Raw genomic sequence first — 115,343 nt, 5'->3', positions numbered from 1 at the left:
CTAACCGTAAGTTACGGATCTCACCAGGGGTGCCATTAGTTTTTTTACGGGGTGTACGGTTGGTGCTAGTGGCAAAACGCGCATTACCTAAACCATGCCAGCCACCTTTAGCAACCATAAGCTTTTTACCGTTTACGGTAAGATCACCGATCACCTCATCGGTATCTACATCAACCGCACGGGTGCCTACGGGTACACGCAATACTAAATCTAAACCACGTTTACCAGTACAGTTTACGCTGCCGCCATTTTCACCGCGTTCCGCTTTGTGGTATTTCTCAAATTGGTAATCAACAAGCGTATTAAGGTTTTCATCAGCTTGCAGATATACGTCACCACCGTCCCCGCCATCACCGCCATTGGGACCGCCCTTGGAAATAAACTTTTCCCGTAAAAAACTGATAATACCATTACCGCCGTCACCGGCTTCAACGCGAATTATCGCTTCATCAACAAACTTCATTAGGTGCGTCCTGATTAACTATGAACTGACTAGACTCTACAATATGTTTAGTATAACGCATGTCTGACAGTGGGGAAAATTTATAAAAAAACCCCGCACAGGGCGGGGTTTTTCTGAAGCCTGTTAGCTTATTCGCTAACAATGCTTACGTATTTGCGGTTGTGCTCGCCTTTAACTTCAAACTGAACTTTACCTTCAGTTAAAGCAAATAACGTGTGGTCTTTGCCCATACCAACATTGCTACCCGCGTGGTATTTAGTTCCACGTTGACGCACGATGATGTTACCGGCTAAAACTGATTCACCACCGAAACGTTTAACACCTAAGCGTTTCGCTTCTGAATCGCGACCGTTACGCGTGCTACCTACACCTTTTTTACTTGCCATGTGTCGATACTCCTATTACGCGCTGATGCTGGTAATTTTCACTTCAGTGAACCACTGGCGGTGGCCCTGCTGTTTGCGTGAATGCTTACGACGACGGAATTTAACGATTTTAATCTTATCGCCACGGCCATGATTGACCACTTCCGCCACTACCTTGCCACCTTCAACTAAAGGTGCGCCAATGTTGATAACTTCGCCGTTAGCGACCATCAACGGGGTAAATTCGATTGTTGCGCCGGTTTCTAAGTCTAGTTTTTCTAGACGAAGAGTTTGACCTTCCGTCACACGGTGCTGTTTGCCACCACTTTGGAAAACCGCGTACATAGTTAACTCCGTACAAAGCACGCCAACGCTTTTTAAATTTAAGGGGCGTGTTAATTCAATTCACAGGGCGCGAATTGTACGCAATTTCCCCCACTGTCGCAAGTACAATTATTAAAAAGATCACCTTCGCGACAAAAGGATCTAGATTTCATTTTTGCCAGCACGCGCAATAGTGTAGAATTGGCCTTATTCAAACACTTAAGCAGTTATAAGCAGATGACGCTTGATGAAATACAACGGCTTTCAGAAGCCGATATGACGGTCGTAAACCAGCATATTTTTTCGCAGCTTAACTCCGACGTTGCCTTAATTAATCAATTAGGCATTTACATTGTGAATAGTGGTGGCAAACGTTTGCGCCCCTTACTCGCCGTACTTGCTGCGCGAGCCTTGGGCTATCAAGGCGACCAACATATTAGTATTGCCGCCATTGTGGAGTTTATTCATACCTCAACGTTATTGCATGATGATGTGGTTGATGAATCAACTTTGCGTCGTGGTAAAGAAACTGCTAATGCGCTGTTTGGCAATCAAGCAAGCGTGCTTGTGGGTGACTTTTTATACAGCCGCTCTTTTCAGATGATGGTCTCCCTCAACAATATGCGGGTTATGCAAGTCCTTGCTGACGCCACTAATATTATTGCTGAAGGCGAAGTGCTACAACTAATGAATGTGAATGATCCAGAGACGACCGAACAAAGTTATATGCAGGTTATTTACTGCAAAACCGCTAAATTGTTTGAAGCCGCTACTCAATTAGCTGCCGTTATCTCTGGTCAAAGCACCGAAGTAGAAGAGGCTATGAAAGCCTATGGTATGCACTTAGGCACCGCATTTCAGTTAATTGATGATGTTTTAGATTATCAAGCAGACGCCAGCGAACTGGGTAAAAATATCGGCGATGATTTGGCTGAAGGTAAGCCCACGCTGCCGTTAATTCATGCCCTCAAACATGGTAATGCGGCTCAGCAACAATTAATACGTGAAGCCATTACAGAAGGCAATGGCATGCAGCATCTGTCCGAGATTATGACCGCGCTACATGAAACAGGCGCCTTTAGCTATACCCGACAAATGGCTCAGCAAGAAGCATTTAAAGCACAGCAGGCGCTCTTGTTGTTACCTGAATCTGAGTTTAAGGCCGCTTTATTCGCACTAGCCGATATCGCAGTTTCCAGAAGCCATTAAAAGATAAACACGCGCTTTTATGGCACTAGTGCGCTTTTTGCTTACATTCTCTTGTGTCAAAAAGCGCTCTAAAAAACATAGAACGTTAATAAAAAAGGCGCTATCAAGCGCCTTTTTAGTGTATAGCACAGAGCAATTACTGCTTATTAACGAACTCTTCACCCAAGGTGATATCCGCTTTCAGCGTAGCAAGCATATCGTGCATAGCTTTTTCTTCAAACGCACTTAAGCTACCGATAGGCAGTAATTTTTCGACACCATTTTTACCAAGCACCAATGGCTGAGCGAAGAAACGGGCGTATTCGCCAGCACCTTCAACGTAGGCATATTCTGTGACCGCTTCGCCTTGTAAACCTTTCACTAACGATATACAGAAACGTGCAGCTGCTTGACCCATTGATAGCGTTGCTGATCCGCCACCCGCTTTAGCTTCAACCACTTCTGTACCGGCATTTTGGATACGTACAGTTAACGCCGCAACTTCTTCATCTGTAAAGCTAACATCAGCCACTTGCGATAATAAAGGAAGAATAGTCGTGCCGCTGTGTCCACCAATAACAGGAACGTTAATGGCAGCAGGGTTTTTACCTTTTAACTCAGCAACGAATGTTTCAGCACGGATCACGTCTAATGTCGTCACACCGAATAAACGACGTGCATCGTAAGTACCTGCTTTCTTAAATACTTCGGCAGCAATAGCGACAGTAGTATTTACTGGGTTAGTAATAATACCCACTAAGGCTTTAGGACACTGTTCAACAATAGCTTCTGCCAGCGTTTTTACCACACCTGCATTAATGTTGAATAAGTCTGAACGATCCATACCTGGCTTACGCGGCATACCCGCTGGGATCATAACAATATCAGCGCCTACTAAAGCGGTGTTCAGATCTTCTTTACCATAACCTGTTACTTTTACTGCAGTAGGAATATGGCTTAAATCAACCGCCACACCTGGGGTAACAGGAGCCAGATCATATAAGGCTAAGTCTGTGCCGGCAGGTAGATCTAATTTTAATAACAGAGACAGTGCCTGACCAATACCACCGGCAGCACCTAATACGGCAACTTTCATGATTCTCTCCAATTTTACAGTTCAGAATGACCGCGCCAACAATACTTAAATAGCGCCCAAAATACAAATATCTTACGCCTAAAGTCTATGTCTATCGCTGTCTCATGTTATTGCCAGCAATACCATTGTTTGCATGAGACCGCGCTATTTCTCGGCAGGCTATTTTACCTCAGCCACTGCAATGTTGCGTTAAATTTGTTAGTATCACGATATATCTTCCCCATTTGAACAAAACATATGACAAAACAAAGCCGCCAAGAAGCCTTGATCAACGCGTTTAAAGCGCTGTTAAAAACGGAGAGCTTTAGTTCACAAGGTGAAATTGTAGATGCATTAAAAAATGAAGGCTTCGATAATGTAAGCCAGTCCAAAGTTTCAAGAATGCTCAGCAAATACGGCGCGGTTCGCACCCGTAATGCTCGACAAGAAATGGTGTATACCTTACCACCAGAATTAGGTGTGCCTACCACCAAAAGTCCACTGCGTCAGCTGGTGCTCGATATTGAACACAATGATGTGATGATCATTATTCGTACCAGTCCAGGTGCTGCCCAATTAATAGCTCGTTTATTGGATTCAGTTGGCAAAGCGGAAGGTGTTCTTGGGACTATTGCGGGTGACGATACCATTTTCATCGCGCCCATTAGTGTAAAAAATATCAACTTTACCTTGCAAAAAGTAACCGAACTATTTGAGAAGGTCTGATGTAGTCGAAGCAAACTCACCTCGCGCTGCGGCTTCAATGTAACTTAAAGAAGGCACAAAAAAGGCAGCAGCCAAATCGATTCGACAGAAATCTAATAGGCTATCGTAGATCCTTGGCTGTGTTAATCCCAATCGATGTTGCCATTGCTTTGTAAAGGCTTGACTGTCAGCACTAAAACTAAGCTGCAACGAACCTTGCTGCTTTAAGGTTGCAAAGGGCATATTTTGTTGTAACAGACTATACTCCCCGCCTTGTGTTGCCAGACAACAGGCATAATGACTCGATTCATCAATAGTGTCGCCAGCGATAGCCTTACCATCAATTTTTCGATACCCCATAATCTCTTCTTGCTGCGTCGTGTTCAATTGTAACCAATGTTTTTGATCCAACACTAAACGGTGAAAATGCAAATAGCTACTACCCGCAAACCGGGTAGACCGAGCATCCTCTACCAAAGCAACTTGACGACGACGAAGACCACGAGGATTGAAAGGAACATCTAAAAAGCCAGTAAGTTGGCGCCCGTCCAAGTATCGAAAACTGCTAAGGTGCTCTACCACTTCTACGTTGGGAATAATCAGCTGATAGATTTGTTGCAGGACTATATGAATAACATCCAATCGATCTGAACGTACCTGAATTAATAAATCGACGGTACTGTGCTGAACACTAAAATATTCAGACTGACTTTCCGGAAACGCTTGTAAACCATCAGGCCGATGCCAAGGATAGAGATGATCCCAATAGTGACTACTAACCGCTACAATACCGGTTAGCATTGCTTCAGAAAAGTGCTCCGAAAGCCGTTGCAGCATTTGCGGTATGCGCGCTAATTTTTGTCGCAGCATGGCTTCTTGACCATCTAAGGCATTGCATAGCAAATAACTGCCATGTAAGTTAGCTTCTGCGCAAATACCTAATTGTTCACGTGCCATGCCATTCCTTGTTGGTAAAAAGAACACAACTTAGTATAACGCTATTTCAATGTAAGCTTAATCCCCTATAAGTTTGTGAGATATCTCGCACAAATGATGTAGTCAGAACGTATTTTATCACATTACAAAACATAAAGTTTAAAATTAAATAATTGATAATAAACGATAAAAGTTAAATATCTCAATCTTACAATCTTATGACAGCGGTAAGATTTCGCTGACACATGATCCTAAACCGTCAAAATAGCGGATAATTATTCCATCGAAGCACAACAGTTGCTCGATAGCTGACAGGATGCCAGCTTACGTATGGATAAGCAAACCCGCAGGATGGTGGGGAGTACAAAAGGATTTAACACAAGCACGGAATGCTTATGGACACCTTCATGACGAAGATGGCTCTGCAGGATGAATGAGCACTAAAGGATTGCCTCGGATGGCGACATTTTTAATCAGTAACACAAGGCAGTGTTATGAGGTTAACAGGATGACCTTGTTAAGGATAACATCAAATGGAACACTGGATGGAACCAGTATCAAGGACTGAAAAAAGGATTGATGTTTATTGCTTTGCTAAAGGATGGCAGCAAGTAGGGATACATCACTTAGCATGATGCTAAGAGCAAGGATATCTGGCTAGGACAGCCCGCATAACGGGATGTTATGTTTAATGGATAGCTGCTATGGATGGCAAATGCAATGGATGATGCATTCTCATGATGGCCGCGTAGTTTGCGGCCAACACCTTCTTCCCGCCAATGCTTTTACAAACCTTACTTTTCCTTTCTTTTTGTATCATAAATACGAATAGGATAATCCCTTTACTCGCTACTCCAAATAGACACTCCAACTAGGTACTCCAACATTAGCCATGTGCGCTTCTTTAACCCTGTAACGTATAAAACAGCTAAAGAGTATCCCCGTCATTCATCCTTGCTCTACCCTTATTTACGGCTGCACCACTACGCAGTAAGCGCATCAGATCGCAACGCCAATATACAGAAACCTAAAATAGTTGCCAAAAAAAAGCCCCAGAACACAAGGCTATGGGGCGTCAGAATAAGACAAAGGACAAGGATAGACGTTTGGTGGTACTGGTTTAGTATTGGCTAGCGGTTATCGGAGAAACACTGGCCGCCAATACTGGCTCCCGGAGAGCGCCACCGACACTCTCCAGGCTGCTTACTTTACTGAAGCAACGAACTCAGGATAGGCTTCAATACCACACTCAGAGCTGTCAACACCTTCGTATTCTGCTTCTTCACTTACGCGAATACCCATCACTAGCTTCAGCACATACCATACAATAAAGCTTGTTCCGAACACCCAAATAAAGATTGTTGCAGCACCAATAATTTGCCCTACAAAGGTACTATCACTATTCGTTAACGGCACAAGTAATAAGCCGAATAAGCCGACAACACCGTGTACCGAAATAGCCCCTACAGGATCATCAATTTTTACTTTATCCAGCGCTAAAATTGATGCCACGACAATAACGCCAGCAATAGCACCAAACAGAGTTGCTTGTAATGGTGTCGGTGTTGAAGGCTCAGCCGTGATAGCCACTAAACCTGCTAAAGCGCCGTTTAATGCCATCGTTAAGTCTGCTTTACGGAATAACACAACCGACATAATTAACGCTGCAACCGCACCAGCAGCAGCCGCCGCATTGGTATTTAAGAACACTACCGCGACACTGTGTGCGTTGGCAATATCCCCTAATTTCAATACAGAGCCGCCGTTAAAACCAAACCAGCCCATCCACAAAATTAAAGTGCCTAAGGCTGCTAATGGCATGTTGGCACCTGGAATAGCATTGACTTTACCGTCTTTGGTGTATTTGCCTTTACGGGCACCTAATAAAATAACACCCGCTAACGCCGCTGCTGCACCCGCCATATGTACAATGCCTGAGCCAGCAAAGTCAGAGAAACCTAAATCGCCAAGGCTGTATAAACCAAATACGTCTTTACCGCCCCACGTCCATGAACCTTCCATCGGATAGATAAAGCCGGTCATTACTACGGCGAAGGCCAAAAACGCCCATAACTTCATACGCTCTGCAACCGCACCAGACACAATCGACATGGCTGTAGCGACAAACACCACTTGGAAGAAGAAGTCTGATGCTCCCGAGTACACTGAGTCACCCGTAAAATCATTTTGTTCTGCAAACGAAGCTAAAGTGGCATCAACATCAATGTCAGCAATACCTTGCAGGAAGAGACCACCGTCGTACATAAAATAGTAACCACACACTAAATACATAATGCAGGCAATTGAATACAACGCGACGTTTTTGGTCAGAATTTCTGTAGTATTTTTGGCACGCACTAAACCGGCTTCTAACATAGAGAAACCCGCAGCCATCCACATCACTAACACCCCACACATTAAAAAGTAGAAGGTGTCCATGGCAAACTGTAAATGATAAATTTGTTCTTGCATAATCAAGGCTCCTTAAATCGCTTCTGCGTCGGTTTCGCCGGTACGGATCCGGACGGCCTGTTCGAGGTCGTAAACAAAAATTTTGCCATCGCCAATACGGCCGGTATACGCCGCTTTTTGGATCGCTTCGAGCAAACGTTCAACCTGATCATCTTGCGTAGCAATTTCCAGTTTCACTTTAGGAAGGAAATCGACCTGATACTCTGCTCCACGATATAATTCGGTGTGGCCTTTTTGCCGGCCAAAGCCTTTTACTTCTGTTACCGTTAAACCTTCTACCCCAATGTCCGCGATGGCTTCACGAACATCATCCAGTTTGAACGGCTTGATGATGGCACAAACAAGCTTCATGATGGTTTTCCTTATCGAGTAATTTTTGTAATCGCCAATTTATATAAGAAAACCTTGTGCCAACATTTTTAATCAATAAATATCAATAACTTAGATAAAAGCACGAATAGCTGACGAAAAAAAACGCACTAATATAGTGCGTTTTTCCCTTAGTCAGTGCAGCTTATGTTGCTAAAAAATCTTGCCAGGCTTGCACTAATAGCAGCAAATCAGCTAGACCACATTCGCTTTCAAGTAGATGTTCGTCTAGCTGTAAATCGGCATCAGCGAGTTGCTCAGGCAATTCAAAGTGCTCAGTCGACAACAACGTATTGTGGCATATCCTCACTTCTTGCTGCTGCACCAGTAAACTGTACTCCCGCCCCAGATATTGCCAATCCTCAAAAGGTGTCATCGCACTTAGCTTAGCGATCAGTGGCTGATAACTGGCTTTATTGTGCTCGAATTCATCCATCAGAAAATGCTGCAGTGCCGCTTGCTCAGAAGCTAAAGCCAGCCGATAACGGCGATTATCTCGATCATATAGAAATTCGTACTCCATACGCTGCCTCCTCATCCATTGTGTTTAGCCATCTGCTTTGGCGCACGAGATCGCTTAAACACTTCGGCATCGCCTAAAACAAAAACGCCTGCACAAGGCAGGCGTTTTACCATTATCGCGCGTTTAAACCGCTTGTTGAATAATCACATTATCCGCTTTTTTGGTGTATTGCGGCATCTTGTGGAAATTCAAATAACGATAGGTATCCGCAGCTGTCGCATCAATTTGCTTAGCAAATTCCATGTACTCTGCAACCGTTGGTAACTTACCGATAATAGAAGCCACTGCTGCTAATTCAGCTGACGCCAAGTAAACATCGGCACCCTGACCTAAACGGTTAGGGAAGTTACGGGTTGAGGTAGAAACAACCGTTGAGTTCTCAGCAACCCGAGCCTGGTTACCCATACAAAGTGAACAACCTGGCATCTCAGTGCGCGCGCCCACTTTACCGAAAATACTGTAGTAGCCTTCTTCGGTTAACTGTGCTTGATCCATCTTCGTTGGTGGTGCGATCCACAAACGCGTTGGCAACTGGCCTTTGTATTTATCTAACAGTTTACCGGCAGCACGGAAGTGGCCGATATTTGTCATACAAGAACCGATGAAGACTTCATCGATTTTGTCGCCAGCAACTTGAGACAGTAAACGGGCATCATCAGGATCGTTAGGTGCACACAGCACAGGCTCTTTAATGTCAGCCAGATCGATTTCGATAACCTCGGTGTACTCGGCGTCCGCATCGGCTTCCATTAACTTAGGATCTTTTAACCACGCCTGCATCGCGTTGATACGACGCTCAATAGTACGTACATCGCCGTAACCTTCAGCGATCATCCACTTCAGCATGACGATATTCGATTCTAAGTACTCGGCAATAGAGGCTTCTGACAGCTTGATAGAGCAACCAGCAGCAGAACGTTCTGCCGACGCATCTGATAACTCGAATGCTTGCTCAACCGTTAAGTTTGGTAAACCTTCAATTTCCAGAATACGGCCAGAGAAAATGTTCTTCTTGCCTTTCTTATCAACGGTTAACAACCCTTTTTGAATGGCAACATAAGGAATTGCATGCACTAAATCACGTAGCGTGATACCAGGCTGCATCTCGCCTTTAAAGCGCACTAATACCGATTCTGGCATATCCAGTGGCATAACGCCCGTCGCAGCGGCAAACGCTACTAAACCTGAACCCGCTGGGAACGAAATACCAATGGGGAAACGGGTGTGTGAGTCTCCGCCGGTACCTACGGTATCAGGCAGCAACATACGGTTTAACCAGCTATGGATAATACCATCGCCTGGACGCAACGAGACACCGCCACGGTTCATAATAAAGTCAGGTAGCGTATGGTGGGTATCTACGTCTACTGGCTTAGGATAAGCCGCCGTGTGACAGAAAGATTGCATGGTTAAATCGGCAGAGAACCCTAAACAGGCTAAATCTTTTAACTCATCACGCGTCATTGGGCCTGTAGTATCTTGTGAACCTACGGTGGTCATGCGTGGCTCACAGTAAGTACCTGGACGCACACCTTTAACGCCACAGGCCTTACCAACCATTTTCTGCGCCAGCGTAAAGCCTTTGCCTGAATCAACTTTGGCTTGTGGACGGCGGAATTTGTCTGAATGCCCAAAACCTAAAAACTCACGAGCACGATCGGTTAAACCACGGCCGATAATTAATGGAATACGGCCACCGGCGCGTACTTCATCAATTAATACATCAGTTGCTAAGGTAAATTCGGCTAACACTTCGCCTGTACCATGACGCACGATTTTGCCTTCGAACGGCAGAATGTCGATCACATCGCCCATTTCCAGCTTGCTAACGTCGACTTCAATCGGCAGTGCACCTGAATCTTCCATGGTGTTGAAGAAGATAGGCGCAATTTTACCGCCTAACACAAAACCACCGCCGCGTTTGTTTGGTACGAAAGGAATATCGTCACCCATAAACCACAACACAGAGTTAGTGGCTGATTTACGTGATGACCCCGTACCCACTACGTCACCCACATAAGCCAGTGGGAAACCTTTTTCTTTCAGGGCTTCTAACTGCTTAATTGGACCAACAGTACCTGGCTGATCTGGGTTAATGCCTTCACGGCTGTTTTTCAGCATGGCTAAGGCATGCAGAGGAATATCTGGGCGTGACCATGCATCAGGGGCTGGCGATAAATCGTCTGTATTGGTTTCACCTGATACTTTGAATACCGTCACAGTGATTTTTTCCGCTAACGCAGGTTTGGCTTCAAACCACTCGGCATCGGCCCAGCTTTGCACAACTTGCTTGGCAAACACATTACCGGCATCAGCTTTTTCGGTTACATCATGGAAAGCATCAAAAATCAGCAGAGTGTGCGACAGAGCTTTAGCAGCAATTGGCGCTAATTTTTCATGGTCTAGCAGGCTGATTAATGGCTGAATGTTATAGCCACCCATCATGGTGCCTAACAATTCGGTAGCATATTCCGGGCTAATCAGGCTGCTAGTGACTTCACCATTGGCTAATGCGGTTAAAAAACCCGCTTTGACATAGGCAGCTTCGTCTACACCCGGCGGTACACGATTAACCAATAAATCTAAAATAAATTCTTCTTCACCTTTAGTTGGGTTTTTCAGCAGCTCAACTAAGGCAGCAACTTGCTCAGCATTTAAGGGTTTTGCCGGGATACCCTGGGTGGCGCGTTCTGCCACGTGTTCACGATATTCTTGTAGCACAGTAATGTCCTCTAGGTCGTTGCTTGCAGTCTGGTCACTGCAACGTCATTCTGGTGAATGAATGTAGGTAATTATAAGAAAGTTCAAGTGAAAAGCCTATTAGCGTTATACCTGACCTACTTATACTGGTTATAAGTTTGCTGAATACAAAGAGCCAGACATGATATTTTTATTTATAGTGGTCTGACCAACGCAAATAAAAAAGCTGCCGCGTCATCGGGCCAAATACACAGATCCCGTTTAACGCTGCAGCCGCAGTGTAGCAGAAATAGGCTAACTTTGCCTGCTCTGCTTAGCTTACCAAATTTTTACGCGCTGTTCAGGCGGTAAATACATGGCATCACCCTCTTTAATATCAAAAGCGGTGTAAAACTCAGGGATATTCGGTAACACCCCAATAACCCGGTAGTGCGCCGGAGAGTGTGGACCCGTGCTTAACTGGCGACGTAAAGCTTCTTCGCGGAATTTTGTACGCCAAATTTGTGCCCAGCTAATAAAGAAACGTTGCTCACCGGTGAAACCATCTAATACTGGCGCTGGTTGGCCGGCCAGTGACAATTGATAAGCTTTAAGCGCAACAGTCATACCGCCTAAGTCGCCAATATTTTCGCCTAATGCCACGGCACCATTTACGTTAACACCTGGAAGTGGCTCAAAACGATTGTACTGGCCAATTAACTTAGCCCCACGCGCTTGGAATTGCGCTTTATCTTGTTCTGTCCACCAATTACGCAGATTACCATTACCATCGTATTTCGCGCCTTGATCATCAAAACCATGACCAATCTCGTGACCGATGACCGCACCAATACCGCCGTAGTTTACCGCATCATCCGCTGCCATATTAAAGAACGGCGGTTGTAAAATCGCTGCAGGGAACACGATTTCGTTGTTTACAGGATTGTAATAGGCGTTCACCGTTTGCGGGGTCATAAACCACTCGCCTTTATCGATGGGTTTGCCTAACTTGCTTACCATTTCATCGTAACCCCAGTGACTGGCACGAATAAAATTACCCACTAAATCATCGGCTTTAATTTCTAATGTTGAGTAGTCTTTCCACTTATCAGGATACCCAATTTTAGGGGTAAACTTGCTCAGTTTTTCTTGTGCTGCAATTTTCGTCTCAGCACTCATCCATTCCAGCTCGTTGATAGACACTTCGTAGGCTTTGATTACATTCGCCACTAACACTTCCATCCGCGCTTTTGCTTCTGGCGAGAAATGACGTTCAACGTATAATTTGCCCGTTAATTCGCCTAATACTTGATCTGAAGCATCCACTGCACGCTTCCAACGTGGCTGCTGTTCTTGAATACCACTTAAGGTAGTGCCGTAGAAAGCAAAACGGCGATCGGCAAAATTACTGCTTAGTTTATCGGCGTAACTGTTGATAGTTTTGCTGGTTAAATAATCCTGCCATGCCACCAGATCCGTTGCCGCAACCACTTTCGCCAAGCCTTCAAAATAACTGGGTTGACGCACGATAACATCAGCTAAGTTGTCTAATTTTACGCCCGAGGCAAAAGCGGTCCAATCAAAATCCCCTACCAGCGTATTGAGTTCGGCTGTGGTCATTTTGTTATAGGTTTTATCTGCGTTACGGCTATCTAAACGCGTCCAATGATGCTCTGCTAAGGCTTTTTCTAGGTTATATACCCGTTCAGCAGCCGCAGCTGGCTCAGCGTGTCCGGCTAGCGTAAACATATCGGTTAAATAGGTTTTATAGGCGTTGATAATGGCAATCGACGCGTCGTCTTCGTTAAAGTAATAATCTCTGTCTGGTAAACCCAAGCCACCTTGACTTAAATAAACGGCATACTCAGTAGAATTTTTAGCATCGTTATTAACAAACCAACCAAAGGGTATCGCAATACCATCACGCTGTAAGCTCGCAAATAAAGCAGGTAACTGTGCTTTATCGGTAAGGGCCACTATTGCATTTAACTGCGCGGCTAAAGGCGACAAGCCCTTTTGCTCAATAGTTGCTTCATCCATAAAGCTGTTATAAAAACTACCCAGCTTTTGCTCATCAGAGCCTGCAACTAAATCGGTACGGGCGGCCACTTCATCAATAATATCTTTAACCGCTTGCTGTGAGCGATCGGCTAACAAGTGGAAAGAGCCATAGGTTGCTTTATCAGCTGGAATTTCAGTGTCGGCAAGCCACTTACCGTTAATGGCTAAGAAAAAGTCCTGACCAAAGGCGACGCTTTGATCAAAATACTGCGTATCAACACCTGAGACCAGTGCTGCTTGCTGTGTAGGGGCAGCTTGCTCTGCCACCGTGTTTGTTGTAGCAGAAGACTCAGGCTTGCTACAGGCCGAGAGGCTCAGTGCAATAGCAACGGCTGTCGCCACCAAGGTCATTTTTTTCATTGTTATTTCCTATTATACGTGTTGATGTGAGCTATTTATTCAATCTTACGCCCTTGACAGAGCCTTGCCAAACTCACTGTGAGGTAAAGTTGTAACAAGGTATTAAGACTTAAATACCTTGTTACAGCAAATGCCTATATTCTTGAGGGTAAATTTACTTAATCTAAGTAACTTGCCTGTTCCCCATGCTCAAAAATAATATTCGCCCGCCCAACTAATAGTGGATCGGGTGCAACTACTACGGCAAGATCTTTATTGGGATAAGGCAGTTGTTGCAGCACATAGCGCATCGCATTTAATCTAGCCCGTTTTTTGCAATCTGATTTAATCACCGTCCACGTGGCATAGTCAGTGTCTGTGCAAGCAAACATCTGTTCTTTAGCTTGCGTGTAAGCATCCCATTTATTTAATGACGCAAGGTCAACTGGACTTAATTTCCATTGCTTTAAAGGATGTGCTTCTCGTTCAGTAAAGCGACGCCGTTGCTCTTCTTGGCTAACGGAGAACCATAGTTTTATTAGATGAATGCCACTTTGTACCAAATGGCGTTCAAATTCAGGCACTTGCAGTAAAAATGATTGATACTCCTCATCTGAGCAAAATCCCATAACACGCTCAACACCTGCTCGATTGTACCAAGAGCGATCAAACAGTAAAATTTCACCTTTAGTGGGTAACTGGGCAACGTAACGTTGAAAATACCATTGACCTTTTTCTACTTCGCTGGGCTTTTCCAAAGCGACCACTCTGGCACCACGCGGATTTAAATGCTCCATAAAACGTTTAATAGTCCCGCCCTTGCCGGCGGCATCACGCCCTTCGAAAAGAACAACCACACGTTGTCCGGTTTCTTTAACCCAGCGTTGCATTTTCAACAGCTCTACTTGCAAATGGTATTTCTGCTGCTCATAGCTTTTTCGGCTTAAACGGTTTTTATAAGGATATCCGCCGTCCCGCCAATCTACTGCCAACAGCTGATCAGATTTAAGACGACGAGATTCTGTTTGAACGGGCTCACCTTTGTTCAAGGCTTTACTTAATTGCGATAAATCATCTGGAGATATACCCTCCAACATTGCCAGCAAATGTGCCGATAGCTGATGCATATCACCCGCCGCATGAGCTGCAATAATATTTTCAACTACTGCAACCTTGGCGTTTTGGCTGGCATTAAGTCTTTCATTAACACGCTCTTGTTCAGGATCTTGAATAAGAGCCTCACTAATAGGCTGTTCTTTTTTCATATGCACTCCATCATTAGCGTGGTTACTGCTCCGGGCACTGGTAGCAGCTTGGCGCCCTTGGACAGCGACCGCCTCTGGTACAAATTAGTTGCGCTGGCTTCGTCATACTGCGACTGACCCAGTTAATATTGAGAATATTGGCGACCCGCTTTAATGTACTTTGAATACTCTGTGGCACCGTAGCGGCGCCACCGTATTGGATACAGCGGGTTTTCATCTCCTGTGCCATGCTAGCGGCATCAATACCTTGTGCTGTAATTGCCTGATTTAAATCAATCCCTGCACAAAGAACATGATTGTTACCCGCCAAATCTTTAACCTTGGTCGATTCGCAGCAATAAATTCTAGGCTCTCCGTTTACATCTAGCAGTGAAAGCTGCGCTGAGCTACCAACGTCTTTTACATCAAACATGCGAAACACCGCCCAGTGTTGACAAGGATCAGTGACTTGCCGCATATTGCCCCAAGGCAACGGAATACCATTCCCTCGATAGACAGCTTTTAACTTCCCTGGACTGTAAGCATCAAAATAGTGCCAATGTGGATAAGGCGATACTGCTGTCATCCGCCGCATCGCAACGGATGCTGAAACTTCTGCTTGTAAATGACTGGCAATCTCATAACCACGTCGTTCTAATAATTGCCGAAACGCTTGCTTTGGGCACAATAAGGCGCCAGCAAAAAAACTGGATTCAAAATCACGCCAAGCATGCAAAACATCTTGCGGCGCCATGCTCCCATAATCAGTAAACACATCATCATGGGCGCCGCCTACCGCCATTGAGCTTTTTACACCATCTTTGTTATGAAGTACGGCATGGCCAATATGCACCGCTAATTCATATTTCAGTCGCGTAGGCCACTGCTGTAAAATATGATTTAAAAATAGCGTTTTGGGCGGGGTAAAATAGGAAGTACCAATATTTTGTGATATCACGCCTAACTCATCTAAAATTTCTCGCGGAGCCTCTTCATACCAGCGAATGGTTAAACCCAGCTGTTTGGCAATTTGAAGTAAATCGTCTACCGATAATGGTAAACGTTTTAACCCGATCTCTTCAGCGGCACGCTCTAACTCAGGAAAGTGATTTTGATGATGCTCTTGGTGTGCGCGAATCAATAACTGTGCAAATTGCCGACCACTGGTGCCGGTTTGTGCTAGAAGCTCAGGAATGGCGATTTGTAAAATGTCGGTATTAAATAGAAAACTGGGTTCCAATGGCATGCCGTTAAGCCCGCCTTTACTCTGTTTGGGCAATACTAGATCTTGCTCTTCCGCTTCACTATCTAAAAACCACCCCAGCTCTTTTTGAAATACTTGGGCAATCACTTCCAGCATCTCAACACTGGGAACTCGCTTACCACGTTCAATCATAGACAAATACGATACAGAAGGTGCCGCTTCTGGGTTTAAGCGAACACAGCGTGTAGATAAGTCTTCTATAGTTAAATTATTACGTTTTCTCAAATTTCTTATCTTTGTACCAAGAAAATGTGATTTACGTAGCAGGCTTTTGTTTATTTTCATTTTGTAAAATTCACACTGTAAAATTTTTATTGTGAAATTATGCTGAAATTTAATCTAGACTAGTTTTCAAGCAATAGCAAAAGCTATCGCGGGAAATCTGACAAATGAAATGCACTAAAACACTTTTTTTGCCCAATGGATTTTTGAAAGACAAAGGGCGTAAAGGAAGAAGCCTTATCAGAGGCCATTGATTACCCTACCCGATGAGGAAGAGAAAATGACGACATTAGCAAATTCACAACAACTGCAGATTCAGCATGAAATTAATATGATTAATCAGCTGAACGAAAGCCATGTAAAACAAATTATGGATTACTCAAAAGGCTTTTTAGATAAAACCTTTCCGCTAGCGCGGGGTTCTCACCAGGCAGTGGCCAGTTATGTCGTTTACTATCAGCAATTGTTAGCATTTTTTGCCGATGGTAGTACTAGTGGTTTGGCCGATCCCAGCCAATTTATTGGTTTAACCGGGCATCGCGAAGCGCCTGAAGCCTTGCTGTTACAAAACCAGGGCAGGCATGTTGAGCTAATTTTAAACCGAGGCGGCGAGCAAGGTAGCAGAGATGCAGCAGGTATTGATGATATTCAATTACAAACTACCGAGCCGCAATGCAGCTGGTTTAGTTTAGTTACTGGTCGTCAGGTGAGCTGTCGTAGCCGTGGCGACAAGAGCTTTACCGCTAAAGATGGTAGCGCTTTTACATTATAAAGACGAAAAAGCCCAGCATAATGCTGGGCTTGAACGCACATTCCTTTGCCATTACTCTGCAGCTTGCAGCGCAATTTCCTGAATATCATTACCATTAATACTTACGGTTAAACGCTCAAGATTTGCTAAAGTAAGATCTGAGTTATCTAAGCGTACTGCTTCCATAAAATCTTGTAGCGCCGCCACTTTGTCGCCTGCAACTAGGCTCATTACGCCCCGGTTGTTTAGGGCTAACGCGCGCATTTCACGTTTTGTTGAACGCGGCACAGCTTGTAAGGTTGCTGCTAATTGTACGGCGTCGTTACAAGCGGTTTCGGCCAGCTCAAACTGCCCAGTACGGCTGTATGACACACATAAGCTTACTTGACGATAAAAAGGTTCACTGTCGGCAATACGCGTACTTTGCGCTAACTCAATAGCTTGCGCAAACTGACCGGCCTTTATATATTCAGCCCCAGGCGCATCTTCAATTAACGCCATCTTATAGCCATTTCCCGCCGCAGAAGCGAGCAATGGACTTGACGACAACAGTACCACCGCCAGGCTGGTAATAAATTTACGAGTTGAAATAGTCATGTCTGGTCTCTCCTGCAAAAAAGTATGTTGTGTGCACCACTACTGCTGGTCACGTAATAAATTTACAAGATGCGTTACAAACTGACAAACGAGAAGAAATAATCAAACAGATTAATAATATTCACTTATACTGATCTTAGGGGGTTTCTGACAAAATCAGTCAGCGCAATCAAGGAAAGCAATTGATATACAAAGTAAAAAATAACTATGACTCTTGAAGAGACTTATATAATCGAAAGCATCAACAAGAAAAGCTGAAGTGTAAAAGCTCTATCTAAGTGTAATTAAATTACAAAATCAGGCTAACACATCACGCATTACGTTTGCGCCTTGTCCTTAAAAGATACCTCTGCAACACCTTTTTTCATAAAAAATTGATAATCGATGCATCTGAAAAAATAGTTGAATCGCATTTAAACCTTTTATCCATCCGTTACGACTAACTCGGCATACTTTCGATAAGGTTACTTCATGCAACAAGACGCCGACCTTTTACAGCTTGTCATTGCCGGTGACAAAACTGCCTTTGAACGGTTATACCGGCGCCATATTGGCAAGGTGTATGCCGTAACACTGCGCCTATTAGCTAATCGGGCAAGAGCAGAAGACGCCGTGCAGGAGATATTTATTCGCGTATGGCAACAATTACCCAGTTTTCGCGGCGACAGTCAATTTAGCACCTGGCTACATCAGATTGCGGTGAGAACAGCCGTAGATGTATGGCGGCAAGATAAAGTAACCCGACTCGTTGATGACAGCAATGTTGATATTCCTACTGACGTAAACGGCGCTGAACCCCATCAACTTGATAAGCTGATCTTCCGCTTGCCGGCGCAAGCACGTACAGTTTTTGTGCTGTATGCCATTGAAGGTTACCAGCATCAAGAAATCGCCGCGCTACTGCATATTGCCGAAGGCAGCAGCAAAGCGCAGTATCATCGAGCCAGGCAATTATTACAGGAGTGGTTAGATGCAGAACACTAAGCTAGATAATTTATTAGCCACACTACCGCAAGAAATCGAGCCTCCAGTAGATTTATGGCCACAACTTGCCCAACAATTAAAGGCGCGCCCTAAAAAGCGTGCCGTTTTTTGGCTACCCACGAGTATTGCCGCGGCAGTTGCCTTGCTACTCGTTACGTGGTGGCAACCTGTTAATCTCGGGCCCGAAACAGCAAACTTGGCACAGCTGCAGCAATTTTATCAGCAGCAATTAAGCCACCAGCTCGCCTCACTTGAATATATTGATCCTGCGTTTGGTGATTGGCAGTGGCAATTGGCGCTCTGGGATCAGGCGATAAACCACGTTCACGTCGCGCTCGGTTTTTACCCCGACGATGCTAACTTGCAACATCAATTGCTCGACTTGTATCAACAACAATTGGATTACGTCAGCATGATAGCTGTCGCGTCATCTCATACTTACTAACCCTGAGGAAAAATCGATGAAGTCATCTTTATGTAAAACAGCATTTTATAGTACCAGTATCGCAATGTTATTGATGAGTACACTGGCATTTGCAAACCAGCAAAATATCAATGAGGTGCGTGACGTAAATGGCAACGAGCGTATCACACTGGATGTACAGCGGGGAGATGTGCAAATTCGCCCTGCAACAAGTAACCAGTTTAGCGTTTCTGGCCAGTTGGATGAACGCGCGGAGGGCTTTGAGTTGGACTCTGCTGGAGGTTTTACGCGTTTTATCGTGAAAATGCCACGGCAAATGCAAGATTATGGTAACGAAAAAACCAAAGGTTCAAACCTGATCATCAATGTGCCCGCTGGCAGTGAAGTGGAGTTTAAAGGCGTTAATGTCGATGTTGATGTTGCGGGTATTAACGGTGGCAGTCAGTTCACCACGGTTAACGGTGATATCAAGGCCAAACAGCTTACTAATAATATCGAACTGACAACGGTGAATGGCCAAATAGACAGCGAGTCGTTACAAGGTCAGCTACGTTTAAAAACCGTCAATGGTAAAATAGAGGATAAAGCATCAAGCGGCCGTATGTCTGTAGAATCAGTCAATGGCACCATTGAGGTAGACAGTAACCCTGAAGAACTGATGGTGACCGTAGTAAATGGCGAAGTGGATCTAAAACTTGACGGTACCGCTCAGTTGGCCGTGTCTAGCGTAAATGGCAGTATAGAGATCGAATTAAAGAATCAAAACGCGCCCAGAATTAAAGGCAGCTCTGTAAGTGGTAAGTTTGAATTAACCCTGGCGAGCAATTTAGATGCCCGCGTGAGCATGAAAACCTCTGCTGGCGGCAGCATCAATAATACCTTAACCGCCGATAAAGCCAGCCGAGATAAATATGGCCCAGCATCGTCTTTACAATTTACCACCGGCAATGGCACCGGCAGTATTGATATCACCACAGTAAGTGGCAGGTTGACGCTGAAAAAAGACTAAACTCGCTCTGTATGCCTGAGCGTATTTTAGGTTGGGGCAATTATTTTAGTTGAGCTAGCTGTATCGAGTTTATTCGCGTCTTGCTTTTGCGAAGCGCGAATAAACTCGCTAGAGTCGTGTTTGGGACGACTAAAACGCGACACTTAGCCGCATACCAACACCTAACGGCGAAAAACGATCATACTCTTCTCTTAATTGCCAGCGATCGTTTTCATAGCGATCCACTAAGCGTCCCGTCTGATACTTAACACTGTACCACGTTCCATAAATATCCAGTGTGATTGGCGATAGCGGTGAAAAACTTACACCTGACTGTGCATTGATGTTACAACAGGAATCGCCGTACTGTTCAAACATCGATTTAACCGCATGGGCAACATCAACCCCAATCTGCACATAAGGGCTGACAGTGCTTGATAAACCCACTCTGCCTGCTACAAAAAAGGGAGAGAACGCATCGCGACGATACTCGGCGGGTGTATCACGCAGTTGCAATCGCTGATAACTTAATATCACATCAACATAATAGGGCGCAGTGTCGTCCGTGCGCAAACCTAGGGTAATGCCCTGACTACGCAAATCACCACTGCTTTCTGTAAAAGCACCAATACTGTAAAGAGGCGTCGCGGCGAGAGAGGAACTGCTTGCAAACACGAGTAAAAAAGATACAAGCCCTGAAGACAATGTTATAAAAGCCATCTATAATCCTTGGATATAAAAATGTATTACGTCAAAAAACAATTGCTTTTTTTAACATATAATACGCTTTTTACATACCTAGATTTAGCGTTTTGTTTTAAAGGGTTTAGCGATTTTTTCCAAGGCGAGAACAGCCCATTGCAGTTCAAAAACAGTATCCGCCGACAAACTGATTAAAAGTGTCACGAATTTTTACAGATCTGATCATGCACCTGCTTAAATCATTGAAAATGTTGATTTTAAATTTAGGCATACATGTTGCATAGTTATAGTATATTAGTATTATTCTTCATTGAGAGTTACCGCCTATGTTCGCTGTTCTAAAAACCGCTACGGTTAGTTTGTTTTGTTCGTTAGTGCTGCTATCCGGCTCGGTAACTGCTGCAACAGTTACCACCACGGAAACGTGGAGTTTTAAAACGGGTCAAACTGCTGTAAATGGTGCAAAGTTATCTTTGTCTTCTGATAAAGGCAGCTCGGCTCTTATTTCTGGTTGGTCATCAAGCTCCTCTCTGAGCTTATCGACTATTGTAACTGCTAGGCAACTTAGTTTAGATAGCCTCTATGGTACGCAATTATGGAAAATCGATGGAGAAAATCATATGGTAGACAACCATAATGGAGTTGATTTTATTCTTTTAGAGTTCCCAAGCCCTATTCAATTAACAAGCATAACTAACACTTGGCAGTGGTATAACACAAATCTATCGGTTGCTGCATTTAAAAACACCTTCTCTACTTCTAATCTCAACACTTTAACACTAAAAGAACTAGCAGAATCTGCAATTTTTAAAGCCAGTTATCTCAATACTGGAGCCCATTACTCATTTGCCAGTAATAACTCACTAACACCTTCTGATATTACTCAGGTTAGCAGCCAATATTGGTTAATTGGTGCTTATAATGCTGTTTTTAACAGTGCAAATTGTTCTAAAAACTGCCCAACAACTGTTAATGGGTTAAAGTTTGGCAGTATCACAACAACTAAAACTACAACTACGCCTACCCCAACACCAGTGCCAACCCCAGGCACCTTATCACTATTTGCTGTTGTGCTATTAGGGTTATCACTCCATAAGCGTCGTAAAGCTAAATAATATTATTCGTTTTACACAAAGGGGCGTAAGCCCCTTTTTCTTTGGTCGTGTTAGCTGCTATCTTTGCATAATACTATTCGTGCTTATCACGCAGTTCGTAATCAAGAGGCTTTTATGTTTCGCTGGGTTATTTTATGTATGTTACTTGGCACGTCTGCACATAGTCAGGCTAATGCTAAATATACCTATGACAACGCGTTACAGCTGTATCAACAAGGCGATACAGCAACCGCAGTTATTTATCTGCGAAATATACTTAGTGAAACGCCCGACAATTTAGCCGCGCAAATTTTGTATGGCCAAGTATTGCTGCAACAACAACAATTTGTGCATGCACTGGAGGTCTTTGAAGGGGCCTTAACCGATGGTGCCGATCTTAACTTAATTAGTGATGAACTGAGTTATTTGTATTTATTAGCAAGAGATCCGTTAAAGCTGCAAACGATGAATCGCAGTGGCACTATGCGTCCTGACAAACGTTTTAACTGGCTATTGGTTTCTGCCTCTGTGGCTCTACAGGATAATAATGTTGATGCCGCGCGCCAATTTATTCAGCAGGCTGCCGCACTTAACACAAACCCGGTCGCCCTGCTTAATGCACAAGCAGAATTAGCTATAGTAGAAAAAGACGAGCAAAGCGCTGCGAAGTGGTTAGCAGAAAGCCAAGCATTAGCCCCTGAAAATGTAGCGACCTTATTACAGTTAGGTAATTTAGCTGCACGCCAAGAACGTTTTGCAGAAGCAATAGCCTTTTATCAGCAAGGATTAACGCAAGAGCCGCAAAATCCGTTGTTGTTACGCGCTATTAGCACGGCCCAATTTGTTACGGGTGATTTACCTGCGGCAAAAACTGCGTTGACGCAATTAGCAGAGATGGAACTAAATGATCCCTACTTACGATTTGCACTGCCATTAGTTACCGCCTTGTTAACTGAAACGAAAATTGATGAATCGATCTTAACCTTACATGCTGACTTAGTTGGCATGCCGGCTGAATACTTTCGTACAGAACCGGCGCAATTATTTTTGCGGGGAGCGCTACATTATTTACAAAATGGCGAAGAGTTAGCCATTAAAGATTTTGAGGAGTATCTCAAACTCGTCCCTGATGATCTAAATGCTATTGTTATTGTGGCAGATCATTATGCGCGTACTCGCCCATTAGGGACTGCGGTAAAGTTTTTGGAAGAGAAAAAAGCGTTCTTTCAGCATCATGAACCCTTATTGATGCAATATGTTCTGTTAACGTTAAAACAAGGGCGCCCGACTACAGCCCAAGAAATGCTGACAGAAATGCGCGCTCGCTTTCCCGATAATCCTGAAATGGCGACCTTAGATGCCGAATTGAAACGCCAGACCTTGGGGCCGGCAGCTGCCATGCAATATTTAACCGATGCCAAGGTGAACGATACACCATCAATCCTGTTGACCAAAGCATTACTCGCGAAAGATCTACAAGACTATCCTCAAGCTGTTGCGCTTGCTAAAAAGCTGTTAGCACTGGATGCTGGCAATAATGATTATCAAAATTTGTATGCGGGATTGTTGTTACAAACTGGTGATATTGCTGCGGCAGAGGAATACATTAATCGGCTAACACAAAGTAGCCCAGAGTATTTCCCCGGCAAAGTAACGCAGGCCAATTTATTTATTTTGCAGCAGAATGATGTTGCTGCATCACAATTACTCACTCAACTTTTACAACAACAACCGCAGAATGACATGTTAAATGTCTTATTGGCAAGAGTTGAGTTAAGAACAAACGATGCAGCCAAAGCCGAAGATCGTTTATTAAAAATACTTAACCGCACCCCCTATCGACCGGCCTTATCATTATTATTACAGTACTACCTATCGGTTAATAAACAACAAGATGCCTTAACCTTATTACAACGCGCCTTAAGAAGGGACTTTATGGCGAAAGATCTATTGCTTGCTCAAAGTGACATTTATATCAATCTTGGTCAAAACGAGCTGGCTGCAGAAAACATCAAGACCCTGTTGTTATTGCCTGATCTTAATAGCAATCATTTTTATGAGCTAAGCCGCTTACAAATTCGTTTAAACTTGCCAAATGACGCGATACAAAGCTTAAGCAATGCACTCAAAGCTGAGCCGCAAAATTTGGTATATGAGTATGAGATAATTAGTTTGCAAATCGCTACCGGCCAATTAACTAGCGCTGAGCAACGTTTACAACAGCTTGCGCAACGCAAGCAAACCACCGCAGACTACTATTTATTAAGAGCACTGTTAGCAGAAACACGCCAACAAGTAAGACCCGCGTTTGAGTATTATCGACAAAGTGTCGACGTTGATCCCAGCTTTCAACGCGCCTGGGGAAGTATGTATGAATTATCCAGAAGGCAAGAACTGCAGCAGGCGTTTATTGATGTGGCAAAAAAACATATTCAGCAACGTCCGACAGATTATTGGTTGCAACGTTTACTGGCGGAACATTTTATAAACCATCAGTTATTTACTGACGCAGCACAAACCTATACCGCTTTGTTAGATGCCAACCAATATAACAATGATCCATTATTATTTAATAATTTAGCCAACGCGCTTTTATTGACAGATCCCGCTACTGCGCTTCAACACGCAGAGCAAGCAAATCAATTATCACGCAATCAGCCCTTGATCCTGACTACATTAGCTAAAGTATTAATGGCGCAGCAATTACATGAGCGGGCGCTAAGTACATTGCGACAAGCTTATGCACAACAAAGTGCTAATCCAGAAATTAACTTGTTACTTGCTGAGAGCTTAATTGCACTGCAGCGTACCGCGGAGGCTCGCCCTTTTATCGAGGGCGTGATACAGCAGAACACTAGCACTGAATGGGTTAACCGCGCAAAAGCCTTACTTAACATGCGCTAGAGATTAGGATTAAGAACTAACACTCAGCCTACCGAAATAAAAGTAGGCTGAGTGAGCTTTCAAACTACAACATTAATCCGCAAAACTGATTTTACCCATAGTCACTGCCGGGATCCCTTCTCTCACATTGCTGAAGGGTTGTTTACCCCCTACCAAACATTCATTGGCGAGCAGTGCAAAAAGCACCGCTTCTTTCGCATCGGGATTAATGGCCAACGCCTCGGTTGTTTTAATATCATGCCGAGTAAATACAGTGCGAAGATGGGCCATTAACAGCGGATTATGGATACCGCCACCGCTCGCATAAATAACACAAGGCTCAGTACCACAGCTTTGTTCAATAGCGCGAATAATATTATCGGCAGAAAAGCGGTTTAAGGTCGCCATCACATCCGCCGCGGATAATAATTGCGTATTACTCCTGCGCTGCGCGTTGGCTAAATAGCTGAGATTAAAAACCTCTGGTCCCGTCGTTTTAGGAAACGACAAACTAAAAAACGGATCTTGCTGCAATGCTACCAGTAATGGCTGAGACACCTGGCCTTGTAACGCCAATTGGGCGTTTTTATCATACAGCTGCCCTTGCCCCTGCTGCTGAATAAACGCGTCCATCAGGGTGTTTCCTGGCCCGATATCAGTACTAAATACCGCCTGAGCATCACGACTTTTTGGTAACCAGGTTAAATTGGCTATACCGCCAATATTCAACATGATCCGATTCTCTGTTATGGAACTAAACAACAGATAATCGCCATAGACGGCTAAGGGCGCTCCCTCGCCGCCTGCGGCAATATGTTTTTGCCGAAAGTCACTTATGGTTGTGATCCCCGCCGTCACCGCAAGATGATCGCCATCACCGAGTTGTAACGTTGCGTTTCCCCAGCGTGCATCTTGATGTTGGCGTAATGGGCAATGAAACACCGTTTGACCATGGCTTGCAATGACATCAATCTCTTCAGGTAACACCTGCCATTGCGCCAAACAGTGCCGTACCATATTGCCATGGGTAATACCGATCCACGGATGTAAAACCGTGACGGTTTGCAAATCCACCTCGCGCTTAGCAAATACTGCTCGTACCCGCTGCTGATACTCTTCGGTATAAGGCACGGTAGTAAAATGCTCAATGTTCACCTCTGTCGCTAAACCTTCACCGCGAATCGAACAAAGTGCCACATCTAACCCATCTAATGAGGTACCACTCATTAAACCAATAATTTTACGCCGCGGTTTTGCCGCGCTCTGATAGAGCTTTTCAATATGCTGATGCATCTATTTACCTTTCTAAAAAAACGGTAACAAGCCCCTAGGTGGCTGGCTAAAATTTGTCTCATTGTGAGAAAATCTTGAGGTAAAATCACGTTTCACTACATTATATCGCTGGCTTTACAGCATCGGCGGTCGATATTACGGGCAAAGGGCGAAGCACAAACCAACGTCCCAAATGCCATAACACATATAATGAGAGCAACGGAAAAATAAGCGTTTTTAAACTATAAATCACGATTAACTGTATTAACTTTTCTACCATATTGTCGGAGAAGGTTTTCACCGCCGCAAAGAGTTCATTCGCATTAGAGGCTAATTGTTTTAACCAGGCTAATGCCCCTGAATCCGGCGTAGCGAGTGGTTGATCGACACTTTGCAATTCAGCTGTTTCTTTACTTAGGGCCATTTCTGTTGCTTGCCGCTGTGGCTCCAACACCCATTCTGACAACGCGCCTACAGCAACGGCTCCCAACGGAATACCAATACGCACTAAAATCAATAACACCATAAACATACGCAGCAAATAAGTACATGCTGGACGCCAACTTGCAGGACCCAGCAGCCAGCCAAGGGCAGCAACTATGACACCACTTCCAAATAAGGGTAAGGCGGCGAGTTTACCAAACTCGACGAGAAACAACTGTAGCCCTACAGATGTCATCGCCAATACCATGATGTCAGAGTAACGCACGGCCATGTCTTGCAATGGTTTCAGTACTTGACCGGGTTTAATGCTCGCTACGCCAACGCTAAACTGGGCTTCTGACACAAATGCTATACCACGGTCTATCAATCGTGCGGTCGCAAATGAGGCACTGCTCAGCATTAAGCTTTGTTTTAATACATGCTGAGCGCGTTGATCAAGTGGGGCTAACAACGGATTTATCAGCCGTTGCTGCGCTACGCCACTGTAGAGTAATGATCCCAAAGCCACTATACCAAGTAACAGGAGTAACCGCTTTTTCCCTGTTGATAATGTGTACCAAAAACGCATATGACGCTCCATAATACTGATGATGATATGCTACTAGACAGTATCGCAATACTACCGAATTAAACCCATGACACACATTGCACGCTGCTGTTTTTTTGTGCTAAATTCAGTCCCTTATACTTGAGACCCCTTCTTTGCTATGGATGTATTAACACTCACCGTCGTCAATGCTTTTATCGCAGCAGTGGTTACTGGGGTTTTGGCTGTTCAAAATAAAGCAGACCGTCAGTTTCGCTATCAACGTTACTTTATGTTAGCGGCAATCTGTATGTTATTAAACGCCGCACTAAGTTCAATTCATTATGCGGGGTTTACGTTACCTTATTGGATTTTGCCTGCACTCACCAATTCCTTCAGCATTGGCGCACACTTAGCGCTCGCGGCAGGCATTCATCGCCATTTACAACGCCCAGGGAAACGCTATTGGCTACTCGTCATTTTTATTTCGCTTTATCTTTTACATCTCACTGAGTTTGCTAGCAACGCTATTGCGAACAGAATGTTACTCAGTATCCCTATCGTGATCCTCATTAATCTGTGGTGTATCGCAATGCTGTGGCAACACCGTCGCTCAGAATTAGGGAAAGTCTATTTAGCCTTTATTGTCTGTTTTGTATTTAATATTTCCCAATTTGTGCTGCGTTCAATCTACATGACGTTGGAATACTATGAACTTGTGCAAACACATCATACCGCAGTTATTTACAGTGTGGGGTTTTTCAGCCTCACGGCGTTTGCTGTGCTTATTTTCGGCTGTATCATTTTATTAAGCCACAACCTACAACAACTCGAATTGCAACGCATCTCAGAACGCGATGCCTTAACAGGATTATTAAATCGTCGCTCGCTAGAATTACGACTCAGCAGTGAACTTAGCCGCAGTAGCCGCCAACAACGACCGATTAGCTTACTGCTGATGGATATTGATCACTTTAAACGTGTTAATGATACGTTTGGTCATGCCGTTGGTGACCACGCCATTCGCCATATTACCGATATTGCAAACGAACATAGCCGTGATTATGATTTGCTCTTTCGATACGGGGGAGAAGAGTTCTTAATTTGTTTACCCGATACCAATCACGAACTGGCTGAGCATATCGCCAACCGCATACGGCAGGCAGTTGCGCAGCGACCTGTGTCGCTAGCAGAACCGTTATCATTAACAGTGAGTATTGGGGTAAGTACTTGCTCAGGTGAAATAGATTGGCAACAATTATTACAACATGCAGATCAAGCACTTTATGCCGCTAAACATGCAGGGCGAAATTGCGTAAAAACACACGCCAGCGCGGTCAATGCCAACACAACTGACTCTCTCAGCTAAGATTTCATAGTCTTTTTATAGATAAGCTATATTTCAGCGTTTTTCTTTCTATATTTTCTACCGGTGAACAGCTCCAACCAAAGAAAATTAGCGTAAGATAATATTGTTATTTACTTAAAACGTTTGGAGCTGGTAATGATTAGTTATGTAACTCTTGGTGTTAGCGATTTTGCTGCTGCAAAAACTTTCTATGGCGCGTTACTCGGTGAATTAGGCGCTAAAAAACTGCTCGATATGGATCGTATTACCTTTTTTGGTAAAAGTATGGCGCAACCTATGCTTGCCGTATGTGTTCCTTTTAATAAAGAACCTGCCAACCCTGGTAATGGCAATATGGTGTCGATTGCACCAGGTTCAAAAGAAGCCGTTGATAAGTTGTATCATAAAGCCATTGAGTTAGGTGCCAGCTGTGATGGCGCCCCTGGCCAGCGCATTCCAAATCAATTCTATGGTGCTTATGTGCGTGATGCCGATGGTAACAAACTCTGTTTCTGTCACTTCGGATAATTGGCATAACACATGCAACTAAATCATGATTTCAATCAACGGGTTGTTATTTTACCCGATGAATACCACTTCACGCCCTCTCCGTTAGCGGGCGTTGAACGGATGATGCTAGATCGAGCCGGTGCAGAAGTGGCACGTGCTACCAGTATTGTAAAATATGCTGCAGGCGCTGGATATACAAAGCATCAACATGATGGTGGCGAAGAAATCCTTGTATTAGAGGGTATTTTCAGTGATGAGCATGGGCACTATCCGGCTGGGACTTATTTGCGTAACCCTCCAGGCAGTGCGCATCAGCCGTTTTCAGAAAATGGCTGCACTTTATTGGTTAAGCTTTGGCAATTTAGTGCTACAGATAATACACAACTCGTCCTAGATACCCGCACAGCGCACTGGCGTCAGGGTTTAGTTGCTGGCTTAGCGGTTTTACCTTTGCATGAGCATGATGGTATTAATACCGCCTTAGTACGTTGGGATCCTAATACATACTTCTCTCCCCATACCCATCCTGGGGGCGAAGAGATACTGGTTTTAGAAGGGTGTTTTTATGACGAGCATGGGCAATACCCAACCGGTAGTTGGTTGCGCAATCCCCGCTACAGTAAACACCAGCCTTTTACTCGTAGCGAAGGTGCCCTGATTTATGTCAAAACAGGACACCTTGGGGCAAATGTATTAGGTGACAAATTTATTAATACGTCGTCAATGCTTGGCGCTTAACGGCGCCTAGCATTGTATTTCCTGTTAACGTCCTTGCCCCTGTTACAACAACATGAACAGATCAGCATCTGTTACCTATTGCACCTAATAACTAATACACCTATCGCACAGTAATTGGCTCTGTGGGTAAATGTTGCTTGAGAAAATGCTCCATTGCGGTAAATACCGTTAACCGATCTTGTTGCGTACTAAGATGGTGATCCCCTTTTTCTAGCTCAATATACTGCACGTGCGGATTATGTCGTTGCAGAGCTTTAAATAAGCTGCGACTTTGCTGCACCGGCACCGAACGATCTTGATCACCGTGCATCAACAATACGGGGATGCTAATAGCTTGCGCATGAGTTAACGGCGAACGCTGGCGTAAAAGTCGATAATTATCACCAATTTGTTTCTTAACAATTTCAAAGTTAGAAAAATACCGACTGCTTTTCACTAATGCTTCAACGTCAGTTACGCCAGCAAAACTGATGGCACACTGGTAGCGTGCAGGTGAACGTACAATACCCATTAAGGCGGCATAGCCCCCATAACTCGCCCCAACGATACAAATGCGTTTAGCATCGGCTATCCCTTGATCGATAAGCCATTGCGTGCCATCTTCAACGTCGTCTTGCATTTGTAAGCCCCAACCGCCCAAGCCAAGCTGCATAAAATCGAAGCCATAACCTGCCGAACCTCTAAAATTCATTTGTAGCACCGCATACCCACGATTAACAAAAAATTGTGTCCAATAATCAAAATCTTCATCATCAAACGCAATTGGTCCACCATGCGGAAACACCAAGCTAGGTAGCGGACCGTCGGGCCGATTTTTGGGCAGGCTTAAAAAACCTTCGATGGTTAGCCCATCTCGCGCTTTATAGGTGATTTTTGATTTAGCAACCATTTTTTCGGGTACAAGTTGCGCAAACTTTGGCAGTAAATACTCCAGACTTTTTGTGGTTTTATCCCCCAATAAGTAACTTCCCGCATCTGTCTCACTACTAGAGAGTACAATATAACGATTTAAATCATAGCTTTGGCTAATTATGCGATTATGGGTATCCGGCAGGGCCTTGTCGAGCGATTGCTGAAACGCGATATGTTTGGCACTCGTATAGCTATTTCCTACTGCAATCACTTCTTTGTCTTGCCACGAGTAGGTTATCGTTTCAGGCGTGTCATAGTGTGCATTCGCTTTAACTAATGTCATAGGTAGATCTACCGCTGTAAGATCAACCGTGAAAATCGCTAAACGCCCTTCATGATAAGCGGAGACATACAACATACTGGGATCTTGTCCAAATCCTAATGGCCAAATTTGCTGTTCTGAAAAGGCCTCAAAGCGCCATAACTCTCGAAACTTATTATTTGGTAATCGCTCAGATATCCAATATTCTGTGCCATCCCGAAACAATGCTATACGTGGTTGATGCTGGCGATCGGTAAGCCAATTGATAAGGTTTTTTCGGCCAGATGCCACTATCGAGAAGCGCTCGGTAGTTAAATTAATTTTGACCACACTCACGCCGGGTTCATTATGTAAGCCATCTAGCGCCAGCAAAATATGCTCATCATCTTCTGGCATGAGTGCCAAAATAGTAGTCTGAAACTGTGGGATGTACTGCATCTTACGCTGTAAACGATTACTGATAACATTGCGATGCTCGCCCGTCATCACATCGATCACCATTAAGCGACTTTCTGAAACGGGCACGCCACTGCGAGTTGACGCATACGTCGCCTTCATTAAAAGCTGTGTATTGTTTGCCCATACCAAGGCATATATTTGCATATCCTGACTATTGGCTTTGACCAAAAATGTATTTTTTTCAGTGACTAAGTCAACTAAGGTAACCAATGTTAGTTGCTCGTCATCCGTATTATAGGTTTGCAACATCGCGATCTTTTTGCCATCTGGCGACAAGGTCAACAAATCGGCCGTAGCATCGCTCGCAAAAGCAGAAACAGGTAATTCAACCGACAGCGCTGATGAAGGAGTTGCTAAGGGGGCATTGGCTACAATTGGTAGCGATAAAAAGCAGAAAAAACCCAAAAATACGATAAGAATCAATGAACGCATAATCCATCACGCTGACGATTAAAATATCGAATGACTCTAACAAGGCATATAGTAAATAGCAATATCAGTCATCAGCGGTGGTTTAGTTAGAAAAATTGCCATGTTAAATAAGCGTCACACTTGAGCCAAAACGCGGCTACGCCTACAATAAAGCTTAATTATTTTTAAGAGCATTCCCATGAACGATAGCACGACTAAACCGGTTTTACCTGATCGCTTATCTGTTAATCCACGCAGCAAATATTACAACGCAGCCATTTTCGAGCACGATGTTGGCATTAAACTTAACGGCAAAGAGCGTTTTGATGTTGAGGAGTACTGTATTAGCGAAGGTTGGGTAAAAATCGCCTCTGCTAAAGCATTAGATCGGCGTGGCCAACCGTTACTGATGACCGCAAAAGGGACTGTAGAGGCTTTTTACCGCTAAATCGCAACACTGGGCAATGGTCTTTGTTAGCTAAAGACGGTTTTGCTGCATAGTATTTATTTTGTAATCAACCTAATATTCAGTCGTATTAGGTAAACATTCGCCAGCCAAAATATGCTGGCGAATGTTTATAGATAAACGTACTGTCTTGTGAAAATAACGTAGTTATCGGTTACCGCGAAGGTTAAAACTCTTGCACTGTTGGGCGTAATACAATTTCATTAATATCGACGTTGTCTGGCTGCTCAATCGCATAGACTACTGCGCGGGCCACGGAATCAGCTGGAATTTCATTTTGCTGATAGAATGCTTGCACAAACTCGGCACTTGCACTGTGCGTACTGCCCTGCTTTAACTCAGAAGCGACCGCACCAGGTAAAATGGTGGTGGTGCGAATGGCGCCGCCCACTTCATGCCGTAAGCCCTCGCTAATTGCTCGCACTGCAAATTTGGTTCCGCTGTAAACCGTACCACCCGGGCTAAAGACTTTTACCCCAGCAACCGACGAAATATTAATAAAATGTCCGCTATTTTGTTGCTCAAATACCGGGAGCGCCGCAGCAATTCCGTATAAGACCCCTTTGATATTGATATCAATCATCTGATCCCATTCTGCAACGCGGCGTGCTGACATTGGAGCAATTGCCATTAATCCTGCATTATTGATCATGACATCTAACCGGCCAAAACGTGCCACTGCAAGCGCAACAGCCGCTTCCACTTCAGCGGCTTTGGTCACATCTACCACCTGATACACAGCCTGGCCACCGGCAGCGATAATTTCTGCAACTAATTGCTGTAAACGATCCTCACGACGCGCCACTAATACCAGTTTAGCACCACGACTCGCGAGTAAACGTGCACTGCTTTCGCCAAGGCCACTGCTTGCTCCCGTAATTAAAACAACTTTACCTGCTACTGCATTTACCTGATCCATACTATGTTTCCTCGTGCTTATATTCGATATGAATTTCAGTATAAACTGGCCTTTAACCGATAAAAATGGAACAATCAGCACTTATGAATTCCAAAAATAGGAATAATAAATGCGTGATAAATTAGCCTTATTGCGAATTTTTTGTACCGCGGCCGAATTACAACATTTTAAAGACAGCGCAACCAAACTTGCCATCTCACCACAAGCGGTTACCCGTGCGGTACAACAATTAGAGCAACTAACAGGCGAACTTTTATTCCATCGCAATACACGGCAAATCCAATTAACGCAGTTTGGACAGCGGTTTTATCATGATTGTCAGCAGCAATTGGCACAATTGGAACAGCTCCTTAGCCCGCATCAACAGGGATCCGGTTTAACCGGTGAGATACGGCTTACGGCCCCAGCGGCCATGCGCAGTATACTCGGTCCATTATTAATCACCTTTGCATCTTTACACCCACATATCCGACTAGACTTACGCTTATCGGATCAGCATAGCGCCGTGGTTGATGAACAAATAGACTTGGGTATTCGTGCGGGTGCACTGCGCGATCAAAGCTTTGTGGCTGTACCATTATCGAAAGTGGCACTGTGGTTGGTAGCGAGTCCAAACTACCTTGAACAACATGGTCAACCTGCATCACTTGAAGCGTTAAACGAACATCAACAAGTGAGTATGTTAGACCATGCTACAGGTAAACCTTGGATATGGTTTTTTAAAGACGGTATTACCTATCAGCCAAGACAAGTGCGTTTTTTAGTTAACGATGCGGAACAGGAACTGGCAGCCGTTACCGCGGGACTAGGCGTAGCCCAAGTAGCAGATTTCTTGGCCTTACCTACACTACAACGCGGTGAGCTACAACGGATTTTGCCACAGTATGATCCTACGCCTTGGCCATTATCACTATACCGACCACAACGAGGTCCAGTATCACCTCGCGTGCGTTTATTGTTTGATTACCTGCGAGAACAGCTAAGCAAATAACACTGTTAATTTTTACTACTCATACTAAAGCATTATATTCACACATGTTTTCAAAAACATTTTCATACGGCATTAAAAACAAAGCTGCATAACTTATTCTAAAAAGTTATAAACAACATGCTGCTTTAATCTACCAAAACGTCGATTTTTAAAGGGTTGCCGTTAGTGTAGTGAGCACTGTTATTTTTACAAAATCCTTTTTTTGAAACAACCTCCCTTTATCAGGTCCGCATGTTTTCTCACTCGTCTTTTGAGCGTCTTTACAATTTTTTCCCTTTGACCTAAAAATTGATGGTGATGTTAATGCTACTTCCCAGTTGAACACATCGCATCCACGGAACAATAACAATAAATAAGGTGTACTAATGCCAAAGAAAATACAAAACAAAACAATTAAAATGAAAGCGTTAGCCTTACTCTGTCTACCTGCTGCCATCATAGGAACGCCAGTATTAGCCAACGACGACAATAATAACTATCAAGAGGGCCCAGTTACGCGGCTAATTGTAAAATATAAAGAAAGTCCAACTGACAATGTTGCTAACAGTTTGCCCGCCACACTAGCCAAACAACGCCGTGCAGATCGCATGAGCATAAAAGCCGAACGATTTACGCAGCGCGCCGGTGAACGCGTAAAATTTGTACGGGAAACAGCGCTTACTCGACATGCGGTGTTCAGCGCTGAGCGACGCCTATCAACCAAAGAAACCGAGGCTCTACTTAATCAATTAGCTATTGATGATGAGGTTGAATGGGTTGAGGAAGATCGTTTACTGCACCCTACCCTCACCCCCAATGATACCCAATATGGCAATCAATGGCATTATTATGAAAACACGGGCGGCATTCGAGCTCCAGCGGCATGGGATCGTGCAACAGGGCAAGGCGTGGTTGTCGCGGTGTTAGATACCGGTTTTCGGCCACATGCTGATCTTAATGCCAATTTGCTGGCTGGCTACGATATGATTTCAGACAGCTTTATCGGTAACGATGGGAATGGTCGCGACAATGATGCGCGTGATCCGGGTGATTGGACCAACGCTGGCGAATGTGGCGGTGGTCAACCCACATCGTTTCGAGCATCTAGCTGGCATGGTACCCATGTTGCTGGCACCATTGCGGCAGTATCAAATAACAATACTGGCGTAGCGGGTATGGCCTATAACGCCAAAATTGTCCCTGTGCGCGTGTTAGGTAAGTGTGGTGGTTATACGTCTGACATTGCTGATGGCATTATTTGGGCAGCAGGGGGTACCGTAGCCGGTGTACCAGCAAACCCAAACCCAGCCAGCGTGATCAATATGAGTTTGGGCGGCTCTGGCAGCTGTGCCAGCACAACACAAAATGCAATTAACCAGGCTCGCTCACGGGGCGCTGTCGTTGTTGTCGCAGCAGGTAACAGCAATTCAAACGCTAATAACTTTAATCCAGGTAATTGTAATGGCGTTATCAACGTGGCAGCAACCAATCGTCAAGGTGGCCGAGCTAGTTACTCCAATGTAGGTAGCAGCGTCGATGTGGCGGCACCTGGCGGCCAGATGACATCAGCTAACGATCCAAATGGTGTACTTTCAACATACAACAGTGGCAGCACTACCCCCAGTAACGATAGTTACGGTTTCAGCCAAGGTACCTCCATGGCCGCACCCCATGTCGCGGGAGTCGCAGCACTGATTAAACAGGTTAAACCATCAGCAACGCCTGATGAAATTGAAACACTGTTGAAAAACACGGCGCGCACCTTTCCGGCTACGTGTAGTGGCTGTGGTACGGGTATTGTGGATGCGAATGCTGCCGTAATTGCCGCACTAGGCACTACTGGGGGCAATGCAGGAAGCAGTACCAGCTTAAATAACTTGGCTGCCACCACAAACAACTGGCTACACTATACGGTAACGGTACCTGCGGGGATGAGAACGTTAACGGCCAGCATCACTGGTGGCACTGGCGATGCTGATCTTTACGTACGGCGTGCCGCCAGACCCACTACGACAACATTTAATTGCCGTCCTTACTTACCGGGTAACACTGAAAGCTGCACAATATCCAATCCGGCAGCAGATGTATGGCATGTGAGTATTCGTGCTTACAGCAGTTTTACCGGCTTAACTTTAACCGTCAGTTATGCGCCGTAATTGCCATCTTAAATAAAACGTCTAAGCCGTTGCTTTCCACGCAACGGCTTTTTATATAAAAGGCATTTAATATATGAACTCAAAGCCTTTATTTAACTAAGGCTATCCTAAGTAAATACTGACTGGCAGTAATATACAACCAAGAGGCATCCTGACTAAGCGCCACATTTGCCGCGGGTACACCGGTGAGAAGGGTACCTAAATGTTCAGCCTCTGGCGTAAATACCCATACGCCACCAGGACCCGTGGCAAGCACGATACCGGAAGGTAAGACTTTCAAGCCATCGGGCAAGCCAGCAACCGTTTTTGCTGTAGCTGTAGCATCAAAAAATAGCTTAGCGTCACCTAAGGTGCCATCGGCTAGCACCGGATAACGCCACCATGTCGCCGATGCAGGATCAGAGTTAGCCACATACAACCAGCGCTCGTCAGGTGAAAACGCTAAACCATTTGGTCGCGTTAAATTACTGGCCAGTAAGGTCACTTGGCCTGCTGCATTAACGCGGTAAATACCATTCACGTCTTGTTGCTTTTGCGCAGACTGATCAGCGCCTTTTAGCCCATATGGCGGATCAGTAAAATAGTAATCACCGCCACTGTGTTGCACGACATCATTTGGACTGTTAAATAATTTATCCTGATAATGACTCGCCAGCGTAACATACTGAGGAATAGCAGAAGAGGCCTCTTGCAACATGGCTAAGCGTCTATCGCCATGCTGCGCTAACACCAACTGCTTATTCGCATTAAACATCAGCCCATTTGCGCCTTCCTGCAAATTATTATCCGGATATAGCCCAGTATAGCCTGAGGGTTTAAGATACACGCTCAGGCCATCAGATTCGCGCCAACGGTAAACCGTATTAGTAGGGACATCGGAAAATAAAATATCACCCGTAATCGGATCGGCAACCGGTCCTTCAGCCCAACGAAATCCCTGGGCTAATTGCTCCAACCGCGCATTAGGCGACATCACCTCTAACATCGCTGGCATAGAAACCACCACGGGCTGATCGGGCCATGGCATTGTAGAGATATCAGTTGCAGTTCGTGCATTGCCGGTTATGACGAAAAGCGTCATTAATAAAAATACATTGCATCCTTTCATCGCGTTTTCTCCGCTGCGTTTGACCTTACGTTATTGCAGCTTAGCAATAAAAGTCTCTGAATAACATAAACACATACTCAACCATTACTGTTTAGTGCAAACACCCAAAACATCGCTGTTCAGTGCGTCCTCAGTTCATGTGGAGTAAAAGTGATACATAAGTTTGGTTTAACCGTGCAAAGCGCTTATGCTACGTCTTTTAGATTACATTTCTGCTCCCGTTGCAGCAGTATGACGTTAAAGCATCTCTTAAAAGCGCTATGGAATTGATACCGATATTATGCTAACCGCTATCCACAGAATCATTGCTATCATGCAACGCTTTCCTGGCTTGATGGCGTTACTCGCTTTTGCGAGTGGCGTTGCTAGCTATATTTTGGTAGAGCGCAAAACCGCGTTAGCACAAATCATCGCGTTACTCTTAGTGTTAAGTTGGTTGTGGCTGTTACTCGATAACTGGCTACGAGAACGAATTGAGCAACGATTTGGTATTGCTCTCTCCCCAAATGTGATGAGATTTGCATTGCAAATGCTCCACCAAGAAAGCCTATTTTTTGCCTTACCTTTTTTCTTAGCGGTGACCAGTTGGCATCATGGACAAGCGATTTTCACCCTACTGCTGGTACTGTGTGCGTTAATCTCTGTTGTTGATCCCTTTTATTACAGAAAGCTTGCGCCACAACGTACACTGTTTGTAGTGTTTCATGCTTTTACTTTATTTGTTGTCCTCTCCATTATCTTACCTGTTTTACTGCAACTGACCACAAGCCAAAGTATGGCGGCAGCATTAGCGATTGCCATTATGCTCAGCTTACCTAGCCTAGGTTCATTAATGCCAGGGAAACGCTGGTGGCGCGTGCCTTTTTTGATGGCGTTATTATGTCTACTGGCTACTGGAATGTGGCAATTACGCAGCTTTGTCCCGCCCGCCGCTATGCGGCTTAACACCATCGTATTAACCCAAGAAATGAACACCACAGAACGTGAACCTGGGGAAAACATTACCCAACTCACCACTAACGCACTGTCGCAGGGGTTATACAGTTTTACAGCGGTAACCGTGCCGCGCGGCTTAAATGAGGCAGTTTTTCACGTGTGGCGACATAACGGCCGAGAAGTCGATCGTATAAAACTCGATATTCGTGGTGGGCGTGAAAGTGGTTATCGTGCATGGAGCCGCAAGCTGAACTTTCCTCCTCATAGCCAAGGGCAATGGCAAGTTGAGGTAGTAACGGAATCTGAGCAACTCATTGGGCTAGTACGTTTTACTGTGCTTGAATAAATTGCAATATTTAAAAGTCATATTGAAAGGTGGATAGATGCTAATGTACCCAAAAAATAGACATAAAGAATATGTAGCTGATGTGAAGAAATGGCTGATATTTGTAGCGGTATTCAGCATACTTTCGCTTGTATTGTCGAATAATGCTTTAGCCTATTCGATTGAAACAAAATCTATCGCATCTTCGCACATGGACAAAAGTTTCCCTGCAACCATTGTTTTACCAAGCGCTTACAACAATCCCGCACAGCGGTTTCCAGTATTATATCTCTTGCATGGGCATGGCGGTGATCACACCGATTGGCTGAATAAAACCGTTGTCGCAACACTCGCGGATCACTATAGCATGATCGTTGTGATGCCCAATGGCGATAAAAACAAATGGTACATGGATAGCCCAATTAATAGCAATTATCGTTATCGAAGCTATATCGCACAAGATGTTGTGCAGTATGTAGACCAACATTATCGGACAATCACCACTCCAGCAGGGAGAGCTTTAGCTGGTTTAAGTATGGGCGGTTATGGCGCCTTACATATCGCCTTGCAACACCCTGACATATTTGGCGCCATGGCAAGTACCAGTGGAGGTGTTGATCCCAGACCTTTTGTTGGTTCGTTTGATTTAGACAGTGTGCTCGGCGATGCTAACACTCTATCAGAGAATTGGCATAATGCCGCTATCATCTCGCAGATCGCCCGCCTCAAAATGCAATCTCAAGCACTCTATATTGACTGTGGAGATAACGATTTTTTTATTGACGCAAATCGTCAACTTCATCAAGCGTTGCGTGCGAAAGAAATCCCCCATCATTACGCCGAGTGGCCAGGTGAACATAACTGGGATTTTTGGCAGCGAAGCATTCATCATCAAATGATTTTTTTCAGCCAATTTTTTAAAGTGGAATCGCAATAGTTAAAGGCCAAAAACGATTAAAAATGCATAAAATTTATTGTTTGCTAAAAAAATAACGTTTATTTCTTAAGCAGCGCTTGACGAAATCCTGTTTTAGATATAAAACGTTTAAGAGCGCACATTATACTAATAAAAAATAGACGCAAAACAATTAAAACAAGCAGAAGGCAACGACCCTCTGTTTTTTTTAAAGACAAGACTTAAACGATTAAGACACCCAGACAGGGGGACGATATGTTCAAACAACAAAAACTTTCACTCGCCGTAAAACAAGTATTATTCGCTTCTACGCTTCTTGCCAGTGCACCATTAATTGCACAAACCAGCGAAACAGCCGAAGAGCAAACCGAACAAAAATCTGAACAAAATAAAGGCTTCGAAACCATTGTAGTAACTGGTAGCGTGGCAGGAAGAACGCAGATTGAATCTGCTGTGTCTGTAACCAGTGTCGATTCAGACATGATCAAACAGTTCCAACCGAGTTCTGAAGCAGAAGTGTTTCGGATGATTCCAGGTATTCAAGTTGCAGGTACCGCTGGCCCTGGCGGTAACTCGAATATTGCCGTTCGTGGTTTACCTGTTGCAACAGGGGGTTCACCTTTTGTTCAAATTCAAGAAGACGGCCTACCGACCGTTTTATTTGGTGACATGAATTTCGGAAATAACGATTACTGGACACGTTTTGATGCAAGCGTTGACCGTGTCGAAGGTGTACGTGGCGGTACGGCAGGCACCTTCACCTCGCAAGCCCCTGGCGCAATTATCAACTACATCAGTAATTTTGGTGAAGTTGAAGGTGGGTTTGTTCGTTTAAGCTCAGGTTTAGGTCACGATGAAAAGCGTGTTGATTTCCGTTATGGTGGCTCTGCCAGTGATAGTGTTCTCTATCATGTCGGTGGTTATGTCAAAAACGGCAAAGGCCCTTTAGACACTGGGTTTAATGTTAGCGAGAGCGCTCAAATAAAAGGTAACTTGACTAAGTTTTTTGAAGATGATGTTAGCTATATTCGCTTTTTAGTTAAAGTTGCTGATACGCAAGAACCAAATTACACAGGCGCACCTGCACTTGCCAACTATGATGGCAAACGCTTTAGTAATATTAAACCCTATCCTGGCTTTGACGGTCGCAAACAATCGGCTTACTCCATCCACAACCAAGATTTCCTGATTGTTAACCGTGAAGGTGATTTAGAACGTGTTGAAATGAGTGGTATTACCACCAAATCTTTAGCTATTGGTAACGAGTTACACGTTGAGTTTGAAGATGATATTACTCTCGACAATAAAGCGCGCTGGACCAGCATGAGCGGAAGTTTCACCTCTCCATTCTTAAATGCGGCGACAACGTCAAGCGTTCTTGGCTCACAGGTTAATGGTGCAACCGTTGCCGCCATTCGTTATGCAAATGGTCCTTCTGCAGGCCAGTTGTATCAGTCAGACTTTTTAAATAACAATACAAACGTTCATACCAACATTCGTGATGTCGGCAGTTTTGTAAACGATCTGACCATTTCAAAAGAGTTCTTTGTTGATAGCGGCTCCTTCTCTGTTCGAGGCGGTTACTTCTTCATGAACCAAAATATTGCTGCTGATTGGCACACCAACCGCACCTTTAGTGAGTTAAGTGGTAACAATCCTGCGATGCTTGATTTGTTCGATGATGAAGGCAACAAACTAACAGCTAACGGCATCGCCGGTTTTAATAATAACTGGGGTGACTGCTGTAGCCGTGATTACGATTTATCGTATACCAATACCGCACCTTATTTAGCATTAGACTATGACACCGATTTGTTTACTGTCGATGGTAGTGTTCGTCGTGAAACAGTTGATGCGTCAGGCTGGGCTTTTGCAGGTGGCAGTGAGTTCAACACCATCGTGGGTGGAGTAGCTATTCCAACTATGTTAGCTAATGGTAACCGTGAGAGTTTAGATTATTCAGTAAGCTACACCTCTTGGACCGTTGGTGGTTTGTACAAACTGAATAGCGACACCAGCTTATTTACACGAGCGTCAAAAGGTGGTCGTTTTAACGGTGACCGTCAAATTGTAAGCGGTAAAATTAATGCCGACGGCTCATTAAATCAAGCAGGCCAAACCGCAGCGGTTGACTTTGTTAATCAATACGAAATTGGTCTGAAACGTCGTGGTTCTATTTTCGACGGCTTCTACACCTTTGAAGTAACCTTGTTAAAAGGCGATTTTAAACAAAGCACCTACGAATTATCTGCTACACAATGTGGTGGCGTAGCAGGTGGTTGTATTATTGATGCCGAGTACAAATCTACTGGCGCAGAAATTTTAGGTACAGTGCGTTTTGGTGATTTCTCAATGGTGGGTAACGCTACCTATAGCGATGCAGAAAAATTGTCAGCGGGTTCGTCAAATTGGACTCGTGCAGATGGTATTCCTGATCTGATCTATACGTTGTCAGGCAATTATTATTTACTAGACAATTTAATTGTGGGTGCTAATGTTACCGGCCAAACCACTGCAATTGATAGTGCAGGCAATGAATACCCAGCAGCTATGACGTTTGGTGCTAACGCGCGCTACACGATGTCTGAAAGATTAGAATTTGGTCTTCAAGTGTACAACTTAACCGATAAATTCGATCTTCGTGGTAATGGTGCCCTAGCTAACTCAGCTGTCAATCCAACTGTGATTTCAGGAAATCCAGCGATTGGCAGAACTGTTACGGCTTCTGTTACAGTAAACTTCTAAGCGAGCTAACACACTATGTGTAAGTGATTGTTCGCCTAAAGCGGTGGTTTTTAACCACCGCTTTTCTTTTTAAAAAGAAGGAGTAAGCCAATGCAAACTAATGAGCTTGGTGCAAAACCCATAAAAAAAATTGTTATTGTCGGTGGCGGCACTGCAGGTTGGATGACGGCAGCTGCGCTAAGTAATGCCCTACAACAAGGTTGCCAGATCACATTAATTGAATCAGATGACATTGGTACAGTTGGTGTTGGCGAGGCCACTATTCCCCCGATCCGCGTATTTAATCGTACGTTGGGTATCGATGAGAATACCTTTGTCCGAGAAACGCAAGGCTCATTTAAGCTAGGTATTCAATTTGTAAATTGGGGCAAACAGGGACATCGTTATTTCCATCCCTTTGGTAATTACGGCCGACAATTTGACATGGTGAATTTTCATCATTACTGGCTTAACGCACGGCAGCAAGGTCAGGCAAACGAATTAGATGATTATTGTATGGCTTGGGGTGCTGCTGAAACAGGCCGCTTTGCTCCTCCTATTCAAGATCCACGGAATGTGCTCTCAACCTATGAGTATGCCTATCATTTTGATGCCGGTTTGTACGCGCGCTTTTTACGACGATATGCTGAAGAACGAGGCGTTACACGTATTGAAGGTAAAATTACCCAGGTTAAACAGCACGAAATAACGGGATTTGTCGAATCGGTTCAATTAGAAAGCACACAGTGTATTGAGGGCGAGCTTTTTATAGATTGTTCGGGCTTTAAAGGCTTATTGATTGAGCAAACACTGAAAACCGGTTATGTCGATTGGTCACATTGGCTACCTTGCGATAGAGCATGGGCTGTGCCATCAGAACGTGGCGAATTTACGCCCTATACCCGCTCTACCGCACATGAAGCAGGTTGGCAATGGCGGATCCCACTGCAACATCGTACAGGCAATGGTCACGTATTTAGTTCACATTTTACGCAAGAACACACTGCTCGGGAGCGATTGCTACAACACTTAGATGCCAAACCCTTGGCTGAACCGCGGATGCTTAAGTTTGTGACCGGCCGACGCCAACAATTTTGGCAGAAAAATGTTGTGGCTATTGGACTATCTAGCGGTTTTCTTGAGCCTTTAGAATCAACCAGTATCCATTTAATTCAAGCTGGCATTGCTAAGCTCTTAGCTCTGTTCCCAGATTCCTCTTTTTCACAAGATACCATTGATGAATATAATAGAATTGCTATCAAAGAAATCGAAAATATTCGCGACTTTATTATTTTGCACTACAAACTCACCACCAGAACTGACAGTGAAATGTGGCGTTATTGCGCGAATATGCCCATACCTGACGCATTAAGCTACAAAATAAAGCAATTTAATCATGCTGGGCACTTAGTCAGTGGCGACATGGATTTGTTTGGCAACGCCAGTTGGTTAGCGGTACATATTGGGCAATTTAACTTGCCACAACGCCCAGATGCTTTAATGCATTACAGAACGATTGATAGCGTTAATTGGTTAGCTAAATTACGCCAAGGTATTCAATATGCAGCCAAGCAATTACCTACGCATCAGCAATACATCGAGAGATACTGTGCAGCGCCCGCTTCTAAACTTAACGTTTAAGTTTAGATGTATTATTTTGCAGGCTGAAGAGTAATAATGGCAGATTACCTATTGCTAAAATGCAGTGAGCGCCTAAACGCGTTATACGGCTGCCTATAAACGAGGATGTTTCCATGGCTAAAGTCACCCTAAAATCGCTGGCGCAACATCTTGGGGTATCGGTTGCCACCATTTCGAACGCCTTTAATCGACCCGATCAACTCTCTACCGATTTGCGCAAGCATATTTTAGAAGAAAGTGAAAAGTTGGGCTTTAGTGGCCCTAACGCCACAGCGCGGAGTTTACGCACTGGCCGCTCAGACATGATTGCCATTTTGTTATCAGACACTTTGGAATACTCCATCAGCGATCCTGTCGCCAATCAGCTCATTAAAGGCATTGCCGAGGTGCTGCAGGCACAAGGTAAAGATATGTTGTTGTTGTCGGGTGCCAAAGCCGTGCATAGCACTGCTGAAGCCCTTCCTGATGGCTTTATCATTTACGGCAGCCCAATGAATCATGAACAACTCGACCGAGTAAGGCAAAGCGGTAAACCCATGCTTAGCGTAGATTGTAATTTACCTGGCATGGGATCGGTTAATATCGACAATACGCGCTACGCTTATGATATTGCACATTATGCAATGCAAAAATATACCGGAAAAGTTGCCGTTTTAGGATTGCGTTTAATCGATTCTGATCGCGTGTGTCGCATGCAACCGGCTGAGCTTTATGATCAAGATGAAGCGATTTCTCGCCGCCGATTAGATGGCTATTTAGCAGCGGCAGCAGAATTACAACGAGACTTACCTGCAGATCAGATCTGGCATATCCCGGTGAATACTCATCAATATGCCGAAATTGCGGCGCGTGAAGCGTTAACCCAACATCCAAGACCTCAGATTTTACTCTGTATGAGCGATCGCATCGCCCTAGGCGCAATGAGTGTCGCTCGCCAACTGGGTATTCGCATCCCTGAAGATCTTTGTCTTGTCGGCTTTGATGGCATAGAAGAAGCAGAACGTGCTTACCCCGCACTAACCACAGTGGCACAGCATAGCGATGAAAAAGGTCGAACAGCAGCGCGTTTATTACTAAGTGGCGAACATCAACAAAATGTCATGCTGGAATGTGAATTACGTTTAAGAGCTAGCTGTTAACTAATTTATTCGTATTAAATCTGGTTTTTTCGCAAAAACACCCGATCTTGACTTGCAACTTAAACGTTTTAGTTGTAGTTTTATGTTCATAATAACAACATAATTCACCAAGCTATTGGCAACGCCAAGCTTAGGCATAATAAAAAGTTGGCGTATTAACGCGAACATCGACAGGGTAGAAAAATGCAAAAAACACAACCGCTCAATGCTGCTGTGGTAGATAACCACACCCACGCTCAGGTAAAGTGGATGACTTGCCTGATGTTCTTTGTTTTTGCCATGACAACTGACGCTGTTGGCGTCATTATTCCCGAAGTGGTAAAGCAGTTTAATCTCTCGCTAACCCAAGCGGCGGCCTTTCATTATGTGCCAATGATTTTTATCGGCTTATCTGGACTTTTTCTTGGTCAATTAGCCGATCAAATTGGCCGTAAAAAAATTATCTTATTTGGTCTGCTCATTTACACCTTAGCGTGTGTCGCCTTTGCCATTGGCCAAAGCTTTACCTTTTACCTGTTATTACTCGGCCTGTGTGGTTTAAGTATTGGCCTATTTAAAACTGGGGCTCTGGCGTTAATTGGGGATGTAAGCCCCAACGCAAAAAGTCATACGGGCTTAATGAACCGTGTAGAAGGCTTTTTTGGTCTAGGCGCTATTGCTGGCCCAGCGCTGGTAGCCGTGTTACTCACCTACGATATGGCATGGGAGCAACTGTACTTATTGGCAGGGTTAATTTGTGCCGTATTACTAGTCATCGCTTGGCGTATGGAGTACCCCGCCTACACACCTCAAACACAAAGTTCTATTTGGGATTGCTTAGCGCTGGTTAAAAACCGTTACGCGCTGGGGTTTTCATTAGCCATTGCCTGCTATGTTGCTACAGAAGTGGCCGTATTTGTTTGGTTACCTACCCTGCTGCAACAATACGAAGGACAATGGACCACCTTAGCCGCACACGCTATTACGGTATTTTTTATTCTACGCACCGTGGGTCGCTTTTTAGCAGAATGGCTACTGAGTAAGTTTAGTTGGACCATTTTGCTTGCTTGGTTCAGTACAGCCATTGCGATATGTTTTGTCTTAAGCATGGTGAATGGCGTGGCTTGGGCGCTGTGGTTAATGCCTTTTTCTGGTCTGTTTATGTCTATGATGTATCCCACGTTAAATTCTAAAGGCATTAGTTGTTTCCCTCGCAACAAGCATGGCGCTGCAGCAGGGCTGATCTTGGCGTTTACCGCACTCGCGGCAGCTTTAGGCCCACTCTTAATGGGCATTGTTGGCGATATTTTTGGTAATGTGCGTTATGGTTTTTATCTGGCGACAGGTTTTGCACTGATTATGGCAGTGGGCTTATGGTGGAACCATTTTGCCAACCCTGCCGAACAGCAGTTAGAAAAGTATCAACATTAACTCCCTCTTGGAATAGCGCTCTCTCGTTGTTCTGTTGCCCCGCTTTGCGGGGCTTTTTTATGGTAAAGTTACACGCTGTTTTTAGCGCTAGTGAGTACTAAGAGAGAATACCTATGCGTAAGATAATTTTAGGGTGTTGTAGCGGGCTTCTACTCAGCAGTTTAATGGGCTGCGATGCGTTTAAAGGCCTATCGGAATCAGAACAAATTGAACGCACTATACGCCAAGAAATTCAACGTAACGAACAGGGTTTAACCGCACTTATTGCCATTGCCAATAACACAGACTTTGATGGTTTTGCATGGCGCCGAGGTGAACCGTTACAAGTGCGTAAACGCACTGCTGAAGGCTTAGCGCTATTAACCGATGTAACGGTGCCTGAGATTATTACCAGTGCAGTAGCCAACAATGTTCCCAGTTTCAGCTTAGTACGCTATCAGCAAGGATGGTTGGTTGTATTTCGCAACTATCTAAGCCCACATTGCCAAGCAGTGTATGCATACGCCTATCAAGGCGTGTTAACCGACACGCCACAATGCGATGAACAATTATTCGCAGCGCAGGCTAATGGCCAGTGCCAAGCGCCAATAAATGCACAATGGGTGATCTTTAAAGAATGGTTTTTTGCTGAGACGCTGGCTGACGAAGGCAATCCAGTCTGTCAGCAAAAAGCCGCTGCTGGTTGGGAAGCAAAAGGAAGCTAAGTGTATAGTTAAATGTGTAGCTTATTTTTCATTACACGCGCCCTTCCTTGGGCGCGTTACGCATAGCATCAGCTTAATTAGACGGAATAAGCCACAATACTTGATAAGGCTGCAACGTAATGGTGGGAGCTTGAAAATGCTTTGCCGTTAATACATCTTGCCAATGACTTGCAGGTAAGCTGGTAAAGGCTTGCGGCGTTTCGCTAAAGTTTACCGCACATAACATACTATGTTGATCCAGCTGCCTACGATAGACAAACAGATGAGGATTACCACTTTGTAAAATCTCAGTGGTACCAGAGCCCAGCACCGGGAAACGACTTCGCACCGCAATCAGCTGCTGTAATTGCTCGTAAATTTTACCTGATAACGTGTTTTTATCCTTGGCGCTGGCTAGCTGCTCCGCAGACACCTTAACACGGTTAACCCAGCGACTATCGTCTTTTTTCGCAGGATCATGTTGGTAGCTGTAATCATTAAGTAATCCCAGTTCATCACCCATATACAACAAAGGTAAACCACCGATACTTAAAATAACGCTATTAAGTAAATAGATACGCGCTAACGCATTGGCAAGATTCGTGTTGTTATCGTTGCTCAGCGCTTGCTCTACCCCGGTTAGTGAAGCCAACATACCGGCTACCCGGCAATCACCCGTAACGGGGTTTTGTTGAAATGGCACACCATTGGCAAAACTGCCAGCGAATTGTCCTGTATAAAACTGGTTTAAAAACTGCCGATGATGATCTGGATTAATACCAAGCTGCCACGCGACATTATCGTCAAATGTCCAACCAATATCATCATGACAACGAATATAGTTTACCCAGCTACACTGCGGATTAATAGCAAAGCGCCGCTGCAAAGACTCGGTTAATAAACGAGTTTTACGTGTCGCTAAACTGTTCCACAATAAAGCCATTAACAAGGGGTTATAAGATAATTGACACTCTTCTGGCGAGATATATTTTACGACTTCATCTGGGTGTACTATCGCTTCAGACTTAAATTGTAGTGCGGGTGCTGCAATACGTGCTACGGCATTAAATGCCTGAATAAGCGTGTGCGCCTTGGGTAAGTTTTCACAGTTTGTCCCAGCTTCCTTCCAAACAAAAGCCAGTGCATCCAAGCGAAGCACCGCAGCCCCCTGATTGGCTAAAAACAACATTTCTTCCGCCATCGCGTTAAATACTTCTGGGTTGGCGTAGTTTAAATCCCATTGAAAACTGTTAAAGGTGGTCCACACCCAGCGACCAACCGCGGGTTCAAAAGTAAAGCAACCACGGCGGATCTCAGGAAAAATTTCTCTTAACCACGGCGCATACTGTTCGCGCTCTTGCTCATCAAAGAAGAAGTAATAATCTTGAAACTGTAGATCACCTGCTTTGGCTTTCTCTGCCCAGCGATGCTCGTCAGAGGTATGATTAAACACAAAATCAAGAACCGGCCGAATACCTTCAGCATGCAACTTTTGCATAAGCGCCGCTAATTCTGTCATCGAACCCAAATGCGGCATTGTTTTACGATAATCCGAAACCGCATAACCGCCATCGCTATTAGGCTCTGGCGCCTTGAAGAGCGGCATTAAATGCAAATAATTGATACCAGTTTGCTTTAAGTAAGGAATACGCTGTTCTAAGCCGCTAAAATCATCTGCAAATAAATCAACATAACACGCTGAACCTAAAGCTGATTGTGCTTTATGCCACTGCTGGGGCATCTCATCTTCAGCAAATAAATACTCTGGACGTTGCACAACAGCGCGCGCCAGCAACTTCAACAATTGTTCCAGATGATAGTAGCAATCGTAGCGATCACCATAGAGGCGTAAATACAGTGGCAATAGCTGAGGCAACAGCTGCTGTAAACGTATTTCAACAACTGGCCAACGCCCTTTTGCAATAACTTTTAATGAGCCACTAAAACGTTTAAGTAAAATCTGACACTCTTGGGTCAGCTTCGATGAATTTTCTAGCAATTCGCGGGATGTTTTTTTCATAATAACCTGCTGTTTTTATCTAGCCTTGTACCTGCTATATTTGCTTTATTCCAAGGGAATTTCAAGTAAAAGCTAAAAAATAATCAATTTAAACGGCCGAATTCTTTACACCGATGCGCCAATCAGCTAATTTAAACTTAAACAATTAAGCCCGTATAAAATCAAACTGACTTTTCAGAGGCTAACGGCAGTCTATTGTTTCACTTAGGTATGGTTAGCATTAAATGTCGATACGATGATAATACGTGGAAATCCCCCCCACTTAACGTGACAAGAGCAGGATAAATATGACAATTCCAGTTTGCTGTTTTGGCGAAGTACTTATCGACTTTTTACAAGATCCACAACAGCCGGCTAATTTTCGGCGTTTCGCTGGCGGCGCGCCAGCCAATGTCGCGGTAGCTGTAGCAAAGCTTGGCGGCAAAAGCCAGTTTGTGGGCATGCTTGGGGCAGATATGTTTGGCGACTTTTTGCAAACAGAACTGGAACACTACGGTGTAGATTGTAGCGCCACCGCCCGAACCAGCGCAGCTAAAACGGCGCTCGCGTTTGTTGCCTTAAACAGCGAAGGTGATCGCAGCTTTTCGTTTTATCGTCCGCCCGCCGCAGACTTACTTTATACAATGGCACATTTACCTGCCGATTTTTGGCGTAATCGGGGGATCTTACATTTATGTTCAAACAGCCTTACCGATGCAGCTATTGCTGAAACCAGCTTCGCCATGGTAGCCGAGGCAAAAGCACGTGGTTGGCTTATTTCAGTAGATGCCAATCTTCGACACAATTTATGGTCTGAAGGCCGTGCCGATCTTGGACTGGTTCACCGACTATTAAAGATGGCCGATTTAATTAAGCTCAGCGATGATGAGCTTACGTATCTTGCCGCGGGCCAATCAGAACTGGCCTTGCTACAACAATTACAGCAACATGCAACGTGGATTGTCGTTACCGCAGGCAGTAAGGCCGTCACCAGCTATGTCGCAGGACAACAACTCTCAGTCCCCGTCTCACCAGTGAAAGTCGTCGATACCACCGCTGCCGGCGATGCTTTTGTTGGCGCTTGGCTTTATCAAATTAGTCAGTTACTCACGCAATATGAACTTAGCGCACTTGCACAAAACTTAAGCTTACAACAGCAAGTGTTAAATAAGTCGATCAGTGCTGGTTCATTAACGTGTCAGCATTTTGGATCCTTTACTGCATTACCTACACGTTTTGAATGGGAAGCAGCAAATTAATGACGTCATTCTCTAAGCGCTTTGTTTCCAGCGCTTTATGATAAACGCTATTCTCTAAATACTTTTCTTTGAGCAGCAGGCTATTGGCTAGTTTAGCCTGCTTTACCAGATCATCCAGCTATAACACATTAGGCAAAAATGTGTTTAAAGCCTGTAACGCCTTGCTGTAAAGTACGCGAAAGATCTGCCGTCACATCTCGCTCAACAAATGCATGCTGCAAGCCAGCGATCTCAGCGCTGGCTACTGCAGGCGCAAAATCAATTATACCTTGGCCTAAATCAGCAAAACTCCCATCGGTAGCCATGTCTTTCATATGCCATAACGGGAAACGCCCAGGATAACGCTTAAATAACGCTGGAACATCGACCTGCATCTTCGCGGCCCAATACAGATCCATCTCCATTTTTACTAAGTTCGCATCGGTTTGCGTCAGTAACACCTCATAAGGTGAACTTTGCGCCATTTGCACAAACTCAAAATCGTGATTATGGTAAGCCAGTTGCAAACCGACCGCTTGGCAACGCTCGCCAACCTTATTTAATTGCTCGGCTAATTGCTGATAGCTGCGTAATCCCTCACTACGTTCGTGATCAAATAAATACGGCATAACGACATACCGATGCCCCAAGGCAAGCGCCTCATCTAATACCCGAGTAGTATCTTCAGTGAGAGGTTTTAGCATGGCATGGCCTGCTGGGGCGGTTAAGCCAAACTCAGTTAGCCAGCGTGCAACTTGTGCTGCAGAGTGTTCATATAAACCTGCAAATTCAACCTCTTGATAACCCAAACTTGCTAATAGCTGTAAGGTTGTTGGCACATCTTGCTGCATTAAGTCGCGAACGGTATACAACTGTATACCTATATTCGCGCGGGTGTTCGCAAACGCCAATTGCTGAAATATACCCGTACCCATTAACACGCTAGTGCCCAGTATCAATTTCATAAATTGACGCCGCGGCAATGTTTTTGCCGCGGAAGGCGCCAGTATTGGGGATTGAAAAGCCATTATCATGCTCCATTAGTTGTTGAGAGTGGGCTCTCAAGGCTGCTTATGCAGCGGCCCAGTACTGTTACGGATCACCAACTCAAAGGGCAGAATCACTTTCGCTGCCTTGGTTACGCGCCCTTGTAAAACGTCAATAAGCAAACTTACGGCGGTACGCCCAAATTCTTCTGCGGGTTGGGCTATCGTTGTCAACGGCGGATCACTGTATTCCGCAAAATTAATGTCATCAAAACCTGCCACCGACATATCTTCAGGAATGCGTAGACCCATTTTTTTTAAACATTGCATGGCACCCATAGCCATCTCATCATTTTCACAAAAAATGGCTGTTGGCCTTTCTGCTAACGTCAATAAATGGGCAGCGGCCTCATAACCGGATTTAAGGCTAAAATCGCCCGCCACCAGCAATTGCTCATCAAAATTAATACCCACTTCGTTTAACGCATCGCGATAACCAGCAATACGATCACGCGTCAGCGGACTTCGTGCGGGCCCTTTTACTAACGCGATACGATTATGCCCCAGCGCCAGTAAATGGCGTGTCATGGCGGCCGCAGCGGCGCGATTATCCAGCATCACTGTTGGGCAAGCTACCTCATCTAAAACTTCACACGCATTTACCATCGGGTGTAATTGATGCTCATTCACATGCTCACGTTTGAAAGGATTAAACGCCCGCAATTGAATTACACCATCCGCTGCTGCTGATTCAACCATGCGTGCGTAATGGCATTCGGTTTGCTCGTCCGCTTGGGTATTTGAAAGAAGCAGCGTAAAGCCTTTTTCATGAGCCACCTGCTGCATTCCCGAAATCACTCGAGCAAAAAACACGTTTGCGATAGTAGGCACCAACACCACCAAATTATGCGTTTTGCCAGAGCGTAATCGTGCAGCTAATTGATTTGGCTGATACCCCGCTTGCTGGATCGCATCGAGCACCCGATGTCGTGTTTTTGGCGAAACCGACTCGGGTTGCTTTAAGGTACGCGATACGGTTGCTACCGATACACCAGCAAGTTCAGCAACAACTCGAATATTGGACATAACAGCTCTCTATAAAATAACGACCAAAAATAACGATACAAAATGTAACCGTTATCATTTATAGCGACTTAACCCCGTAAAGTGAAGTGATTTAAGAAAAAATAATCGCCTTATAAAAGAACATAACGCCCCAAACTTGGGCAAAACTTCCGCTTAATGGTGAATATATCACCAAATAAATCCCTATTTTGTTGCAAATAAAGTTGACGACCGCCAATGTAATCGATTACATTTTTATGATGATGAGTTTCAGCCTTGCGTAAACGCGCGGCGAGGAGAACCTAGAATGCGTTTTGAAAAACATCGCCCTATTCGGGCGGGAATGATTGGCGGCGGCGAAGGCGCCTTTATCGGCGCAGTGCATCGGCGTGCCATGGCGATTGATGGTCAATATCAATTAGTGTGTGGCGCCTTTAGCCGCAACAGCGACAATAACTTACTCACTGCGGCACAACTTGGTATTGACGAACATCGGGCTTATTCCAGTTGGCAACAACTGCTTGCTGCGGAAGCGTTGCTGCCTGAACAAGAACGTATGCAAGTGCTGATTATTGTTACGCCTAATCAGCTCCATGTACCGATAAGCCGAGCGGCATTACAGGCTGGATTTCATGTGTTTTGTGAAAAACCGGCTGGGGTTTCGCTCGCTGAAACGCAAGAGCTGGCGCAAGAATTAGCGCAATCGCATTTGCTCTATGGCTTAGCGCATACCTATCTTGGTTATCCCATGGTCTGGCAGGCAAAACAGTTAATTGCAGACGGTGCAATTGGCACGCTGCGCAAAATAATTGTCGAATATCCGCAAGGATGGTTAACCCAAAATCTAGAAGCCAGCGCGAATAAACAAGCAAGCTGGCGCACTGATCCTGCACAAGCAGGTGCCAGTGGCTGTATGGCCGATATCGGAACCCATGCGTTTGGCTTAGCTGAGTTTATCAGTCAACAACAAATCACTCACCTGTGTGCTGACTTAACCAGCCACATTACTGGACGGCAGTTAGATGATGATGGTGCAGCACTCTTCCGCACCGAACAGGGCGTGTCTGGCGTGCTATTAGCTAGCCAAGTGTGTGCCGGCGAGGAAAACGCCTTAAGCATTCGGTTATATGGTGATAAAGGCGGCATGGAATGGCAACAAATGGAACCTAACAGCTTGATCGTTCGGGGAATAAATAGCCCATTACAGATTTTACGAGCCGGCAAAGGTCAACCAGGGTTATGCCAAGCCGCATTAGATCGTTGTCGTTTACCCGGCGGCCACCCCGAAGGCTACCTTGAAGCCATGGCTAACTTATACCATGATTTTGCTAAGGCCATTCGTGCCGGCGCGCATGGCACCGCCGCAGGTGTGCCCGGTATTGATGCGGGATTACGCGGTATGGCGTTTATCGACACTATTACTCAAAGCAGTAATAGCGAACAAAAATGGCATACGTTACCGAAACAATTACACACGGCGTTTACAGGAGTCATTTGATGACACAATCCAGCCAAATATACGGCCCAGCGATTTTTCTGGCACAGTTTTTAGCGCAATTCCCGCAAACAGAGAGCAAAGTAAAACTGCAAGCCATGGCACGTTGGGCAGCGTCGCTAGGCTATAAAGGGATTCAACTGCCAACAGATCCGTCAGTATTCGATTTAGCACTTGCGGCAGATAGCCAAGCGTATTGTGATGACATCATCGCGCTGTGCCAGGCAGAAGGCGTCGTGATAACAGAGCTCTCCACGCATTTACAAGGGCAATTAGTTGCGGTTCATCCAGCTTACGATGAATTATTTGATGGTTTTGCACCCGAAGCCCTGCGTGGTAAACCCGCTGAACGCACCGCATGGGCAGTGCAACAACTAAAATATGCGGCTAAAGCCAGTCAGCGTATGGGGTTAAAAGCGCATGCTACGTTTTCAGGGGCGTTGTTATGGCATTTAGTATACCCCTGGCCACAACGTCCGGCAGGCTTAGTTGAGCAAGGATTTGCCGAACTAGCTGCACGTTGGCTACCTATTTTAGATGCTTTTGCTGAAGCTGGCGTGGCCGTATGTTATGAAATTCACCCTGGCGAAGATTTACATGATGGCGCGAGCTTTGAACGCTTTTTAACTGCAGTAAATCAGCATCCCGCTGCCAATATCTTGTTTGATCCCAGTCACTTTGTCTTACAACAACTGGATTACCTGGATTTTATTGACCGATACCATACGCGCATTAAAGCCTTCCACGTTAAAGACGCTGAATTTCGTCCAAATGGCCGCACCGGTGTCTATGGCGGCTATCAAAATTGGCAAGATCGTGCAGGCCGTTTTCGCTCACTGGGCGATGGTCAGGTCGACTTTAAACAAATCTTTAGCAAACTCACTCAATATGGTTTTGATGGCTGGGCCGTGTTGGAATGGGAATGCTGCTTAAAAGATGCCGAGCAAGGTGCTCGTGAGGGAGCGCCTTTTATTGCCGCACATTTAATAGAAAAAGCTGGCCGCGCCTTCGATGACTTTGCGGGTGCCAGTACAGATACACAACGAAATAGACGTATTCTTGGCCTAACGGGTTGAGATGGCCTTCGGTGCGGCGACGATATCGACGCACCCTATGTTTAACATAAGTAAAAAACAAAAATTAATAACAACAAAAAAAACGCAATGCATTCATCGTTGGGTAAACAACCCTAGCAACGAAATCAGCACGTGTTTAGGCAAAACGGGGACAGGTAAATGAATACAATAAAAATGCGGTTAAGCTGCATGATGTTCTTACAGTTTTTTATCTGGGGTGGTTGGTTTGTCACACTAGGTACTTTTTTAGGTCAAAACTTACAAGCCAATGGTGGTCAGATTGGCATGGCGTTTTCAACCCAATCTTGGGGCGCCATTATTGCACCGTTTTTTATCGGTTTAATCGCCGATCGCTATTTTAACGCTGAACGCTTACTGGGTATTTTACACCTATGTGGCGCCATTCTGATGTTTTTGATGTATCAAGCAACCGACTTTAGTACCTTTTATCCACTGGTATTAGGTTACATGTTAGCGTACATGCCTACGCTGGCTCTGGTAAACGCTGTATCATTTCGTCAGCTATCTTCGCCAGCTGCAGAATTCGGACAAATTCGGGTGTGGGGTACCTTGGGTTGGATTATTGCTGGTTTGGTCATCAGTTATATCTTTAGCTGGGATGCGCAAGCCGCCATTGCAACAGGCGCCTTGAAAAATACGTTTTTAATGTGTGCAATGGTGTCACTGCTGCTAGGTGTATACAGTTTTACTTTGCCAGCAACGCCACCTGCTGGCAAACAAGCAGGGCAACGCCTCGCAGATATTTTAGGCTTAGATGCCTTAAAACTCTTGAAAGATCGTAACTTCGCCATCTTTTTCATCAGTTCAATACTTATTTGTATTCCATTGGCCTTCTACTACCAAAATGCTAACCCGTTCTTAACCAATATTGGTGTAGAGAATGCCACCGGCAAAATGACGCTAGGTCAGGTTTCCGAAGTGTTATTTATGCTGCTATTACCCCTGTTTTTAAATCGTTTTGGCATAAAGTTAACACTGTTACTGGGGATGGCTGCTTGGGTACTGCGTTATGTCCTGTTTGCTTATGGCGATGCGGACAATGGCATTTGGTTACTGATTTTAGGCATTGCGCTGCACGGCATTTGCTACGACTTCTTCTTTGTAAGCGGCCAGATTTACACCAACAGTAAAGCCGGTGCGGCGATTCAAAACGCTGCGCAAGGGCTTATTACACTTGCAACCTATGGCATTGGTATGCTGATTGGTTTTAGTGTTGCAGGAATGATTACTGAAAACTACACCACCGCCGCCGGTATTGCGTGGCAACCCATTTGGCTATTCCCGGCAGGGTTTGCCGCCGTGGTGTTAGTGCTGTTTGCGCTTACGTTTAAAACCGAAAAACAACGCTAGGACGGCATGATGACAACACATAATTTTGGCAGAAGAACCCTATTAAAACAGGTTGCAGCCATGACAGCACTTGCCCCACTTAGCGCATTGGCGCAAAACGTACCCGGTGAGCAGGTGATAAACACTTCCCTACAAAACGCGGTAAAGACACCGTTGAAGGGACACATTAATCACTCAGTCAGTCGATGGACGTTTGGCGATCTTAGCTTAGAAGAGCTTTGTTTGCTGGTGAAATCACTTGGTTTTAGCGCCATTGATCTGGTGGGCCCTGCGGATTGGCCAATACTAAAACAACATGGCATCGATTCTTCAATGTGCAATGGTGCCGAACTAAATTTAGAGGATGGCTGGTCAGATAGCCGCTTTCATGCACAGCTAATACCACGTTATTTAGAGCATATTGAACTAGTCGCAAAGGCAGGCTATAAAAACCTGATTTGCTTTACCGGTAATGCCCGCGGCATGAGCCGAGAGCAAGCGCTCGATAATGCCGTTGCTGGCCTCTCTCAAATCTTACCTAGCGCCGAAAAACATGGCGTGATCATTCAGTTAGAGTTATTTAACAGCAAAGTCGATCATCCAGATTATTTAGCCGATAACACGCCTTGGAGCATTGAGCTGTGCAAGCGACTCAATTCACCCAACTTTAAATTGCTCTACGACATTTATCATATGCAAATTATGGAAGGCGATATTATTCGCACCATTCAGCAGCATCACCAATACTTTGGCCATTACCACACTGCTGGAGTCCCTGGTCGACATGAAATAGATGATAGCCAAGAGCTTAATTATGCGGCTATAGCCAGAGCCATTAAAGCCACCGGATTTACGGGCTATGTAGCACAAGAGTTTATGCCAACACCAGACACTAAAACCGGTCGCGCGCAATCGTTGGCGCAGGCCATTCAAATCTGTGATGTATAACGCCGATTAACACTGTAATCACACAATCGGCTAAATCATATGCTCATTGTGTCGTTGCACTAAATAATAACAAACGAGTTCTACCATACGAACACGAGACACACACTACATGGTTCGTAGGACAGAAATCGACAGCAACAGGTAGAAGATTATGATAACAGCACAAAATCATTATGACGCCATTGTCGTCGGCTCCGGTATTAGTGGTGGCTGGGCGGCCAAAGAGCTCACTGAACAAGGGCTAAAAGTTTTATTATTAGAACGTGGCCGCAATATTGAGCATATCAAAGGCTATACGAATGCCATGAAAGAAACATGGGATTTACCGCATCGAAATTTACCCACACAAAAAATGAAAGAAGATTTTCCTGTATTAAGTCGGGATTATCCGTTGAATGAAATCACGCAAGGTATGTGGGCTAATGAGCAAGAATCGCCTTATGTAGAAAAAAAACGCTTTGACTGGTATCGCGGTTATCACATGGGTGGGCGTTCTTTACTGTGGGGCCGCCAAAGCTATCGCCTGAATGAATTAGACTTTGAAGCGAACTTACGTGAAGGCGTGGCTGTTGATTGGCCTATTCGCTACAGCGATTTAGCACCTTGGTATGATTATGTTGAACGTTTCGCGGGTATTTCAGGTAATCGTGATGGGCTAGATGTATTACCCGATGGTCAATTTTTACCTGCAATGGATTTAAACATCGTCGAAAAATCCGCCGCTGCGCAAATCCAAAAAGCGTTTGGCGGTAAACGTCATATGATTTGCGGTCGCACGGCCCACTTAACAGAAGCCCGTCCAGAGCAAAATCGCGTCAATTGCCAATACCGTGATAAATGCTGGTTGGGTTGTCCTTTTGGGGCGTATTTTAGCACCCAGTCGGCCACGCTGCCCGCTGCAATGAAAACGGGAAATTTGACCGTGCGTCCGTTTTCAATTGTTACCCAATTACTATACGACAAAGATAAAAAACGCGCGCGTGGCGTAGAAGTATTGGACAGTGAAACCAATCAAACTTATGAGTTTACCAGCAAAATTGTGTTCTTAAATGCCTCGGCGTTTAACAGCACATGGATCCTTATGAATTCGGCTAAAGATGTGTGGGAAGGCGGCTTAGGCAGTAGTAGTGGCGAACTTGGTCATAATGTTATGGATCACCATTTGAAAATTGGTGCCGGCGGCGTGATGGAGGGCTTTGAAGATAAATATACGTTTGGCCGTCGTCCCAGTGGTTTTTACATTCCGCGCTATCGCAATTGGCAAGATGATAAGCGCGACTATTTACGTGGCTTTGGTTATCAAGGCCGTGCCAGCCGCGATAGCTGGCAGCGTGGTGTGGCTGAGCTTGGTGTAGGCGCCGATTTAAAGGCCGCGCTCATTGAACCCGGCGCGTGGAGTATTGGCATGATGGGCTTTGGTGAGTTTCTACCCTATCACGAAAATCGCATCTTCCTAGATCCTACGGTAAAAGATAAATGGGGCTTACCGGTGTTAGCCATGGACGTGGAGATGAAGCAAAACGAATTATTGATGCGTCGGGATATGAAACAAGATGCGGTAGAAATTTTAGAGGCCGCCGGGGTGAAGAATGTGCAGGCCTATGAATCACCCTATGGTCCGGGTATGGGGATTCATGAAATGGGTACCGCGAGAATGGGACGCGATCCTAAAACCTCCGTCTTAAATGCACATAACCAAGTGTGGGATGCCTTAAATGTGTTTGTCACCGACGGTGCTTGTATGACGTCAGGTTCTTGTGTTAATCCCTCGCTAACCTATATGGCATTAACCGCTAGAGCCGCAAAGTTCGCGGTAGATGCGCTAAAAAAAGGAGAGCTGTAATGGATCGTCGTGATTTATTAAAGATGATTGCTGCCGCAACTGGCATGGCCATGGTCGCGGGTGATCTGTTAGCACAAGGCTTAACGGCAGCCGATAAGGTCCCGGTGACGCATATCTTTAGCGCAAATGATATTGCCTTATTAGACGAGATTGCTGAAACGATTTTACCGCAAACGGACACCCCCGGTGCCAAAGCAAGCGGTGCTGGTGCACAAATGGCAGCTATTATCAGTAACTGTTTTGATCAAAGCCAGCGCACCTTGGTAACAGAAGGCCTGTTGGCATTACAAGCCCTCGCTCTACATCGGTTTCAGCACTCTTTTCAGGCTGCCACCCCTGCACAAAAGCTCGCCTTACTGACTGAATTAGATAACGAAGCCAAGGCTCAAATTGCCAAGGCCAATGCGCAGCAGCAAACTCCCCAAGCGCATTACTTTACAGTGTTAAAGCAACAAAGCATTTTTGCGTTTTTTACCTCTAAAGTGGGGGCCACAGAGGTGCTTCGACACGTCGCGATCCCTGGCCGTTGGGATGGTAATTATCCTTACAAAAAAGGCGAACGGGCCTGGTCTCTATAAAGGAATAACTATGAAATTAATCACATTTTTAGGTAACACCTCTTCTGCTTTAGCACTGCTAACTCTAGCAAGTTTAGCAGGCATAGCACAGGCGCAAACGGCAGCTGAACTTGCAGCAATGACCGACGCAGAACGGATTAAACTCTCCGAGAAAACCGAAGTATGGGAGCCGGTGCCAGCTATCATAACCGCAGCGCCGCAAGCCGCTCCTTCAGATGCGTTAGTGCTATTAGATGCCAATTTAAGCCAATGGCAAAGCCTTAAAGGTGGCAAGGCGCCTTGGTCGATGCAAGATGGCGTGCTGACCGTTACGCCGGGCAGTGGCGACATTACGACATCAGCATCGTTTTGCGATATTCAACTGCACATGGAGTGGCGCGTGCCGGCTGAGTTTGGTGAGAAAAAAGGCCAATTACGTAATAACAGCGGTATTTTCTTACAGCAGCGTTATGAAATTCAAATTCTGGATTCATATAATAACCCAACCTACCCTAATGGCCAGGCAGCATCTGTTTACAAACAAACGATTCCGCTAGTAAATGCCAGTCGCGCCCCGGGAGAATGGCAAACGTACGATATTATTTATCGTGCGCCACGTTTTTCGGGCGAGCAACTGAGCAGTCCGGGGTATATCACCGTGCTGCATAATGGTGTGTTGGTGCAGAATCATATAGAAATTCAGGGAACTACAGAATGGATTGGCGCCCCAAAATATCAAGCGCATGGCTGTGCACCTCTGCAATTGCAAGATCATGGAGATGCCGTGTCATTTCGTAATATCTGGGTTCGCCGCCTGTAACACACTACTTTTTGGCCAATCCAACAATTATTAGACAAACTAATATATTAATAAAACATGGCAATTCTACTATGGGTAACTACAATTAAATTGTACCGTTACCTATAGGAGTTTTGCCATGCGCAGTCTTCCTCTGTTCCTAACGCTAACCTTCTGCTCCAGCCTATTCATTCTGCTTTCCAGTTGTAAACCTGTAACTGAACAACCTATATCGCCCAATGCAACAACTAGCACTTTGCCTACAACACCAACTGAACCCTGTACTCTTAAGGTAGGGTTTGATGCTTGGGAACCCTATCATTATCTTGCGCCAGGACAGCAAGCCACAGGCTTAGATATTGATATTTTACAAGCACTGGCGACTGAATTAGGCTGCGAGCTTACCTTACAACAAGATACATGGTCTGTGCTTCTTTCAAAGCTACAACAGGGTGAAATTGATTTACTACCGGGCGCATCACGTAGCCAAGAAAGAGAAAACTACTCCTGGTTTTCAGATCCTTACCGTCAAGAGCAGTTTGTGCTCTACACTAGAGGCGATGCCACCCTAGATTTTACAGATTTAGCCAGTTTGCTTGCAGCAGGTCATAAAGTCGGTTTAGTGAACGATTATTACTATGGTGCAGACATTGATGCTTTATATGACAGTAACCCGCAGGGTTTTGTAAATGCCCAAATTGCCGAACTGAATTTAGCCCGATTGCTTGATGAAGAAATTAGCGCAGTGCTTGAAGATAACTATGTTGCAACCGCTATTCTACGTAGAAAAGGCCTCGATCGGACAATCAAAGCCCTTCCGATAACATTAGCTCCCTCGGATGTTCATCTCATGCTAAGTAAAGCCAGTGTGAATGAAGCGAAATTAGCCGAGGTAAATAGCGCCATAGAACGCTTGAAACAAAATGGCACCTTACAAAAGCTATTACAGCCTTATCAACAATAAACACACATTGACACATTTTACGCTGCCAGTTTGCGCCCTAAACTGAGCAGCGTTCATTTGTTATTTTATTCATAACTAAAAGCTCGCCGCCCCACCAGCCAACCGACTAGGTCACATTGTCTACAACATAAACGCGTCACTGTTTAATAATCAGTTCAATAACACGATTATTGACATATTAAACACGTAAACGCTTAAAACTGACTGCTGATTACCAAATACCAAATACCAAATACCAAATACCAAATATGGAATAACGGCAGCAGAGTATTGCAGTCAATAACACAGACAGCGTAATGTTATCAGCCTAACTAAGAGTCACTAGTAAAGTGCCAATTTACTTTACTATTACCTGTTCTATTTGAGAATGAACACAAACAAAGGACTTAAGATGCAGCAAACCAGCAGGTTATATCGCGCGTTCACCTTACTCGCCGCACTACAATTTCTTGCACTAACGCCAGCTTGGGCAAATGCTATGCAAGACGATAAACTAAACACTGCTCCCGTATTAACGGAGGTATGGCAAACATCGGGCTTACGTGTTCCAGAGTCGGTTTTAGTCCATCAACAACAAAACGATCGTTATTTATTTGTCTCCGAAATTGAAGGACAGGCAAACAGTGCAGACGGACAAGGCGGTATTGCCATTCTTAATCTGGATGGCAGTATTCGGCAGCAAAATTGGCTACGCGGCTTAAATGCGCCAAAAGGCATGGCCGTTTTTGAGGGTAAACTTTATGTGGCGGATATTACAGAGCTGGTGATCATTGATATTGCACGCGCAGAAGTTATCAGCAAAATTCCTGCACCGGACGCCGTATTTTTAAATGATGTCACCATTGATCAACAAGGGGTTGTTACGATTTCAGACACACGTAAAAATCGTCTTTATCGCTATCAAAACCATACACTGTCTATTTGGCTTGAAGATATTGATGCTGCTAATGGTGTAAAGGCTATTGCAGACACGCTGTATGTTGCCGCGAACGATCGCTTACTAAAAATAGATCACCAGAAAAACATCACCCTTGTTGCTCAAGGCTTTGCTGAGCGTGCAGATGGTTTAGTGCAGGTAGCAGAAGGACACTTTATTGTGAGTTGCTGGGCTGGCCTCATATATTACGTTAATGATAAGGGACATATCGTTGAGCTTTTAGATAGCCGCGAAACAAAACTTAACACAGCCGATCTGGGGTGGGATGCAGAATCTAACACCTTGTATGTTCCTACTTTTTTAGGTAACTCTGTACGCGCTTTCCAGTTAACACGGCCTTAATCATACGCACATTTTGCAGTAGCCCAGTTCCTCAGTGGCTGCTGCCTAATGCTTTCATTTGACATTACAGGATAAACTGCGTTAAACCTTGAATAACTAAGGGATACTGGCATAATCTTAGTATTATCTGATCTGAACAGTTGCCAGGATAGAATGCCCTTATGGCGGTTAACAGCAAATCTACTCTTCTTAAAATATTGATTCAGCAAAGTTTTATCGATGGGGATAAAGCGTTGCGTTTGATAAATGAAAAAGGTCGACAATATCGTACCTTGCCTGAGCTGTTAATCACTGAAAAACTGATTTCACCACAACAATTAGCAGAAACTGCGGCGACGATAAATCAGCATCTCACCTTAGATCTAGAATATTTTAATCCTGCATCTATTCCTGACGAGTTACGCAACGAGAAACTGACACGCAAAAGCGATATGCTGCCGCTCAGTAAACGTGGCCGCACCATGCATCTTGCTGTCGTTGATCCCACCAATATTGCGGCTATCGAAGATTTTGAATTTAACGCCGGATTAAATGCCGAGATTGTCGTTGTACAGTACGATAAGCTACATAAATTGTTCGATAAATTGTTTGAAAATGCGTACGACAGTTTAGGCAATGGCGACAGTGAATGGGATCTTTCCGCCATGGGCGTGGTGGAGGAAGAGGCTGAAGAATCGGTTGGTATGCAACCCGATAAAGAAGATCAGCCCATTATTACCTTTATCAATAAAATTCTACTGGACGCCATTCGCAAGGGCGCATCAGATTTACACTTTGAACCCTACGAAAAGCAATATCGGATCCGCTTTCGAATCGATGGCATTTTACATGAAGTGGCCAGCCCGCCAGTGGCTTTATCTACCCGTTTATCTGCTCGATTAAAGGTCATGTCACGGTTAGATATCGCTGAAAAACGTGTGCCACAAGATGGCCGAATCAAACTAAAATTGTCTGCAAAAAAATCCATCGATTTCCGAGTCAGTACCTTACCCACCCTTTGGGGTGAGAAAATCGTTATGCGGATCCTCGATTCAGACAGTGCCATGTTGGGTATTGATGTACTGGGCTATGAACCAGAACAAAAACAGCGTTATATGGATGCCCTATCCCAACCACAAGGTATGATTTTAGTCACCGGCCCCACCGGTAGCGGTAAAACAGTCTCCTTGTACACAGGTTTAGCCATTTTAAATACCGAAGAAACCAATATCTCAACTGCAGAAGATCCGGTAGAAATCAATTTACCGGGTGTTAATCAGGTGCAAGTAAATCCAAGAGCAGGTTTAACGTTTGCTTCTGCATTAAAAGCATTTTTACGCCAAGATCCTGATGTGGTAATGGTGGGCGAAATTCGCGATTTAGAAACCGCTGAAATTGCCATTAAAGCCGCGCAAACAGGCCACTTAGTGCTCTCTACGTTACACACTAACTCTGCCCCAGAAACGCTAACGCGTCTATTAAATATGGGGGTTCCAGCTTATAACGTCGCCAGCTCAGTCTCATTGATCATTGCACAGCGGCTGGCTCGTCGCTTGTGCCCAAAATGCAAAAAACAAGAAGATATTCCCCAAGCTGAACTGCTACGACAAGGTTTTCGCGAAGACCAGCTTGATAACATCACTATTTTTAAGCCCATAGGGTGTGATTACTGTACCAATGGCTATAAAGGACGCGTGGGTATCTATGAAGTTATGCCTATTAGTCCTAAAATGGCTGATATTATTATGGAAAATGGTAATTCACTGGATATTGCCACCCAGGCGCAACGTGAAGGTATTCATAATTTGCGGCAGTCTGGTTTGATTAAAGCCGCTGCAGGTCTCACCAGCCTCGCAGAAGTTAACCGGGTAACCAAAGGATAATTAGGCATGGCGCAGGCCCAAAAATTTAAAATAAAAGAGCTGCATGTTTTTACCTACAAAGGCATCAACCGTAAAGGCGATCGCAAAACAGGTGAAATTAAAGCCACCAGCATTGCTGAAGCCAAAGCATTATTACGTCAGCAAGGGGTAACACCCTCTGGCGTAAAGAAAAAACCGCGCTCCTTATTTGGTGAAGGTAAGCGCATTACGGCCGCAGATATTGCTATTGTCACACGGCAAATTGCTACCATGTTAAGTGCCGGCGTACCTTTGGTACAATCCATTGATCTTATTGCAAATGGCTCGGATAACAAAAGTTTACGCGAGTTGATGCAAAAAATTTCAGTAAAAATTCAAGCCGGTTTACCGTTATCTGAAACCCTGCGCGAACATCCAAAATATTTTGATGATTTATACTGCGATTTGGTGAAATCAGGTGAACAATCCGGTGCATTAGATCGCATTTTTGATCGTATCGCTATCTATAAAGAAAAAGCAGAAGCACTCAAATCTAAAATCAAAAAAGCCATGTTTTATCCGGCCGCAGTATTAGTTATTGCGGCTATTGTTACCTCAATATTGCTTATTTTTGTTGTACCGCAATTTGCGGAAATATTTGGCAGTTTCGGCGCAGAACTCCCCGCCTTTACGTTGTTTGTTTTGGGCATTTCAGAATTAATGCAAAAATATTGGTGGGTTGTCTTAGGGTTGGTTATTTTAGCTGGCTATTTGATGGCAAAAGCCTATCGCAATAATCTTAAATTTCGCACTGCAGCCGATGCAATGTTATTAAAAGCGCCCGTTATTGGCAATATCTTAAATAAAGCGGCAGTGGCCCGTTACGCTAGAACATTGTCGACGACCTTCGCTGCGGGTGTGCCACTGATTGAAGCCTTAGAATCTTCAGCCGGTGCGGCCGGTAACGAGATATACAAAAATGCCATTTTAGAGGTACGCGATGAAGTATCTTCTGGTAATCAAATGCATTTCTCTATGAAACAAACCGAGCGTTTCCCAGAAATGGTCATTCAAATGGTTGCTATCGGTGAAGAATCGGGTTCGCTTGATGGTATGTTGGCGAAAGTCGCCAACATCTATGAACAAGAAGTAGACGATGCGGTAGATGGCTTAACCGCATTATTAGAGCCGCTGATTATGGCGGTATTAGGGGTAGTGATTGGCGGGTTAATTATCGCCATGTACTTACCTATCTTCCAATTAGGAAATATTGTCGGATGATGGAACTGGTTAGCCTGTGGCAACAGATGCCGTGGTTATTTGTCGGCTGTGTCGCCGCATTAAGCTTGGTGATAGGGAGCTTTTTAAACGTATTAATTTATCGTTTACCTATTATGATGGAACGTGAATGGCAAAGTGAGTTTCAAGCGTACTTTCAAGCTAATCAATCTCAGGTGACACCAGAACGTTTTAACCTAGCCGTGCCACGTTCAGCCTGCCCTAAATGCCAGCATCCTATCGCCGCTTACGATAATATCCCCGTACTCAGTTGGTTGGCATTGCGTGGCCGCTGTCGCCATTGCCAAACGGCTATAAGCGTGCGCTATCCGGCAATAGAGCTGTTAACCGCTGTTCTTAGTGCCAGTATCGCTTGGCAACAGGGTCCTACGTTAACCGCAGCCCTATTAATCCTTTTAACCTGGGGGCTTATTGCATTAAGTTTTATCGATATTGATAAAATGCTTTTACCTGATCAATTAACCTTTCCCCTGCTTTGGTTAGTGTTACTGTTTAGTTTATCGGCAGGCGCGCTTGTCACGCCTGCACAAGCTATCATTGGCGCTGCAGCAGGCTATTTAAGTTTATGGAGCGTTTACTGGGCTTTTAAACTCTTAACCGGCAAAGAAGGCATGGGCTATGGCGATTTTAAATTATTAGCGATATTTGGTGCGCTCTTAGGATGGCAACAATTACCCCTGATCATTTTACTGTCATCCTTAGTTGGTGCTGTTATTGGTATGAGCATGCTGGCAATTCAGGGCAAAGATAAAGCAACCCCTATTCCATTTGGTCCCTATATTGCTGCTGCTGGCTGGATTGCCATGCTATGGGGTGAGCATCTTACTGGCGCTTATCTGCGCTACCTCGGATTATGAGCAAGATGCACGATAGCGCGCCCCCTTTAACCAAAACATCATTACTGATTGGTTTAACAGGGGGGATCGGCAGTGGTAAAAGCACCGTTGCCGAAGGCTTTAAAACACTCGGGGCAAATTATATTGATGCTGATATTGTCGCACGCGAGGTGGTTGCGTTAGGCACGCCGTGCTTAGCCAGCATCGCTGCGCAATTTGGTCCCACGATCCTACAACAGGATGGGACTTTAAACCGCGCCGCACTGCGCCAGATTATTTTTCAAGATAATACAGCTAAAGAATGGCTTGAAGCGCTATTACATCCTGCGATACGCCAAGCCTTGCTACAACAATTGGCTGCCAGCCAAACCCCTTATACCTTACTGGTTGCACCTTTACTGTTTGAAAACGGTTTAGATAAACTCGTACAGCGCACTGTGGTGGTCGATGTCGCTGAGGAAACGCAGCTCGCACGCGCCACGAAACGTGACAGTAGTAGCCAATCACAGATCAAAGCCATCATGGATGCACAAATGACACGTTTTCAACGGCGACAACGTGCAGATGAAATTATTGATAATAATGGCGATGCCACGCAACTTTTTGCGCAAATTAAGGTTTTACATGATAAATTTCTTGAACTTGCAGCCAAACTAGCGCACTAATGAGCGTAATGACTGCTGAAATAATCTATGAACATCCACTAAACGAAAAAATTCGCACCTATTTGCGGATCGAACATTTATTATCTCAACTTAGCGCTTTCTCACCCGCTGCAGAGCAACCACAACAACTCAGTTTTTTTACCAGCTTATTTGCTTTACTAGATGCTTTGGAACGCAATGATATTCGCCCAGATCTGCTGAAGGATGTTGAGCGCTGCGAAACTCAATTAGTGCAATGGTCCAGTCATCCCTCTGTATCAGACAAAAAGTTACAACGGCTATTACAGCAAGCATTGCGCTTACAAACTGAATTGATGCGCAGTGGTAAACTCATTGGACAATTAAAAGAAGATAAGTTTCTTGCCCCCTTACGCCAACGCTTTGCGTTACCGGGCGGTTGTTGCTTCTTTGATATGCCACAATTACAGTATTGGTTAAATCTCCCTGAGCTGGAACAACAACAGCAAAAAAGCGCCTGGTTAGCACAAGTACAACTTGCACAACAGGCAGTAGATTTTGTACTGGGTTTTATTCGTGAGCGTGGGCAATTTAACGACGTTCATACCGATAGCGGCTTTTACCAACAAAATGCAGAGCAATTCGAATTGCTACGGATCAAATACGGGCTTAATTGCTGTTCATTTCCAACCGTAAGCGGTAATCGTTATCGCTATGCCATTCGCTTTATGCAATTGTCTGAAGATGCCGGTCGCAGTGCCTGCGCCGATGCGGTCAGCTTTCAGTTAGCATGCTGCTAACTGCGTCATACCACTAACAGATCCATACCACCTTCCCTCTCTCATCTTTACAGCGGATCTGCTACAATAACCCTTTCTCAGTTCCTTAACTTACTGTCGAGCTCAGTAAGGTTTAGCCATAAAAGCAACAAATTGGAGTAGTCTGTGTCAGTATCCGTAAAATGTCCTATCTGTGAAAAAGCAGTGCTTTGGGTAGCAGAATCGACATTCAGACCCTTTTGCAGTGAGCGCTGTAAAATGATTGATTTAGGCGATTGGGCGGCTGAAAATCATCGTATTCCAGATAAACTGCCAATAGATCAGCAGTTATCTGAAGAGTATTTAGCCGAATTAGAACAAGATATGTTGCAACAAGATAATACGTTTTTTAAGCCGTAAACTGTTGTTGTAAACGCGCAACGATGGGCTGATTCGCATCTGGAAAAGTTAACGTATGCAATTGGCTGATTTCAGCCCATTGCAACGGTTGCCCTTCAACCCCAGTAGGTACGCCTTCAAACGCCGTTACTAGCCAAATATCCAGTAACACATCCCGCTCTGGATACGCATGCTGTATTTGCATAAAAGGTTGACACGCTGTCAGGGTAATCGCCAGTTCTTCTTGAAGTTCACGTTTTAATGCCACGTCGACGGTTTCGCCTAACTCGACTTTACCGCCAGGAAACTCCCACTTATCACCTTGGTGCTGACTGGCATGACGCAGCGCCAACAGCACTTGCTGCTGGCGTTTAATAATACCAACTGCAACATGCAGTTGTGGTTTAGACGTGTGATTAGGTGAGTTGACCATGACAATGCTTATATTTTTTACCTGAACCACATGGACAAGGATCATTACGCCCAACTTTAGCACCATCACGTAACACGGGCCCCGTGTTTTGTACGCCAGGTGGTAGCTCTCCCACAACTTGCTCAGCCTCAGCATGCTGATAGCTGTGTGGTACATTATCAGCCTTACGACGTTGCTCTTCAACCGCTTCAACATCTTCAGCTGCACGCACCTGTACGCGGCTTAGCACGCCAATAACATCTAGTTTTAGCGCTTCTAACATGGTTGAGAATAACTCAAAGGCTTCGCGCTTATATTCTTGTTTCGGGTTTTTCTGCGCATAACCACGCAAGTTAATCCCTTGACGCAAATGATCCATGGCCGCGAGATGTTCTTTCCAGTGTGTATCTAAGCTTTGCAACATGATGGCTTTTTCAAACTGCCGTAGCACTTGCGCACCGACCATTTGCTCTTTTAAGGCATAGGATGCAGCAACATCTTGCTGGATACGCTCACGCAACTTCTCTTCAAATAGTTTACTGTCTTCTTTTAACCACTGACCAATCGGCAACTCAACGCCGAAATCAGCTTGTAAACGCTGCTCTAAGCCAGGAATATCCCACATTTCATCCAATGATTGCGGCGGAATATAATCATTGATCACGTTTTCAACGACATCACTACGTATCGCATGAATAGTCTCGCTAATATCGGTTGCATCAAGCAGATCGTTGCGCTGTTCATAAACGACTTTACGCTGATCATTGGCAACATCATCAAACTCAAGTAATTGCTTACGAATGTCAAAGTTACGAGCTTCAACTTTACGCTGAGCATTTTCAATCGCACGGCTTACCCAAGGATGCTCAATCGCCTCACCTGGCGCCATGCCTAAACGACGCATCATACCCGCCATACGATCAGACGCGAATATGCGCATTAATGCATCATCTAGTGATAAATAGAAACGTGAAATCCCCGGATCACCTTGACGACCAGCCCGACCACGCAACTGATTATCGATGCGCCGCGATTCATGCCGCTCCGTACCAATAATATGTAAGCCGCCTGCGGCTATCACCGCATCATGGCGTTGTTGCCAATCCGCTTTCGCGGCAGCAATCGCTTCGCTACCAGCTTCAGCACCTAACGCTTTTAGCTCTGTCTGTAAACTGCCACCCAGTACAATATCGGTACCACGGCCTGCCATATTGGTCGCTATAGTTACTGCACCTGGACGTCCTGCATCGGCAATGATCTGTGCTTCGTTAGCATGAAACTTTGCGTTTAATACTTGATGCTTAATTTTCGCTTTGTTCAGTAAACCCGATAAATATTCAGAGCTTTCAATAGAGGCGGTACCCACTAATACCGGACGTCCCGCATCGCGCGCCTTTTGTACATCTTCAATAATCGCTTTATATTTATCTTCTGCCGTTAAATAAACCAGATCAGCCAAATCTTGGCGGACCATCGGTTTATTGGTCGGCACAACGATAGTTTCTAGGCCATAAATTTGTTGGAATTCAAACGCCTCAGTATCTGCTGTACCGGTCATACCTGCCAGTTTGTCGTATAAACGGAAGTAGTTTTGAAAGGTAATAGACGCTAAGGTTTGGTTTTCATTTTGGATCCGCACGCCTTCTTTGGCTTCAACGGCTTGGTGCAAGCCCTCAGACCAACGACGTCCTTCCATGGTGCGGCCAGTATGTTCGTCAACAATAACAATTTCACCCTCTTTCACCACATAATCAACGTCGCGTTTAAACAATTGATGTGCGCGAAGGGCCGCATAAACGTGATGCAGCAATGTGATATTGGCTGCAGAGAATAAGGTGTCGTGCTCGCCAATCATACCGCGTTCACGCAGCATGTCTTCGACTTTAATCTGGCCTTGCTCAGTCAGATAAACTTGGCGGGCTTTTTCATCTACCGTAAAGTGGCCTGTACCATGGTTATTTTCTTCATCTTCTTTCTCTTGCTTTTCCAACTCAGGCACTAACAAATTAATCTTTTTATATAACTCAGAGCTGTCTTCGGCAGGACCAGAAATGATCAGCGGTGTCCGTGCTTCGTCGATGAGGATAGAGTCAACTTCGTCAATAATGGCAAAGGCGAGATCACGTTGTACCCGATCTTGCGGAGAAAACGCCATATTATCGCGCAAGTAATCAAAACCGAACTCATTATTAGTGCCATAGGTAATGTCGGCAGCATAAGCTTTCTGTTTTTCTGGATGAGCCATCCCAGGAATGTTCACACCCACCGTCAAGCCTAAAAAGCTGAATAAGGGTTCATTCGTTTGCGCATCACGCTTGGCTAAGTAATCATTTACCGTAATAACATGTACTGATTTACCACTTAAAGCATTTAAGTAGGCAGGCAAGGTTGCGGTGAGGGTTTTACCTTCACCAGTACGCATTTCAGAAATTTTACCCTGATGCAGTACCATACCGCCGAGTAACTGCACATCGAAGTGACGCATAGAAAAAACGCGTTTACTGGCTTCACGAACAGTGGCAAAGGCTTCGGGAAGAATGGCGTCTAGGCTAGCGCCTTCGGAGACACGTTGTTTAAATTCGCTGGTTTTATTTTTAAGTTGTTCGTCACTCAGCTTTTGATATTCAGCTTCTAGTGCATTAATTTGCTGCACGTGTTTTTTGAGCTTCTTTAAAAAACGGTCATTACGGCTACCAACTAATTTGGCAAAAAGTTTTCCAAACATTATCCAGATACCATTTAAGTTAAAACTGCTATGCAGCCCTGGCCATGCCAGTATTATAATAATTGTTAAAGTTAACAGGATATGGTGGTTAATTACCCTGCTTTCAAGAGGCGAACGCTACTGTGCTCGCTGAAAAACTGATACACTTTATTTGCCATTATTTCGCTAGTACAGGTTAACTGCTGATGAAACGTTACAGCCATAAACCAGAGGATTTAGCCAAATTATTTGGTCAAAGCCCACTTGCAGGTGTGCAGCAGCAACATCAGCAAGTTGCTCAGCTCAATGCCGAACTCTGTCACATTTTGCAATTATCGAAACTCAGTTTTTGCCAAGTTGCCACTATTAAACAAGGCCGCGCTATCATACTTTGCAGCTCAGCAGCGTGGGCAACTCGGCTTAAAATGCAACGCGATGCCATTCTAGACAATTTTCGCAGAAAAATCTTGCCTGATTTAGCCGGGATCGATATCGAAGTATCGCCAAATGGACAAAGCGCGCATTATAGCGTGCAAGAAACGCCGACTAAGCCTTACGTAGCCGTGATGAGCGATGAGAGCAGAGAAAAACTACAACACGCCGCCTTACAAACTCATGGTCCGGTGCAACAAGCTTTACAGCGGTTGTTAAAATAACCTAGTCCATGGGGCAGACTCTGCGTTATTCGTCGCTTGCCATAATAAAAAAAGCCGCAAAGCGGCTTTTTTACAATATCAAATCGTTACGCTAATTGTGGTGCTAAAAACGAAATAGGCATTTCTGCTTTATCATCAAAGGTAACGAATTCCCAGTTTTCCTGGTTCGCTAACACCGCACCTAACAATTGATTGTTTAAGGCATGTCCTGTTTTAAACGAACTAAATTCGCCTAAAATGCTGTAACCGGCCATATATAAATCACCAATTGCATCAAGAATTTTATGTTTAATAAATTCGTCTTCGTAACGTAAACCATCTTGGTTTAATACGCGGAATTCATCTAACACGACCGCATTATCCATGCTGCCACCCAGTGCTAGATTATTTGCCCGTAAAAATTCAACTTCGTGCAGGAAGCCAAACGTACGGGCACGGCTAATCTCTTTAATAAAAGAGGCAGCAGAAAATTCCATCACCATATGCTGTGTGGTTTCAGAAATCACGGGATGATTAAAGCTAATAGCAAAGTCTAGTTTAAACCCATTATAGGGTTTAAATTCTGCCCATTTATCACCGTCTTCGACCCGAACGGCACGCTTAATACGAATAAATTTTTTCGCTAAACGCTGTTCTGCAATTCCTGCTTCAAGCAGCAAATAAACAAAAGGATTAGCGCTACCATCCATGATCGGAATTTCTGGTGCATCAACATCAATCACTAAGTTATCAATGCCTAAGCCTGCAATGGCCGCCATTAAATGTTCAGTAGTTGATAATCGCACACCCTGCTCATTAATTAAACAGGTACACATCACGGTATCACCCACTAAAGAAGGAGTGATTTTAAAGTCTACCACCGGGGTTAAGTCTACACGACGGAATACGATACCCGTATTGTCAGGTGCAGGCCGGAGAGTAAGCGTTACCTTTTCACCTTTGTGTAACCCAACACCTACGGTAGTAACAGTGTGGTTGATGGTACGTTGTTTAATCATAAGTTTTTCCTGCTCAATTAGTAAGCAACGATAAACGGGCGCGAAGAATAGCATAAGCTGGCTACGATGCCAACTCACAGCATGCCAAAAACTGACTTAACAGCGGATGAATAACGTCAGCTGTTGTCGGTTATCTTAGCGGCCAAATTAATACATATTAATCTGCCTGTTTCCGCAAAAACGCCGGAATATCGAAAATATCAATTCCACCTTTCGCTTCAGCCTGTGGTTTACTCAATGGCAACTCTTCACGCTGCAACGCACTGGCCGGAACCGCTTGGCGCACCGCATTACCCTGTTGCACATAGCTTGTGGTAACAGGCTCTACGCGATGCGTTGGCACAAGACTGATGTCTGGCCGACGATCTGCACCAATGCCGGTAGCAACCACAGTGACACGTAATTCATCATGCATTTCTGGATCAATTACCGCCCCAACAACCACGGTTGCATTTTCAGACGCAAAAGCCTTAACTGCGTTACCCACAATTTCAAACTCTTCAATACTGATGTCTAAGCCTGCGGTGATATTAACTAATATCCCTTTAGCACCAGACAAATCAATATCTTCTAACAAGGGGCTAGAAATCGCTTGTTCAGCTGCTTCTTCTGCCCGATCTGGACCACTGGCACGGCCAGTACCCATCATCGCAGTGCCCATTTCAGACATTACGGTGCGAACGTCAGCAAAGTCCACATTAATTAAGCCAGGACGTGTAATTAATTCTGCGATACCCTGCACGGCACCCAGTAATACGTTGTTAGCGGCTTTAAACGCATCCAGCAAACTGGTGCCTTTACCTAATACTTTTAATAACTTATCGTTAGGAATAGTAATTAACGAATCAACATGCTTGCTTAATTCTAGAATACCTTCGTCAGCATAAGCGGTACGCTTTTTACCTTCGAACGGGAACGGCTTAGTCACTACCGCAACCGTTAAAATACCTAACTCTCTCGCAACTTCCGCGACGATAGGCGCTGCACCCGTACCGGTACCCCCCCCCATACCCGCCGCGATAAAAATCATATCTGCGCCTTGTAAGGTTTTTTTGATGGTTTCACGATCTTCTTCAGCAGAACGACGACCAATTTCTGGATTTGCGCCCGCACCTAAACCTTTTGTAACGCTAGCACCTAATTGCAAGGTCACATTAGCAGAAGAATTCCGCAAGGCTTGCGCATCGGTATTAGCAGCAACAAATTCAACACCTTCGATATTGCTGGCAACCATATATTCCACAGCATTACCGCCGCCGCCGCCAACTCCAATCACTTTAATAACAGCTTCTTCGCTGTGGTTTTCCATTAACTCAAACATAGCACTCTCTCCGTTTTTTACGCTTACTTAAAACTCACCCTTAAACCAGCTAGTAATTTTTTTAATAAAACTACTGACTGGATCCCGGCTCTGACTAGCCGCCTTGTTTTGGCTGCGCACATCTTTGCCATAAAGCAACAAACCAATGACACTGGCATAAGCCGGATCATTTACGTATTCTCTTAAACCGGTAATATGCATGGGATAACCTAGGCGCACCGGCATTTGAAAGATATCTTCAGCAAATTCGATTGCCCCTTCCATCTTGGCTGTACCGCCCGTTAACACCAACCCAGCGGCAATTTGTTCTTCTAAACCACTGGAACGAATTTCTTCTTGCACCAGCTCAAATAATTCTTGATAGCGCGGCTCCACCACTTCAGCCAAGGTATGCCGCGACATTGAGCGCGCAGGCCGCCCCCCTACACTGGGAACCTCAATGCTTTCTTCTTTACCAACCATACTGCGTAACGCGCAAGCATATTGCACTTTGATTTCTTCTGCATGGCTAAGCGGCGTCCGAAAAATCTTGGCGATATCGCTAGTCACTTGGTTACCAGCTACCGGAATAACCGCGGTATGACGTAAAGCACCATTAGTGAAAATGGAAATATCGATGGTGCCGCCGCCAATATCCACTACACAAACACCTAATTCTTTTTCGTCGTCGGTTAACACCGCATAACTGGATGCCAAGGAAGAAAAAATTAATTGATCTACCTGTAAACCACAACGCTCAACGCACTTTTCAATATTTTTGGCCATATCATTAGCACAGGTAATAATATGCGCTCTGGCTTCCATACGAACACCAGACATCCCCACCGGGCTTTTTATGCCTTCTTGCATATCAACAGAAAACTCTTGCGGTAACACATGCAACATGCGGCGCTCTGCCGAAATAGGCACCGATTTAGCCGCATGAATCACATTTGCCACATCCTCGTTGGTGACTTCCGTATCATTAATAGGCACCATACCGCTTTCGTTTTGACAACGAATATGTTTGCCTGTGATCCCTAAATACACCGAGGAAACTTGGCAATCGGCCATCAGTTCAGCTTCATTTATTGCACGCTGCACCGTTTGCACGACCAGATTAAGATCGTTCACACCGCCTTTATCCATGCCACGTGAAGCATGACTACCCACACCCACTATACTGAGTTGGTTATCCGCAGTGATCTCTCCTACCACGGCTTTTATCTGAGCAGTCCCGATATCCAGGCCAACAATCAAATCTCGTTCTAACGACTTAGTCATGTTTTTCTCTTTGTGTCTGTTGCTGCATATCGCACGGCAATACCCGTGTCATAACGTAAATCTACTTCAGCCATCCCGGCTGCATTATGTTGTTGCATGGTCGGATACACATCAACAAAACGTTGTAATCGTTTTAAGGTATCCTCACGACCTATTTGTAACAGCAAACCATCTGCTAATTCTAAACGCCATGCGAAACGTTCAGTTAACCACACTTTGCGTACGGTAAAATCATGTAATTGCAACAGCTGCTGCATATTACTAAACATCTTCAGCGCATCCTGCTCGGCACCTTGTGGCCCATAAAGTAAGGGTAAGGTATCAGCAACCTGCGCAATGGGTGCGGTAAACACTTCCCCTTTTTTATTCAGCAAATGCTCGGCATTCCAAATTGCCACCGGCTGTTGCTCTGTCACAACCACAACTAAAGTTCCGGGCCATTGTTTGCGCACAGCGACCTGATAAACCCAATGTTGCTGATGCAAAAATTGCTGCACATCATCCACATTAACCGTAAAAAAATTCCCAACATATTCCTGCTGTAAACGATGCTGTAATGCGGGTGCATCTAAATGCTGGAAATTACCATATAACTTCACTTGAGAAATGGGTGCGTTTTGCTGATCCTGCACCCAATTCACTAATGTCCAACTTAAATACCCCAAAAACACCAACGAAAAGCCGAAAAACACCAGCCCACTGATAAAAGCAGCGCGACTTTGCGTTGGCTGAACAGCAGGCTCGGCAGTCATTTTAGCCCCGTGCTGGTCCGGCTTGACGTAAAATCGCCAGCACTAACTGTTGAAAGCTATAACCCGCGGCTTTTGCCGCCATCGGTACTAACGATTTTTCCGTCATGCCCGGTACGGTATTAACTTCCAGTAAATAATGCTGACCTTGCTCGTCAAGCATTAAATCGACTCGGCCCCAACCACTGGCACCTACCGCTTTGAATGCGGCTAACGCGGTAGCTTGCATGGCTTGAGTTAATTCTGCCGTCAACGGTGCCGGACAAAGGTACTCGGTACTATTAGCTTGATATTTTGCTTCATAATCATAGAAGGCACGTGGCGTACGCATTTCGACAATAGGTAACACATCATCATTCAACACGGCTATGGTGAATTCGCGGCCATTGATCCAGCGCTCCAGCAAGACTTCGTCATCATATTGATGGGCTACAGCAATTGCACTGGCCAGTTCATCCGCCGTGGCAGCCGCACTCATACCAATGCTTGACCCCTCGTTTGCCGGCTTCACCATCACCTTACCACCAAGTTGCGCTAACATGGCGGCATAATGCGTATCCTCAGGACGCGCAACTAAAAACGGTGCTGTTGGTAAGCCTTGTGCTTGAAATAGCCATTTACACCGAATTTTGTCCATTGCAAGTGCAGAGCCCAATACGCCACTGCCAGTATACGGCAATCCTAACAGCTGTAGGGCGCCCTGCATCGTACCATCTTCACCACCACGACCATGAAGCACAATAAAGGCATGATCGGCCTGTAAACTGCTTAACGCCTGTTCTTTTGGATCAAAGGCGAATGCATCAACGCCAGCCTCTTGTAAGGCATTTAATACTGCCTTACCAGAACGAAGCGATACTTCACGCTCTGCTGAATGTCCACCTAAAAGCACGGCCACTTTGCCAAACTGACTCATTATGCGACTCCTTTAGTGGCTTTTAATTGTTCAATATCAAGATTCATGGCCGCCAATTGTTTCACTAAACTACCAATATTGCCCGCGCCTTGTGTTAACACCACATCTCCGTCTTGCATCACCTCTGCTAAGCTAGCAGCTAAGTCGCTTGGCTGGGCCACATAAATGGGTTCAAGCTGGCCACGCGCTCGAATAGACCGCGCCAAACTTCGGCTATCCGCACCGGCTATTGGCGCTTCGCCTGCAGCATAAACCTCTAACAGTAATAAGGCATCAACCTCAGATAATACTTTGGCAAAATCTTCATATAAATCACGCGTACGGGTGTAACGATGAGGTTGATAACACATCACTAAGCGACGCGTCGGCCAGGCATTACGAACCGCCGCCACCGTCGCGGCAACTTCTGTTGGATGATGACCATAATCATCTAACAATAAAACCTTTCCCCGACCCGTTTCAAATTCACCGTATTGTTGAAACCGCCGACCAATTCCTTCAAACTTACTTAATGCGGCTAAAATAGCATGTTCAGCAATACCCTCGTCTTGGGCCAGCGCAAAGGCAGCTGTCGCGTTTAGGGCATTGTGTTTACCAGGTAAATTCAAACTAATTTCGCGCTGATTACCTTGAGGATCAGTAATCACAAACTGGGTACGGGTCCCTTGTTGGCTAAAATCGCTAATCACGTAATCCGCATCAGCACTGAAACCATAGGTCAATACCGTACGACCAATTCGCGGTATTAACTCGCGTAGCACGGGATCATCTAAACACACCACAGCAATACCATAAAATGGTAAGTTATGAAGAAACTCAATATAGGTCGATTTTAACTTCTCAAAGTCACCTTGATAGGTATCCATATGATCAGCTTCAATATTGGTTATCACTGTTGCCATAGGCTGTAGATGCAGAAACGAGGCATCACTTTCATCCGCTTCCGCAATCAGGTAACGCCCAGCACCCAAGCGAGCATTAGAGCCCGCCGAATTTAACAAGCCACCAATCACAAACGTCGGGTCCACGCCTGCTTCCGCAAATATTGAGGCCATTAAACTGGTTGTTGTCGTTTTGCCATGGGTACCCGCAATTGCGATACCATGACGAAAACGCATCAGCTCTCCCAGCATTTCAGCACGGCGAACAACCGGCACGCGGGCTTCGCGGGCGGCCAGCACTTCCGCGTTGTCCGCTTTAATCGCACTGGAGACGACTACAACACTGGCACCTTGGATGTTTGTTGCATGGTGCCCAAAAAATAACTCTGCCCCTAAACCACGCAATCTATCTGTGACAGCACCTGGTGCAATATCGGAACCCGATACACTATACCCTTCATTAAGAAGTACTTCCGCAATACCGCCCATGCCAGCGCCGCCGATGCCTACAAAATGAATGCGATCGACTCGGCGCATCGCCAGTTTTTTCTGTTGTGGTGTCGTAATCATACTGCTTGTCCTGTTACTTGCCGACATAAGGCAACAATTTCAGCGGTGGCCTGTTCGCGCGAGAGCTTGCGCGCTTGCGTGGCACGTGCTTGTAAAAGTGATCTATTGGCTAAGCAAGGTGCCAAAATGGGCACTATGCCAGAAGCCTGTAATTGCGTTTGCGGTAATAACCATCCGGCATTCTGTTCGGTTAAACTTTTGGCATTAGCCGTTTGATGATCATCTATCGCTGATGGCAGCGGCACAAATATCGCAGCCACGCCTACAGCAGCAACCTCACTCACCGTAAGCGCACCGGCACGACACACCACAACATCTGCCCAACGGTAGGCCGCTGCCATATCGTGAATAAAGGCGGAAACTTCTACGTTTACCCCTTGTGCCATTAATTTTGCATAAGACGCTTGCACGGCTGCATGCATCGCTTCACCTGTTTGATGACGCACAGCAATCGCCCCTTGCGCAGCTAAAGTAGCAAACTGTGCAGGCAAGTGCTCGTTTAACGCTTTTGCCCCTAAACTGCCGCCAATCACTAGAATCCGTAATTCAGTATGCTCAGGGCGATTATCACGGCAGGCTAATAATTCTTGACGCACCGGATTACCCACAACATGCTGTTTTGCTGAGCCTGCAAACGCTTGTGGAAATGCCACCAAAACCTTTTTAGCTAGCCTAGCCAGCAATTTATTGGTACTTCCCGCTACAGCATTTTGTTCGTGAATGAGTAAAGGAACTTGCGCCAACCATGCAGCAAGCCCTCCTGGGCCGCTGGCATAACCGCCAAACCCCAACACACATTGCGGTTGTAATTGTTTTATAAGCGCGCGAGCCTGTCGAATTGAACGCCACAACATCGCTGGCGCAGCCACTAAACTGCGTAACCCTTTGCCACGTAAACCCGCAACCTTGATGGGATAAAAATCCCAACCAAAGGTAGGTACTAACTGCGCTTCCATGCGATCAGCGGTACCAAGCCAAGCAATGTCCCAGCCTTGTTCACTTAACGCTTTAGCCACCGCTTGCGCCGGAAAAATATGCCCACCGGTACCGCCAGCCATAATTAACACGCGGGGTTTATTCATGCTTTACCCCACTTAACGCTTGCTTGCCCTGTACGCGCACTTCAAAGTCGATACGCAATAAAAGTGCGGCGGCCATCAACATAATAATTAAGCTACTGCCACCGTAGCTTACAAAGGGTAGCGTCATCCCTTTGGTTGGCAACATACCACTGGCCATGCCCGCGTTTACTGCAGTTTGAAAACCAATCCAAATGGCTAAGGCGTAGGCTAAGAAGCCATGAAAACTCATGCCTTTTTGTAAAGCACGGTTTCCCATCATCAACGCCCTAAACACCAAAATAAACAGCAAACAAAGCAGCACAGCAATACCCAAAAAGCCGGCCTCTTCGCCAATTACCGCAATAATAAAATCGGTATGCGCTTCGGGTAAGTACTCTAACTTTTGAATACTGTTGCCAAGTCCCTGCCCAAACCAGCCGCCACGACCAAAAGCCATTAACGATTGTGTCAATTGATAACCACTGCCAAACGGATCCGCCCATGGATCTAAAAATGCCGTTACCCTACGCCAGCGATACTCGCTGTAGAAAATCAGCACGCCAACGGCCGCTAGCCCTGTTAACATCAAACCGATAAACTGCCAAAGTTTGGCACCCGCAAGGAACAGCAACACCACTGCAGTGGCAAACATAACGATAACGGTACCCAAATCTGGTTGCATCAGCAGTAACACGGCAAACACGAACAGCATTATTAGGGGTTTAATAAAGCCCATCAGGTTTTCCAGCACTTGCTCATGACGCCGCACTAAATAGCTGGCTAAATAAACGAAAAAGTATAATTTCGCGGGTTCAGCGGCTTGAATATTGATAGGCCCGAGCGCCAACCAACGCGTTGAACCATTCACATTGCGACCAAAAATCAGCACTAAAATCAAAAGCAACAGCGCTGAAAACAACAGGTGCATATTATAGTTATGCCAAAAACTGACGGGTAAGCGCATTACCACTAAGGCCATACTAAAACCGATCCCCAAATACACTAGATGGCGGATAGTAAAATGCAGCGGATTATCATAGAGCCGCTCGGCAACGGGAATAGACGCACTGGTCACCATCACAAAACCGATGGCTAAGACCAACATTAATACCGTTAAAAATACGCTATCGTAATGCCCTTGATCTTTGCTTTGCCACCACGCATCAAAACGCGGTAAGGGATTAAAACGGCCGCCTAGCATGATCGCTTTCATACTTTAAGCTCCCTTACGGCTTTAGCAAATTGCTCACCGCGATCAGCATAACTTTTAAACATGTCTAAACTGGCACACGCCGGCGATAGTAAAACCATATCGCCAGGCTGGGCTAACTCAGCGGCCACTTTTACCGCCTGTTGTAAGGTTTTTACTTCTTTCGCGCTCGACATCAACGCAGCAATTGCTGGCCCATCTTGCCCTAACGTAATAAGGTGCTGCACATCACGGCACAGCACTGGCTGCAATTCCGTTACATCAGCACCTTTGGCATCACCACCCGCAATTAAAATGATTTTTCCAGTTACGCTACTACGTAAACCAGCAAGGGCCGCTAAGGTGGCACCAATGTTCGTCGCCTTAGAATCGTTTACCCAGCGAACATTATTGTGTTGCAACACCAGCTCGCAACGATGAGCAAGCCCCTTAAATGTGCGTAAAGTCTCGGCAATAGCGGTTTTAGATGCGCCTGCCGCCAACGCCATTGCCGCAGCAGCTAAGGCGTTAAAATGATTGTGTTCACCAAATAAACTCATTTCACTCAGTGGCAGCAACGGCTCACCGTCGACTTTCAGCCAAGGCTGCCCCTGCTGCAACATGATGCCATACTCACTGTTAGCAAGCCCCTGATGTGACTGCAAGCTCAGCGCCAATGTTTGACGAGTCTCGCCAGATAGGTTGTCGGGAGTAGGCTGTGTTAATGCGTCATCCGCATTGAAAATTGCAGATTGAGCATGTCGAAAAATGCGACGTTTGGCTGCGGCATACTCTGACATATCGGTGTACCGATCGAGGTGGTCTGCACTCACATTTAAATTGGCACTGGCTAATGTGCGTAAGCTTTCAGTTGTATCTAATTGAAAACTAGACAGCTCCAACACAAATACTGCCACCTCGGATTGCGCGATCGCATCCAGTACGGGCAAACCAATATTTCCTGCCGCCAAGGCAGCAATACCACTTTGGCGTAGCATTGCCTCGGTTAACATTGTTACCGTAGATTTGCCATTCGAACCGGTCACTGCCACAACCGGTTTGGTATTTACTCGCGCAAATAATTCAACATCGCCGATGATCTCGGCACCTTGTAGCTTGGCAAAGCGCAACGCTGGATGCTTAATAGACAAGCCAGGGCTAACAATAATCAGATCCATTTGCGCCAGCCGATTGGCGTCCAATTCACCTAAATAAATACCATCAACCTTTTCCGGCGTGATCTGATCCAACCCGGCAGGCTGTTTGCGAGTATCCATCAGCACAGGTTTAACCCCTTTTGACAACAAAAAGCGTACTGTTGCTAGACCCGACAGGCCCAACCCAACAACAGCGATACGCTTAGCGGTCAATAATGCATGCATGATGCTATCTCAGTTTAAGGGTGGCTAAACCCACCAGCACAAAAATAATGGATAAAATCCAGAATCGCACAATCACGCGCGGCTCTGGCCAGCCTTTTAATTCGTAATGATGGTGAATGGGTGCCATTCGAAAAATGCGTTGTTTACGTAGCTTGTAAGACCCTACCTGTAAAATGACCGATAAGGTTTCCATCACAAAGATACCGCCCATAATAAATAAAACGATTTCTTGGCGAACTAAAATGGCGATAACGCCTAGCACCGCGCCTAACGCTAATGAACCGACATCGCCCATAAAGACTAAAGCGGGATAGGTGTTAAACCACAAGAAACCTAAACCCGCCCCAATTAATGCGGCACAAAACACCACTAACTCGCCTGAGTAAGGTAAAAAAGGAATGTTAAGATAATTTGCAAAGTTAACGTTACCGCTGGCGTACGCAATAATGGCAAACGCCGCTGCAACCATAATGGTGGGAACGATAGCTAATCCATCCAAACCATCGGTTAAGTTCACTGCGTTACTGGTACCAACAATCACAAAGTAACTTAATGCAATAAACAACAACCCGAGTTGTGGCATAACATCTTTTACAAATGGAATCACTAAGGCGGTTTCTGCAGGGCGTTCAGCCGTCGCGTAGAGAAAGAACGCCGTTAAAATGGCAAAAACCGATTGCCAAAAATACTTCCAGCGCGCAATTAAACCCCGTGGATCTTTTCGAATGACTTTACGGTAATCGTCTACAAAGCCAATAGCACCAAAACTCACTAGAACAAATAACACAACCCAAATGTATTTATTGCTCAGGTTTGCCCACAACAACGTTGATACCACTACCGACGCTAAAATCAACAAGCCACCCATGGTGGGCGTGCCTTTTTTAGAAAAGTGACTTTCAGGGCCATCGTTCCGCACAACTTGACCAATTTGCATGCGCTGCAGCGCCGCAATTAATTTAGGGCCGAAATACAAGCTTAACAATAACGATGTTAATACACCCAATATGGCTCTAAACGTTAAATAACTAAACACGTTAAAGGCACTAATATATTGGGTTAAGTATTCCGCTAACCACACTAACATGAGCTTGTCTCCTGCTGACAACGTTCTAGCAAGTCTTGTACAACTAATTCCATTTTCGCACTGCGCGAACCTTTTACCAGGAGAGTGACGTCTTGCTGAGCTGAGATTATTGGCATTAACTGGGTGATAAGCGCTTGCCGTTGACTAAAGTGTGCACTCGATGTTTTGCTGGTCTGATCGGCGAAGACATCACTGGCGTGCTGTGATAACACGCCCACGGTGAACAATAGATTAATACCGGAATTTTTTGCGTAATTACCGATTTCTTCGTGATATAAACGCGCATCCGCGCCTAACTCACCCATATCGCCCAACAGTAACGCTCGAAACCCCGCATAGCTTGCTAACAAATCAATCGCGGCTTTAACCGATTCCACATTGGCATTGTAGGTATCATCAATAATCTTAAGATGGGGACTTACCTGCAATAGATTCGTGCGGCCTTTAACCGCTGACATCGTTGCTAACCCCTGTTGCACTTGAGCTAAACTGATCCCTAATGCCAAAGCAGCGCTGGCTGCGGCTAACGCATTCGCCACATTATGACGTCCAGGTACATTCAGGGAGATAGGCTGGTCACCTGCGGGGCTATGCAATATAAACTGAGCACACCCTTGCGCATTTAACTGAATCGCGCTGGCATAACAATCGGCCTGTGGATTACTTAAGCTAAATGTCATCAGCGGCTGAGACTGCACTAACGTTAACCAGTATTCACTGTATTCGCTATCAAGTGATACCACCGCCATACCTGCAGCACTCAACCCCTGGTAAATCTCTGCTTTAGCTCGTGCCACGCCCGCTACATCACCAAACCCCGCCAAATGAGACGCGGCAGCATTGGTGATCAGCGCAACATCAGGTTTAACTAATTCCGTGGTGTAAGCAATTTCACCATGATGATTAGCGCCTAATTCAATCACCGCATAACGATGTTGCTCCGTTAGCCGGAGTAAGGTTAATGGCACCCCGATATCATTATTAAAGTTACCGGCGGTGGCTAATACGGCAGCAGAAGTTGTTGTATTAGGCGTGTTAAGCGGTAAGGACGAAAGGGCGTTTTCCGCTCGCGTTCCAACAGACAATATGGCATACAACATTTCTTTTACTGTCGTTTTACCCGCACTTCCCGTAATAGCAACGGTTTTGGGCGCTAACTTATGCTTTAACGCAGCCGCTAATTGGCCCAACGCTATACGCGTATCAGGGACTAAAATATAGGGAACGTTCAATCCCGGAGACGGAATTTCACTACAGATGAATGCAATCGCCCCTTTACTGGCAACGTCCGCTAAAAACTGGTGCGCATCAAAATGTGCACCTTTGAGCGCAATAAATAACGCCGCACCGCCTAACGTACGACTGTCGGTACTCACCGTATCAATAGCGACATCTTCGCCATACCATGGCGCCTTGAGCAATGCCGCAATATCAGAAAGGCGCAGCCGAATCATGATTCCATCTCCGCCACGAGCTGCTGAACATAAGCGCGCTCATCATAAACATGCGCGGTAGTACCGATAATTTGCTCAGTCTCATGCCCTTTACCAGCCACTAAAATAATATCGCCACTTTGCGCTTCAATCAGCGCTAATTTAATGGCTAAACGGCGATCGGGTTCTAGCGTGTAATTACCTTGTGGATGCATGCCGGCAGCGATATCTTGCAAGATGCTCAAAGGATCTTCAGTACGGGGATTGTCTGAGGTTAAAATAACATGATCAGCTAATTGTTCAGCGATTTGCCCCATTAGCGGTCGCTTACCTTTATCGCGATCCCCGCCACAACCAAAAACACAACGTAAATGATTGGCACAATGTGCGCGTAATGCTAACAACGTTTGTTTTAGTGCATCTGGCGTATGCGCATAATCTACTACAATGGTAACACCGGTTTTTAACGTATATTGCTCCATACGCCCAGCAACCGGTTTTAATGACGCTGCTGCTTGAATTAATAAGGGTAAGGGTTGCCCTAATGCGTGTAAGCAGCTAATTGCCGCCAACGCATTTTGCACATTAAACTCACCTAGCAGCCCTAACTGCAAAGCAAAACTTTGTCCATCATAACTAACCTGACAATGCGTAGTTGCCTGCTTTGGCGCACTATCTTGATAACTCAGTGCATGTGTAAACTGCGCACAATCCTCTGTCAAACCATAGGGATATACAGGGACTTGGCAACTTTTGGCGTAAGCATAACCCGTATCATCAGACACATTAATGACCGCAAGCGTACTTTGCTCTGGAACAAAAAGCTGCGCTTTTGCCTCCGCATACGCTTGCATGCTGCCATGATAATCTAGATGATCACGGCTTAAATTGGTAAAAACGGCCGCAGCAAAATGCAATCCAGCCACACGTTGCTGCACCAGTGCGTGCGAAGACACTTCCATCGCGACTAATCGCACACCGCTGGCGACAAACTCAGCAAAAATACGTTGTAAGTCAATAAAATGAGGAGTTGTGTTATTAAGTGGCGTTAAATGCTGCCATGCGCCATAGCCTAGCGTACCCACCACCGCACTTTTAACACCCAGTTGCTCCGCTAATTGTGCAATAAAACTGGTAACGGATGACTTACCATTAGTGCCTGTCACACCGACTAATAAAAGATGCTGTTGTGGCTTACCATAAAAACTGGCGGCTAATTCAGGTAACAATTCAGCTAAACGTGGCAATACCAAAACCCGTTTATCCGCAAAAGTTCCTGTACTAGTGAGCACCAAGGCCGCGCCACTTTCTAGCGCTTGTTGAATATATAAGTTGCCATCTGTTTTACTGCCGGGCAACGCAATAAACACATCACCCTGGCTGACAAGTCGGCTATCAATACGTAAATGATTAAGTAACACACTGGGCACATCGCCCACGATCTGTCCCAACCAATGTAAACTATTAACCAGCATTCTGACCTCCCTTTACAGCCGTAATACGTGGTAGGGTTTGCGCATCGGGGGGTAAATTCAACAACTGCATCGCCGCACCCATAATATTGGCAAACACCGGCGCAGCAATTTCACCACCGTGGTAAAAATCGCCAGCAGGTTCGTTAATCACCACAACACAGGCTAAACGCGGATTACTAATGGGGCCTACTCCCGCAAAAGAAGCGATATAATCATCACCATAGCCACCTGCTACCGCTTTACGTGCCGTACCTGTTTTACCACCAACACGATAACCGGGAATTTGCGCCCGTGTTGCTGTGCCCCCTGGCGCGATACTGGCTTCCATCATTTCTAACATGGCGAGCGCATATTCTTCTTTTAGCGCGCGCTCACCCGGTTCTGGTTCACGGGTTTTCAAAATCGTCAGAGGGCGATTAATGCCCCCGTTGGCGATGGTGGCATAAGCTCGCGCTAATTGGACTGCCGTTACCGATAAGCCATAGCCATAAGAGTAAGTTGCTCGCTCAAAATCCGACCAGCGCTGACGAAAACTGAACATACCGGTGCTTTCGCCGATGATGTCGGTACCAGATTCCTGTCCTAACCCCATGTTATGATAAGTACCAATAACATGCTGATGTGGCACCTCTAACACTAACCGCGCCACACCCATGTTGCTCGATTTTTGAATAATGCCCGATAAGCTTAAACTACCGTAGTTATTAGGATCCCGTACCCAGCTTCCCCCTATCCTCATAAAACCGGGGCTTACGTTTACTACCGTATCCAAATTAGCCGTGCCAAATTCTAAAGCACTGAGTACCGCAAGGGGTTTCATGGTAGAGCCTGGCTCAAACGTATCGGTAATAGCACGGTTACGAAAACGGTGTACCGGCGTATTGCGCCGATTATTGGGGTTAAATGACGGGCTATTTACCATCGCTAAAATTTCGCCAGTGTAGACATCAATTACCACTGCTGAACCCGACGCGGCGCCATTAGACAAGACGGCCTTTTTCAATTCCCGATACGCAACAGCTTGAATACGCTGATCAATGCTTAATTCAATATTGGCGGGCTCTTGTGACTGCTCGCGCTCTAGCACTTCAATTTCGCGGCCTTTGGCATCCTTACGGAAGACTTTACGACCAGCAGTACCTGTCAGTAAGTCGTCATAACGCTTTTCTAAGCCCTCTACGCCCACATCATCAACATTAGTAAAGCCGATTAACTGCGCAGCGACTTCACCTGCAGGATAATAACGCCGCGATTCCTGCCGAAAGTGAATACCTGGAACTTTAAGCTTACGCACATAATCGACTACAGCAGGATTAACTTGACGCTGCAAATAGACAAAACGACGTTGTGGATTATCGCCAATACGACCAGACAGCTGCTGCGGTGACAACTGAAGAATTTCAGCCAAGGCATGCCAACGACGCTCATCAGCACTGGCATTGCGCTCAATCACTTCTTTAGGATCAGCCCAAATGGCTTCTACCGGCACACTCACGGCCAGTGCTTCGCCATGACGATCTAAAATCATGCCTCGCATCACTTTGTCTGACTCGACCCGTAAGGTGCGCAAATCGCCTTGGGTGACTAACATATCGGGCTCTACGACTTGCAACCAAGCCGCACGCGCCACTAACGCCACAAACACCGCGCTAATACTGATCATGACAAAAGCAAAACGCCAGCCAAGTACGGCTGGGTGCTTATTGGTTTTTGCTTGAGACTTCGCAGCAGGACGTTTCATGGTAACTGCACCATCACATCCAACTTGCCGGTAGGCCGCTGCATGTTTAATTGGCGTCGTGCGATTTCTTCAACCCGACTGTGTTCTGCCAAGGCGCGCTGTTCTAATAATAAATTGCGCCATTCCGTATCAAGTTGATCACGCTGTTGGTAATTTACCTCTTGCTGAATCGTTAGCTGACGATTTAGATGCGACATTTGCACTACAGCCAAGGCTGAAAAAATACAGGCCAACAACAGCAAAATCACCAGTTTGCGCTGGCGTAGCTCTTGCCCAATAATTTTTATCAGCTGCATTTGTTTCATGTTGCCTGCCTCTGAGCAATACGTAATACCGCACTGCGGGCACGCGGATTTGCCGCTAACTCCGTATCAGATGGCATGATGGCTTTGCCAATCAATTGCAAAGGAATCGCTTTATAAAGCTGTGCATCGGTTAATGGCATGCCCCTTGGTACCGGCTCTGCTTTGGAATGACGCCGCATAAACTGTTTTACTAAGCGATCTTCTAAAGAATGAAAACTAATAACACATAAGCGTCCACCCGGTTTTAATGCTGCCATCGCACCTTGTAGCGCAAGGTTAACTTGCTCTAATTCGCTGTTAACGTAGATCCGAATCGCTTGAAAACTCCGTGTTGCGGGATGTTTTTTTTCTTTAGCGCTTTTAGGCACGACCTGACTAATTAAATTAGCCAATTCAGAGGTTCGGGTTAATGGGTGTTCCACACGATGCGCGACAATGGCATTGGCAATGCGCCAAGCAAATTTTTCTTCACCATACTCGCGCAGCACAAAGGTGATATCCTCAACATCCGCAGTGGCTAACCAAGCCGCCGCCGATAAACCGCTTGTGGGATCCATCCGCATATCTAAAGGACCATCACGCATGAAGCTAAAGCCGCGTTCTGCTTCATCTAGCTGCGGCGAAGATACGCCAAGATCTAATAATATACCGTCAATTTTACCGAAAATAGCTTGATCTTCAGCAATTTTTGCCAGGGCGGCAAAGGGGCTATGAGTGATATGAAAACGCGCATCGGCGAGCAGTGGGGCTGCAGCAGCAATGGCGGAGGGATCGCGATCAATCGCGTACAATCGGCCTGTCGAGCCGAGTTGTTGTAAAATTTCTCGGCTATGACCGCCACGGCCGAAGGTGCCATCAACATAGATGCCATCAGCCTTGATTGCCAAGCCTGCTAACGTTTCAGCCAGCAGTACCGAGATATGTGAACTGGTTGTCATTTTACAGTACAAAATCCTGTAAGCGTTCTGATAATTCCACCGTACCGGCTTGCGCTTGCTCCAGCTCTATATCAGCGGAGAGACGCGCCTGCCAAGCGGCTTCATCCCAGATCTCAAATTTATTCAATTGACCCACCAATCGGACGTTTTTCGTTAGACCTGCATGCTGGCGTAACGATGCCGGTAATAAAATACGGCTACTCTTATCCATCTCGCAATCGGTGGCATTACCCAGTAACACACGCTGCAAGCGGCGCTCCTGAGGGTTTAAGCTAGACAGAGACTTTAACTTTTCTTCTATTTCTTCCCACTCTGCCAGCGGAAACAGTAATAAACAGGGATCATGCAAATCGATAGTGCAAATCATTTGTCCCTGACATTCAGACAAAAGGCGTTCACGGTAACGCGCTGGAAGCGCTAACCGGCCTTTTTCATCTAATGTCAGCGTAAATGATCCACGAAACATCGCTAATTTGCCTATATCAAGTGTTTGTCTTGCGTTGGTGAAACATCAGAGACGCAAAAAAGGTGTCGGTGTTACCACTATCACCACTACTTCGCCAAAATGATCCACAATTACCCACTTATCCCCACAACTAGACAGTTTAGGGTGCCACTTCTACTACTGTCAAGGTAAAAACAAGGGCAAAGATCGAATAAGATCCTTATAAAATACGCGTTCTAGCGAAGTGGATGATTTTGGTAGCAAATTCGTTTTTGCTTGTGTAAGCAAACCCAGCCGACTATCGTACTTGCTATCTTGGAATAAATTATTCAATATTGATCGACGCTTCGCATATACAAGGTCAACGCAATGCTCAGTCTGTTGAAAATTAAAGGAATGTTGGATCAGCTGTCGGCAAGTGAGCGGAAACTGGCTGATTTTATTTTAGATAATTCACATTTACTGCGGGATTACTCGTCACAACAGCTGGCCGATGCCGTCGGGATAAGTCAATCGAGTGTGGTAAAGTTTTGTCAAAAGTTAGGGTATAAAGGTTACCCTGATTTAAAGCTGGCCATTACCGAGGCATTAGTTACCGCCACGACCTTGCAACGAGAACACCCCGATTCATCACGCGAAGAAGGTAGCATGGCGCAACTCGCCGAGCTACTGCAACAAAATATGGTGCAAAGTTTACGTAACTTGATGAACGTAAATGCCGAAAGTACCTTAAAACACGCCGCGCAGTTATTAGATCAAGCCGATAAAATCTTAGTGGCAGGTAGCGGCCACTCAGCCATTGTAGCGCTGGATATGCAATGCCGCTTGTTGGAGCTTGGTAAACTTGCGCTGCATCACACCGATCCCGCTCTGTGTTTGCAACTGAGCCGCACCTTGGGTAAAGAAAGTGTGGTAATGCTGATTTCAGACTGTGGCCAGAACGCCGATATGTTGCGGTTGGAGCACTTTGCCAAACAACGTCAATTACACATTATTTCGTTAACGCAATTTCAAAGTAATGCCCAAAGCGCTGCGGCTGATATCAGGTTATTTACACTGGGAAGCGAAGCCAATACCCCGTTCCAACACGTGATGACCCAGCAAGCGCAACAGCATCTCTGTCATCTGTTGTATTTATACTTAAGCCAGCGTTCGGTCAACCAGCAGCACCTTAGTGAGCTTGCGCCACTGCTGGCGCGCTTAGAAAAAAACTAAGGCAACATTTTCAAACCAGCGATATGGGTTATGCCTAAACCTGGCGCATCGCCAATGGTGATATCCGCTTCATTAAAAGTAACGCTGCTAGTAACCGGATTAAACGCACATAAAGAGGGACCATCTAAATCAATCTTCGTTATCACATCCGCTTTGGCTACTGCCACATGCACCGCCGCCGCAACACTGATACTCGACTCTAACATACAACCTATCATGCATTGCATATCGTAAAACGAGCAGATATCCGCAATCTTAATTGCATTTGAAATCCCTCCCGTTTTCATCAATTTAATATTTATAATATCGGCAGCCCGCATCTTAATAAGCTCTATGACTTCTCGTGGCCCAAAACTACTTTCATCGGCCATAACGGGGGTATGCACACGCTCTGTAATATACTTAAGCCCCTCTAAATCGTAATATTTAACGGGTTGTTCTACTAATTCTAGCCGCACACCGGCATCTTCTAATTTGTGTAAGGCATATACCGCCTCTTTAGCTGTCCAGCCCTGATTAGCATCTAACCGAATTAACGCTTTACCCGCAACGGCATGATAAATGGCTTTAACACGCTCAATATCGACCCCAATATCTTTACCCACTTTTACTTTTAAGGTTTCGAAGCCACGGGCAACCGCATCTAATGAGTCTGCAACCATCTTATCGATGTAATCGACACTGATCGTGATATCAGTTGTTAACTTGGGTACGCCGCCGCCTAAAACCTTATACAAGGGCGCCCCATATTGCTGTGCAAAAAGATCATACACAGCCATTTCAACTGCCGCTTTTGCACTGTAGTTTTTCATAATGCAATTTTGGATCATGCGGATGATATGGTTCAAATCGCTAATATCTTGCCCCAGTAACTTTGGCTTAATAACAGTGCGAATAGCTTCTATGATCGAACCGTGAATATCGCCAGTGATCACTGCGGTGGCCGGCGCTTCACCATAACCTTGGTGGCCGGTATCGGTTTCAACGATCACAATCACATCTTCAATTTCATTTACGGTGCGTAACGCGGTTTTAAAAGGTGTTTTAAGCGGCACCTTGAGCATCCCTAAGCGGATATCGGTAATTTTCATCATAACCTCAGTTAACGCAACGATTTAATAGCATAAAGCCGATCGAGATAGCTCTGCTCTGGCGTGAGATACAAGGGTGTTAATGGCGTCACCGCCACACTATTTAATACACCACGATAAAACGCACCTTGTTGAGTAAAATACGCTAAATCAAAAACAGCGTGAATAACAAAGGGCTCACCGTGACTTTCGCCTAAATACAACATCACATGGCCAGGCCGATAAATAAAATCGCCGGGCTGTGCGTGGCGAAGCGCGGCTAATTTTTCGGCATGGGGAGCATGTTCTGCAAACCGAGTATTCTGGCCAAAAGCGCCATACCCCTGTTGCCCAGAGTTACGTGGCATCAATAAGCCAAAAGTGCGAAACACATCAACTAAAAAACCGGTGCAATCAACACTGTTATAATCATATCCCCAGCCATAACGCTGGCCCAAATATTTAAATGCCTGGCGCAATACGTGTTCCGTTGTATACGGCAAGTAACCTTGATGTACATCTTGATTACGGGCAATCAACGCTGGAGTAAACTGTAATAGACCATTGGCATCACGCGTCGGCAATTCCACTATAATACTGCTATGCGGATTTTGGCCGTGAATATTGTGCCCAACCTGTGCTGGATGTAACTGGGGTAAACGAACGCCCATATCCAGTTGTAACTCAGAAATTGCTGGCAGTTGCGGCACATAATTTGTGATGGCTTTCGCGCCTGTGATCACTAAAAACGGCTCACGATTCGCATAGTCTAATACTTGCTTACGCGTACCTAGCGCAAGTGCCTCAGCCTTCACCCACCCCGTGTAATGGTAATTTTGCACTAACAACCATTGTGCGTCGGTGCTTTGATGCAATACCGCAACGGGCTCACCCACAAAAACGGCCGTTTCTTGTAATCGATTTAAATCTAACGCCATCGCATCGTTAAATACGCGTAACTCAGTTGGCATCGCTAACATCAGTGCACGTTGGGTTACTAAGGCAAACCGTGTAGGATTTTGTGCCTGAATGCCCGCACTATTTAACTGCTGTTGTATAGAAGCCCATTGTGCCGCACTCACCGGTGAACCATCGGCTAAAAAACGCGGTGAGGTGGGTATGCCACTCACCTGCTGGATACGTGCCGTTAATTCAGCTCGGCTAAGTTGCAAAGGTATTGCTGCTATTTCACGCATTTCTGGCTGTAATGCGAAGGTATCGTTATTCCGTTCAGCAATTTGTTCGGGCGTCAGTAGCACGGTCTTTGCCTGCGGCAAGCGTTGCAACCAATACTCCACCTGCAGGTGCTCGACCGTTAATAACGGAATATCTGACTGCCAGGGTTCAGCATCGGCTTTAAACACAACACAGCAATAGCATAGCCAAAAGATCAACAATCGACCGGTGTGATTATAGGTACGTACAGGTAGGGCTGTTAGCAAAACCGACTCCGCGGAATGAAATATTCCAAATATTATTATTTTTTAGCATAAATTATTTTCAAAACCAATAAAAGATTGCTATGTTAATTTTGTGCAGAAATTCAACACCCCTGCACAACGCGCCTCAACTGGGCAGCGTAAGCGAGAAATAATTATAAAGGGTGACATATCCAGGAGAGAACGCAATGAAGTTGAACAGGCTAATTCAGTCCATTGCCCTTGCCGGCTTGGGCTCAAGCGCAGTAATCGCACAAGAAACTGCGCTGCCGGACGCGGAGGGTGCCAACGTTGAACGCATCCGAGTTACCGGTACCAATATTAAAAGAACGAACATTGAAGGCTCTCTGCCACTGACCGTGTTCAGTAAAGCCCAAATCGATGCGCAGGGTATCACCTCAGCCGAGCAATTGTTAATGCAACTAAACATTGCCGGTAACGCATCAGACAACCTCGCCAGTAATGGTGGCATCGTGTCAGAAGAGCAACGAGGCAATAATGGCGTATCAGGGGCAAATTTACGCGGCCAAGGTGCCGATGCGACCTTAGTCTTGTTAAATGGACGGCGTGTTGCCACACATGGTTTAAAAGGTCGTGCAGTCGATTTAAATTCAATCCCATTTGCTGCGCTAGAACGGGTAGAGGTATTACGCGATGGTGCATCCGCCATGTATGGAACGGATGCGATTGGCGGGGTAATTAACTTTATTACCAAAAAAGATTACACCGGTGGTGAAGCGTCAGCTTTTACCGATGTAACAGAAGCGGGCGGTGGTAATATTTACCGTACCAACTTACTACTTGGTGCGGGAGATATCGATACTGATGGTTGGAATATCTTTGGCACGCTATCGTATAAACGCAATGCCACGTTAAATGGCACTGATCGTGCGTTTTCGAATACCTTTCAACCTGAACGTGGCTTATCACCCGATACTCGCGGCACCCCCTTTGCAACAGTATTTAACCGCCCGGCCAGCCAAAGCAATTTAATTGGCACGGGATTACGCGATCCCCGTGATGGCCAATCAGTTATTGCTATTAATATTCTGGATTTACCTGGGGCAGCAGGCTGCGCCAGTGGTGGCGATATGATGGGCCCTTATGATCAACGGCTTTGGAGTTCAGAATCATCACGTTATGCCTGTGCTTGGGATTACCCAGCCGCTGCTCGCATTCAGCAGCCTCAAGAAAGTGTTGATTTGATCAGCCGCGCATCATTTAAACTTAACGAAAATCATACGGCTTATTTAGAATTGGTCGCCTCTAAAGTTGATGTTAGCAAAGCCTTTGAACCTAACCAAATATCACCTGGTAACGTATTTGGACCAAATACGTGGTATCCAAGTACTGGTGAGTCTTATGATCGCATCTACAATGCACTGGCCAGTTACTTTGGTGCTAGCCAATTAAACTATGGCCAACGTATTGCCTATCGCTGGCGTTGTATGGCGTGTGGTGAAAGACAAATCGATACGGAAACCACCTCATACCGTTTAATGGCGGCATTTGAAGGCATTATCAGCGGTATTGATTGGGACTACACGGCGGGCCTGTCTCGGGCATCCAGTGAATCAGATTCAATCTTGGGTAATGGCTATCATTATCAAGATGCGCTGCAGCAAGTATTAGGCAGTGGCTTAATTAACCCCTTTTTATTACCAGGACAAAGCCAATCTGCTGCCGGTATCGCCGCACTTAATGCTGCTTCAGCCACTGGTGTAAAACTGTATGGCGGTGAGTCTATCATGACTCAGCTTGATGCGACCTTCAGTGGAGAAGTGGGGTTTGCCTTACCTGGTGGCGAAATTCAAGCCGCCATTGGTGCTGACTTACGCCGCGAAGAATTTAAATTTAATGGTGACGAACGTGCTGAAATGCGGGCGATTTTTAATGCGCCGTTCGATAATGCTAACGTATTAGATAAAGTAAGCCGCGATATTAAAGCGGTATTTGCTGAACTGTATTTACCCATTCTAGACAGTTTAGATATTAGTTTGGCAGGTCGTTATGACAAATATGATGGCTTTGGCAGTACCACAAATCCTAAAGTTGGTTTTACTTGGCGACCTATTGAAGGATTTTTAGTACGCGGCGCGTACAGCACAGGGTTTAAAGTACCGTCGTTTAACCAACTTTTTAATGGGAACACTGAATCACAGTACACCGGCTTAGACTTAGCCGATCCTGCAACCTGTCCTAGCGGTGTAGCTAGTGAAACCATTGCCGGCTGTGCCTCTATTCGCCCAGTTGAAATCTTTGGGGGTAAAGAGGATCTTAAAGCCGAAGAGTCTGAACAAAAAAGCATAGGCTTTGTTGCTGCCCCCTACGACAATTTTAATATCAGTGTTGATTGGTGGGAAATTGAGCGTACAGATACTATCCGCTCAGCCCCCCGTGATGTGTTAATTGCTAATTACGATGTCTTTCAAGCAAATTGGCTACGTGATAGCACGGGTCAGGTCGTTGCTATTGACCGCCGTTTCATTAACTCAGGCGGTACCTTAACCAGTGGGATTGAAGTGGATGCCAACCTCAGTGGTGACTTTGCCAATGGCAAATGGCGCTTAAATATGAATGGCAGCTATATCGATAGTTTTAAATCAAAAGGTTTGGAAACGCTGCCCTACAGTGGAAACTTGGTAGGTGAGTATGTGCGCTACTTTAACTTGCCGATAAAGTGGAAACACACGTTAAACCTCAGTTATGTGAAAGGCGATTGGAGCCATACCTTCAGCCAAATGTATCGTGATGGCTACAAAGACGAGTTACCGGTAAGCGTGCGTAATGGCAGCTATATTCCAGCCAATTGGAATCCTGATGTCAGTAGTTATACAACCTACAATTACAGTATGAGCTACGCCGGAATTAAAGATGTAACCTTTACCTTTGGTATTAAAAATATCTTTGACGAAGATCCGCCATTTACTGCACATCAAAACGACTTTGCTGCAGGCGCTGCGTGGGAACCGCGCATTGCCGATCCACGGGGTCGCGCTTACACCTTATTGCTGGAATACAAGTTTTTGTAATCCCATTTAAGAGACTACCGCCCAATAAAAACCCCCGCTACATGCGGGGGTTTTTATTAGGAACATTCCAGAAAGAGTGGAGTTGGCCGATAAGCCGGGTTTTGTGCTCTGTTGCCAGAGTAGCAATCATTCCTCTAGGACTTAAGTCACCTTAAGCCTCAAGCAATCTACCCGCCCCCAACGCGGGCCGCGCCAAAGGGGGCCTATTTGATCTTGCTCCGGGTGGAGTTTACCGTGCCACGAACTGTTACCAGCCGCGCGGTGCGCTCTTACCGCACCCTTTCACCCTTACCTGATCCCGAACTTACGAACGGGCCATCGGCGGTTTGCTCTCTGTTGCACTAGTCGTAGGCTCGCGCCTCCCAGGCGTTACCTGGCACCCTGCCCTGTGGAGCCCGGACTTTCCTCCCCTTGCTTGCGCAAGCAGCGATTGCCTTGGCTAACTCCGCGACGGATTATACGTGAGAAAAACGACGCTGGCTAACCTTAATCAGTGTTGCCAACTCAACGCCAATTGATAAAGCGCATTTTTCTTTTCATCATGAATTTGCGCCGTTAAGGCCGCGGCTTGTTTTAGCGGTAACTCTGCCAACAGGATCTTTAAGGTACGCTGCACCGCTTCGCCTATCGCTTCATCGGCTTTGGCCGGCGCAGGGGCAATCATCAACACCATCTCACCTTGGCAACGTTGTGGATCTTCAGTCAACCACAAGGTGATATCCGCCGCTGTACCAAAGGCAAAATGCTCAAAGGTTTTGGTGAGTTCTTTTGCTAACACTAATTGCCGTTCCGCACCAAATACGGCGACGACATCTTGCAAGGTATCTAAAATACGCCGCGCGGTATCATAACAAATTATGGTACCAGCGTTATCAGGCACTGCTGCCAGCTGGGTTTGCCGCTGGCTAGATTTGGCGGCTAAAAAACCGATAAATTGGAATTTATCGGTTGGCAAACCTGCGGCACATAAGGCGGTAATTAACGCACAAGGCCCAGGGATAGGCACTACCGGTACACCGGCTTCGCGGCATAATCGCACTAAGCTATAGCCAGGATCACTAATCAGCGGCGTACCCGCATCTGAAATAAGCGCTACGTTCTCGCCCGCCAAGCATTTTTCAATAATACTGGCGGCACGCTGTTTTTCATTATGATCATGTAGCGCCAACAATCGATTACTAATACCCAGATGCTGTAAAAGTTTACCACTGTGTCGCGTATCTTCAGCTGCGATACAGCTAACCTGCGTTAACGTGCTAATGGCGCGTTGGCTAATGTCGGCTAAATTGCCAATTGGCGTTGCCACAACATATAAAGAACCGATTTGTTTGGTCATATTTCGCTATTTATTTGAGCTTAACGGGTAGTGTCAGTAAGATAACACCATTCAAACTCTATGGTACTGTGCATTGTGAAAACCAGCAAACTTAAGCCACTATTTCTTGTTACCGCTGCGACGCTGCTAAGCAGTTGCGCACAAACGCCGGTAACACCGACGACGACATTGACGCCAGCGCCCACAACGCTAACGCCCAGCAAGCCGGTTGAGCCCATAGTACAGGATGCCGAATCGCTGTATCTCAACGCACGCCAATTTCAAGGTGAAGCGCAGCAAATACAGTTACTTAAGGCTGCTGCAGCCGCCTTGCAAGAACAAAACAGCACCTTGGCCCTAGCCATTACCGATACCCTACGCCAAAGCGAATCCACGTTAATTCGTCAGCGCAATCTGGTGCTGTTATTGCAAGCTTATGTTCAACACAAAGAACTGGCTTTGGCCGAGCAGCTCATTCAACAAACCACGCTGTCGCAGATCCCCGCTGCTGATCAACCCTTGTTTTTATGGACCAGCGCACAACTCTATCAACAACAACAACGCGCCTATCCTGCTGCACGTGCACTTTTGCAATTAGATGCACTGCAAAGCCGAACCAATAACGTTACTGCGACCTTTCCCGAGTTACACGACGCATTATGGCAACAATTAAGCGCGATCAGTCATGCAGAACTCACCAACTTAAAAGTGGGTGCCGGCCAACGTACCTTGGGCTGGCTTGCCTTATTAGATATTGTACGTAGCTATTTAGGCGCACCAGAGCAGTTAAATTTTGCATTGGCTGAATGGCAGCAACGTTATGTTGATTTGCCAAAGCTGGCGCAATTTCCGTTGTCATTGCAACAACAATTGGCGCTAAAACCCTATCAGCCACAACGTATCGCAGTGCTTTTACCTTTAGCTGGGCAATTTCAGCAGCATGCTAAAGCCATTCAATATGGCTTACTGGCTGCCGCCACTAATGAACAAAATAGCCAACGACAACTTATTTTTATTGACAGTCAGCAATCTCTGCCAGAATTACAACAACAACTTGCCGCACAGCAAATTGATTTTGTCATAGGCCCGTTATTGCGTGATCAGGTAGAGGCCGTAAACCAATTAGCCGATTGGCGTTATCCCACGTTGTTTTTAAACAGCCGTGATAGCCGCTGGCAAACTCAACCCGATCGTTTTTATTTTGCCCTAAACATGGAAGACGAAGCGGCACAAATGGCGCAGCTCTTTGCGCAAAAAAACTATAAACGCCCTGTTGTGATCAGTGCTCGCAATAGCATTAGTCAGCGCATGCAACAACATTTTGTGCAGCAATGGCAGGCATTAGGTCATCCTATTCCAGAAAGCCATCAGTTTGAGGCCAAGCAAGAATTGGAAGCACTGATCACCAAGTTACTGGAAACCGACAGTAGCCGTGAACGGATCCGATTAATTTCAGGCTTAATTTCAGGAAAGGTTGAGAGTGAAGCGCATAGCCGTCAGGATATTGATGCTATTTATTTATTGGCCGATCCCATTCAAACCAGAATGTTTAAACCCTTTGTTGATGTATCATTGAGTCAAAACGCGCCGCGTTTACCTATCTACGCCAGTTCACGCAGTTACAGTAGTGGCGGAGATGCCAATGATCTGCGCGATTTAAACGGCTTAACCTTCACCGAAACGCCGTGGTTATTAAACGAACAACACATTCAACAAGTACGTGCACAATATGTGCAGCTATTTCCGGATCAAGATGAGACGCTACAACGCTTATTTGCCATGGGCTACGACGCCTATCAGTTAATTGGCAGCTTAAAGCAACAGCAGCAATTACCCAGTTTAAGTTATCCTGGTTTTACTGGTCGACTGAGTGTGAACCAAGACGGCAGCATTCACCGTCAATTAAGCTGGGCCAGTTATCGTAATAATCGTCTTACTGCCGTACAAGAGCCATAAGTGACAGGTGAAAACCACGTATGAATGAGCAAGGTAAGCAGTATGAACACCTAGCGTTGCTGTACTTGCAGCAACAAGGGTTACAGTTAGTAACGCAAAACTTTAGCTGTAAAGCCGGAGAAATTGATTTAATAATGCGACACCAACACTACTGGGTGTTTGTTGAGGTAAAATACCGCGCAAGTACCGCTTATGGCGGGGCCCTTGCCGCCGTTACCCGCAGTAAACAGCAAAAACTGTTGCGCGCCGTGCAATTTTATCAACAACGCCATGGGTTAACCCAACAACCTTGTCGCATCGATGTATTAGGTATAGAAGGCCAAGCACCCTATCAATACCACTGGCTACAAAATGCCTTTAGTTAACAGGAATTAGGATGCAAGAACATATCAGACATCTGTTTAGCGAGAATATCCAAACCATGATCGCGACCAGTGAAGCATTAGCTGGCCCGATAGAAAGTAGCGCACTGATGATCGTCAACACCCTGATAAATGGTGGCAAAGTTATCTGTTGTGGCGAAGGTGCCAGCGCCAATTTGGCCAGCCATTTTGCACAATTATTATTGGACCAGTTTGAAACCGAACGCCCGTGCTTACCGGCTTTTGCGCTGCAAGCCGATAGTTCCAGTTTGCAACCGATTAATCAACAAAACTACGATTATCTAGCACGGCAAGTAAGAGCGTTAGGCCAAGCAGCGGATATTTTAATTGTGATCTCGTTAAACGGCGCAGAGCAAAGCCTGATCCGTGCCACCGAAGCCGCACTGACCAACGATATGAAGGTCATTGCACTAACAGTTGATAATAGCAGTGAGCTATCGGGGCTATTAAATCAACAAGATATCGAATTAAAAGTACCGGCCCACCGGCCAGCACGCGTTATAGAATGTTACACCTTTTTACTACATTGTCTTTGTGAACTGATCGATATGACGCTGTTTCCACAGCAAGGAGAGTTTTAATATGCTTAAAATCGCCGCAATTTTAGCTGCCATTGTTTTACTACAAGGCTGTGCTGCTGCCGTTGTTGCTGGAGGCGCATCAGCCGTCACCGCAGCCAATGATCGCCGCACCTTAGGATCACAAATCGATGATAACAGCATCGTGATCAAGGCGCGTCGTGCTTTGAGTGATGATCAAATGACGGCAAAAGGCAGTAACTTAAATGTCACCAGCTATAATGGTGTCGTGCTATTAACTGGGCAAACCAGCAGTGAGCAAGTACGTGAACAAGCGCAGCGGTTAGTGCAAGATATCCCCAGCGTGAAAACCGTCCATAATCAGATCCGGATCAGCAATAACACCTCTATGACCACGCGGACCCGGGATAGTTGGATTGGTACCAAGGTAAAAAGCCAATTACTTGCTGATGAGCAAGTCAGTGGTTTAAATATCAAAGTTGTTACAGAAAACGCTGAAGTGTTTTTAATGGGGATTGTCGGCGGTTCTGAAGCAGACAGAGCCGTTAACATTGCGCGTAATGTGGAAGGTGTGGTGCGCGTAGTAAAAGCATTTGAAAACCCCTAACCTGAACACATAAGATCGATATACTCAGCATAACGGGCCGCCTATTGCGGCCCTAATTAGTAGAACACCTGCCTAGCTCTATTTTTTCCACTAACACTGCTGCAAAGACTTAAGCACTTTTGAGTGAAACTCTCGATGCTTTAAAATCATGATCACAACTACTGTCGCCGCAATAAACAACACACTATCAATAAACCACGTTAATGCCGCTAACGAAAAATACACGGCACGTAAACCATAATTAAACGAATGCCCAGCCTGATCAATCACTTTCGCCGCACGATTAGCATAAGTTTCTTGTTCTTCTTGAGGCATTGCTCGACCATCAGGCGCAGCACCAATTAACACACCACAAAACCCATATTGACGTAACGACCACGTAAATTGAAAAAAGGCAAATACATAGATAAACGCTAACAATAAAATCTTAATTTGGATCTGGGTTTCCGTTTGAATACTCCACGGGATTAAGCTGCTTAACATCACACTTAAGCGCTCACTGGAGGTAAGCACGGTAAGTAAACCTGCCAATATGAGCAAACAGCTCGACGCAAAAAACGTTACGTTTCGCTCCAGCGTTGAAATAAGCCCAACATCCGCCATCTTGTTGTCGCGTTTGAGCATTTGCTGCATCCAATCATTACGCTTACGCCGCATTTCAAAGGATAAACAACTTACCACTTTCGCGCGGCGCCTGGCATACATGGTATAACCGCCCCACAACACACTAAACCAAACAAGCGCTGCAATATCAATGATATTTAGCATTAAGGCTCCCTCCTGATGTATAAAACCTGAGTGTGCATCCACAATCATACTACGCGATACTCTCGCAAAAAACCTAACGCGCTTGCCTTGCCCTACACGCCTTTGATAACGCGCATTGCTCAACTACATAACTTAGGCTTAACTTATCCCACTAAATAAGTACCCGTACCCAATGCAATATGAACGCCTTGTTCGTTATGTAACTCCATACGACACACCGCCACCTTATTCCCGGCGCGAATAACCCGTGCCGTAGCAGTAAACGCTTGGCCACGACCCGGTCGTAAATAATCAGTCCGAATATCGATAGTACTCATTTTGCCAAAACGTTCTTGCAGCTGCTCAGGTGCGATTTGGTGTACACGATCTAAGGCACTTGCCACCGCCATTAAGCCGCCAGCAACGTCTAGCACAGAGGAAATAACCCCGCCATGCAAGATATTCTGCAGCGGATTACCCACTAACTGAGGCGACCACTCAAAACGCACTTCTGCCAGCGCATCATCAAAACGCGTAACCTGCAGTCCTAAAAGTTTATTAAAAGGCATGTCGTTAAACACGCTCGCGATATAGGGTAAAAGTTCTGCTGTTGTCATATTTTTATTTACTCAAAAAAACATTTTATACCACGTTTTACCGTTATCGTGGCCCGCTAGCCCCGTTTGGGTATAACTTTACAGAAAATCTGCATACAATACGCTTTCTTTTAATGGAGAACGTCTGTACGTGCTTGAGCAACTGTTACCTACTTTAAAACAAATCTTTGGTTACGACACCTGGCGTGACGGGCAAGCAGAGATTATTAGCGCTACCCTAGCACAACGCGATAGCTTTGTATTGCTGCCAACGGGCGGTGGAAAATCCCTGTGTTACCAGTTACCCGCGCTCCATTTACCGCACGTCACCGTTGTGGTGTCGCCGCTTATGTCGTTAATGAAAGATCAGGTTGATGCGTTAATTGCCAATGGCATTGCCGCTGCATTTGTTAACAGTAGCCAAAGCCGAGAAGATATTTTAGAGGTGTTTGCCAAACTGCGCCGCGGTGAATTAAAACTGCTGTATGTTGCGCCAGAGCGCCTATTACAAGCCACATTTTTAGCGCGTTTGAGTGATGTGGGTGTCAGTCTGTTTGCCATTGATGAGGCGCACTGCGTTTCACAATGGGGCCATGATTTTCGTCCAGACTATATGGCACTGGTACAATTAAAGCAGGCGTTTCCGCAGGTGCCCGTAATGGCCTTAACCGCCACGGCTGATCCGGGTACACAGCACGATATTGTGCAGCAATTGGGCTTACAGGATCCGCTGATTTATCGCGGCAGCTTTGACCGACCTAATATCCGATACACCGTACAAGAAAAGTTTCGCGCGCTCGAACAGCTTTTAGCCTATTTAAAACAACAAGATAATAATAGTGGCATTATTTATTGTAGCTCACGACGTAAAGTGGATGAGCTTGCCACACAATTACAAGAACGCGGTTTTCGCGTGGCCGCCTATCACGCTGGGCACGACGCACAGCAACGCGAACAGGTTCAGGATGCCTTTAAACGTGATGATATTAGTATCATTGTGGCCACTGTCGCGTTTGGTATGGGCGTAAACAAACCCAATATCCGCTTTGTGGTGCACTTTGAGTTACCACGTACCATTGAAGCTTATTATCAAGAAACCGGTCGCGCTGGACGGGATGGCGTTAATGCCGAAGCGCTCTTGCTGTTTGATCCGGCCGATATTGTGCGTATGAAACGTTGGTTAGAGGCTGAAGAAAATCCAGCGCGTGCAGAGGTTGCGCGGCAACGTTTTCAATCTATGGCGGCTTTTGCCGAAGCCCAAACCTGTCGGCGTTTAGTGCTGCTAAATTATTTTGGTGAAGCTCGACAGACGCCATGCGGTAACTGCGATATTTGCTTAAATCCACCTACTCAATTTGATGGCACTGAAACCGCACAAAAAGCGTTATCTTGTGTGTATCGGGTAAAGCAAAACTTTGGTTTGCATCATGTTATTGAAGTATTACGAGGCAGCCAAAATCAAAAAATTCAAGAGCACGGGCACGACAAATTATCTACTTGGGGATTAGGGAAAGCCTTAAGCCACGATTATTGGCTCAGTATTTTTCGACAATTAATTCACTTTGGTTTACTACAACAAGATATCACTCAGCATTCGGTATTGCGTTTGCTACCTGCAGCAAGGCCCATTTTACGGGGTGAACAGCCGCTAATGTTAGCGGTGCCACGCTTACAAACTACTGAGAAAGCGCCGAGCAAAACCGTGCAACAACACTATGATAGGGTTTTATTCGCACGTTTAAGAAGTTTACGCAAAACGCTGTCAGAGCGCGACGATGTGCCGCCATTTGTGGTGTTCAGCGATGCTACACTCATTGATATGTGTCATAAACTGCCTACTGACAATGCCGCTATGCTCGCCGTATCGGGTGTGGGCTATACCAAATTGGGTCGCTACGGCAAAGAATTTATGCAAGAAATTGGGGATTATCTGGCCAATTCGGCGTCTTCTCTGCTAGAGTAACTGTGAATAAGACGTTTCTATTACGTAACATTAGAGGTTTATTTTGCTAAGGATTGCCAAGTGTTTTAGCATGTTGTGGCTATTTATCAGTTTCTTGTCTTGTGCCAACGTTACCTCTGTGCCGATAGCGCAACAGGCTAAGCTTGAACCGGTTCGCTTAACAGCATTACACTATCAGTTGCTTGATGCCGCGATCACAGTAGATACCTTGGTGTCGGATCCTGCACTCTTCCATAATTTCAAACCGCTTAATGCCACGCAGTCAACACTACGAACGTCTGAACACCAAGCACTTTGGTTACTGGTAAAACTTACCAATACCTTACCAGAACCGTGGGAAGCTATTCTGAGTTATCATTTTCTACCAGCTGATCGCGTCAGTTTTTATCAATTAGCCACCGATTTGCCAACGGCTGTACACTTAGGTGACACCGGGAGCGATCTGCCCTTTGTAGAACGCGCGTTGCCCTTTTTGAGTTTTTCACAACCCATCACACTGGCGCAAGGCGAGCAAGGAACCTATTTAGTTCGTTTACAAGATGCCGCCTTATTGGGCACTGAACTTACGGTGGCTAGCTTGCACGCGCTTTTAGTTGCTCAGCAGCAACAAATGTTGTTAGCAAGCATGATTCACGGTGCGTTGATCCTGCTTATCGTGCTTGCACTTTGCCGAGCTTGGCAACAAAAACAACCCGCTTTATTTTTCTTAGCAAGCTTTTATGTGGCATTTTCCTTAATTTTAGGCACATTAAATGGGCTCGCTTTTAATTTATTATGGCCACTAAACCCCGAAATAAACCCGGTAATTCTCTATATTGGGGTGGGTTTAGCACTGGTACTATTAACGCTTTTTCATCGCGTTAGCATGCCAATCCCCATTAGTCGCTATGCAGCGTACTTAAATACGTTCTGCCTCTTCTTGGCGCTCGCATTACTCTTCAGCCCGCTCTATGCCAACGGTAAACTCAAGCTAACCTTATTATTTATTTGTATTACCATCGTACTAGCCATTAGCGTGATTCAGGCCATTTTTACCAGTTTAACCAGCCATGTGCGCTACAGTTCGCGTTTTTCATTACTTAGCGCACTAGCCACCCTAAATTTATTATTGGTACAAACACGCTATTTAAGCCATAAGGTGTATTGGTTAGACATGGGCTTGCTGATCCTATTGTGTAGTAGTGCCATGGTATTGCTGGCCATTCCCAAACGAACCGTAACGCGCTGATTATATTTTCTACCTCCTATTGCGTAACAGCGCCATCGCCACATAAAATGGCAATGCGGCATGTCGCCGTTCCTTATTGCTTATCAACTTAGTTATTTCGTTTGGAGTCTTTATGCAACGGCTGCGTGAATTATCGCGTCGTGTTGAGGCTGTGTACGGCGAAATAGCGGACACATTTTCAGGCTATCAGCAAGCAAGCGGCTTAAATTGCCGTAGCAGTTGTGGAGAGTGTTGTACTCAACCCACGATTGAAGCGACCGTGCTGGAAATGTTACCGCTGGCATTACATCTGTTTGATCAGGGTAAAGCAGAGCAGACACTGACACAACTCGAAGAGTTTCCAGAGGCTTCTGGCTGCTTTTTTTATCACCGCTTATCCTTTGATGGCAAACAAGGGCAGTGTTCGGTTTATCAGCAACGCCCCAGTATTTGCCGGGTGTTTGGTGCAGCGGGTTACCGTGACAAAATCGGAAAAGCGTCTTTATCTGTGTGTAAAATCATCAAGCAGGATAGAGCAGAGAAATACCAACAGCATTTAATTATGCTTACTGAACAACCGCCACCGATGATGATGACGGCGAAAGAGCAAGTAAACCAACTTGATTATGACTTGGGAAGTAAACATTATCCTATTAACCAAGCCATGTTTTTAGCGTTAGAAAAAGTGCTGTTTAAAGCGTATTACAGCAACTTTACTGACGATCAACAAATTGCCTAAATGCCAAAAAGACAGGCACATTACACCCTGTAGTGTGCCTGTCGATGTTTTACACCGAGATAGCGTTAGTTAAATCCATGCAACACAATTTTGCCTATGGCCTTACCGCTTTCAAGTAAGGCATGTGCTTTACGCAAATTTTCTGCGTTAATAATACCAAACTCTTGTTGCAAGGTACTTTTTACTTGTCCTTCTTCAATCAAGCGGCTTAAGTCTGTCAAAATGTGATGCTGCGTGATCATATCGTCCGTGTTAAACATGGCGCGCGTAAACATAAACTCCCAATGCAAAGAAATGCTCTTTTGCTTTAACGGCATAATATCAAGTCCATTAGCAGGATCATCAATTAGCGCCAATTTGCCTTGCGGCGCCAAGGCTTGCACCAGCTCGGGATAATGCAGATCGGTGTGGGTTAAACTGGCAACATGACTCACAGCGTCAATACCAAGATGGCGCAGTTGTGGTAACAGCGGTTGGTTATGATCAATCACATAATGCGCCCCTAAAGCGGTTACCCATGCTTGCGTCTCGGGCCGAGAAGCGGTGGCAACAATCGTTGCCGTTGTAAGCTTACGTGCAAGTTGCACTAATATCGATCCTACGCCCCCCGCTGCGCCGGTAACCAATAATACCGGCTTTGGATGCTTTAAGCTGGGTGTCGCTAATTCTAAGCGATCAAACAACAGCTCCCATGCCGTTAAGGCGGTTAACGGTAAAGCCGCTGCTTCAGCAAAACCTAAATTGGCGGGCATTTTGCCCACAATACGCTCATCAACAACCTGAAACTCAGCATTTGAACCTTGCCGTTGTAACGCGCCCGCATAGTAAACCTTATCACCCACAGCAAAACGGGTAACCTGTTCGCCTATTGCGACCACTTCACCTGCAGCATCCCAACCTAGCACCTTATATTCACCAGCTGGCGGTTCTGCTCTTTTACGTACTTTAGTGTCAACCGGGTTAACCGAAATAGCCGCCACTTTTACCAAGATATCGAACCCCGTTGCCACCGGTTGCGGTAACTCAATATCTAATAATGAGGCAGGATCAGTGATCGCTAACGCCTGTTGATATCCTACTGCTTTCATAGTGTCCTCTACGTTGTTCGCCATTACAAAATGGCCAGTTGCACTTGATTGCGCCCTTGCGCTTTAGCCTGATACAGGGCCAGATCTGCTTGCTGAATTAAATCGGCTGCAAGGATATGCCCATCATCACTTACCGCCACCCCCAAGCTTGCTGTGACATGCACGGCAGTGTTATCAATACTAATCGACATTTGTTGAACCAGTTGTCTTATTCGCTCGGCAACTTGCATCGCCCCTGTAACGTCGGTATCGGGCAAAACGATGACAAATTCCTCACCACCATAACGCGCAACAAAATCAGCAGGACGTTGCAAAGTATCACGCATCACACTTGCTACCTGCTGCAAGCATTGATCACCTGCCAGATGCCCGTACGTATCATTAAACCGTTTAAAATAGTCCACATCCAGTATTAACAAGGCCAAGCAGTTTTGTTGTCGGGCGGCAATCGCAAGCTCTTGAGATAAACGCTTATCAAGGTAACGTCTGTTAAAACAGCCAGTTAGTGCATCCAACATAGTGAGTTGATAAAGCTGCACATTGTCTTTTTGTACATCCCGATATAAGCGGTTCATTTCCCACAACAATACCCCTAATATTATCGTTGCCGAAAAGGTACTGCTTACACGAGCCGCATACCACCCCACACTGTAACGTTGCCCAGCTAAAAGGGTTAAGGTTACGTCAAGCAAACTTGCAAACAGTGCCAAGCTTAACCATACCGGCATAATACCGCCGACTTGACTGCGTCGGATCAAACATAATAGAGCTAATATATTTACCAACCATACAATAATGGCGTAGGGGCTATGTAATAACTGCTGATAATTATTCGCATCGATCAAGGTAGGCAACAGATCACTGTGCCACGTTGCAAATAGCGCGAAGACCAATCCCAGTGCTAATGGAACTAACAAAAACCCCCAAACCCAAAGCAGATTGTTACCTGCTGCTTGCAATTGCACCCCACGTCGCTCAGTAAGCAGGGTTAATAAGATAATGGCCGGAAAGCCGCCATGCCAAAATACCCAGATCCATACTGCACTTTGAGTGCCCGCATTTAACAACCCACTTGGACTAAACACCCCTGGAAAAACCATAAGCTGAATAATCACTAACGGCAGCATAAACAGATAGGCCGCGGCTACTGCGCCAAAATACAGTAACCGGTTTGCAATAAAATGAGATAGCAGCAAATATGCCGTAAGGCCTTCTAGTAGCACCATACACGTAGCATAAATAGGCAAAAACGGTTTAACTTCCGGTAATACCACATGTAAAAACGGCGCCAAACACAGGGCAATCACCAATAAAACTGACGCAATGATCAACGCGGCTAATTGATGGTGCTTAGTATGCTGTTCGTTGAACAATGTTGACATAGCTCACCTTAATTAACGCCTATTGCTGTTCTTATCAGCCATTACAGTAACAGATAGCCCATGTAGACACCAATCATGCCAATAGCCCAATTAAACCATAGGGTTAAAGCAAGGGATGGACAGGAATCATTTACCTATTCAACACAATCTCTACGTATTACTGGACGCTAATAAAGCCAATTGTGCCTGTAAGTACTGCATCCGCTCTGTCAATGTTGCGGATAATGGACGTATACCTATTTTTAAGCCTAATACGGTTAACGCCATGCCATTACACGTCTGTAAGCATTGTTGTATCGCTTGCTCGGTTAACCATGAGCCGGGCTCACCTACTAACAAGGTCTCACTGTTTTTTATCGGTTGATGGCTATCTTGCCAAGCGCCATACGCCGTGGCTTGATCTGAAATCCCCGAAAACATTATCCCTTGTAACACGCCGTGAGCTTTTGCTGCCTCGATGTGCTGCAAAGCACCGGAGGGATCACGGGTTTCTAGCACCGAACGCCCCCAATTTATCACTATGCCAAGTGGCTTTAAGGGTCGAACTTGGCTGTTCACCGCGGCCAGCACCTGTAATTCGTCCTGTAATGATAAAAAGCCTTTAGAGGGCTTTTGCCCTGGCACAAGCGCATCACAATGTTCTAGTAATAATTGGGCGCCATGCCAGTCCCAACTGAGCAAGACCGCTAATGACTTCTCCAACGCTGCGGCACTGCCATCCGCTTTATGCCGAGCTGGTGCACTGTGCAGCATAATTGCCGTAACTGCCGCTCGCCCCACATGCTGATTCAACGTCGCCACTGCCTGATTAGCCTGCCACATAAAATCAAGGGCGGCCTGACGCCCGGCTTCATCCAAAGATGCCAAACCAAATGACGGATTTTGCGACAGCGCATTCATCACACCCGGTATCGTGGTAAACACATAATCCCATGCCGGATCAATATTCGTTAAAAACCACTGATCATCGTGTGGATGTAAGCGCCCGACGAAGGGATGCTCTAAGCCTTTAAGATGAGGTAATTGCTTTAACTGCTGATAATAGGCTGTTTCCAGCACCGGATCCCAGCCAGTTACGTTGGGAGAAGCCGCATAGGCCCCGAGAAAATATGTCATAAACGCCATTTATCTTTACGTAAAACGCTATCATACCTCTAAGCGTAACAAAACGGGAGTTCGACAGACCGCAAGAGAATTGTGCTTAGCGCCTAAACTGATTACACTCAGGCACTTTCGTTTTTTGTTGTAGGAAACCGCATGCGCTTATTATCGTTATCTGGGCTGACTCTTGTTACTGTTTTAATGTTAAGTGCCTGTTCGCCAGAACCCAATCCCCCAGCGACGGTGACAGAAAACGCCAGCGAAAGTAACAGCGCCAGCAACCAAGCCCCGGCAAGACAGTTTAAAGAGGGGCAACATTATAACCTATTAGCCAAACCGGTGATTGAACCGCAATTGCAACGTTATCTAACCGAATATTTTTGGTTAGGTTGTCCGCATTGCCAAAATTTTGAGCCGTTGTTAAAAGGCTATTTAACCAACAATCCTAATGTGACCTTAGTGCGCAAACACCCCGCGTTAGGTGATCGCTGGGCCATTGATGCCAGCATTTTTTATGGCTTACAACAACATGGCCACGGGCATTTAGTAACCTTATTACTCGACATGTATCGGCAAACACGGCTTGAAAAAAACGCCTTACCCGATATCAATGCCATTAATGCGTTTTTACAACAGCATCAAATTGATCCTGATACCTTTGCCGAGCAACTTAAATCTGACAGTATCATTACTGCGATGGAGCAAGCTAATCGTGAAATGCTAGACAATCGCTTATCTGGCGTACCTAGCTTGGTGGTAAACGGTAAATACTTAGTGAATGGCGAGCAGCCTGACGATGTGAAAACCGCTGAAGATTATTATCAATTGCTCGATTATTTACTGAATAAAAACTGACGGTTAGTCACAGTTAAGTGATTTTAGCCCACAGCATACTAAGCATCAGGATCGTTTAGCGTAAACACTAAATGTTTGCGTAAATCTTTTAGTACTATGCCCTTTTTCAGCAATAAACCACTCAACCGCTTTTGCCATGGCAGCAACAGCGGTTGAGCAGCATCCAAAGCCGTTTGCTCGCTAAATTGGACGCGAACCAATAAAGATCCCGGAAAAGCTTCATACTCCATACTAAACCAACATTGCACTGAGCCAGTTAGCTCGGTTAAGGCTTGCTGCTCCAGCGCAGTCACCGCCGCCATTACCGCAGCTTGTTGTTTTAGTTGTACTTTAGAAAGCTTTTTCATCTATTAAATCCAGGGTCTATTTACTACTATGATCGTTATTCTACATGAATACCCGCTAAGCCAATAGTCACGCTACTCTATGGCGCATACTCCAGACGCCTTCCACGCTATAGACGACACACTAAACAATATCATTTTAACAGTACATAATAGACAGCGTAGCGGTATCACAACCCAGCCTGTACCAAGTTATACTGGGCGGTGTTTACAAAAAATCACCAAGGCTATACCAGCACAAATAGCGACGGCAGCACTGAGCAAGCGCACCGATACAGGCTCATTTAATAGCACTATACCTGCTACTGCCGCGAATAACGGCACTGTTAATTGTAGCGTTGCGGCACTGCTAGCCGCCAGTTTTGGTAGAACACTGTACCAAATGGCATAACCTAGGCCTGAAGTAACGATGCCAGATAACAGCGCATACATCAGCCCCATCGCATCCCACCGCGCGTGATTTAGCCAAAGCAAACTAAGCAGTAAGGTTAGAGGTACCGCTAACAAAAAATTACCGGCTGTGACCTGCAAAGGATGCCCAGCGCCTTTACCGCGTATCGAGTAAATCCCCCACGCTATGCCTGCGGCTAACATTAATAACGCAGCGGGCAGCGATGCTGCAGCCTCACCCGGCCATAACAGTAAGGCTAAGCCCACTAAGGCTAACGCTAAACCAAACCATTGCCACAGCGCTAAACGCTCGCCGCGCCAAATACCATAACCAATCATGCTGGCTTGTACTGCACCAAATAAGATCAGCGCGCCCATACCGGTATCCAACTGGGTATAGGCAAAAGAAAACCCCGCTGCATAACCAAATAGCGCCAGCGCCGAAAGAGCATTACCTCGCCCGCTAGCCGCCGTTTTGGCAACATGCAGACGCGCCAACAGCCACAGTACCAAGGCGCCAGACACTAAACGTACGGTGGTAAAACTGGCGGCATCTATCGAGGTATGTGCCAACGCTGCCCGACATAGCAACGAATTACCGGCAAATGCCAGCAGCGCTAAGAGGGTAAGAAGCGCCAAATGCAGAGAACTCAGCTTGCTGGTCATCACGGTAGGTATCCTGTAACAGCATCATGTTAAAAGTGCTGTTACATTAACGGCTTAAAACATATAAATAAAGCCAATACCCACTTCTGCTTCAAAGTCACCACGGGCAATCGGGCTTTTGCGAACAGCACTGCTAAAATGCTCATAAAGCGCTTCGCCGTAAATCTGCCAGTTATCGCTTACATAATGACGATAATTATAATTGATGCCAATAGAACGAAAGCCTCCGCCGATATTCGTGGCCGCTAATCCCGATGCCGCCGCTTGCTCAGCGGTGATCCCGAAATCTTTATTGGCATATTCACTGTCGTGAAATACTGCAACAATATTCACCTCAGAACCTGAACCATCCAACTTCTCGCCAAAGCGCCGCCCCACACCAAACAACCCCAAATTGCCATTACCGCCGGTAACAACACGCCCAACCAACCAATACCGCCAATCGCTATCAAAGGCACGACGGCTTTGCAGCACCAATTCAAAGCCCTCATCACTTTCACCAAGCCCATCCAGATAGCCTTTTTTAGAATCATTTTCAGCGCGGCCCTCATCAAAACCTACAAGGGCTTCGAATAACCAGGTGTCTGCACGCAAGCCGCGCCAGCCTATGGCTTCACCAACCCAATAAAATACATCATTGCCGCGCCGCCATTGCAAACCACCCGCAGGTTCAAGTTCTAAGCCAAACTCGTCCGAACCTTCATAGGCCGTTTCGTACTCAATCCCAACGCCTAAACCAAAACTCCAGCCATCCTTGCCTTTGCTGAAGTCATCAATTGAAGGTAGAGGAACTAAGGCTGCTTGTGTTTCTTGCGCAACAGCCACTTGAAAGGCACTGCTGCAGATAAACAGTGTTAATAATAACCGTTTACGTATTTTCATAGAATAGCTTTCCTGTTTAGTTTGAATGAAATGCCAACTCGCGTTACGACACTTGTTACTGTTTTATTTAAAAATTATTTAACTGCGCTTAGTCTTTGTTGACACTCAGTCTTGGTTGGCGCTTAGTCTTGGTTGGTACTAAGCGATTTTGTGTCATGCTCTGGCCATGACAAACGTGCTTCAACATGGGTAGACTGGCTTAGCAATAAAAACGACCAACCATGGCGCTCACACAACCGCTGCACAATCCCTAACCCCAGCCCATAACCATGTGTTGACACGGTTTCTGTTCGCAAACACTGCGTTGTATCGTCATTACTTACCGGGTTTATAATGATCAGCTCGTTCGGTTTAATACATACGGTGATGGGCTCTTGCCCATCGAGGGTGTATTCAAACGCATTGCGTACCAGATTATTCACTGCAATCGAAAAAGCCTGCGCATGACCACAGATTTCTGGGGCAGCGAGTTCATCAACCTGCACGGCAACACGCTTGCCATCGAGCAAAAAGCGTTGCTGCTCTATGGCCTTATTAACCTGAGGCCACACTAAAAACACCTCATTATCAACACCGTCGTTAGCCTCGCGAGCAAGACACAAAAACAGCTCAATCGTCGTTTTTATGTCAAGTGTTGCCCGTTTTATGCGATCTAAGGCCTTAACATCGTTCGTGCTTAACGCACTGTGTTCAAGTAACTCCAGTGCACCCATTATTACCGTGACAGGGGTGCGCAATTCATGGCTAACAGAATCGGTAAACTCGCGCTCTCTGGCAATAAAAGCACTGATACGCTGAAGTGTTTTCTCTATGGTTTCAGCCAGCACGCCTACTTCATTATCGCCAAACTGATTCGCACTAATGCGTTTAGCATCCTCAGTCGACAACTTCGCTAAATCGATGTCGGCAACAATGTGCGCAAGCTGGGCGACCGGCGCGATAACTCTACCCATCACCATCATACCCAGCACAAAGCCCAGCATGCCAAGGGTGCCGACAACACCAGCAATAAGCAGGAACCACCAGCCATCCTCAGATGACGCAGCTTCAATGCCAGCAACATCGAACACGACAAAGGCGCGGCGCTGGGCGTTATCTACTGAAAAAACTGCAACGTGCAATTCCTCAGGTTCAAATTCGTATATACCCTCATCAGGGTGCGTTTGCGCCCATACTTGTAGCGACTCAGGCAAGCTTGCAATATCGTCGTATCCACGAATATCGGCTGTTAATTCGGGGTAGTGTTCAACGGCTCGCTGCAACTGATTCACCACAACGCGATCTTCACTTAATTTTATGGCGGCAAAAAAAGCAAAGCCCCACAGCACGCTAAGTAAGGTCATACACAGTGCAAAAGCAAAGGCAACGCGCTTGCGTAAACTGCGCCGATTCATCGTTAATCAACCTCGCTTATGCGGTATCCAATGCGATGCACTGTGTGGATCAGCGGCTTATCAAAGGGGCGGTCAATAACTTGCCTTAGCTTATAAAGATGCGATCGCAGCGCATCACCGTCGGGTGGCTCATCAGCCCATAATAAGGTTTCCAACGTGTCGCGTGTGACAACCGATGGCGATTGCTCTAGTAATCGTTGTAGTAGTATTAGGCCCGCCGGAGTAAGATCGATGGGCTTCCCTGCACGATGCACCTGCAATGTGGCTTTATCCATCGTGAGATCAGCAACTGTTATTACGTTATCGGTTCGGCCGTGGCTGCGTTTGTTCAACGCCTGTAATCGGACATGCAGTTCTTGCAAGGCGAACGGCTTCACTAAATAATCATCGGCCCCCGCCGCAAAACCTCTTAGCTTATCGTCTAAGGTTTCTCTAGCCGTAAGCATCAGTATCGGCGTACTTAATTTGGCTTCTGTACGCAGCTGTTCACAAACACGTAAGCCATCTACCCCGGGGAGTTTTAGATCCAGCACAATCACATCAAAGTGCCCAGCTTGCGCCATGTGCAACGCAGAAATACCGTTATAGGCAAAATCCACGATATAGTTATGTTTTGCCAGATAAGCTGCAATGTTCTCGCAAATAT

At 45.5% G+C, this 115,343-nt stretch carries 101 protein-coding genes and 1 other RNA gene (2 of these 102 running past the window's edge); 48 read left to right on the top strand and 54 right to left on the bottom strand.

Features of this window, described 5'->3' with window-relative positions; translation table 11 throughout:
* From cgtA to rplU, 3 genes are all read right to left on the bottom strand, one after another.
* Positions 1-463, bottom strand: the start of a protein-coding gene (gene cgtA / locus IE070_RS05065; RefSeq protein WP_189481121.1) for an Obg family GTPase CgtA. It extends 695 nt beyond the left edge of the window; only the first 463 of its 1,158 coding nucleotides appear in the window; its start codon is at positions 461-463; its stop codon lies off the left edge, out of view.
* 128 nt (positions 464-591) lie between these two features.
* Positions 592-849, bottom strand: coding sequence for a 50S ribosomal protein L27 (rpmA, locus tag IE070_RS05060; RefSeq protein WP_189481118.1), 258 nt, complete (start codon positions 847-849; stop codon positions 592-594).
* A 15-nt stretch (positions 850-864) separates the two neighbouring features.
* The gene (gene rplU, locus IE070_RS05055; protein ID WP_189481116.1) at positions 865-1,173 is read right to left on the bottom strand and encodes a 50S ribosomal protein L21; all 309 of its coding nucleotides are present in this window, start codon (positions 1,171-1,173) and stop codon (positions 865-867) included.
* 216 nt (positions 1,174-1,389) lie between these two features.
* Between rplU and ispB the strand changes: the two genes are divergently transcribed.
* Entirely contained in the window at positions 1,390-2,361 is a 972-nt protein-coding gene (ispB, locus tag IE070_RS05050; protein ID WP_189481114.1) for an octaprenyl diphosphate synthase, read from the top strand.
* Positions 2,362-2,497: 136 nt separating this feature from the next.
* Here the strand turns inward: ispB and mdh are convergent, their stop codons facing one another.
* Positions 2,498-3,436 carry a malate dehydrogenase gene (gene mdh, locus IE070_RS05045; RefSeq protein ID WP_189481111.1) on the bottom strand — a complete coding sequence of 313 codons (939 nt, stop codon included), beginning with the start codon at positions 3,434-3,436 and terminating at the stop codon, positions 2,498-2,500.
* A 237-nt stretch (positions 3,437-3,673) separates the two neighbouring features.
* On the opposite strand from mdh, the gene argR reads away from it, so the two are divergent.
* The gene (gene argR, locus IE070_RS05040) at positions 3,674-4,141 is read left to right on the top strand and encodes a transcriptional regulator ArgR (RefSeq protein ID WP_189481109.1); all 468 of its coding nucleotides are present in this window, start codon (positions 3,674-3,676) and stop codon (positions 4,139-4,141) included.
* On the opposite strand, the gene IE070_RS05035 is transcribed toward argR, so the two are convergent.
* The 8 genes from IE070_RS05035 to IE070_RS05000 all read right to left on the bottom strand — a co-directional run bounded on the left by IE070_RS05035 (position 4,124) and on the right by IE070_RS05000 (position 16,292).
* Positions 4,124-5,077 (bottom strand): Dyp-type peroxidase, encoded by a 954-nt coding sequence (locus IE070_RS05035; protein ID WP_189481107.1) that lies wholly within the window; start codon positions 5,075-5,077, stop codon positions 4,124-4,126. The genes argR and IE070_RS05035 overlap by 18 nt on opposite strands.
* 1,182 nt (positions 5,078-6,259) lie before the next feature.
* A complete protein-coding gene (gene amtB, locus IE070_RS05030; protein WP_189481105.1) occupies positions 6,260-7,528 on the bottom strand; it encodes an ammonium transporter AmtB in 1,269 nt (422 codons plus the stop codon).
* A 12-nt stretch (positions 7,529-7,540) separates the two neighbouring features.
* Entirely contained in the window at positions 7,541-7,879 is a 339-nt protein-coding gene (gene glnK / locus IE070_RS05025) for a P-II family nitrogen regulator (protein ID WP_008609277.1), read from the bottom strand.
* Between the two features lie 163 nt (positions 7,880-8,042).
* Positions 8,043-8,420 (bottom strand): YacL family protein, encoded by a 378-nt coding sequence (locus IE070_RS05020; protein ID WP_189481103.1) that lies wholly within the window; start codon positions 8,418-8,420, stop codon positions 8,043-8,045.
* A 123-nt stretch (positions 8,421-8,543) separates the two neighbouring features.
* Positions 8,544-11,141 carry a bifunctional aconitate hydratase 2/2-methylisocitrate dehydratase gene (gene acnB, locus IE070_RS05015; protein ID WP_189481102.1) on the bottom strand — a complete coding sequence of 866 codons (2,598 nt, stop codon included), beginning with the start codon at positions 11,139-11,141 and terminating at the stop codon, positions 8,544-8,546.
* A 297-nt stretch (positions 11,142-11,438) separates the two neighbouring features.
* Positions 11,439-13,520, bottom strand: a complete 2,082-nt coding sequence (locus tag IE070_RS05010; protein ID WP_189481100.1) for a M13 family metallopeptidase — start codon at positions 13,518-13,520, stop codon at positions 11,439-11,441.
* 158 nt (positions 13,521-13,678) lie between these two features.
* A complete protein-coding gene (gene ppk2 / locus IE070_RS05005) occupies positions 13,679-14,764 on the bottom strand; it encodes a polyphosphate kinase 2 (protein ID WP_189481098.1) in 1,086 nt (361 codons plus the stop codon).
* A 22-nt stretch (positions 14,765-14,786) separates the two neighbouring features.
* Entirely contained in the window at positions 14,787-16,292 is a 1,506-nt protein-coding gene (locus IE070_RS05000; RefSeq protein WP_189481097.1) for a DUF3612 domain-containing protein, read from the bottom strand.
* Between the two features lie 217 nt (positions 16,293-16,509).
* Here IE070_RS05000 and IE070_RS04995 point away from each other — a divergent pair, with 217 nt between their 5' ends.
* Positions 16,510-17,001, top strand: coding sequence for an aldolase/citrate lyase/malate synthase family protein (locus IE070_RS04995; protein WP_189481095.1), 492 nt, complete (start codon positions 16,510-16,512; stop codon positions 16,999-17,001).
* 51 nt (positions 17,002-17,052) lie between these two features.
* On the opposite strand, the gene IE070_RS04990 is transcribed toward IE070_RS04995, so the two are convergent.
* Positions 17,053-17,577, bottom strand: coding sequence for a tetratricopeptide repeat protein (locus IE070_RS04990; protein ID WP_189481093.1), 525 nt, complete (start codon positions 17,575-17,577; stop codon positions 17,053-17,055).
* Between the two features lie 471 nt (positions 17,578-18,048).
* On the opposite strand from IE070_RS04990, the gene IE070_RS04985 reads away from it, so the two are divergent.
* The 3 genes from IE070_RS04985 to IE070_RS04975 are packed head-to-tail and all read left to right on the top strand — an operon-like array spanning position 18,049 to position 19,994.
* A complete protein-coding gene (locus IE070_RS04985) occupies positions 18,049-18,561 on the top strand; it encodes an RNA polymerase sigma factor (RefSeq protein ID WP_189481092.1) in 513 nt (170 codons plus the stop codon).
* Positions 18,548-19,006 (top strand): hypothetical protein, encoded by a 459-nt coding sequence (locus IE070_RS04980; protein WP_189481089.1) that lies wholly within the window; start codon positions 18,548-18,550, stop codon positions 19,004-19,006. The genes IE070_RS04985 and IE070_RS04980 overlap by 14 nt, the downstream gene beginning before the upstream one ends.
* Positions 19,007-19,022: 16 nt before the next feature.
* Complete coding sequence (locus IE070_RS04975; RefSeq protein ID WP_189481088.1) at positions 19,023-19,994, top strand: DUF4097 family beta strand repeat-containing protein; 972 nt, start codon at positions 19,023-19,025, stop codon at positions 19,992-19,994.
* A gap of 129 nt (positions 19,995-20,123) precedes the next feature.
* Here IE070_RS04975 and IE070_RS04970 read toward each other — a convergent pair whose 3' ends face one another.
* Complete coding sequence (locus IE070_RS04970) at positions 20,124-20,693, bottom strand: hypothetical protein (protein WP_189481086.1); 570 nt, start codon at positions 20,691-20,693, stop codon at positions 20,124-20,126.
* A 308-nt stretch (positions 20,694-21,001) separates the two neighbouring features.
* Between IE070_RS04970 and xdp1 the strand changes: the two genes are divergently transcribed.
* Complete coding sequence (gene xdp1, locus IE070_RS04965; protein WP_189481084.1) at positions 21,002-21,790, top strand: exosortase-dependent surface protein XDP1; 789 nt, start codon at positions 21,002-21,004, stop codon at positions 21,788-21,790.
* 114 nt (positions 21,791-21,904) lie between these two features.
* Positions 21,905-24,673 (top strand): tetratricopeptide repeat protein, encoded by a 2,769-nt coding sequence (locus tag IE070_RS04960; RefSeq protein ID WP_189481082.1) that lies wholly within the window; start codon positions 21,905-21,907, stop codon positions 24,671-24,673.
* A gap of 72 nt (positions 24,674-24,745) precedes the next feature.
* Here IE070_RS04960 and IE070_RS04955 read toward each other — a convergent pair whose 3' ends face one another.
* Positions 24,746-25,945 carry an anhydro-N-acetylmuramic acid kinase gene (locus tag IE070_RS04955; protein ID WP_189481080.1) on the bottom strand — a complete coding sequence of 400 codons (1,200 nt, stop codon included), beginning with the start codon at positions 25,943-25,945 and terminating at the stop codon, positions 24,746-24,748.
* 100 nt (positions 25,946-26,045) lie between these two features.
* Complete coding sequence (locus IE070_RS04950) at positions 26,046-26,936, bottom strand: hypothetical protein (protein WP_189481078.1); 891 nt, start codon at positions 26,934-26,936, stop codon at positions 26,046-26,048.
* A gap of 139 nt (positions 26,937-27,075) precedes the next feature.
* Between IE070_RS04950 and IE070_RS04945 the strand changes: the two genes are divergently transcribed.
* The 3 genes from IE070_RS04945 to IE070_RS04935 all read left to right on the top strand — a co-directional run bounded on the left by IE070_RS04945 (position 27,076) and on the right by IE070_RS04935 (position 29,490).
* Entirely contained in the window at positions 27,076-28,263 is a 1,188-nt protein-coding gene (locus tag IE070_RS04945) for a GGDEF domain-containing protein (protein WP_189481076.1), read from the top strand.
* A gap of 135 nt (positions 28,264-28,398) precedes the next feature.
* A complete protein-coding gene (locus IE070_RS04940) occupies positions 28,399-28,770 on the top strand; it encodes a VOC family protein (RefSeq protein ID WP_189481074.1) in 372 nt (123 codons plus the stop codon).
* A 12-nt stretch (positions 28,771-28,782) separates the two neighbouring features.
* Complete coding sequence (locus IE070_RS04935) at positions 28,783-29,490, top strand: cupin domain-containing protein (RefSeq protein ID WP_189481072.1); 708 nt, start codon at positions 28,783-28,785, stop codon at positions 29,488-29,490.
* A gap of 100 nt (positions 29,491-29,590) precedes the next feature.
* Here IE070_RS04935 and IE070_RS04930 read toward each other — a convergent pair whose 3' ends face one another.
* A complete protein-coding gene (locus tag IE070_RS04930; protein WP_189481070.1) occupies positions 29,591-31,555 on the bottom strand; it encodes an alpha/beta hydrolase family protein in 1,965 nt (654 codons plus the stop codon).
* 178 nt (positions 31,556-31,733) lie between these two features.
* Here IE070_RS04930 and IE070_RS04925 point away from each other — a divergent pair, with 178 nt between their 5' ends.
* Positions 31,734-31,982 carry a DUF3297 family protein gene (locus tag IE070_RS04925; RefSeq protein ID WP_189481069.1) on the top strand — a complete coding sequence of 83 codons (249 nt, stop codon included), beginning with the start codon at positions 31,734-31,736 and terminating at the stop codon, positions 31,980-31,982.
* Positions 31,983-32,166: 184 nt separating this feature from the next.
* On the opposite strand, the gene IE070_RS04920 is transcribed toward IE070_RS04925, so the two are convergent.
* On the bottom strand, positions 32,167-32,919 hold the full coding sequence (locus IE070_RS04920) for an SDR family oxidoreductase (protein ID WP_189481066.1): 753 nt from the start codon (positions 32,917-32,919) through the stop codon (positions 32,167-32,169).
* A gap of 109 nt (positions 32,920-33,028) precedes the next feature.
* Between IE070_RS04920 and IE070_RS04915 the strand changes: the two genes are divergently transcribed.
* Together IE070_RS04915 and IE070_RS04910 are read left to right on the top strand one after the other, a co-directional pair.
* Entirely contained in the window at positions 33,029-33,910 is an 882-nt protein-coding gene (locus tag IE070_RS04915) for a LysR family transcriptional regulator (RefSeq protein ID WP_189481063.1), read from the top strand.
* A 365-nt stretch (positions 33,911-34,275) separates the two neighbouring features.
* Positions 34,276-36,045: a S8 family peptidase gene (locus IE070_RS04910; protein ID WP_189481061.1), complete on the top strand. Its 1,770-nt coding sequence runs from the start codon at positions 34,276-34,278 to the stop codon at positions 36,043-36,045.
* An 88-nt stretch (positions 36,046-36,133) separates the two neighbouring features.
* Here IE070_RS04910 and IE070_RS04905 read toward each other — a convergent pair whose 3' ends face one another.
* Positions 36,134-37,153 (bottom strand): SMP-30/gluconolactonase/LRE family protein, encoded by a 1,020-nt coding sequence (locus IE070_RS04905; protein ID WP_229796931.1) that lies wholly within the window; start codon positions 37,151-37,153, stop codon positions 36,134-36,136.
* Positions 37,154-37,466: 313 nt separating this feature from the next.
* Between IE070_RS04905 and IE070_RS04900 the strand changes: the two genes are divergently transcribed.
* From IE070_RS04900 to IE070_RS04870, 7 genes are all read left to right on the top strand, one after another.
* Entirely contained in the window at positions 37,467-38,435 is a 969-nt protein-coding gene (locus IE070_RS04900) for a DUF5924 family protein (RefSeq protein ID WP_229796930.1), read from the top strand.
* A 43-nt stretch (positions 38,436-38,478) separates the two neighbouring features.
* Positions 38,479-39,351 carry an alpha/beta hydrolase gene (locus IE070_RS04895; protein WP_189481059.1) on the top strand — a complete coding sequence of 291 codons (873 nt, stop codon included), beginning with the start codon at positions 38,479-38,481 and terminating at the stop codon, positions 39,349-39,351.
* A gap of 234 nt (positions 39,352-39,585) precedes the next feature.
* Positions 39,586-42,075, top strand: coding sequence for a TonB-dependent receptor (locus tag IE070_RS04890; RefSeq protein ID WP_189481057.1), 2,490 nt, complete (start codon positions 39,586-39,588; stop codon positions 42,073-42,075).
* Between the two features lie 90 nt (positions 42,076-42,165).
* Positions 42,166-43,695: a tryptophan halogenase family protein gene (locus IE070_RS04885; RefSeq protein ID WP_189481055.1), complete on the top strand. Its 1,530-nt coding sequence runs from the start codon at positions 42,166-42,168 to the stop codon at positions 43,693-43,695.
* A 113-nt stretch (positions 43,696-43,808) separates the two neighbouring features.
* A complete protein-coding gene (locus IE070_RS04880; protein WP_189481052.1) occupies positions 43,809-44,834 on the top strand; it encodes a LacI family DNA-binding transcriptional regulator in 1,026 nt (341 codons plus the stop codon).
* Between the two features lie 183 nt (positions 44,835-45,017).
* Entirely contained in the window at positions 45,018-46,244 is a 1,227-nt protein-coding gene (locus IE070_RS04875; RefSeq protein ID WP_189481050.1) for an MFS transporter, read from the top strand.
* Positions 46,245-46,357: 113 nt separating this feature from the next.
* On the top strand, positions 46,358-46,948 hold the full coding sequence (locus IE070_RS04870) for a hypothetical protein (protein WP_189481049.1): 591 nt from the start codon (positions 46,358-46,360) through the stop codon (positions 46,946-46,948).
* A gap of 73 nt (positions 46,949-47,021) precedes the next feature.
* Here the strand turns inward: IE070_RS04870 and IE070_RS04865 are convergent, their stop codons facing one another.
* Positions 47,022-48,947: an alpha-amylase family glycosyl hydrolase gene (locus IE070_RS04865; protein ID WP_189481047.1), complete on the bottom strand. Its 1,926-nt coding sequence runs from the start codon at positions 48,945-48,947 to the stop codon at positions 47,022-47,024.
* A 287-nt stretch (positions 48,948-49,234) separates the two neighbouring features.
* On the opposite strand from IE070_RS04865, the gene IE070_RS04860 reads away from it, so the two are divergent.
* Entirely contained in the window at positions 49,235-50,185 is a 951-nt protein-coding gene (locus IE070_RS04860; protein WP_189481045.1) for a carbohydrate kinase family protein, read from the top strand.
* Between the two features lie 128 nt (positions 50,186-50,313).
* Here IE070_RS04860 and IE070_RS04855 read toward each other — a convergent pair whose 3' ends face one another.
* Entirely contained in the window at positions 50,314-51,192 is an 879-nt protein-coding gene (locus tag IE070_RS04855; protein ID WP_189481043.1) for a sugar phosphate isomerase/epimerase family protein, read from the bottom strand.
* 33 nt (positions 51,193-51,225) lie between these two features.
* The gene (locus IE070_RS04850) at positions 51,226-52,236 is read right to left on the bottom strand and encodes a LacI family DNA-binding transcriptional regulator (protein ID WP_189481042.1); all 1,011 of its coding nucleotides are present in this window, start codon (positions 52,234-52,236) and stop codon (positions 51,226-51,228) included.
* 286 nt (positions 52,237-52,522) lie between these two features.
* Here IE070_RS04850 and IE070_RS04845 point away from each other — a divergent pair, with 286 nt between their 5' ends.
* The 15 genes from IE070_RS04845 to yacG all read left to right on the top strand — a co-directional run bounded on the left by IE070_RS04845 (position 52,523) and on the right by yacG (position 68,282).
* Positions 52,523-53,713 (top strand): Gfo/Idh/MocA family protein, encoded by a 1,191-nt coding sequence (locus tag IE070_RS04845; RefSeq protein ID WP_189481040.1) that lies wholly within the window; start codon positions 52,523-52,525, stop codon positions 53,711-53,713.
* Positions 53,713-54,786 carry a sugar phosphate isomerase/epimerase family protein gene (locus IE070_RS04840; RefSeq protein WP_189481038.1) on the top strand — a complete coding sequence of 358 codons (1,074 nt, stop codon included), beginning with the start codon at positions 53,713-53,715 and terminating at the stop codon, positions 54,784-54,786. The genes IE070_RS04845 and IE070_RS04840 overlap by 1 nt, the downstream gene beginning before the upstream one ends.
* Positions 54,787-54,945: 159 nt before the next feature.
* The gene (locus IE070_RS04835) at positions 54,946-56,157 is read left to right on the top strand and encodes a nucleoside permease (RefSeq protein WP_189481036.1); all 1,212 of its coding nucleotides are present in this window, start codon (positions 54,946-54,948) and stop codon (positions 56,155-56,157) included.
* Positions 56,158-56,163: 6 nt separating this feature from the next.
* The gene (locus tag IE070_RS04830; protein WP_229796929.1) at positions 56,164-57,084 is read left to right on the top strand and encodes a hydroxypyruvate isomerase family protein; all 921 of its coding nucleotides are present in this window, start codon (positions 56,164-56,166) and stop codon (positions 57,082-57,084) included.
* 151 nt (positions 57,085-57,235) lie between these two features.
* The gene (locus tag IE070_RS04825) at positions 57,236-58,927 is read left to right on the top strand and encodes a GMC oxidoreductase (RefSeq protein WP_189481035.1); all 1,692 of its coding nucleotides are present in this window, start codon (positions 57,236-57,238) and stop codon (positions 58,925-58,927) included.
* The gene (locus tag IE070_RS04820) at positions 58,927-59,505 is read left to right on the top strand and encodes a gluconate 2-dehydrogenase subunit 3 family protein (RefSeq protein ID WP_189481033.1); all 579 of its coding nucleotides are present in this window, start codon (positions 58,927-58,929) and stop codon (positions 59,503-59,505) included. Before IE070_RS04825 ends, IE070_RS04820 begins: the two co-directional genes overlap by 1 nt.
* Positions 59,506-59,515: 10 nt before the next feature.
* Entirely contained in the window at positions 59,516-60,304 is a 789-nt protein-coding gene (locus IE070_RS04815) for a 3-keto-disaccharide hydrolase (protein WP_189481031.1), read from the top strand.
* 118 nt (positions 60,305-60,422) lie between these two features.
* Positions 60,423-61,247, top strand: a complete 825-nt coding sequence (locus IE070_RS04810; protein ID WP_189481029.1) for a substrate-binding periplasmic protein — start codon at positions 60,423-60,425, stop codon at positions 61,245-61,247.
* Between the two features lie 391 nt (positions 61,248-61,638).
* Entirely contained in the window at positions 61,639-62,526 is an 888-nt protein-coding gene (locus IE070_RS04805) for an SMP-30/gluconolactonase/LRE family protein (protein ID WP_189481027.1), read from the top strand.
* Between the two features lie 161 nt (positions 62,527-62,687).
* Positions 62,688-64,388, top strand: coding sequence for a type IV-A pilus assembly ATPase PilB (gene pilB / locus IE070_RS04800; RefSeq protein WP_189481025.1), 1,701 nt, complete (start codon positions 62,688-62,690; stop codon positions 64,386-64,388).
* A 6-nt stretch (positions 64,389-64,394) separates the two neighbouring features.
* Entirely contained in the window at positions 64,395-65,627 is a 1,233-nt protein-coding gene (locus tag IE070_RS04795) for a type II secretion system F family protein (RefSeq protein WP_189481024.1), read from the top strand.
* Entirely contained in the window at positions 65,624-66,502 is an 879-nt protein-coding gene (locus IE070_RS04790) for a prepilin peptidase (protein ID WP_189481022.1), read from the top strand. The genes IE070_RS04795 and IE070_RS04790 overlap by 4 nt, the downstream gene beginning before the upstream one ends.
* A 5-nt stretch (positions 66,503-66,507) precedes the next feature.
* Complete coding sequence (coaE, locus tag IE070_RS04785; RefSeq protein ID WP_189481020.1) at positions 66,508-67,146, top strand: dephospho-CoA kinase; 639 nt, start codon at positions 66,508-66,510, stop codon at positions 67,144-67,146.
* An 8-nt stretch (positions 67,147-67,154) separates the two neighbouring features.
* Positions 67,155-67,904 (top strand): cell division protein ZapD, encoded by a 750-nt coding sequence (gene zapD / locus IE070_RS04780; protein ID WP_189481018.1) that lies wholly within the window; start codon positions 67,155-67,157, stop codon positions 67,902-67,904.
* 144 nt (positions 67,905-68,048) lie between these two features.
* Positions 68,049-68,282: a DNA gyrase inhibitor YacG gene (yacG, locus tag IE070_RS04775; RefSeq protein WP_189481016.1), complete on the top strand. Its 234-nt coding sequence runs from the start codon at positions 68,049-68,051 to the stop codon at positions 68,280-68,282.
* Here yacG and mutT read toward each other — a convergent pair.
* Together mutT and secA are read right to left on the bottom strand one after the other, a co-directional pair.
* Positions 68,272-68,694, bottom strand: coding sequence for an 8-oxo-dGTP diphosphatase MutT (gene mutT, locus IE070_RS04770; RefSeq protein WP_189481014.1), 423 nt, complete (start codon positions 68,692-68,694; stop codon positions 68,272-68,274). The genes yacG and mutT overlap by 11 nt on opposite strands.
* Positions 68,678-71,398: a preprotein translocase subunit SecA gene (gene secA, locus IE070_RS04765; RefSeq protein WP_189481012.1), complete on the bottom strand. Its 2,721-nt coding sequence runs from the start codon at positions 71,396-71,398 to the stop codon at positions 68,678-68,680. Before secA ends, mutT begins: the two co-directional genes overlap by 17 nt.
* Before the next feature lie 185 nt (positions 71,399-71,583).
* Here secA and IE070_RS04760 point away from each other — a divergent pair, with 185 nt between their 5' ends.
* Positions 71,584-72,033 (top strand): DciA family protein, encoded by a 450-nt coding sequence (locus tag IE070_RS04760; protein WP_189481010.1) that lies wholly within the window; start codon positions 71,584-71,586, stop codon positions 72,031-72,033.
* Between the two features lie 86 nt (positions 72,034-72,119).
* Here the strand turns inward: IE070_RS04760 and lpxC are convergent, their stop codons facing one another.
* From lpxC to mraZ, 16 genes are all read right to left on the bottom strand, one after another.
* On the bottom strand, positions 72,120-73,031 hold the full coding sequence (lpxC, locus tag IE070_RS04755; RefSeq protein WP_189481008.1) for a UDP-3-O-acyl-N-acetylglucosamine deacetylase: 912 nt from the start codon (positions 73,029-73,031) through the stop codon (positions 72,120-72,122).
* Positions 73,032-73,188: 157 nt separating this feature from the next.
* Positions 73,189-74,352 (bottom strand): cell division protein FtsZ, encoded by a 1,164-nt coding sequence (gene ftsZ / locus IE070_RS04750; protein WP_189481006.1) that lies wholly within the window; start codon positions 74,350-74,352, stop codon positions 73,189-73,191.
* Between the two features lie 27 nt (positions 74,353-74,379).
* Positions 74,380-75,615, bottom strand: coding sequence for a cell division protein FtsA (gene ftsA, locus IE070_RS04745; protein ID WP_189481005.1), 1,236 nt, complete (start codon positions 75,613-75,615; stop codon positions 74,380-74,382).
* On the bottom strand, positions 75,612-76,367 hold the full coding sequence (locus tag IE070_RS04740) for a cell division protein FtsQ/DivIB (protein ID WP_189481003.1): 756 nt from the start codon (positions 76,365-76,367) through the stop codon (positions 75,612-75,614). Before IE070_RS04740 ends, ftsA begins: the two co-directional genes overlap by 4 nt.
* 1 nt (position 76,368) lies before the next feature.
* Positions 76,369-77,280, bottom strand: a complete 912-nt coding sequence (locus tag IE070_RS04735; RefSeq protein WP_189481001.1) for a D-alanine--D-alanine ligase — start codon at positions 77,278-77,280, stop codon at positions 76,369-76,371.
* On the bottom strand, positions 77,280-78,731 hold the full coding sequence (gene murC, locus IE070_RS04730; RefSeq protein ID WP_189480999.1) for a UDP-N-acetylmuramate--L-alanine ligase: 1,452 nt from the start codon (positions 78,729-78,731) through the stop codon (positions 77,280-77,282). The genes IE070_RS04735 and murC overlap by 1 nt, the downstream gene beginning before the upstream one ends.
* Positions 78,728-79,813 carry an undecaprenyldiphospho-muramoylpentapeptide beta-N-acetylglucosaminyltransferase gene (gene murG / locus IE070_RS04725; protein ID WP_189480997.1) on the bottom strand — a complete coding sequence of 362 codons (1,086 nt, stop codon included), beginning with the start codon at positions 79,811-79,813 and terminating at the stop codon, positions 78,728-78,730. Before murG ends, murC begins: the two co-directional genes overlap by 4 nt.
* Positions 79,806-81,005 carry a cell division protein FtsW gene (gene ftsW, locus IE070_RS04720; RefSeq protein WP_189480995.1) on the bottom strand — a complete coding sequence of 400 codons (1,200 nt, stop codon included), beginning with the start codon at positions 81,003-81,005 and terminating at the stop codon, positions 79,806-79,808. The genes murG and ftsW overlap by 8 nt, the downstream gene beginning before the upstream one ends.
* Entirely contained in the window at positions 81,002-82,363 is a 1,362-nt protein-coding gene (murD, locus tag IE070_RS04715; RefSeq protein ID WP_189480993.1) for a UDP-N-acetylmuramoyl-L-alanine--D-glutamate ligase, read from the bottom strand. Before murD ends, ftsW begins: the two co-directional genes overlap by 4 nt.
* A gap of 4 nt (positions 82,364-82,367) precedes the next feature.
* A complete protein-coding gene (mraY, locus tag IE070_RS04710) occupies positions 82,368-83,450 on the bottom strand; it encodes a phospho-N-acetylmuramoyl-pentapeptide-transferase (protein ID WP_189480991.1) in 1,083 nt (360 codons plus the stop codon).
* Complete coding sequence (locus IE070_RS04705; RefSeq protein ID WP_189480989.1) at positions 83,444-84,904, bottom strand: UDP-N-acetylmuramoyl-tripeptide--D-alanyl-D-alanine ligase; 1,461 nt, start codon at positions 84,902-84,904, stop codon at positions 83,444-83,446. Before IE070_RS04705 ends, mraY begins: the two co-directional genes overlap by 7 nt.
* On the bottom strand, positions 84,901-86,358 hold the full coding sequence (locus tag IE070_RS04700; RefSeq protein WP_189480987.1) for a UDP-N-acetylmuramoyl-L-alanyl-D-glutamate--2,6-diaminopimelate ligase: 1,458 nt from the start codon (positions 86,356-86,358) through the stop codon (positions 84,901-84,903). Before IE070_RS04700 ends, IE070_RS04705 begins: the two co-directional genes overlap by 4 nt.
* On the bottom strand, positions 86,348-88,099 hold the full coding sequence (locus IE070_RS04695; RefSeq protein WP_189480985.1) for a penicillin-binding transpeptidase domain-containing protein: 1,752 nt from the start codon (positions 88,097-88,099) through the stop codon (positions 86,348-86,350). The genes IE070_RS04700 and IE070_RS04695 overlap by 11 nt, the downstream gene beginning before the upstream one ends.
* Positions 88,096-88,404 (bottom strand): cell division protein FtsL, encoded by a 309-nt coding sequence (gene ftsL / locus IE070_RS04690; RefSeq protein ID WP_189480983.1) that lies wholly within the window; start codon positions 88,402-88,404, stop codon positions 88,096-88,098. The genes IE070_RS04695 and ftsL overlap by 4 nt, the downstream gene beginning before the upstream one ends.
* Complete coding sequence (gene rsmH / locus IE070_RS04685; RefSeq protein ID WP_189480981.1) at positions 88,401-89,342, bottom strand: 16S rRNA (cytosine(1402)-N(4))-methyltransferase RsmH; 942 nt, start codon at positions 89,340-89,342, stop codon at positions 88,401-88,403. The genes ftsL and rsmH overlap by 4 nt, the downstream gene beginning before the upstream one ends.
* Before the next feature lies 1 nt (position 89,343).
* The gene (mraZ, locus tag IE070_RS04680) at positions 89,344-89,808 is read right to left on the bottom strand and encodes a division/cell wall cluster transcriptional repressor MraZ (protein ID WP_189480979.1); all 465 of its coding nucleotides are present in this window, start codon (positions 89,806-89,808) and stop codon (positions 89,344-89,346) included.
* Between the two features lie 348 nt (positions 89,809-90,156).
* On the opposite strand from mraZ, the gene IE070_RS04675 reads away from it, so the two are divergent.
* Entirely contained in the window at positions 90,157-91,002 is an 846-nt protein-coding gene (locus tag IE070_RS04675) for a MurR/RpiR family transcriptional regulator (protein ID WP_189480977.1), read from the top strand.
* Here IE070_RS04675 and IE070_RS04670 read toward each other — a convergent pair.
* Together IE070_RS04670 and IE070_RS04665 are read right to left on the bottom strand one after the other, a co-directional pair.
* A complete protein-coding gene (locus tag IE070_RS04670) occupies positions 90,999-92,093 on the bottom strand; it encodes a dipeptide epimerase (RefSeq protein WP_189481268.1) in 1,095 nt (364 codons plus the stop codon). The genes IE070_RS04675 and IE070_RS04670 overlap by 4 nt on opposite strands.
* Positions 92,094-92,104: 11 nt before the next feature.
* Positions 92,105-93,514 (bottom strand): SH3 domain-containing protein, encoded by a 1,410-nt coding sequence (locus IE070_RS04665; RefSeq protein WP_229796927.1) that lies wholly within the window; start codon positions 93,512-93,514, stop codon positions 92,105-92,107.
* Positions 93,515-93,699: 185 nt separating this feature from the next.
* Here IE070_RS04665 and IE070_RS04660 point away from each other — a divergent pair, with 185 nt between their 5' ends.
* On the top strand, positions 93,700-96,543 hold the full coding sequence (locus tag IE070_RS04660) for a TonB-dependent receptor (protein WP_189480975.1): 2,844 nt from the start codon (positions 93,700-93,702) through the stop codon (positions 96,541-96,543).
* A 74-nt stretch (positions 96,544-96,617) separates the two neighbouring features.
* On the opposite strand, the gene rnpB is transcribed toward IE070_RS04660, so the two are convergent.
* Together rnpB and rsmI are read right to left on the bottom strand one after the other, a co-directional pair.
* Positions 96,618-96,990: RNase P RNA component class A (rnpB, locus tag IE070_RS04655), an RNA gene on the bottom strand.
* A gap of 43 nt (positions 96,991-97,033) precedes the next feature.
* The gene (gene rsmI / locus IE070_RS04650) at positions 97,034-97,879 is read right to left on the bottom strand and encodes a 16S rRNA (cytidine(1402)-2'-O)-methyltransferase (RefSeq protein ID WP_189480973.1); all 846 of its coding nucleotides are present in this window, start codon (positions 97,877-97,879) and stop codon (positions 97,034-97,036) included.
* A 75-nt stretch (positions 97,880-97,954) separates the two neighbouring features.
* On the opposite strand from rsmI, the gene IE070_RS04645 reads away from it, so the two are divergent.
* From IE070_RS04645 to dolP, 4 genes are read left to right on the top strand one after another with little or no spacing between them, the layout of a single operon-like run.
* Complete coding sequence (locus IE070_RS04645; RefSeq protein ID WP_229796926.1) at positions 97,955-99,814, top strand: penicillin-binding protein activator; 1,860 nt, start codon at positions 97,955-97,957, stop codon at positions 99,812-99,814.
* 20 nt (positions 99,815-99,834) lie between these two features.
* The gene (locus IE070_RS04640) at positions 99,835-100,179 is read left to right on the top strand and encodes a YraN family protein (protein WP_189480969.1); all 345 of its coding nucleotides are present in this window, start codon (positions 99,835-99,837) and stop codon (positions 100,177-100,179) included.
* Between the two features lie 11 nt (positions 100,180-100,190).
* Entirely contained in the window at positions 100,191-100,778 is a 588-nt protein-coding gene (locus IE070_RS04635) for a D-sedoheptulose-7-phosphate isomerase (RefSeq protein WP_189480967.1), read from the top strand.
* A 1-nt stretch (position 100,779) separates the two neighbouring features.
* A complete protein-coding gene (gene dolP, locus IE070_RS04630; protein WP_189480965.1) occupies positions 100,780-101,343 on the top strand; it encodes a division/outer membrane stress-associated lipid-binding lipoprotein in 564 nt (187 codons plus the stop codon).
* 90 nt (positions 101,344-101,433) lie between these two features.
* Here dolP and IE070_RS04625 read toward each other — a convergent pair whose 3' ends face one another.
* Both IE070_RS04625 and IE070_RS04620 read right to left on the bottom strand, forming a co-directional pair.
* On the bottom strand, positions 101,434-102,111 hold the full coding sequence (locus tag IE070_RS04625) for a DUF599 domain-containing protein (protein ID WP_189480963.1): 678 nt from the start codon (positions 102,109-102,111) through the stop codon (positions 101,434-101,436).
* 143 nt (positions 102,112-102,254) lie between these two features.
* On the bottom strand, positions 102,255-102,707 hold the full coding sequence (locus IE070_RS04620) for a thioesterase family protein (protein WP_189480960.1): 453 nt from the start codon (positions 102,705-102,707) through the stop codon (positions 102,255-102,257).
* A 130-nt stretch (positions 102,708-102,837) separates the two neighbouring features.
* On the opposite strand from IE070_RS04620, the gene recQ reads away from it, so the two are divergent.
* From recQ to IE070_RS04605, 3 genes are all read left to right on the top strand, one after another.
* Complete coding sequence (recQ, locus tag IE070_RS04615) at positions 102,838-104,649, top strand: DNA helicase RecQ (RefSeq protein WP_189480958.1); 1,812 nt, start codon at positions 102,838-102,840, stop codon at positions 104,647-104,649.
* A gap of 70 nt (positions 104,650-104,719) precedes the next feature.
* Entirely contained in the window at positions 104,720-105,877 is a 1,158-nt protein-coding gene (locus tag IE070_RS04610) for a 7TMR-DISMED2 domain-containing protein (RefSeq protein WP_189480956.1), read from the top strand.
* 112 nt (positions 105,878-105,989) lie between these two features.
* The gene (locus IE070_RS04605; RefSeq protein ID WP_189480954.1) at positions 105,990-106,595 is read left to right on the top strand and encodes a YkgJ family cysteine cluster protein; all 606 of its coding nucleotides are present in this window, start codon (positions 105,990-105,992) and stop codon (positions 106,593-106,595) included.
* A gap of 65 nt (positions 106,596-106,660) precedes the next feature.
* On the opposite strand, the gene IE070_RS04600 is transcribed toward IE070_RS04605, so the two are convergent.
* The 3 genes from IE070_RS04600 to IE070_RS04590 form a co-directional block, all read right to left on the bottom strand.
* A complete protein-coding gene (locus IE070_RS04600; RefSeq protein ID WP_189480952.1) occupies positions 106,661-107,683 on the bottom strand; it encodes a zinc-binding alcohol dehydrogenase family protein in 1,023 nt (340 codons plus the stop codon).
* A 23-nt stretch (positions 107,684-107,706) separates the two neighbouring features.
* Positions 107,707-109,065 (bottom strand): GGDEF domain-containing protein, encoded by a 1,359-nt coding sequence (locus tag IE070_RS04595; RefSeq protein WP_189480951.1) that lies wholly within the window; start codon positions 109,063-109,065, stop codon positions 107,707-107,709.
* 150 nt (positions 109,066-109,215) lie between these two features.
* Complete coding sequence (locus IE070_RS04590) at positions 109,216-110,181, bottom strand: DUF4862 family protein (RefSeq protein WP_189480949.1); 966 nt, start codon at positions 110,179-110,181, stop codon at positions 109,216-109,218.
* Positions 110,182-110,322: 141 nt separating this feature from the next.
* Between IE070_RS04590 and IE070_RS04585 the strand changes: the two genes are divergently transcribed.
* Positions 110,323-111,021: a thiol:disulfide interchange protein DsbA/DsbL gene (locus IE070_RS04585; RefSeq protein ID WP_189480947.1), complete on the top strand. Its 699-nt coding sequence runs from the start codon at positions 110,323-110,325 to the stop codon at positions 111,019-111,021.
* A 38-nt stretch (positions 111,022-111,059) separates the two neighbouring features.
* Here the strand turns inward: IE070_RS04585 and IE070_RS04580 are convergent, their stop codons facing one another.
* The 5 genes from IE070_RS04580 to IE070_RS04560 form a co-directional block, all read right to left on the bottom strand.
* Positions 111,060-111,368: a hypothetical protein gene (locus tag IE070_RS04580; RefSeq protein WP_189480945.1), complete on the bottom strand. Its 309-nt coding sequence runs from the start codon at positions 111,366-111,368 to the stop codon at positions 111,060-111,062.
* Positions 111,369-111,557: 189 nt separating this feature from the next.
* On the bottom strand, positions 111,558-112,421 hold the full coding sequence (locus IE070_RS04575) for a DMT family transporter (RefSeq protein ID WP_189481264.1): 864 nt from the start codon (positions 112,419-112,421) through the stop codon (positions 111,558-111,560).
* Between the two features lie 54 nt (positions 112,422-112,475).
* Complete coding sequence (locus IE070_RS04570) at positions 112,476-113,303, bottom strand: MipA/OmpV family protein (protein ID WP_189480943.1); 828 nt, start codon at positions 113,301-113,303, stop codon at positions 112,476-112,478.
* 122 nt (positions 113,304-113,425) lie between these two features.
* The gene (locus tag IE070_RS04565; protein WP_189480941.1) at positions 113,426-114,697 is read right to left on the bottom strand and encodes a sensor histidine kinase; all 1,272 of its coding nucleotides are present in this window, start codon (positions 114,695-114,697) and stop codon (positions 113,426-113,428) included.
* Positions 114,698-114,699: 2 nt separating this feature from the next.
* A protein-coding gene (locus tag IE070_RS04560) for a response regulator transcription factor (RefSeq protein WP_444541859.1) crosses the window boundary here: on the bottom strand, positions 114,700-115,343 show its 3' portion. 58 nt of this gene lie beyond the right edge of the window; 644 of the gene's 702 nt are visible here — the last part of the coding sequence; its start codon lies off the right edge, out of view; its stop codon occupies positions 114,700-114,702.

The organism is Alishewanella tabrizica, assembly GCF_014652375.1.
Lineage (GTDB): Bacteria > Pseudomonadota > Gammaproteobacteria > Enterobacterales > Alteromonadaceae > Alishewanella > Alishewanella tabrizica.
Note: the sequence above shows the minus strand (reverse complement) of the source record. Positions and strands in the feature narration are given on the sequence as shown.

What these genes read in the sequence shown, in the direction of transcription:
- IE070_RS04675 (WP_189480977.1), top strand. Translation starts at nt 90,157, where the DNA reads ATGCTCAGTCTGTTGAAAATTAAAGGAATGTTGGATCAGCTGTCGGCA.
- ftsL (WP_189480983.1), bottom strand. Translation starts at nt 88,404, where the DNA reads ATGAAACAAATGCAGCTGATAAAAATTATTGGGCAAGAGCTACGCCAG.
- IE070_RS04875 (WP_189481050.1), top strand. Translation starts at nt 45,018, where the DNA reads ATGCAAAAAACACAACCGCTCAATGCTGCTGTGGTAGATAACCACACC.
- IE070_RS04610 (WP_189480956.1), top strand. Translation starts at nt 104,720, where the DNA reads ATGTTGTGGCTATTTATCAGTTTCTTGTCTTGTGCCAACGTTACCTCT.
- IE070_RS04565 (WP_189480941.1), bottom strand. Translation starts at nt 114,697, where the DNA reads ATGAATCGGCGCAGTTTACGCAAGCGCGTTGCCTTTGCTTTTGCACTG.
- murD (WP_189480993.1), bottom strand. Translation starts at nt 82,363, where the DNA reads ATGCATGCATTATTGACCGCTAAGCGTATCGCTGTTGTTGGGTTGGGC.
- pilB (WP_189481025.1), top strand. Translation starts at nt 62,688, where the DNA reads ATGGCGGTTAACAGCAAATCTACTCTTCTTAAAATATTGATTCAGCAA.
- IE070_RS04735 (WP_189481001.1), bottom strand. Translation starts at nt 77,280, where the DNA reads ATGAGTCAGTTTGGCAAAGTGGCCGTGCTTTTAGGTGGACATTCAGCA.
- IE070_RS04955 (WP_189481080.1), bottom strand. Translation starts at nt 25,945, where the DNA reads ATGCATCAGCATATTGAAAAGCTCTATCAGAGCGCGGCAAAACCGCGG.
- mdh (WP_189481111.1), bottom strand. Translation starts at nt 3,436, where the DNA reads ATGAAAGTTGCCGTATTAGGTGCTGCCGGTGGTATTGGTCAGGCACTG.
- rplU (WP_189481116.1), bottom strand. Translation starts at nt 1,173, where the DNA reads ATGTACGCGGTTTTCCAAAGTGGTGGCAAACAGCACCGTGTGACGGAA.
- IE070_RS04640 (WP_189480969.1), top strand. Translation starts at nt 99,835, where the DNA reads ATGAATGAGCAAGGTAAGCAGTATGAACACCTAGCGTTGCTGTACTTG.
- rsmH (WP_189480981.1), bottom strand. Translation starts at nt 89,342, where the DNA reads ATGACAACCAGTTCACATATCTCGGTACTGCTGGCTGAAACGTTAGCA.
- rpmA (WP_189481118.1), bottom strand. Translation starts at nt 849, where the DNA reads ATGGCAAGTAAAAAAGGTGTAGGTAGCACGCGTAACGGTCGCGATTCA.
- amtB (WP_189481105.1), bottom strand. Translation starts at nt 7,528, where the DNA reads ATGCAAGAACAAATTTATCATTTACAGTTTGCCATGGACACCTTCTAC.
- xdp1 (WP_189481084.1), top strand. Translation starts at nt 21,002, where the DNA reads ATGTTCGCTGTTCTAAAAACCGCTACGGTTAGTTTGTTTTGTTCGTTA.
- IE070_RS04975 (WP_189481088.1), top strand. Translation starts at nt 19,023, where the DNA reads ATGAAGTCATCTTTATGTAAAACAGCATTTTATAGTACCAGTATCGCA.
- IE070_RS04605 (WP_189480954.1), top strand. Translation starts at nt 105,990, where the DNA reads ATGCAACGGCTGCGTGAATTATCGCGTCGTGTTGAGGCTGTGTACGGC.
- IE070_RS04980 (WP_189481089.1), top strand. Translation starts at nt 18,548, where the DNA reads ATGCAGAACACTAAGCTAGATAATTTATTAGCCACACTACCGCAAGAA.
- IE070_RS04910 (WP_189481061.1), top strand. Translation starts at nt 34,276, where the DNA reads ATGCCAAAGAAAATACAAAACAAAACAATTAAAATGAAAGCGTTAGCC.
- IE070_RS04660 (WP_189480975.1), top strand. Translation starts at nt 93,700, where the DNA reads ATGAAGTTGAACAGGCTAATTCAGTCCATTGCCCTTGCCGGCTTGGGC.
- IE070_RS04860 (WP_189481045.1), top strand. Translation starts at nt 49,235, where the DNA reads ATGACAATTCCAGTTTGCTGTTTTGGCGAAGTACTTATCGACTTTTTA.
- IE070_RS04795 (WP_189481024.1), top strand. Translation starts at nt 64,395, where the DNA reads ATGGCGCAGGCCCAAAAATTTAAAATAAAAGAGCTGCATGTTTTTACC.
- mutT (WP_189481014.1), bottom strand. Translation starts at nt 68,694, where the DNA reads ATGGTCAACTCACCTAATCACACGTCTAAACCACAACTGCATGTTGCA.
- secA (WP_189481012.1), bottom strand. Translation starts at nt 71,398, where the DNA reads ATGTTTGGAAAACTTTTTGCCAAATTAGTTGGTAGCCGTAATGACCGT.
- argR (WP_189481109.1), top strand. Translation starts at nt 3,674, where the DNA reads ATGACAAAACAAAGCCGCCAAGAAGCCTTGATCAACGCGTTTAAAGCG.
- IE070_RS04865 (WP_189481047.1), bottom strand. Translation starts at nt 48,947, where the DNA reads ATGAAAAAAACATCCCGCGAATTGCTAGAAAATTCATCGAAGCTGACC.
- IE070_RS04960 (WP_189481082.1), top strand. Translation starts at nt 21,905, where the DNA reads ATGTTTCGCTGGGTTATTTTATGTATGTTACTTGGCACGTCTGCACAT.
- IE070_RS04970 (WP_189481086.1), bottom strand. Translation starts at nt 20,693, where the DNA reads ATGGCTTTTATAACATTGTCTTCAGGGCTTGTATCTTTTTTACTCGTG.
- IE070_RS04580 (WP_189480945.1), bottom strand. Translation starts at nt 111,368, where the DNA reads ATGAAAAAGCTTTCTAAAGTACAACTAAAACAACAAGCTGCGGTAATG.
- IE070_RS04995 (WP_189481095.1), top strand. Translation starts at nt 16,510, where the DNA reads ATGACGACATTAGCAAATTCACAACAACTGCAGATTCAGCATGAAATT.
- IE070_RS04855 (WP_189481043.1), bottom strand. Translation starts at nt 51,192, where the DNA reads ATGGCTTTTCAATCCCCAATACTGGCGCCTTCCGCGGCAAAAACATTG.
- IE070_RS04935 (WP_189481072.1), top strand. Translation starts at nt 28,783, where the DNA reads ATGCAACTAAATCATGATTTCAATCAACGGGTTGTTATTTTACCCGAT.
- IE070_RS05000 (WP_189481097.1), bottom strand. Translation starts at nt 16,292, where the DNA reads ATGAAAATAAACAAAAGCCTGCTACGTAAATCACATTTTCTTGGTACA.
- IE070_RS04595 (WP_189480951.1), bottom strand. Translation starts at nt 109,065, where the DNA reads ATGTCAACATTGTTCAACGAACAGCATACTAAGCACCATCAATTAGCC.
- murC (WP_189480999.1), bottom strand. Translation starts at nt 78,731, where the DNA reads ATGATTACGACACCACAACAGAAAAAACTGGCGATGCGCCGAGTCGAT.
- mraZ (WP_189480979.1), bottom strand. Translation starts at nt 89,808, where the DNA reads ATGTTTCGTGGATCATTTACGCTGACATTAGATGAAAAAGGCCGGTTA.
- coaE (WP_189481020.1), top strand. Translation starts at nt 66,508, where the DNA reads ATGCACGATAGCGCGCCCCCTTTAACCAAAACATCATTACTGATTGGT.
- IE070_RS04945 (WP_189481076.1), top strand. Translation starts at nt 27,076, where the DNA reads ATGGATGTATTAACACTCACCGTCGTCAATGCTTTTATCGCAGCAGTG.
- glnK (WP_008609277.1), bottom strand. Translation starts at nt 7,879, where the DNA reads ATGAAGCTTGTTTGTGCCATCATCAAGCCGTTCAAACTGGATGATGTT.
- IE070_RS04920 (WP_189481066.1), bottom strand. Translation starts at nt 32,919, where the DNA reads ATGGATCAGGTAAATGCAGTAGCAGGTAAAGTTGTTTTAATTACGGGA.
- IE070_RS05035 (WP_189481107.1), bottom strand. Translation starts at nt 5,077, where the DNA reads ATGGCACGTGAACAATTAGGTATTTGCGCAGAAGCTAACTTACATGGC.
- lpxC (WP_189481008.1), bottom strand. Translation starts at nt 73,031, where the DNA reads ATGATTAAACAACGTACCATCAACCACACTGTTACTACCGTAGGTGTT.
- IE070_RS04820 (WP_189481033.1), top strand. Translation starts at nt 58,927, where the DNA reads ATGGATCGTCGTGATTTATTAAAGATGATTGCTGCCGCAACTGGCATG.
- ftsW (WP_189480995.1), bottom strand. Translation starts at nt 81,005, where the DNA reads ATGAAAGCGATCATGCTAGGCGGCCGTTTTAATCCCTTACCGCGTTTT.
- rsmI (WP_189480973.1), bottom strand. Translation starts at nt 97,879, where the DNA reads ATGACCAAACAAATCGGTTCTTTATATGTTGTGGCAACGCCAATTGGC.
- murG (WP_189480997.1), bottom strand. Translation starts at nt 79,813, where the DNA reads ATGAATAAACCCCGCGTGTTAATTATGGCTGGCGGTACCGGTGGGCAT.
- IE070_RS04885 (WP_189481055.1), top strand. Translation starts at nt 42,166, where the DNA reads ATGCAAACTAATGAGCTTGGTGCAAAACCCATAAAAAAAATTGTTATT.
- ppk2 (WP_189481098.1), bottom strand. Translation starts at nt 14,764, where the DNA reads ATGAAAAAAGAACAGCCTATTAGTGAGGCTCTTATTCAAGATCCTGAA.
- IE070_RS04925 (WP_189481069.1), top strand. Translation starts at nt 31,734, where the DNA reads ATGAACGATAGCACGACTAAACCGGTTTTACCTGATCGCTTATCTGTT.
- IE070_RS04870 (WP_189481049.1), top strand. Translation starts at nt 46,358, where the DNA reads ATGCGTAAGATAATTTTAGGGTGTTGTAGCGGGCTTCTACTCAGCAGT.
- IE070_RS04705 (WP_189480989.1), bottom strand. Translation starts at nt 84,904, where the DNA reads ATGATTCGGCTGCGCCTTTCTGATATTGCGGCATTGCTCAAGGCGCCA.
- IE070_RS04850 (WP_189481042.1), bottom strand. Translation starts at nt 52,236, where the DNA reads ATGTCCAATATTCGAGTTGTTGCTGAACTTGCTGGTGTATCGGTAGCA.
- IE070_RS04830 (WP_229796929.1), top strand. Translation starts at nt 56,164, where the DNA reads ATGATGACAACACATAATTTTGGCAGAAGAACCCTATTAAAACAGGTT.
- IE070_RS05020 (WP_189481103.1), bottom strand. Translation starts at nt 8,420, where the DNA reads ATGGAGTACGAATTTCTATATGATCGAGATAATCGCCGTTATCGGCTG.
- IE070_RS04810 (WP_189481029.1), top strand. Translation starts at nt 60,423, where the DNA reads ATGCGCAGTCTTCCTCTGTTCCTAACGCTAACCTTCTGCTCCAGCCTA.
- IE070_RS04825 (WP_189481035.1), top strand. Translation starts at nt 57,236, where the DNA reads ATGATAACAGCACAAAATCATTATGACGCCATTGTCGTCGGCTCCGGT.
- IE070_RS04790 (WP_189481022.1), top strand. Translation starts at nt 65,624, where the DNA reads ATGATGGAACTGGTTAGCCTGTGGCAACAGATGCCGTGGTTATTTGTC.
- zapD (WP_189481018.1), top strand. Translation starts at nt 67,155, where the DNA reads ATGACTGCTGAAATAATCTATGAACATCCACTAAACGAAAAAATTCGC.
- IE070_RS04700 (WP_189480987.1), bottom strand. Translation starts at nt 86,358, where the DNA reads ATGCTGGTTAATAGTTTACATTGGTTGGGACAGATCGTGGGCGATGTG.
- IE070_RS04845 (WP_189481040.1), top strand. Translation starts at nt 52,523, where the DNA reads ATGCGTTTTGAAAAACATCGCCCTATTCGGGCGGGAATGATTGGCGGC.
- IE070_RS04590 (WP_189480949.1), bottom strand. Translation starts at nt 110,181, where the DNA reads ATGACATATTTTCTCGGGGCCTATGCGGCTTCTCCCAACGTAACTGGC.
- IE070_RS04915 (WP_189481063.1), top strand. Translation starts at nt 33,029, where the DNA reads ATGCGTGATAAATTAGCCTTATTGCGAATTTTTTGTACCGCGGCCGAA.
- IE070_RS04805 (WP_189481027.1), top strand. Translation starts at nt 61,639, where the DNA reads ATGCAGCAAACCAGCAGGTTATATCGCGCGTTCACCTTACTCGCCGCA.
- IE070_RS04760 (WP_189481010.1), top strand. Translation starts at nt 71,584, where the DNA reads ATGAAACGTTACAGCCATAAACCAGAGGATTTAGCCAAATTATTTGGT.
- mraY (WP_189480991.1), bottom strand. Translation starts at nt 83,450, where the DNA reads ATGTTAGTGTGGTTAGCGGAATACTTAACCCAATATATTAGTGCCTTT.
- IE070_RS04930 (WP_189481070.1), bottom strand. Translation starts at nt 31,555, where the DNA reads ATGCGTTCATTGATTCTTATCGTATTTTTGGGTTTTTTCTGCTTTTTA.
- IE070_RS04670 (WP_189481268.1), bottom strand. Translation starts at nt 92,093, where the DNA reads ATGAAAATTACCGATATCCGCTTAGGGATGCTCAAGGTGCCGCTTAAA.
- ispB (WP_189481114.1), top strand. Translation starts at nt 1,390, where the DNA reads ATGACGCTTGATGAAATACAACGGCTTTCAGAAGCCGATATGACGGTC.
- IE070_RS04890 (WP_189481057.1), top strand. Translation starts at nt 39,586, where the DNA reads ATGTTCAAACAACAAAAACTTTCACTCGCCGTAAAACAAGTATTATTC.
- IE070_RS04840 (WP_189481038.1), top strand. Translation starts at nt 53,713, where the DNA reads ATGACACAATCCAGCCAAATATACGGCCCAGCGATTTTTCTGGCACAG.
- IE070_RS04575 (WP_189481264.1), bottom strand. Translation starts at nt 112,421, where the DNA reads ATGACCAGCAAGCTGAGTTCTCTGCATTTGGCGCTTCTTACCCTCTTA.
- IE070_RS04985 (WP_189481092.1), top strand. Translation starts at nt 18,049, where the DNA reads ATGCAACAAGACGCCGACCTTTTACAGCTTGTCATTGCCGGTGACAAA.
- IE070_RS04740 (WP_189481003.1), bottom strand. Translation starts at nt 76,367, where the DNA reads ATGACTGCCGAGCCTGCTGTTCAGCCAACGCAAAGTCGCGCTGCTTTT.
- ftsA (WP_189481005.1), bottom strand. Translation starts at nt 75,615, where the DNA reads ATGACTAAGTCGTTAGAACGAGATTTGATTGTTGGCCTGGATATCGGG.
- IE070_RS04940 (WP_189481074.1), top strand. Translation starts at nt 28,399, where the DNA reads ATGATTAGTTATGTAACTCTTGGTGTTAGCGATTTTGCTGCTGCAAAA.
- IE070_RS04815 (WP_189481031.1), top strand. Translation starts at nt 59,516, where the DNA reads ATGAAATTAATCACATTTTTAGGTAACACCTCTTCTGCTTTAGCACTG.
- IE070_RS04600 (WP_189480952.1), bottom strand. Translation starts at nt 107,683, where the DNA reads ATGAAAGCAGTAGGATATCAACAGGCGTTAGCGATCACTGATCCTGCC.
- IE070_RS04990 (WP_189481093.1), bottom strand. Translation starts at nt 17,577, where the DNA reads ATGACTATTTCAACTCGTAAATTTATTACCAGCCTGGCGGTGGTACTG.
- dolP (WP_189480965.1), top strand. Translation starts at nt 100,780, where the DNA reads ATGCTTAAAATCGCCGCAATTTTAGCTGCCATTGTTTTACTACAAGGC.
- IE070_RS04895 (WP_189481059.1), top strand. Translation starts at nt 38,479, where the DNA reads ATGTACCCAAAAAATAGACATAAAGAATATGTAGCTGATGTGAAGAAA.
- IE070_RS04905 (WP_229796931.1), bottom strand. Translation starts at nt 37,153, where the DNA reads ATGAAAGGATGCAATGTATTTTTATTAATGACGCTTTTCGTCATAACC.
- IE070_RS04585 (WP_189480947.1), top strand. Translation starts at nt 110,323, where the DNA reads ATGCGCTTATTATCGTTATCTGGGCTGACTCTTGTTACTGTTTTAATG.
- IE070_RS04625 (WP_189480963.1), bottom strand. Translation starts at nt 102,111, where the DNA reads ATGCTAAATATCATTGATATTGCAGCGCTTGTTTGGTTTAGTGTGTTG.
- IE070_RS04835 (WP_189481036.1), top strand. Translation starts at nt 54,946, where the DNA reads ATGAATACAATAAAAATGCGGTTAAGCTGCATGATGTTCTTACAGTTT.
- IE070_RS04880 (WP_189481052.1), top strand. Translation starts at nt 43,809, where the DNA reads ATGGCTAAAGTCACCCTAAAATCGCTGGCGCAACATCTTGGGGTATCG.
- IE070_RS04950 (WP_189481078.1), bottom strand. Translation starts at nt 26,936, where the DNA reads ATGCGTTTTTGGTACACATTATCAACAGGGAAAAAGCGGTTACTCCTG.
- IE070_RS04570 (WP_189480943.1), bottom strand. Translation starts at nt 113,303, where the DNA reads ATGAAAATACGTAAACGGTTATTATTAACACTGTTTATCTGCAGCAGT.
- IE070_RS04620 (WP_189480960.1), bottom strand. Translation starts at nt 102,707, where the DNA reads ATGACAACAGCAGAACTTTTACCCTATATCGCGAGCGTGTTTAACGAC.
- IE070_RS04695 (WP_189480985.1), bottom strand. Translation starts at nt 88,099, where the DNA reads ATGAAACGTCCTGCTGCGAAGTCTCAAGCAAAAACCAATAAGCACCCA.
- IE070_RS04635 (WP_189480967.1), top strand. Translation starts at nt 100,191, where the DNA reads ATGCAAGAACATATCAGACATCTGTTTAGCGAGAATATCCAAACCATG.
- ftsZ (WP_189481006.1), bottom strand. Translation starts at nt 74,352, where the DNA reads ATGTTTGAGTTAATGGAAAACCACAGCGAAGAAGCTGTTATTAAAGTG.
- IE070_RS04900 (WP_229796930.1), top strand. Translation starts at nt 37,467, where the DNA reads ATGCAACGCTTTCCTGGCTTGATGGCGTTACTCGCTTTTGCGAGTGGC.
- IE070_RS05010 (WP_189481100.1), bottom strand. Translation starts at nt 13,520, where the DNA reads ATGAAAAAAATGACCTTGGTGGCGACAGCCGTTGCTATTGCACTGAGC.